Annotated in this window: 108 protein-coding genes, 3 tRNA genes, 3 rRNA genes and 3 pseudogenes (1 of these 117 only partly in view); 55 read left to right on the top strand and 62 right to left on the bottom strand. The window is 66.7% G+C overall.

The window, feature by feature from the left end; translation table 11 throughout:
- The 3 genes from C2R22_RS00565 to C2R22_RS00555 all read right to left on the bottom strand — a co-directional run.
- A protein-coding gene (locus C2R22_RS00565) for a M24 family metallopeptidase (protein WP_103423844.1) crosses the window boundary here: on the bottom strand, positions 1-93 show its start. Its footprint begins 1,086 nt before the window's first position; 93 of the gene's 1,179 nt are visible here — the first part of the coding sequence; it begins with the start codon at positions 91-93; the stop codon falls past the left edge of the window.
- Between the two features lie 496 nt (positions 94-589).
- On the bottom strand, positions 590-1,171 hold the full coding sequence (locus C2R22_RS00560; RefSeq protein ID WP_103423843.1) for an NAD(P)/FAD-dependent oxidoreductase: 582 nt from the start codon (positions 1,169-1,171) through the stop codon (positions 590-592).
- Between the two features lie 74 nt (positions 1,172-1,245).
- The gene (locus C2R22_RS00555) at positions 1,246-2,079 is read right to left on the bottom strand and encodes a hypothetical protein (protein WP_216824774.1); all 834 of its coding nucleotides are present in this window, start codon (positions 2,077-2,079) and stop codon (positions 1,246-1,248) included.
- Between the two features lie 142 nt (positions 2,080-2,221).
- On the opposite strand from C2R22_RS00555, the gene C2R22_RS00550 reads away from it, so the two are divergent.
- Positions 2,222-3,694 carry an amidase gene (locus C2R22_RS00550; protein ID WP_103423842.1) on the top strand — a complete coding sequence of 491 codons (1,473 nt, stop codon included), beginning with the start codon at positions 2,222-2,224 and terminating at the stop codon, positions 3,692-3,694.
- Between the two features lie 85 nt (positions 3,695-3,779).
- Here C2R22_RS00550 and C2R22_RS00545 read toward each other — a convergent pair whose 3' ends face one another.
- Complete coding sequence (locus C2R22_RS00545; RefSeq protein WP_103423841.1) at positions 3,780-4,949, bottom strand: CBS domain-containing protein; 1,170 nt, start codon at positions 4,947-4,949, stop codon at positions 3,780-3,782.
- A gap of 301 nt (positions 4,950-5,250) precedes the next feature.
- Here C2R22_RS00545 and C2R22_RS00540 point away from each other — a divergent pair, with 301 nt between their 5' ends.
- The 4 genes from C2R22_RS00540 to C2R22_RS00525 all read left to right on the top strand — a co-directional run bounded on the left by C2R22_RS00540 (position 5,251) and on the right by C2R22_RS00525 (position 11,350).
- Entirely contained in the window at positions 5,251-5,649 is a 399-nt protein-coding gene (locus tag C2R22_RS00540) for a cupin domain-containing protein (protein WP_103423840.1), read from the top strand.
- A gap of 260 nt (positions 5,650-5,909) precedes the next feature.
- Complete coding sequence (locus C2R22_RS00535; RefSeq protein WP_103423839.1) at positions 5,910-6,671, top strand: ferritin-like domain-containing protein; 762 nt, start codon at positions 5,910-5,912, stop codon at positions 6,669-6,671.
- Between the two features lie 235 nt (positions 6,672-6,906).
- Positions 6,907-8,958, top strand: coding sequence for a DEAD/DEAH box helicase (locus C2R22_RS00530; RefSeq protein ID WP_103423838.1), 2,052 nt, complete (start codon positions 6,907-6,909; stop codon positions 8,956-8,958).
- 142 nt (positions 8,959-9,100) lie between these two features.
- Positions 9,101-11,350: a PAS domain-containing protein gene (locus C2R22_RS00525; RefSeq protein WP_103423837.1), complete on the top strand. Its 2,250-nt coding sequence runs from the start codon at positions 9,101-9,103 to the stop codon at positions 11,348-11,350.
- Between the two features lie 9 nt (positions 11,351-11,359).
- Here the strand turns inward: C2R22_RS00525 and C2R22_RS00520 are convergent, their stop codons facing one another.
- Positions 11,360-12,145, bottom strand: a complete 786-nt coding sequence (locus C2R22_RS00520; RefSeq protein ID WP_103423836.1) for a competence/damage-inducible protein A — start codon at positions 12,143-12,145, stop codon at positions 11,360-11,362.
- Between the two features lie 97 nt (positions 12,146-12,242).
- On the opposite strand from C2R22_RS00520, the gene C2R22_RS00515 reads away from it, so the two are divergent.
- A complete protein-coding gene (locus tag C2R22_RS00515; RefSeq protein ID WP_103423835.1) occupies positions 12,243-13,631 on the top strand; it encodes an MFS transporter in 1,389 nt (462 codons plus the stop codon).
- 12 nt (positions 13,632-13,643) lie between these two features.
- Here the strand turns inward: C2R22_RS00515 and C2R22_RS00510 are convergent, their stop codons facing one another.
- Positions 13,644-14,726, bottom strand: a complete 1,083-nt coding sequence (locus C2R22_RS00510) for a succinylglutamate desuccinylase/aspartoacylase family protein (protein WP_103423834.1) — start codon at positions 14,724-14,726, stop codon at positions 13,644-13,646.
- Between the two features lie 103 nt (positions 14,727-14,829).
- On the opposite strand from C2R22_RS00510, the gene C2R22_RS00505 reads away from it, so the two are divergent.
- The 4 genes from C2R22_RS00505 to rnhB all read left to right on the top strand — a co-directional run bounded on the left by C2R22_RS00505 (position 14,830) and on the right by rnhB (position 17,820).
- Positions 14,830-15,108 carry a hypothetical protein gene (locus tag C2R22_RS00505; RefSeq protein WP_103423833.1) on the top strand — a complete coding sequence of 93 codons (279 nt, stop codon included), beginning with the start codon at positions 14,830-14,832 and terminating at the stop codon, positions 15,106-15,108.
- Complete coding sequence (locus C2R22_RS00500) at positions 15,105-15,674, top strand: DUF4112 domain-containing protein (protein WP_103423832.1); 570 nt, start codon at positions 15,105-15,107, stop codon at positions 15,672-15,674. The genes C2R22_RS00505 and C2R22_RS00500 overlap by 4 nt, the downstream gene beginning before the upstream one ends.
- 87 nt (positions 15,675-15,761) lie before the next feature.
- Positions 15,762-17,102: a tRNA pseudouridine(54/55) synthase Pus10 gene (locus C2R22_RS00495; RefSeq protein WP_103423831.1), complete on the top strand. Its 1,341-nt coding sequence runs from the start codon at positions 15,762-15,764 to the stop codon at positions 17,100-17,102.
- Between the two features lie 67 nt (positions 17,103-17,169).
- Positions 17,170-17,820 (top strand): ribonuclease HII, encoded by a 651-nt coding sequence (gene rnhB / locus C2R22_RS00490; RefSeq protein ID WP_103423830.1) that lies wholly within the window; start codon positions 17,170-17,172, stop codon positions 17,818-17,820.
- A 560-nt stretch (positions 17,821-18,380) separates the two neighbouring features.
- On the opposite strand, the gene C2R22_RS27645 is transcribed toward rnhB, so the two are convergent.
- A complete protein-coding gene (locus tag C2R22_RS27645) occupies positions 18,381-18,473 on the bottom strand; it encodes a DUF7511 domain-containing protein (RefSeq protein ID WP_449329042.1) in 93 nt (30 codons plus the stop codon).
- Between the two features lie 363 nt (positions 18,474-18,836).
- Between C2R22_RS27645 and C2R22_RS00485 the strand changes: the two genes are divergently transcribed.
- The 3 genes from C2R22_RS00485 (at position 18,837) to C2R22_RS00475 (ending at position 21,474) form a co-directional block, all read left to right on the top strand.
- Complete coding sequence (locus tag C2R22_RS00485; RefSeq protein WP_103423829.1) at positions 18,837-19,637, top strand: winged helix-turn-helix transcriptional regulator; 801 nt, start codon at positions 18,837-18,839, stop codon at positions 19,635-19,637.
- 85 nt (positions 19,638-19,722) lie between these two features.
- Positions 19,723-20,160 (top strand): universal stress protein, encoded by a 438-nt coding sequence (locus tag C2R22_RS00480; protein WP_103423828.1) that lies wholly within the window; start codon positions 19,723-19,725, stop codon positions 20,158-20,160.
- Positions 20,161-20,217: 57 nt separating this feature from the next.
- Positions 20,218-21,474 (top strand): DHH family phosphoesterase, encoded by a 1,257-nt coding sequence (locus C2R22_RS00475; RefSeq protein ID WP_103423827.1) that lies wholly within the window; start codon positions 20,218-20,220, stop codon positions 21,472-21,474.
- A 334-nt stretch (positions 21,475-21,808) separates the two neighbouring features.
- Here C2R22_RS00475 and C2R22_RS00470 read toward each other — a convergent pair whose 3' ends face one another.
- From C2R22_RS00470 to C2R22_RS00460, 3 genes are all read right to left on the bottom strand, one after another.
- The gene (locus C2R22_RS00470) at positions 21,809-22,222 is read right to left on the bottom strand and encodes a DUF5807 family protein (RefSeq protein ID WP_103423826.1); all 414 of its coding nucleotides are present in this window, start codon (positions 22,220-22,222) and stop codon (positions 21,809-21,811) included.
- A gap of 96 nt (positions 22,223-22,318) precedes the next feature.
- Complete coding sequence (locus tag C2R22_RS00465; RefSeq protein ID WP_103423825.1) at positions 22,319-22,765, bottom strand: DUF7112 family protein; 447 nt, start codon at positions 22,763-22,765, stop codon at positions 22,319-22,321.
- On the bottom strand, positions 22,766-23,161 hold the full coding sequence (locus tag C2R22_RS00460; protein WP_103423824.1) for a 30S ribosomal protein S6e: 396 nt from the start codon (positions 23,159-23,161) through the stop codon (positions 22,766-22,768). It lies immediately after the preceding gene.
- A 301-nt stretch (positions 23,162-23,462) separates the two neighbouring features.
- Between C2R22_RS00460 and C2R22_RS00455 the strand changes: the two genes are divergently transcribed.
- Positions 23,463-24,434 carry an orotate phosphoribosyltransferase gene (locus C2R22_RS00455; protein ID WP_103423823.1) on the top strand — a complete coding sequence of 324 codons (972 nt, stop codon included), beginning with the start codon at positions 23,463-23,465 and terminating at the stop codon, positions 24,432-24,434.
- A 313-nt stretch (positions 24,435-24,747) separates the two neighbouring features.
- Here the strand turns inward: C2R22_RS00455 and C2R22_RS00450 are convergent, their stop codons facing one another.
- Positions 24,748-25,866 (bottom strand): aminopeptidase, encoded by a 1,119-nt coding sequence (locus C2R22_RS00450; RefSeq protein WP_103423822.1) that lies wholly within the window; start codon positions 25,864-25,866, stop codon positions 24,748-24,750.
- A 93-nt stretch (positions 25,867-25,959) separates the two neighbouring features.
- Positions 25,960-26,364 carry a CBS domain-containing protein gene (locus C2R22_RS00445; RefSeq protein WP_162562318.1) on the bottom strand — a complete coding sequence of 135 codons (405 nt, stop codon included), beginning with the start codon at positions 26,362-26,364 and terminating at the stop codon, positions 25,960-25,962.
- Between the two features lie 136 nt (positions 26,365-26,500).
- Here C2R22_RS00445 and gnd point away from each other — a divergent pair, with 136 nt between their 5' ends.
- From gnd to C2R22_RS00425, 4 genes are all read left to right on the top strand, one after another.
- Positions 26,501-27,391, top strand: a complete 891-nt coding sequence (gene gnd / locus C2R22_RS00440) for a phosphogluconate dehydrogenase (NAD(+)-dependent, decarboxylating) (protein ID WP_103423820.1) — start codon at positions 26,501-26,503, stop codon at positions 27,389-27,391.
- An 83-nt stretch (positions 27,392-27,474) separates the two neighbouring features.
- Positions 27,475-29,778 (top strand): PAS domain S-box protein, encoded by a 2,304-nt coding sequence (locus C2R22_RS00435; RefSeq protein ID WP_103423819.1) that lies wholly within the window; start codon positions 27,475-27,477, stop codon positions 29,776-29,778.
- A 97-nt stretch (positions 29,779-29,875) separates the two neighbouring features.
- Positions 29,876-32,134, top strand: a complete 2,259-nt coding sequence (locus C2R22_RS00430; protein WP_103423818.1) for a methyl-accepting chemotaxis protein — start codon at positions 29,876-29,878, stop codon at positions 32,132-32,134.
- Between the two features lie 76 nt (positions 32,135-32,210).
- The gene (locus C2R22_RS00425) at positions 32,211-32,798 is read left to right on the top strand and encodes a 2Fe-2S iron-sulfur cluster-binding protein (RefSeq protein ID WP_103423817.1); all 588 of its coding nucleotides are present in this window, start codon (positions 32,211-32,213) and stop codon (positions 32,796-32,798) included.
- 103 nt (positions 32,799-32,901) lie between these two features.
- Here the strand turns inward: C2R22_RS00425 and C2R22_RS00420 are convergent, their stop codons facing one another.
- The 3 genes and pseudogenes from C2R22_RS00420 to C2R22_RS00410 all read right to left on the bottom strand — a co-directional run bounded on the left by C2R22_RS00420 (position 32,902) and on the right by C2R22_RS00410 (position 36,634).
- The gene (locus tag C2R22_RS00420; protein WP_103423816.1) at positions 32,902-33,771 is read right to left on the bottom strand and encodes an FAD binding domain-containing protein; all 870 of its coding nucleotides are present in this window, start codon (positions 33,769-33,771) and stop codon (positions 32,902-32,904) included.
- A pseudogene (locus C2R22_RS00415) lies at positions 33,772-36,158 on the bottom strand (xanthine dehydrogenase family protein molybdopterin-binding subunit).
- Positions 36,155-36,634, bottom strand: coding sequence for a (2Fe-2S)-binding protein (locus tag C2R22_RS00410; RefSeq protein ID WP_103423815.1), 480 nt, complete (start codon positions 36,632-36,634; stop codon positions 36,155-36,157). Before C2R22_RS00410 ends, C2R22_RS00415 begins: the two are co-directional and overlap by 4 nt.
- 187 nt (positions 36,635-36,821) lie before the next feature.
- Here C2R22_RS00410 and C2R22_RS00405 point away from each other — a divergent pair.
- Positions 36,822-36,894 (top strand) — tRNA-Arg (locus C2R22_RS00405).
- 101 nt (positions 36,895-36,995) lie between these two features.
- Here the strand turns inward: C2R22_RS00405 and C2R22_RS00400 are convergent.
- The 4 genes from C2R22_RS00400 to C2R22_RS00380 all read right to left on the bottom strand — a co-directional run bounded on the left by C2R22_RS00400 (position 36,996) and on the right by C2R22_RS00380 (position 40,208).
- A complete protein-coding gene (locus C2R22_RS00400) occupies positions 36,996-37,997 on the bottom strand; it encodes a hypothetical protein (protein WP_103423814.1) in 1,002 nt (333 codons plus the stop codon).
- On the bottom strand, positions 37,990-38,187 hold the full coding sequence (locus C2R22_RS00395) for a DUF4177 domain-containing protein (RefSeq protein WP_103427516.1): 198 nt from the start codon (positions 38,185-38,187) through the stop codon (positions 37,990-37,992). The genes C2R22_RS00400 and C2R22_RS00395 overlap by 8 nt, the downstream gene beginning before the upstream one ends.
- An 850-nt stretch (positions 38,188-39,037) precedes the next feature.
- Complete coding sequence (locus C2R22_RS00385) at positions 39,038-39,736, bottom strand: DUF2270 domain-containing protein (RefSeq protein ID WP_103427514.1); 699 nt, start codon at positions 39,734-39,736, stop codon at positions 39,038-39,040.
- A 58-nt stretch (positions 39,737-39,794) separates the two neighbouring features.
- Positions 39,795-40,208, bottom strand: a complete 414-nt coding sequence (locus C2R22_RS00380; protein WP_103427513.1) for a metal-dependent transcriptional regulator — start codon at positions 40,206-40,208, stop codon at positions 39,795-39,797.
- Between the two features lie 464 nt (positions 40,209-40,672).
- Between C2R22_RS00380 and C2R22_RS00375 the strand changes: the two genes are divergently transcribed.
- The 3 genes from C2R22_RS00375 to C2R22_RS00365 all read left to right on the top strand — a co-directional run bounded on the left by C2R22_RS00375 (position 40,673) and on the right by C2R22_RS00365 (position 43,746).
- A complete protein-coding gene (locus C2R22_RS00375) occupies positions 40,673-40,999 on the top strand; it encodes a NifU family protein (protein ID WP_103423813.1) in 327 nt (108 codons plus the stop codon).
- Between the two features lie 264 nt (positions 41,000-41,263).
- Positions 41,264-41,767: a hypothetical protein gene (locus C2R22_RS24730; RefSeq protein WP_162562299.1), complete on the top strand. Its 504-nt coding sequence runs from the start codon at positions 41,264-41,266 to the stop codon at positions 41,765-41,767.
- Positions 41,768-42,018: 251 nt separating this feature from the next.
- Positions 42,019-43,746, top strand: a complete 1,728-nt coding sequence (locus C2R22_RS00365; RefSeq protein WP_103427512.1) for a methyl-accepting chemotaxis protein — start codon at positions 42,019-42,021, stop codon at positions 43,744-43,746.
- 206 nt (positions 43,747-43,952) lie between these two features.
- Here the strand turns inward: C2R22_RS00365 and C2R22_RS00360 are convergent, their stop codons facing one another.
- Genes C2R22_RS00360 through C2R22_RS00315 form a run of 10 tightly spaced genes read right to left on the bottom strand, consistent with a single transcriptional unit; the run spans position 43,953 to position 51,741 of the window.
- A complete protein-coding gene (locus C2R22_RS00360) occupies positions 43,953-44,384 on the bottom strand; it encodes a hypothetical protein (RefSeq protein ID WP_216824770.1) in 432 nt (143 codons plus the stop codon).
- A 9-nt stretch (positions 44,385-44,393) separates the two neighbouring features.
- The gene (locus C2R22_RS00355) at positions 44,394-46,094 is read right to left on the bottom strand and encodes a proton-conducting transporter transmembrane domain-containing protein (protein WP_103423811.1); all 1,701 of its coding nucleotides are present in this window, start codon (positions 46,092-46,094) and stop codon (positions 44,394-44,396) included.
- Entirely contained in the window at positions 46,091-47,635 is a 1,545-nt protein-coding gene (locus C2R22_RS00350) for a proton-conducting transporter transmembrane domain-containing protein (RefSeq protein ID WP_103423810.1), read from the bottom strand. Before C2R22_RS00350 ends, C2R22_RS00355 begins: the two co-directional genes overlap by 4 nt.
- Positions 47,626-49,140 carry a complex I subunit 5 family protein gene (locus C2R22_RS00345; protein ID WP_216824769.1) on the bottom strand — a complete coding sequence of 505 codons (1,515 nt, stop codon included), beginning with the start codon at positions 49,138-49,140 and terminating at the stop codon, positions 47,626-47,628. The genes C2R22_RS00350 and C2R22_RS00345 overlap by 10 nt, the downstream gene beginning before the upstream one ends.
- A complete protein-coding gene (locus C2R22_RS00340; RefSeq protein WP_103423809.1) occupies positions 49,137-49,523 on the bottom strand; it encodes a cation:proton antiporter subunit C in 387 nt (128 codons plus the stop codon). Before C2R22_RS00340 ends, C2R22_RS00345 begins: the two co-directional genes overlap by 4 nt.
- Positions 49,520-49,984: an MnhB domain-containing protein gene (locus C2R22_RS00335; protein ID WP_103423808.1), complete on the bottom strand. Its 465-nt coding sequence runs from the start codon at positions 49,982-49,984 to the stop codon at positions 49,520-49,522. Before C2R22_RS00335 ends, C2R22_RS00340 begins: the two co-directional genes overlap by 4 nt.
- On the bottom strand, positions 49,981-50,529 hold the full coding sequence (locus C2R22_RS00330; RefSeq protein WP_103423807.1) for a DUF4040 domain-containing protein: 549 nt from the start codon (positions 50,527-50,529) through the stop codon (positions 49,981-49,983). The genes C2R22_RS00335 and C2R22_RS00330 overlap by 4 nt, the downstream gene beginning before the upstream one ends.
- Entirely contained in the window at positions 50,526-50,897 is a 372-nt protein-coding gene (mnhG, locus tag C2R22_RS00325; RefSeq protein ID WP_103423806.1) for a monovalent cation/H(+) antiporter subunit G, read from the bottom strand. Before mnhG ends, C2R22_RS00330 begins: the two co-directional genes overlap by 4 nt.
- Positions 50,894-51,172, bottom strand: a complete 279-nt coding sequence (locus C2R22_RS00320; RefSeq protein WP_103423805.1) for a monovalent cation/H+ antiporter complex subunit F — start codon at positions 51,170-51,172, stop codon at positions 50,894-50,896. The genes mnhG and C2R22_RS00320 overlap by 4 nt, the downstream gene beginning before the upstream one ends.
- Positions 51,169-51,741 carry a Na+/H+ antiporter subunit E gene (locus C2R22_RS00315; protein WP_216824768.1) on the bottom strand — a complete coding sequence of 191 codons (573 nt, stop codon included), beginning with the start codon at positions 51,739-51,741 and terminating at the stop codon, positions 51,169-51,171. The genes C2R22_RS00320 and C2R22_RS00315 overlap by 4 nt, the downstream gene beginning before the upstream one ends.
- Positions 51,742-51,864: 123 nt before the next feature.
- Here C2R22_RS00315 and C2R22_RS00310 point away from each other — a divergent pair, with 123 nt between their 5' ends.
- Positions 51,865-52,266, top strand: coding sequence for a hypothetical protein (locus tag C2R22_RS00310; protein ID WP_103423804.1), 402 nt, complete (start codon positions 51,865-51,867; stop codon positions 52,264-52,266).
- Positions 52,267-52,379: 113 nt separating this feature from the next.
- Positions 52,380-52,823, top strand: a complete 444-nt coding sequence (locus C2R22_RS00305) for a low molecular weight phosphatase family protein (protein WP_103423803.1) — start codon at positions 52,380-52,382, stop codon at positions 52,821-52,823.
- 229 nt (positions 52,824-53,052) lie between these two features.
- Here the strand turns inward: C2R22_RS00305 and C2R22_RS00300 are convergent, their stop codons facing one another.
- Positions 53,053-55,536: a DUF5059 domain-containing protein gene (locus C2R22_RS00300; protein WP_103423802.1), complete on the bottom strand. Its 2,484-nt coding sequence runs from the start codon at positions 55,534-55,536 to the stop codon at positions 53,053-53,055.
- A gap of 308 nt (positions 55,537-55,844) precedes the next feature.
- Positions 55,845-56,441 carry an AsnC family transcriptional regulator gene (locus C2R22_RS00295; protein ID WP_103423801.1) on the bottom strand — a complete coding sequence of 199 codons (597 nt, stop codon included), beginning with the start codon at positions 56,439-56,441 and terminating at the stop codon, positions 55,845-55,847.
- A gap of 226 nt (positions 56,442-56,667) precedes the next feature.
- Between C2R22_RS00295 and C2R22_RS25520 the strand changes: the two genes are divergently transcribed.
- A complete protein-coding gene (locus C2R22_RS25520) occupies positions 56,668-56,823 on the top strand; it encodes a DUF7563 family protein (protein ID WP_173862760.1) in 156 nt (51 codons plus the stop codon).
- Between the two features lie 240 nt (positions 56,824-57,063).
- Here C2R22_RS25520 and C2R22_RS00290 read toward each other — a convergent pair whose 3' ends face one another.
- The 4 genes from C2R22_RS00290 to C2R22_RS00275 all read right to left on the bottom strand — a co-directional run bounded on the left by C2R22_RS00290 (position 57,064) and on the right by C2R22_RS00275 (position 58,538).
- Positions 57,064-57,258, bottom strand: coding sequence for a cold-shock protein (locus C2R22_RS00290; RefSeq protein WP_103423800.1), 195 nt, complete (start codon positions 57,256-57,258; stop codon positions 57,064-57,066).
- Positions 57,259-57,458: 200 nt separating this feature from the next.
- Entirely contained in the window at positions 57,459-57,731 is a 273-nt protein-coding gene (locus C2R22_RS00285) for a hypothetical protein (RefSeq protein WP_103423799.1), read from the bottom strand.
- A 161-nt stretch (positions 57,732-57,892) separates the two neighbouring features.
- Positions 57,893-58,309 (bottom strand): peptide ABC transporter ATP-binding protein, encoded by a 417-nt coding sequence (locus tag C2R22_RS00280; RefSeq protein ID WP_103423798.1) that lies wholly within the window; start codon positions 58,307-58,309, stop codon positions 57,893-57,895.
- Between the two features lie 7 nt (positions 58,310-58,316).
- The gene (locus C2R22_RS00275; RefSeq protein WP_103423797.1) at positions 58,317-58,538 is read right to left on the bottom strand and encodes a hypothetical protein; all 222 of its coding nucleotides are present in this window, start codon (positions 58,536-58,538) and stop codon (positions 58,317-58,319) included.
- Between the two features lie 139 nt (positions 58,539-58,677).
- On the opposite strand from C2R22_RS00275, the gene C2R22_RS00270 reads away from it, so the two are divergent.
- Positions 58,678-59,253 carry a hypothetical protein gene (locus tag C2R22_RS00270; protein WP_216824767.1) on the top strand — a complete coding sequence of 192 codons (576 nt, stop codon included), beginning with the start codon at positions 58,678-58,680 and terminating at the stop codon, positions 59,251-59,253.
- Between the two features lie 82 nt (positions 59,254-59,335).
- Here C2R22_RS00270 and C2R22_RS00265 read toward each other — a convergent pair whose 3' ends face one another.
- The 5 genes and pseudogenes from C2R22_RS00265 to C2R22_RS00245 form a co-directional block, all read right to left on the bottom strand.
- Positions 59,336-59,689 carry a hypothetical protein gene (locus tag C2R22_RS00265; protein WP_103423796.1) on the bottom strand — a complete coding sequence of 118 codons (354 nt, stop codon included), beginning with the start codon at positions 59,687-59,689 and terminating at the stop codon, positions 59,336-59,338.
- 58 nt (positions 59,690-59,747) lie between these two features.
- Complete coding sequence (locus tag C2R22_RS00260) at positions 59,748-60,509, bottom strand: LamB/YcsF family protein (RefSeq protein WP_103423795.1); 762 nt, start codon at positions 60,507-60,509, stop codon at positions 59,748-59,750.
- A 79-nt stretch (positions 60,510-60,588) separates the two neighbouring features.
- On the bottom strand, positions 60,589-61,476 hold the full coding sequence (locus C2R22_RS00255) for an FAD binding domain-containing protein (RefSeq protein WP_103423794.1): 888 nt from the start codon (positions 61,474-61,476) through the stop codon (positions 60,589-60,591).
- A gap of 7 nt (positions 61,477-61,483) precedes the next feature.
- Positions 61,484-63,886, bottom strand: a pseudogene (locus C2R22_RS00250) (xanthine dehydrogenase family protein molybdopterin-binding subunit); the annotation flags it as partial.
- Complete coding sequence (locus C2R22_RS00245) at positions 63,886-64,392, bottom strand: (2Fe-2S)-binding protein (RefSeq protein WP_103423793.1); 507 nt, start codon at positions 64,390-64,392, stop codon at positions 63,886-63,888. The gene C2R22_RS00245 and the pseudogene C2R22_RS00250, both read right to left, overlap by 1 nt.
- A 215-nt stretch (positions 64,393-64,607) precedes the next feature.
- On the opposite strand from C2R22_RS00245, the gene C2R22_RS26015 reads away from it, so the two are divergent.
- The 4 genes from C2R22_RS26015 to C2R22_RS00225 all read left to right on the top strand — a co-directional run bounded on the left by C2R22_RS26015 (position 64,608) and on the right by C2R22_RS00225 (position 68,269).
- Entirely contained in the window at positions 64,608-65,426 is an 819-nt protein-coding gene (locus C2R22_RS26015) for a hypothetical protein (protein WP_245902837.1), read from the top strand.
- 231 nt (positions 65,427-65,657) lie between these two features.
- On the top strand, positions 65,658-66,398 hold the full coding sequence (locus C2R22_RS00235; protein WP_103423792.1) for a 2-phosphosulfolactate phosphatase: 741 nt from the start codon (positions 65,658-65,660) through the stop codon (positions 66,396-66,398).
- Positions 66,399-66,751: 353 nt separating this feature from the next.
- A complete protein-coding gene (locus C2R22_RS00230; protein ID WP_103423791.1) occupies positions 66,752-67,516 on the top strand; it encodes a sugar phosphate isomerase/epimerase family protein in 765 nt (254 codons plus the stop codon).
- Between the two features lie 108 nt (positions 67,517-67,624).
- Positions 67,625-68,269: a helix-turn-helix domain-containing protein gene (locus tag C2R22_RS00225; RefSeq protein ID WP_103423790.1), complete on the top strand. Its 645-nt coding sequence runs from the start codon at positions 67,625-67,627 to the stop codon at positions 68,267-68,269.
- Between the two features lie 36 nt (positions 68,270-68,305).
- Here C2R22_RS00225 and C2R22_RS00220 read toward each other — a convergent pair whose 3' ends face one another.
- Positions 68,306-68,851 carry a hypothetical protein gene (locus C2R22_RS00220; protein WP_103423789.1) on the bottom strand — a complete coding sequence of 182 codons (546 nt, stop codon included), beginning with the start codon at positions 68,849-68,851 and terminating at the stop codon, positions 68,306-68,308.
- Between the two features lie 87 nt (positions 68,852-68,938).
- Between C2R22_RS00220 and C2R22_RS00215 the strand changes: the two genes are divergently transcribed.
- The gene (locus C2R22_RS00215; RefSeq protein ID WP_162562317.1) at positions 68,939-69,940 is read left to right on the top strand and encodes a phosphotransferase family protein; all 1,002 of its coding nucleotides are present in this window, start codon (positions 68,939-68,941) and stop codon (positions 69,938-69,940) included.
- 191 nt (positions 69,941-70,131) lie between these two features.
- On the opposite strand, the gene C2R22_RS00210 is transcribed toward C2R22_RS00215, so the two are convergent.
- Positions 70,132-70,539 (bottom strand): DUF2237 family protein, encoded by a 408-nt coding sequence (locus tag C2R22_RS00210; protein ID WP_103423787.1) that lies wholly within the window; start codon positions 70,537-70,539, stop codon positions 70,132-70,134.
- A gap of 227 nt (positions 70,540-70,766) precedes the next feature.
- On the opposite strand from C2R22_RS00210, the gene C2R22_RS00205 reads away from it, so the two are divergent.
- Positions 70,767-71,504: a DUF7504 family protein gene (locus C2R22_RS00205; protein ID WP_162562316.1), complete on the top strand. Its 738-nt coding sequence runs from the start codon at positions 70,767-70,769 to the stop codon at positions 71,502-71,504.
- A 25-nt stretch (positions 71,505-71,529) separates the two neighbouring features.
- Here C2R22_RS00205 and C2R22_RS00200 read toward each other — a convergent pair whose 3' ends face one another.
- Positions 71,530-73,380, bottom strand: a complete 1,851-nt coding sequence (locus C2R22_RS00200) for an aldehyde ferredoxin oxidoreductase family protein (protein ID WP_162562315.1) — start codon at positions 73,378-73,380, stop codon at positions 71,530-71,532.
- A 438-nt stretch (positions 73,381-73,818) separates the two neighbouring features.
- Here C2R22_RS00200 and C2R22_RS26010 point away from each other — a divergent pair.
- The 7 genes and pseudogenes from C2R22_RS26010 (at position 73,819) to C2R22_RS00165 (ending at position 79,274) form a co-directional block, all read left to right on the top strand.
- Positions 73,819-74,198: pseudogene (locus tag C2R22_RS26010) on the top strand (urease subunit beta).
- 1 nt (position 74,199) lies between these two features.
- The gene (gene ureC / locus C2R22_RS00190) at positions 74,200-75,912 is read left to right on the top strand and encodes an urease subunit alpha (protein ID WP_103423784.1); all 1,713 of its coding nucleotides are present in this window, start codon (positions 74,200-74,202) and stop codon (positions 75,910-75,912) included.
- A 42-nt stretch (positions 75,913-75,954) separates the two neighbouring features.
- Positions 75,955-76,284, top strand: a complete 330-nt coding sequence (locus C2R22_RS00185) for an urease subunit gamma (protein ID WP_103423783.1) — start codon at positions 75,955-75,957, stop codon at positions 76,282-76,284.
- Positions 76,281-76,943 (top strand): urease accessory protein UreG, encoded by a 663-nt coding sequence (gene ureG, locus C2R22_RS00180; protein WP_103423782.1) that lies wholly within the window; start codon positions 76,281-76,283, stop codon positions 76,941-76,943. Before C2R22_RS00185 ends, ureG begins: the two co-directional genes overlap by 4 nt.
- Positions 76,944-77,873, top strand: coding sequence for an urease accessory protein UreD (locus tag C2R22_RS00175; protein WP_103423781.1), 930 nt, complete (start codon positions 76,944-76,946; stop codon positions 77,871-77,873).
- Complete coding sequence (locus C2R22_RS26810; protein ID WP_103423780.1) at positions 77,873-78,538, top strand: urease accessory protein UreE; 666 nt, start codon at positions 77,873-77,875, stop codon at positions 78,536-78,538. Before C2R22_RS00175 ends, C2R22_RS26810 begins: the two co-directional genes overlap by 1 nt.
- Positions 78,531-79,274 (top strand): urease accessory protein UreF, encoded by a 744-nt coding sequence (locus C2R22_RS00165; RefSeq protein ID WP_103423779.1) that lies wholly within the window; start codon positions 78,531-78,533, stop codon positions 79,272-79,274. Before C2R22_RS26810 ends, C2R22_RS00165 begins: the two co-directional genes overlap by 8 nt.
- A gap of 9 nt (positions 79,275-79,283) precedes the next feature.
- Here the strand turns inward: C2R22_RS00165 and C2R22_RS00160 are convergent, their stop codons facing one another.
- Positions 79,284-80,021, bottom strand: coding sequence for a sporulation protein (locus C2R22_RS00160; protein WP_103423778.1), 738 nt, complete (start codon positions 80,019-80,021; stop codon positions 79,284-79,286).
- Positions 80,022-80,167: 146 nt separating this feature from the next.
- On the opposite strand from C2R22_RS00160, the gene C2R22_RS00155 reads away from it, so the two are divergent.
- Both C2R22_RS00155 and C2R22_RS00150 read left to right on the top strand, forming a co-directional pair.
- The gene (locus tag C2R22_RS00155) at positions 80,168-80,539 is read left to right on the top strand and encodes a DUF7521 family protein (RefSeq protein WP_216824766.1); all 372 of its coding nucleotides are present in this window, start codon (positions 80,168-80,170) and stop codon (positions 80,537-80,539) included.
- Positions 80,540-80,637: 98 nt separating this feature from the next.
- The gene (locus C2R22_RS00150) at positions 80,638-81,030 is read left to right on the top strand and encodes a MoaD/ThiS family protein (protein WP_103423777.1); all 393 of its coding nucleotides are present in this window, start codon (positions 80,638-80,640) and stop codon (positions 81,028-81,030) included.
- A gap of 33 nt (positions 81,031-81,063) precedes the next feature.
- Here the strand turns inward: C2R22_RS00150 and C2R22_RS00145 are convergent, their stop codons facing one another.
- Together C2R22_RS00145 and C2R22_RS00140 are read right to left on the bottom strand one after the other, a co-directional pair.
- A complete protein-coding gene (locus tag C2R22_RS00145; protein WP_103423776.1) occupies positions 81,064-81,933 on the bottom strand; it encodes a hypothetical protein in 870 nt (289 codons plus the stop codon).
- A gap of 79 nt (positions 81,934-82,012) precedes the next feature.
- Positions 82,013-82,333: an ASCH domain-containing protein gene (locus C2R22_RS00140; protein ID WP_103423775.1), complete on the bottom strand. Its 321-nt coding sequence runs from the start codon at positions 82,331-82,333 to the stop codon at positions 82,013-82,015.
- 164 nt (positions 82,334-82,497) lie between these two features.
- Between C2R22_RS00140 and C2R22_RS00135 the strand changes: the two genes are divergently transcribed.
- On the top strand, positions 82,498-82,878 hold the full coding sequence (locus C2R22_RS00135; RefSeq protein ID WP_245902836.1) for a winged helix-turn-helix transcriptional regulator: 381 nt from the start codon (positions 82,498-82,500) through the stop codon (positions 82,876-82,878).
- 216 nt (positions 82,879-83,094) lie between these two features.
- On the opposite strand, the gene C2R22_RS00130 is transcribed toward C2R22_RS00135, so the two are convergent.
- Positions 83,095-83,472: a hypothetical protein gene (locus tag C2R22_RS00130; RefSeq protein WP_103423773.1), complete on the bottom strand. Its 378-nt coding sequence runs from the start codon at positions 83,470-83,472 to the stop codon at positions 83,095-83,097.
- A gap of 202 nt (positions 83,473-83,674) precedes the next feature.
- Here C2R22_RS00130 and C2R22_RS00125 point away from each other — a divergent pair, with 202 nt between their 5' ends.
- A complete protein-coding gene (locus tag C2R22_RS00125) occupies positions 83,675-84,916 on the top strand; it encodes a site-specific integrase (protein WP_103423772.1) in 1,242 nt (413 codons plus the stop codon).
- On the opposite strand, the gene C2R22_RS00120 is transcribed toward C2R22_RS00125, so the two are convergent.
- On the bottom strand, positions 84,913-85,602 hold the full coding sequence (locus tag C2R22_RS00120; RefSeq protein WP_103423771.1) for a hypothetical protein: 690 nt from the start codon (positions 85,600-85,602) through the stop codon (positions 84,913-84,915). The genes C2R22_RS00125 and C2R22_RS00120 overlap by 4 nt on opposite strands.
- Before the next feature lie 55 nt (positions 85,603-85,657).
- Between C2R22_RS00120 and C2R22_RS27295 the strand changes: the two genes are divergently transcribed.
- The 3 genes from C2R22_RS27295 to C2R22_RS00105 all read left to right on the top strand — a co-directional run bounded on the left by C2R22_RS27295 (position 85,658) and on the right by C2R22_RS00105 (position 89,462).
- Entirely contained in the window at positions 85,658-85,810 is a 153-nt protein-coding gene (locus C2R22_RS27295) for an AbrB/MazE/SpoVT family DNA-binding domain-containing protein (RefSeq protein ID WP_103423770.1), read from the top strand.
- A gap of 315 nt (positions 85,811-86,125) precedes the next feature.
- The gene (locus tag C2R22_RS00110; RefSeq protein ID WP_103423769.1) at positions 86,126-88,834 is read left to right on the top strand and encodes a phage/plasmid primase, P4 family; all 2,709 of its coding nucleotides are present in this window, start codon (positions 86,126-86,128) and stop codon (positions 88,832-88,834) included.
- A gap of 355 nt (positions 88,835-89,189) precedes the next feature.
- On the top strand, positions 89,190-89,462 hold the full coding sequence (locus C2R22_RS00105; protein WP_103423768.1) for a hypothetical protein: 273 nt from the start codon (positions 89,190-89,192) through the stop codon (positions 89,460-89,462).
- 213 nt (positions 89,463-89,675) lie between these two features.
- On the opposite strand, the gene C2R22_RS24725 is transcribed toward C2R22_RS00105, so the two are convergent.
- The gene (locus C2R22_RS24725) at positions 89,676-90,182 is read right to left on the bottom strand and encodes a hypothetical protein (RefSeq protein WP_162562314.1); all 507 of its coding nucleotides are present in this window, start codon (positions 90,180-90,182) and stop codon (positions 89,676-89,678) included.
- Positions 90,183-90,316: 134 nt separating this feature from the next.
- On the opposite strand from C2R22_RS24725, the gene C2R22_RS27640 reads away from it, so the two are divergent.
- The gene (locus tag C2R22_RS27640; RefSeq protein WP_449329041.1) at positions 90,317-90,463 is read left to right on the top strand and encodes a DUF7557 family protein; all 147 of its coding nucleotides are present in this window, start codon (positions 90,317-90,319) and stop codon (positions 90,461-90,463) included.
- A gap of 1 nt (position 90,464) precedes the next feature.
- Here the strand turns inward: C2R22_RS27640 and C2R22_RS00100 are convergent, their stop codons facing one another.
- The gene (locus tag C2R22_RS00100; protein ID WP_109745683.1) at positions 90,465-90,944 is read right to left on the bottom strand and encodes an SWIM zinc finger family protein; all 480 of its coding nucleotides are present in this window, start codon (positions 90,942-90,944) and stop codon (positions 90,465-90,467) included.
- 177 nt (positions 90,945-91,121) lie between these two features.
- Between C2R22_RS00100 and C2R22_RS00095 the strand changes: the two genes are divergently transcribed.
- Positions 91,122-91,361, top strand: a complete 240-nt coding sequence (locus C2R22_RS00095; protein ID WP_103423767.1) for a FaeA/PapI family transcriptional regulator — start codon at positions 91,122-91,124, stop codon at positions 91,359-91,361.
- 3 nt (positions 91,362-91,364) lie between these two features.
- The gene (locus tag C2R22_RS00090; protein ID WP_103423766.1) at positions 91,365-91,943 is read left to right on the top strand and encodes a restriction endonuclease; all 579 of its coding nucleotides are present in this window, start codon (positions 91,365-91,367) and stop codon (positions 91,941-91,943) included.
- A 44-nt stretch (positions 91,944-91,987) separates the two neighbouring features.
- On the opposite strand, the gene C2R22_RS00085 is transcribed toward C2R22_RS00090, so the two are convergent.
- The 5 genes from C2R22_RS00085 to C2R22_RS00065 form a co-directional block, all read right to left on the bottom strand.
- A tRNA-Cys gene (locus C2R22_RS00085) sits at positions 91,988-92,063 on the bottom strand.
- 343 nt (positions 92,064-92,406) lie between these two features.
- Positions 92,407-92,528 (bottom strand): 5S ribosomal RNA (gene rrf, locus C2R22_RS00080).
- A gap of 176 nt (positions 92,529-92,704) precedes the next feature.
- A 23S ribosomal RNA gene (locus C2R22_RS00075) occupies positions 92,705-95,619 on the bottom strand.
- 220 nt (positions 95,620-95,839) lie between these two features.
- Positions 95,840-95,911, bottom strand: a tRNA-Ala gene (locus C2R22_RS00070).
- A gap of 125 nt (positions 95,912-96,036) precedes the next feature.
- Positions 96,037-97,503: ribosomal RNA gene (locus C2R22_RS00065) — 16S ribosomal RNA — on the bottom strand.
- The 16S, 23S and 5S rRNA genes sit together here with 2 tRNA genes alongside, the layout of an rRNA operon.
- A 978-nt stretch (positions 97,504-98,481) precedes the next feature.
- Here C2R22_RS00065 and C2R22_RS00060 point away from each other — a divergent pair.
- Both C2R22_RS00060 and C2R22_RS00055 read left to right on the top strand, forming a co-directional pair.
- Positions 98,482-98,679 carry a SymE family type I addiction module toxin gene (locus C2R22_RS00060; protein WP_103423765.1) on the top strand — a complete coding sequence of 66 codons (198 nt, stop codon included), beginning with the start codon at positions 98,482-98,484 and terminating at the stop codon, positions 98,677-98,679.
- Positions 98,680-98,748: 69 nt separating this feature from the next.
- A complete protein-coding gene (locus tag C2R22_RS00055) occupies positions 98,749-99,804 on the top strand; it encodes a quinone-dependent dihydroorotate dehydrogenase (RefSeq protein WP_103423764.1) in 1,056 nt (351 codons plus the stop codon).
- Positions 99,805-99,872: 68 nt separating this feature from the next.
- On the opposite strand, the gene C2R22_RS00050 is transcribed toward C2R22_RS00055, so the two are convergent.
- The 3 genes from C2R22_RS00050 to C2R22_RS00040 all read right to left on the bottom strand — a co-directional run bounded on the left by C2R22_RS00050 (position 99,873) and on the right by C2R22_RS00040 (position 104,405).
- Positions 99,873-102,500, bottom strand: coding sequence for a valine--tRNA ligase (locus C2R22_RS00050; RefSeq protein ID WP_103423763.1), 2,628 nt, complete (start codon positions 102,498-102,500; stop codon positions 99,873-99,875).
- Positions 102,501-102,601: 101 nt separating this feature from the next.
- On the bottom strand, positions 102,602-103,801 hold the full coding sequence (locus tag C2R22_RS00045; protein ID WP_103423762.1) for a trans-sulfuration enzyme family protein: 1,200 nt from the start codon (positions 103,799-103,801) through the stop codon (positions 102,602-102,604).
- A 112-nt stretch (positions 103,802-103,913) separates the two neighbouring features.
- Positions 103,914-104,405 (bottom strand): HPP family protein, encoded by a 492-nt coding sequence (locus C2R22_RS00040; RefSeq protein ID WP_103423761.1) that lies wholly within the window; start codon positions 104,403-104,405, stop codon positions 103,914-103,916.
- 120 nt (positions 104,406-104,525) lie between these two features.
- Between C2R22_RS00040 and C2R22_RS00035 the strand changes: the two genes are divergently transcribed.
- Both C2R22_RS00035 and C2R22_RS00030 read left to right on the top strand, forming a co-directional pair.
- Complete coding sequence (locus C2R22_RS00035; RefSeq protein WP_103423760.1) at positions 104,526-105,521, top strand: outer membrane protein assembly factor BamB family protein; 996 nt, start codon at positions 104,526-104,528, stop codon at positions 105,519-105,521.
- Entirely contained in the window at positions 105,434-105,748 is a 315-nt protein-coding gene (locus C2R22_RS00030; protein ID WP_103423759.1) for an outer membrane protein assembly factor BamB family protein, read from the top strand. Before C2R22_RS00035 ends, C2R22_RS00030 begins: the two co-directional genes overlap by 88 nt.
- Before the next feature lie 150 nt (positions 105,749-105,898).
- Here the strand turns inward: C2R22_RS00030 and pheT are convergent, their stop codons facing one another.
- Both pheT and pheS read right to left on the bottom strand, forming a co-directional pair.
- Entirely contained in the window at positions 105,899-107,632 is a 1,734-nt protein-coding gene (gene pheT / locus C2R22_RS00025) for a phenylalanine--tRNA ligase subunit beta (protein WP_103423758.1), read from the bottom strand.
- On the bottom strand, positions 107,632-109,146 hold the full coding sequence (gene pheS / locus C2R22_RS00020; protein WP_103423757.1) for a phenylalanine--tRNA ligase subunit alpha: 1,515 nt from the start codon (positions 109,144-109,146) through the stop codon (positions 107,632-107,634). The genes pheT and pheS overlap by 1 nt, the downstream gene beginning before the upstream one ends.
- A gap of 383 nt (positions 109,147-109,529) precedes the next feature.
- On the opposite strand from pheS, the gene C2R22_RS24720 reads away from it, so the two are divergent.
- Both C2R22_RS24720 and C2R22_RS00015 read left to right on the top strand, forming a co-directional pair.
- Positions 109,530-109,679 carry a hypothetical protein gene (locus tag C2R22_RS24720; protein WP_162562313.1) on the top strand — a complete coding sequence of 50 codons (150 nt, stop codon included), beginning with the start codon at positions 109,530-109,532 and terminating at the stop codon, positions 109,677-109,679.
- Between the two features lie 135 nt (positions 109,680-109,814).
- Positions 109,815-110,267, top strand: coding sequence for a hypothetical protein (locus C2R22_RS00015; protein WP_216824765.1), 453 nt, complete (start codon positions 109,815-109,817; stop codon positions 110,265-110,267).
- A 60-nt stretch (positions 110,268-110,327) separates the two neighbouring features.
- Here C2R22_RS00015 and C2R22_RS00010 read toward each other — a convergent pair whose 3' ends face one another.
- Positions 110,328-110,825 carry a universal stress protein gene (locus C2R22_RS00010; protein ID WP_103423756.1) on the bottom strand — a complete coding sequence of 166 codons (498 nt, stop codon included), beginning with the start codon at positions 110,823-110,825 and terminating at the stop codon, positions 110,328-110,330.
- A 1-nt stretch (position 110,826) separates the two neighbouring features.
- Positions 110,827-111,933: a sulfite exporter TauE/SafE family protein gene (locus tag C2R22_RS00005; RefSeq protein ID WP_103423755.1), complete on the bottom strand. Its 1,107-nt coding sequence runs from the start codon at positions 111,931-111,933 to the stop codon at positions 110,827-110,829.

Here is a 111,933-nt window from a genome sequence, read left to right as displayed (position 1 = left end):
GAACACCGCGTCCAGCCCGCGCTCGCGCAACTGCTCTTTCGTCCGGGCGATACGCCGCTCGTACTCACTCCTGTCGAAGACAGCCTCGGGCATGGTAACGGCTCGCTTACCCGTTTCGTGAACCGCTGTCAAAAGTGTTGTGTGGGTGAGCACGAGTGCGGGGGGTCGGCCGGTCGGGTATCCCGGCGACGGATCGACGCCACGAATACAATTACTTCTACATCTCGATTGCGAATCGGCGGAGTGGTTCGACCGAAGAGGGACCGGGCATCGAGACGAGAGCCCAATCGGAATCCCGTCGAGAGACGGCGCCTGGACCGGAGAGACAGTGACTGAACCGGAGAGACAGTGACTGAACCGGAGAGACAGTGACTGAACCGGAGAGACAGTGACTGAACCGGAGAGACAGTGACTGAACCGGAGAATCGACGGCTCGGTCGGTAGTATGGTCGGCTGACCGGTCTAGAGACCGGACGGTGCAGACCGACGGGACGACACCGACGAAGCGGCGCCGGTCGACCGACTCGTCGGTCGTCACCGCCTTTTCGCCCGATTCGACAAAACGGGTTGGATACTCAGGGGGTTGGCTTCACGCCTCGTCGACGAGCGAGCCCATGACCTCGTCGGCCGTCGCCGGCACGTCGAAGTCGTGGAAGTTCTCGCCCTTCTCCTTCGAGAGGATGTTGAGTGCGGCCGCGGCGCCGTCGCCCGCGGAGATGACCGCCTGCCACTCTTCGACGCGGACCATCGCACCGGTGGCGTAGGCATTCTCGACGCTCGTCTCCATCGTCACGCCGACGTCGACGACGTCGTCCGTGAACGCACACCCGAGGTCCTCCGCGAGGTCACGGTTCGCGCCCGTGGCGAGGACGACGTAGTCGGCGCTGTGCTCGCCGTCGTCGGTGGTGACGGTGAAGCCACCGTCGGTCGCGTTCACGGATGTCACTTCCGCCTGGTTGCGCTCGACGCCGAAGTCGTCGACCTGGTCGCGGAGGATCGACATGTAGTTCGAGCCGTCGACGGAGCCGATGCCCGGGTAGTTGAACAGGTGTGCCTTGTGCATCCACGTGCCGTCCGTGTCGAACACCACGGTGTCGAGGCCGTTCTTCGCGGTGAACAGTGCGGCGGTGAGGCCGGCGGGACCGCCGCCGACGACGAGTACGTCCGTCATACGGTATTTTGTTCGAGCGCCACGGTGATAAAAGCAAAGTTCGGGGCAGTGTGAGTTGTCCGCCGACGGACGCGCTAAGGGTCGTACTTCCACTCGCTCTCTTCGTCCGCACCGAGGCTGTCGGCGGCGTCGGTGTCGGCTTCGACGTTCGCCTCCTCCGTGAGCTGGACGTACGCTCGGGAGGTGACGGCGACGCCGAAGACGGTCGTCACCGACCCGAGGAGGACGGTGACGACAGTGGTGAGAAGCGGGATGCCGACGAAGCCGACGAGGCTCCCGACGCCGGTCACCACGAGGCCGATGACGAAGACGACCAGCGCGAGGCCGAACAGTTGGAGGCGGTGGCCCGAGGTGAGCTCCCAGCTCGCCGAGAGCGCGTCGATGAAGTTCTTGTCCTCGACGGCGATTTCCTGGCGGACGAAGAAGAAGGAGAGGGCGAGAAACACCCCGGGCACGACGAGGAAGAGGAGGCCGACGCCGACGAGGATGAGGACGACGAGGCCCCCGACGAAGCCGTTGAGCGTCGCCGAGAGGAGGTTCCGCGAGACGAACTCGTCGGGAATCGTCTCGGTCTCGTCGCTGACGAGCGTCCGGACGGCGACGATGCGAACCGCCTCGGCGACGAACGCGAGGACGGCCACGAGGCCGAGCGCGACCGGGAGCGGAAGCGGGAGCGACAGCGGCGTCGCTTCGGCGCTCGGAAGGGTCGTGGTCGGAGCGGGCGAGGCGTCGGAGGGGAACTGGCTGACGGTCTGTTCGACGAAACGGGCGGTGGCCGCCGCGAGCGTCTGGCCGGCCACGGCGTCGGCGATGCCGAAGACGACGAAGACGACGGCGAGGAGGAGACCGTTTCGCTGGAACGTGCGGTCGAGTCCGTCCGAGAGGGCGTCGGAGATATCCAGGGACATCGGTGTTGGATGGACAGTCACCCGAACGGATGTTAAGGGTTGCTGGTCGGCCCCTCCGGTGGAGATGCGAGCGTGAACCGCGGTGTCTCCCCTGCGAGGAGCAGTTGTATTTTTGTCACTACACGTCGAAGTGTGAGAGGCAATGGCAGACACGTTCGCGTACACGTCGGCAGCGGTACTCGCATCGCGGATCAGACGGGGCGACCTCTCACCGGTCGACGTCGTCGACGCGTGTCTCGAACGCATCGACGCGCGGAACGAGGACATCAACGCGTTCGTGACCGTGCTGGGCGACGACGCGCGCGAGCGTGCGGAGGAGGCGGAGGCCGCGGTGCGTCGCGGCGAGGAACTCGGCCCGCTCCACGGCGTTCCCATCGCCGTCAAGGACCTCTTCGACTTCAAGGCCGGGGTGCGGAACACGATGGGATCGGTCCCGTTCGCGGAGTTCGTTCCCGAGGAGTCGGCGACGTACGTCCGACGGCTGGAGGAGGCAGGGGCCATCGTCCTGGGGAAGACGAACACGCCGGAGATGGGACACAAGGGAACGACGGACAACCGGCTCTTCGGCCCGACGAGCACGCCGTTCGACCTCGACCGGAACGCGGGCGGGTCCTCGGGTGGAAGCGCGGCCGCCGTCGCGGACGGCCTCGTCCCCATCGCGCAGGGCTCCGACGGCGGCGGGTCGGTGCGCATCCCCGCGGCGTGGTCGGGCGTGTACGGCTTCAAAGCGACCTACGGTCGGGTCGCCCAGGCCATCCGCCCGGACGCGTTCCTCTCGCACACCCCGACCATCCACGCCGGCCCGCTGACCCGGACCGTCGAGGACGCCGCGCTGATGCTCGACGTGATGACCGGCCCCGACCCGCGCGACCCGCTGAGCGTGCCCGAGGAGCCACACGACTTCCAGGGGGCCGTCCGTCGGGGAATCGAGGGGCTGGAAGTCGCGTACAGCCCCGACTTCGACATCTTCCCCGTCGACGACCGGGTTCGAGCGGTCGTCGACGACGCGGTGACCGCGTTCGAGACGGCCGGGGCGACCGTCGACGAGGTGTCGCTCGGACTGACCCACGACCAGTTAGAGCTGGCCGACCTGTGGATACGCGAAATCGGGATGCTGTACCACTCGGCCGTCGAGGGGTTCAAAGACGAGGGGCTGGACCTCCTCGGCGACCATCGGGACGACCTCACGCCCGAGTTCGCCGACCTGCTGGAGGAGACGCGCGACCAGTCCGTCATCGACTACAAGCGCGACGAGCACCTCCGGACCGAGGTGTACGACGCGGTCCAGGACGTCTTCACCGTCGAGGGGTACGACCTCCTCGTGACGCCGACGCTCGCCGTCCCACCGGTGGAGAACGACGACGGAGGGACGGGACAGACCGTCGGCCCCTCGGAGATAAACGGCGAACCGGTCGACCCGCTCATCGGCTGGTGTCTCACCTACCCCATCAACTTCACGGGCCATCCGGCGGCGTCCATCCCGGCGGGCTTCACTGACGGTCTCCCGGTGGGGATGCAGCTCGTCGGCGACCGGTTCGACGACGAGACGGTGTTCGCGGCGAGCGGCGCGTTCGAGCGCGTCCGCCCCTGGCACGACGCCTACCCGCCCCGGTGACGTCTGCGGCACCGGTCGTCGAGAGAGCGGGTCGAAGAGCCTCGCTCGAACGAAGCGGAACAACGGGGGAGGACGCAGGACCGTGTTAGGGACCGGGGCGGACGTCGAGCGACGGCTCTCGCCCGAGAGAATCGAGCGACCCGCGGGACTGAATGATGTTGAACGCGGTGACGAGGTCCGACCGGGAGACGAGGCCGACGAACTCGCCGTCTTGGACGACGGGGAGACGACCGACGCCGTGTTGCTGCATCATCGTGATGGCCTCCATCGCGTCGGCGTCGGGCGCGATGGTCGCGAGTTCGTCCGCCATCACGTCGTCGACGCGGTAGGCGTCGCGTTCGACCTCGCGCACCTCGCGGGCGTCGTCGAGCGTCACCATCCCGACGAGGTGCCCGTTTCGCATCACTGGGTAGCCGGTGTGACGCTCGCGGAACATCCGCTCGAGGAGTTCGGCGATGGAGGTGCGCTCGTCGACGACGTGGAGTTCCTCGCGGGGCGTCATGATGTCGCGGACGATGACGTCCTGGAACGCCGCCTTCATCACCGTCTGCTGGGCCTCGCTGGACGCGCCCATGTAGATGAAGAAGGCGAGCGCGACGAGGAACAGGTTCGCGAAGAGGCCGAACAGCCCCAGGAGGAACGCGAACACCTTGCCGACCTCGGCCGCCAACTGGGTCGCGCGGGCGTGCGGACGGTTGCGCGCGAGGAGCGCGCGGAGGACGCGCCCGCCGTCCATCGGGAAGCCCGGGAGCATGTTGAACACCGCGAGCGCGACGTTCGTCAGCGCGAGGTAGCCGAGGACGAACTGCACCGGATCGCCCAACGGGAGCGCGACGAAGCCGACGTAGGAGACGACGCCGACGAGGACGCTCACGACCGGACCCGCGACGGCGATGTTCAGTTCCTGCTTCCAGTCTTCGGGAATCTCGGTGAAGCGGGCGACCCCGCCGAAGAGCCAGAGGGTGATGGATTCGATTTCGTAGCCGTAGCGCATCGCGACGAGCGAGTGGCCGAACTCGTGGAGTAAGACGCCGAAGAACAGCCCGAGGGCGGCGGCGCTCCCCAGCACCCACCGCATCGACCCGGCGGTGAGCGGGTCCGGCGCGATTGCGGTCCCGAAGAGGCCGTTTATCACCCCCGTCAGGTTCGCGATGTCGGAGCCGATGAGCCAGGCGAACAGCGGGAGCACGAGGAGAAAGGTGACGTCGAGACGGATGGGGATTCCGAACGCGCTCCCGATACGGATTCCTCGCATACGAGTAGGTAATCGGTTGAGGTTCTTAAACGGACGTGTCTGCCGTGAGAACGTCGTGCCGTCGGACGGGGGAGGAGCGATTGATAAACAGGTGGCTCCAGGGAACGTCCGCACAGTACACGGGCACGGTGAACCGCAGCCTCGTCCTCCCGACCCTGCTCGTCAGACCTCCTGCACCACACCAGCCGCTCGGGACAGCCGTACACCTCGTGTCGGAACCCGCCTCACGGGGAGAAGTCGAACCGAAACTAGCCACCCTTCCGGCGACAGACCTTACACCGGCCGCGACGTGGTCTATCCCATGAGCGAAACCACCACCGACACCGAACCACAGCCGCTCGTGCGACGCGCAGAAGAAATCGAGTACGAGGACGTGAGTGCGGCAACGGGGATGAAGAAAGGCGTCCTGGTCTCAGAAGCCGACGGCGCGCCACACTTCGCAATCCGGCGGTTCACGCTCGCGCCGGGCGCGGAAGTGCCGAGACACACCAACGAGGTCGAACACGAACAGTACGTCCTCGCCGGCGAGTACACGGTCGGCATCGGCGACGAGGAGTTCTCGGTCGAGGCGGGCGACTCGCTTCTCATTCCCGCCGGCACGGTCCACTGGTACCGGAACACGGGCGAAGAGGAGGGTGCGTTCATCTGTGCGGTACCCAACGGCGACGACGCCATCGAACTCGTCGACGACGACCGCTGAGTCGAGCCGCGTTCGAGAACCCCGACGGAGACGGACACGTACCGTCGACCAGACGGGGTTATGACAGGGGTTCGGAACGTGTTTTCAGCGGGTGTAGTCTATCGAAGGACGAGGCGGGAGGACCGCACAGAACGTCTCAATGTCGTGAAATTCACCGCTACTGACTCCGAAGAGAATTGGGTGAGAACCCGGTTAGAACTCGGAAAACCGCTTTCATATCAGTCGAGAGAGCAGTAGTCGCGGCGACACGCCGCAGAACCATGACAGACGACGAGTCCCCGACCGACGACCCACAGTCCAGCCCGGAGTTCGCGCGCGTCATCGCGCGAGTCCGAGACCAACTGACCTCACGACGCGGCTTCCTCGCCGGTTCCGCCGCGCTCGGTGCGGGGGCGCTCAGCGCGAGCGGCCTCGCGAGCGCGGACGAACACGAGGGCGAGTCCGGAAACGGCCGTGGCAGCGGAATGGGAGAGGAGAACCCGTTCAGCCAGGCCGGAACCGACGTCGACGTCCTCAACTACGCGCTGACGCTCGAACACCTCGAAAACGCCTTCTACCGCGACGCGATTCTCAGCCGGGAGACGGTGATGTCGGCGGAGCCGCTCCAGCGGTTCCCCGAGGAACTCCTCAACGAGGTGTACGACAACATCCAGCTCATCGGCGAGCACGAGTCGACCCACGTGGACGTGCTGACGACCGCCATCCGGACGCTCGGCGGCGAACCCGTCCAGGCGGCCGAGTACGACTTCGGCGTCCCTCGAAACAGCGAGATGGGTCCGATGCAGTTCCTCTCGACCGCACAGGCGCTGGAGAACACCGGCGTGATGGCGTACGCGGGGGCGCTCGACCTCATCGAGAGCCCCGACCTCCAGACGGCCGCGGCGACCGTCGCCACCGTCGAAGCCCGCCACGCCTCGTATCTCAACCTGCTCAACGGCGGCGTGCCGTTCCCCGACGCGTTCGACGAGGCGCAGTCGATGGACGAGATCCTCGACGTCGCCGGGCAGTTCATCGTCGAGTAGGCACACCGCTGCGCGCATTCGGAGGGCGCGAGGAGAGGGCGAGGAAAAGAGAGAGGAGGCGAAGAGGAGAGAAGAGGAGAGGAGAGAAAAGAGAGAGGAGGCGAAGAGGAGAGGAGAACGACGGGCGTGCGGCTCGCCCGTTTCGACACGAATTTTTCGGGAGTATCTCGCCGAGTCGGTCCGACCGCCACCGGGAGACGAACCGCTGAAATACCCCGTTCTCCTACTCGAAGGCGTGTCACAGCAGGTCGGGCAGGTCGACACGCTGTTCCTCCACGAACGGGGCGAGAACTTCCTCGTGGTGGTCCAGCGCGACGGCAAGCGGGTGTTCCGGGCGGTCCTCGAGCTGAAGGAAACCTCCGCGGGGCCCCGTCCGGCGAAGTTCCGCATCAAGCGCGGTTCCTCCGAGGAGCCGCGCGACCCCCAGCAGTTCGTCGAACTCGCCCGCCGCGCCGCACGGATTCGAATCTCACAGCAGACCTCGAAGCACGCTCGGACCCGACTGAAGGAGATGCTCGACGGTTACCAGCTAGAGGCGCTGACGGTCCGGACCTGCCGGTACTGCGCCTCGAACGGGCGCTACTCGCCCATCACCGAAGAGACGGCCATCAAGGCCGACCGCGACCACGTCTGCCCCGACTGCGCCCGCCGCGAACTCGAACGCGAACTGTCCTTTTCGGGAGGTATCACGGGCGCGGCGAAGGACCGCCTCGAAGAACTGCTTCTCGCGACCCAGGACCTCGACAAGGTGACGAACCTCTTGCAAGGAGGGCTGAACCCCGAACTCACCAAGTTCGACGAGGTCTCCGCCACTGTCGAGGACGTCGACCCCGTTCCCACGTCCTCGCTTGACCTCCACCCGACGCTGCAGTCGCGCGTGGAGGGGCGGTTCGACACCCTCCTCCCCGTCCAGTCGCTGTCGGTCGAGAACGGCCTCTTCGAGGGGAGGGATCAGCTCGTGGTGAGCGCGACGGCGACCGGGAAAACGCTCGTCGGCGAACTCGCCGGCCTCGACAGGGTGTTGAAGGGGAGAGGCAAACTCCTCTTTCTCGTTCCCCTCGTCGCGTTAGCGAACCAGAAGCACGAGGACTTCGAAGAGAGGTACGGCGACATCGCCGACGTCACCATCCGGGTGGGGGCCTCGCGCATCTCCGACTCGAACGCGTCGTTCGACCCCTCCGCGGACATCATCGTCGGCACCTACGAGGGCATCGACCACGCGCTCCGCACGGGGAAGAACCTCGGCGACATCGGCACCGTCGTCATCGACGAGGTCCACACCCTCAAGGAGGAGGAACGCGGCCACCGCCTCGACGGGATGATATCCCGACTGAAGTACTACTGCGAGCGCCGAGCCAGGTCGAAAGAGACGTACGAGGGGGCGCAGTGGGTCTACCTCTCCGCGACCGTCGGGAACCCCGAGTGGCTCGCTCGCAGACTCGAAGCGACGCTCATCGAGTTCGAGGAGCGTCCCGTCCCCATCGAGCGGCACGTCACGTTCGCCGACGGACAGGAGAAGGCCAGGATCATCGACAAACTCGTCAAGCGGGAGTTCGACAGCGAGTCGTCGAAGGGGTATCGAGGACAGACCATCGTCTTCACCAACTCGCGACGGCGCTGTCACGAACTCGCGCGGAAGATCGGATACGACGCGGCGCCGTACCACGCCGGGCTGGACTACGGCCGTCGAAAGCGCGTCGAGCGGATGTTCGGCGACCAGGACCTCGCGGCGGTCGTCACCACGGCGGCCCTCGCCGCCGGCGTCGACTTCCCCGCCTCGCAGGTGGTGTTCGACTCGCTGGCGATGGGGATCGAGTGGCTCTCCGTCCAGGAGTTCGAGCAGATGCTCGGACGCGCAGGAAGGCCGGACTACCACGACAGGGGGAGAGTGTACCTCCTCGTCGAGCCCGACGGCGCCTACCACGGCTCGATGGAGATGACCGAGGACGAAGTCGCGTTCAAGCTCCTGAAAGGCGAGATGGAGGACGTCGCGACCGTCTACGACGAGGCCGCCGCCGCCGAGGAGACCCTCGCGAACGTCATCGTCGCCGGCAAGCGCGCCAAGGGGCTGAACGACCGGATGCTCGGCGACATCGACACGACGCGGTCGGTCGGACGCTTGCTGGAGTGGGAGTTCATCGACGGCTTCGAGCCCACCCCGCTGGGGAACGCCGTCTGTCGGCACTTTCTCACCCCGTCGGAGGCGTTCACCCTGCTTGACTGCATCCGGAACGGGTTCGGTCCCTACGAAGTCGTCGCCGAGATGGAGCTGCGCGACCAACACTGATGGGGTCGGCACTCCGCGCCGAACCGAACCGTCGTGATCGGTCCACCGGTCGACCGCAGACCCCACAGCGGTGGAAAAGTCGACCGAAACGTCGAACGAACCCCCACAACGCATATCAGATCCGTATCCCACGTGTATAATAATGAATGACCGCTCGATACGTCTCCTTCACGTCGACGACGACATGGCGTTCGCGGAGATGGTCGCCCAGTTCTTACGGCAAGAACAGGGGGATTTCACGGTCGAGACCGTGTCGGACGTACCGACGGCGCTCGACAGGCTCGAGTCGGAGGAGTTCGACTGCGTCGTCTCGGACTACGAGATGCCCGGCGAGACGGGACTCGACCTGCTTCGAGCGGTCCGAGAGCGGTGGCTGGACCTCCCGTTCGTGCTGTTCACCGGACGGGGGTCGGAGGAGATAGCCGCCAAGGCCATCTCGGCCGGAGTGAGCGACTACCTCCAGAAGAGCGGCGGGGTGGAGCAGTACACCGTCCTCGCCAACCGGGTGGAGAACCTGGTGACGGGACATCGGAGCGAGCGCGCCCTGCGACAGCGAATCGACGCCATCGAGACGGCCCGCGAGGGCATCGCTCTGGTCGGGTCCGGCGGGGCCGTCACCTACGCCAACCACGCGTTCGCGGAGACGTTCGGATACGAGGACGAGGGGGTGGTCGGACGGAGAGCGGCGGACCTCTTCGTCGACGACACGTTCGAGACGGAGATCCGACCGACCCTCGCCGAGGAGGAGTGGACGGGCGAGGTGCTGATGTGTCGGCGCGACGGGACGGAGTTGCTCGCCGACGTCGCCGTCTCGCGGACCGCCGGCGACGAACTCGTCTGTACCGTCCGGGACATCTCGGCCGACGAGCGCCGCGAGCACGACCTGTTCGTGAGGAGTCGGGCGATGGAGACCGCACCGTTCGGTATCGTCGTGACCGACCCGTCGCTTTCGGACAACGGCATCGTCTACGCGAACGAGGGGTTCGAGCGGTTGACCGGCTACACCGAGTCGGAGATACTCGGGGAGAACTGTCGATTTCTCCAGGGCGAAGCGACCGATTCCGAGTCCGTCGCGGCGATGCGGGAGGCGATCGACAACGAGGAACCCGTGTCGGTCGAACTCCGCAACTACCGCAAGGACGGGACGGCGTTCTGGAACCGGGTGTTGATCTCGCCCATCCGCGACGACGAGGGGACGGTCACGAACTTCGTCGGCTTCCAGGAGGACGTAACCGAGCACGTCGAGACGCGGCGGGAGAACGAGGCGGTGTTCGAGCGGGTGTCGGACGCGTTCTTCGCGCTCGACCGGGAATGGCGCTACACGTACGTCAACGAACGGGCCGCGGAACTGGCCGGTCGTTCCGTCGAGGAACTGCTCGGAACGTGCGTCTGGGAGACGTCCCCCGAGGAGGTCGACACCGTCTTCGAACGGGAAGCCAAGCGCGCCATGGAGACCCAGAAGACGGTCGCGTTCGAGGAGTACTACCCACCGCTCGACGCGTGGTTTCGGGTCCGATTGTACCCCTCCGAGACGGGGCTGTCGGTGTACTTCCGCGACATCGGCGAGCAGAAGGCGACCGAGCGACGACTCGACCAGCGGACGGAGTGGATCGAGACGTTCGGCGACGTCCTCTCACACGACCTCCGGACGCCGCTGGCGGCGCTTCGAGGCCGTCTGCAACTGGCCCGCGAAACGGGGGCGGACGAACACTTCGACGCGGCCGAGGAGTCGCTCGCCCGCGTCGAGGCGCTCGTCGACGACCTCGCGACGGTCATGCGGGAGGGGAGCCTCGTCGGCGACCAGAGCGTCGTCGACATCGGTCGCGTCGCGCGGACGGTCTGGACGACGATCGACACCCCCGAGGCGACGCTCCGCGTCGAGGGCGTCCGGCCCGTTCGCGCCGACGAGCAGGCGCTGATGCGACTGTTGCAGAACCTCTTTCGTAACAGCGTGGAACACAGTTCCACGAGCAGTCGGCCATGGGCCGACGACAGTGTCGAGCACGGCTCGACAAGCCCTCGCTCGCAGGCTCGCGAGGACAGCGTGGAACACGACTCGACGAACGGCCGCCCGGAGGGGGAGGATGCGGCCGCCGTCGAGGAGGGCGGAGAACACGGTGAATCGACCGTCACCGTCACCCTCGGCATGCTCGACGAAGGAGGCGGCTTCTACGTCGCCGACGACGGCCCCGGCATCCCCGAAGGCGAGCGCGACCGCGTGTTCGAGTTGGGGTACACGACGAAGCCCGCCGGGTCCGGGTTCGGGCTGATGAGCGTCCAACAGATCGCGATGGCCCACGACTGGGAACTCTCCGTCACCGAGAGCGAGGCTGGTGGGGCGCGGTTCGAGATACGCGGCGTCGAGACATCGAAAGGCGACGATACGGACTGAGCTGACGCCTCACCGTGACTCCGGCTCGGCCCCCGGCCTGTCGGCGTACCCCGAACCTCCCTCCGGCGGTTCGGTCACGTCGACGTGTTCGCCGAGCCACGTCATGGCCTCGTCGACGGCCGCCGGGGGACCCGAGACCTTGATTCGCGTCGGAATCCGACCCTTCCCCGGGTAGCTCCCCACGCTCACGTCGAACCGCTCGCGGACGTCCGAAAGCCGGTCGTTCAGCGCGCCTTCGGGTGCCGGAGTGTAGAGGGAGTCGGAGACCACCTCGCCGTCGAACTCGTCGACGACGAGTTCGAACATGACGTACAGTTCGTCCGGGATGCCGGGAAAGGCGTAGACGTTGCCGGCGACGAACCCCGGCCCGAAACTCTCGTCGGTGACGAGCGGACGGGCGTCCTCGGGGACGGCCGCCTGCGCGTCGAAATCGACGTCGAGGTCGTACGCGTCGGCGAGGTCGGGGTACTGGTCCGCGTAAGCCTCCGCCTTCGCGACGATACCCGCCTTCACGTCGTCGGCGACCACCAGGTCGCGGTCGAGCGCGTCGGCGACGGCCGCCTTCGTCACGTCGTCCGGCGTCCCGCCGAGACCCCCGGTGACGACGCACGCGTCGAACGCCTGGGAGAACTCGCGGACCGCGCTGGCGATGACGTCCCGGTCGTCGGGGATGGTGAGGACGCGGGTGACCGTGACACCGCGCTCGGTGAGACGCCGGCAGAGCCACGTCGCGTTGGTGTTCTCCGTGTCGCCCGCGAGGAGTTCGTCTCCGACTGTCACGAGTGCGACGTCCATGCACGGGAGGAGGGGAGGCGACGCAATAGGTGTACGGGCGGCGGCGAGGGAACGAGAACCGACAACACTTTTCGGAGACGTTCACCTCCTCTGATGTATGACCGAACGGTGGCTCTACGCGTGGGGGATCGGGTCGGTCGCGTTCGGCGGAGCCTCGCTCCTCGTCCCGCTCTACATCGTCGAGTTGGGAGCGACGCCGGTACAGCTAGGGATTCTCGCGGCCAGCGCGGCCGTCATCGGCGCGCCGGGTGCCATCGCGTTCGGACGACTCGCCAACCGGGTCGAACGCCGGCGGGCGCTGGTGTTGCTCACGCTCGCGGGTGTGGCCGTCGCGCTCGCGATGGTCCCGTTGTTGTCGAGCATCGCGGCGATCATCGTCGCGAACGCGGTGCTGTGGCTCGTCGTCGCGTCGGTCGCGCCGGTCCTGACGATGCTCGTCGTCGACGACGCTCCCGAATCCGCGTGGAGCGAACGCATCGGCCGCCTCAACAAGTACCAGGGGTACGGCTGGGCGGGGGGCCTCGTCCTCGGGACGGTCTGGCCGCTCGTGGCGACACCGCTCGTCGGCACTGACGCGGTCACACGGGCGCTGTTCTGGCTGCTCGCCGCCTGTGCGGGGGTGAGCACGCTCGGTGCGGCGGGGTCGCTGCCGAACCCGGCGCCGGCGGACCACGTCACGAGCGAGCGACGGATCCGGCGCGTGGCTCGCCTCCTCTCGAACTCGCGGCGCGGCGTCAAGGGCGCGACGTTCGCGTTCTCGCCGAACCGGCTGTACTGGACGACGCGGGGCATCGACCCGCGCCGACTCGCGGGGAGACTCAACCCGGCGCTCGCGACGTATCTGGCCGCGGCCACGCTGTTTTTCACCGGGTTCGCCGCGTTCTGGGCGCCGCTCCCGCTGTTTTTCACCGACCTCGGCTTCGGGTCGGGAGAGGTGTTCGCGCTCTACCTCGCGTCGAGCGTCGGCTCCGCCGTCCTCTACGAGGGCGCGGGGCGGTTCGCCACGCGATACGACGTCCGACTCCTCCAGTCGGGGGCGCTCGCCGCCCGCGGGCTGCTGTTTCCGGTTGTCGGTGTCGTGACCGGTCTCGGCGCGCTCGTCGTCGGGCTGGTCGCGGCCGGCGTGGGACTCGCCGCCATCGGGGTGACCTGGGCGTTCATCGCGGTCATCGGCACCGCCATCGTCACTCGGCTCGCACCGCCGAGCGTCCGGGGCGAGGTGCTCGGCGTCCACACCGCGCTCGGGGCCGTCGCCGGCGGCATCGGCGGCGTGCTCGGCGGGTGGGCCGCCTCGTTCGGCTACCTGGTCGCGTTCGGCGTCGCGGGGGGACTCGTCCTCCTCGGCGCGGCGCTCGTGTTCTCGCTGCGGATACTCTCCGGCGGCGAGGCGGCGGCGAAAGCGCCTGCCGACCCCGTGAGCGCGGCCGACGGCGGGGTCGGCGTGCCGGCCGTCTCGGGCGAAGAGGCCGAACGCCGCGCCGACTGACCCTCCGCGACCTCACTCCGCCTCCTCGTCGTCGGCCATCCACCGCTGTCCGTGCGAGCGGTAGCCGTCGAACTCGCCGCTGGTTATCTGGCGTTCGATCTCCGCGCGCGTCTCGCTGCTGATGCGGACGAGGTGACAGAGCGGGTGGCCGGGGAGCGCGACGGGGTTCTCGAGGACGCCGACGATGAGGCCCGTGAAGGGCGCCTCGATCACGTGCTCGTCGTGTTTGAAGTGGTCCGTGATGGTACAGATGGTCTCGCCCTCGTGGACCAGCGGACTGGGGCCCCACTGCATCTCGACGAGCCCCCCGGTCTCCGCGCGGAGCCAGCGTTTCTCCTCGTCGGGACCCATCACCTTCCGCCACGACGGCTCCGCCACCACGCCGTCGAAGACGTCGTACGCCGCGAGGACGCTCTCGACCCCTTCGAGCGCCTTGTCGACGAGTCCCGACTGGAAGCGGTGGGCCTTCCCCATCTCGACGGTGACGGTCGGGGTTCCGTTGCGGGAGGCGACGGCGCGGAGCGAACTCTCCTCGCCCTCGCCCGAGAGGATGACGTTCGCGCCGAACGCCTCCGCGAGCCGTCTGGTCTCGGGGTTCTCGACGTCCGCGCGGACGTGGTACATCGTCGTCCGGTTCCGGGTGGAGGTGTGGAAGTCGAGACCGAGGTCACACTGGCTCACGAAGCGCGAGTACACCCGGTGTGCCATCCGTTCGGCGGTGTTGGAGCGCTCCTTGCCCGGGAAAGAGCGGTTGAGGTCCTGGTCGTAGATCGGGATGTAGCGCTGCTGGGCCTGGTAGGCGGGGACGTTCACGACGTGGAGCAAGACGAGGGTGCCGTGAATCTCAGAGGGCGTGTAGCGGTCGGCGACCTCCTGAAGCACCTTCACGCCGTTGAGTTCGTCGCCGTGAATCGCGGCGGTCAGACAGACGCGCGGGCCGGGGTCGTCGCCGTTGATGATCGTCACCGGAATCTCGACGGGGTCGCCCAGGTAGGTCTCGCCCACCTCGTAGCGGAACTGTCGTTTCTCGCCGGGGCGGACCTCCCCGTCGTACCGAAACGACCGGGACTGAGTGGTGGAGTCGTCGTCGGACATGGGCGTTCGACTCGGCGCGGCGGTTGTAGTTAGTTACCGGGGTCGCGCGGCCGACCGCAGCGAGTCTTTTTGCCCGTGGGAGACGAGGGCAACCCGAGAGGCGATGTCCGAACCCGTCGACGCCCGGCTGACGCTACGGGTCCCGCGCGGCGGTCGGAAGGACCTCCGCGAGGAGGCGCGCGAGCGACTCGCCCGGGTCGAGACCGTCGAGCGCGTCGAGGCGTTCGACGTCACCGGGGTACGCCCGGGACTCAACGACCTCCGCGTCCACGCGCGGTCGACCGTCACCTGCGAGACGGACGCGGCGGCCCTCGACGCGAGCCTCGCGGCGGCGGTCGGCATCGAAGCGGTCGAACTCCTCGGCGGTGAGCCGGAGCGGTGAGCCGAAGGGACGGTGCGGCGCCGAACGCCGCGGTCGATACCGGCGGCGGGACGGACGCGGACGTCGGCGTCGGCACCGGAGTCGAAGTCGAGGGCGCGGACGACGACGAGCGAGCGGAGCTACTCGCGCTCGGACGGTTGAGCTACTACCTCGACGACCTGTTCCGCGTTCCCGGGACGAGCTACCGAATCGGTCTCGACCCGCTCGTCGGGTTGGTTCCGGGCGTCGGCGACGTCCCCACGAGCGCCGCGTCGGCGTACATCGTCGCCCGGGCGGCCGCGCTCGGCGTCCCGCGGGCGACGCTCGCGCGGATGCTCCTCGTGCTCGTCGTCGACGCGGTGTTCGGGTCACTGCCCCTCGTGGGCGACGTCTTCGACGCGGTGTGGAAGGCGAACACGCGGAACGTTCGGCTCGCAGCGACGCGACTCGACGAGCCAGAGGGAGCGAGCCTGGACCGTCGGTACGTCGTCGTCGTCACCGCGCTGTTGACGCTGCTTCTCGTCCTCGTGGGGGTCGGCGTCGGCGTCGCGGCGTGGTGGGCGCTGGTGCGGGTCGGCGTCGTGTGACGTCGAGACGGGCGACGGACGTGCTGGGGTGTGAGACGCCGAGACAGGCAACGCAAGACAGTTACTTCCCCCCACACACCTTCGGGTATGAGTGTTCTCGACGACGCCCGGGCGCTCGACGGGGCGGGGCCGGTCTGTGACGCCTGTCTCGGCCGGGTCTTCGCCGACCGGAGCTTCGGGCTGACGAACGCCGAGCGCGGGCGGTCGCTCCGTGTCGCCGCCGCCCTCGCGGACGACGAGCCGTTCGAGCCCGTTACCGAGGAGTGTTGGGTCTGCGAGGGCGAGTGCGCGCGGTTCGACGCGTGGGCCGAGCGCGCTGTGAACGCCGTGGAGGGCGTCGAGTTCGAGACGTATCAGGTCGGGACGCGCACCCCACCGCTCGTCGAGGAGAACGAGCTACTTCTCAGGGAGGAAGCCGGCCTCGCCGCCGACGCCGGCGAACTCTTCAAGTCCGAGTTCAACCGCGAGGTCGGCAAGCGGGTCGGACGGCTCACCGAGACCGAGGTCGAGTTCGGTCGGCCCGACGTCCAGTTCCTCCTCGACATCGAAGAGGGTCGAGTAGAGGCGACGGTCAACTCGGCGTTCGTCTACGGGCGCTACCGGAAGCTCGAACGGGACATCCCCCAGACCGAGTGGCCCTGCGGCCGGTGTGACGGCCGGGGCGTCCTCGGCGAGAGCCGGGAGTGTCCACAGTGTGACGGCACAGGCTATCTGTACCAGGCGAGCGTCGAGGGACTCGTCGCGCCGCCGATTCGGGAGGCGATGGAGGGGAGCGAGGCGACGTTCCACGGTGCCGGGCGCGAGGACGTCGACGCGCGGATGCTCGGGACGGGCCGCCCGTTCGTCGTCGAGGTGCGCGAGCCGAAGCGGCGGACGGTGAACGTCGAGCCCCTCGAACGCGTGGTGAACGACCACGCCGAGGGTCGAGTGGAGGTCGAGGGGCTACGGCTGGCGACGTACGAGATGGTCGAGCGGGTGAAGGAACTGGACGCCTCGAAGCGCTACCGCGCGGAGGTCGAGTTCGATTCTTCTATCTCCCAAGACGCGCTGAGAGCGGCGCTCTCGGACCTCGAAGGCGCGATCATCGAGCAGTACACGCCACAGCGCGTCGACCACCGGCGGGCGAACCTCACCCGGACCCGGGAGGTGTACGAGGCCGCCGGCGAGTGGGAGGACGAGACGCACGCGACCGTCGAGTTCCACGGGCAGGGGGGACTGTACATCAAGGAACTCGTCTCGGGCGACGACGGCCGGACGGAGCCGAGTCTGGCCGGCCTCCTCGGCGTCGGCGCGGAGGTGACGGCGCTCGACGTCGTCGGCGTCTACGGCGAGAGCGAGGCGTTCGAGGACGAGGCGTACTTCAGGGACGAGCGGAGGACGGACGCGGACGAGGCCGAACCCGAAGCCGTCGCCGAGACGGACGAGTAGGCGGAAACCGACCCCGATAGCCCGGCAGTACCGACAACGGTTTTTCGAGGCGCGCGAATCACCGCGCATGCCAACCCACGTCGGGAGCGACGAGGCCGGGAAGGGGCCGGTGTTGGGACCGATGGTCGCCGCGGCGGTCCGTGTCGACCCCGACGACCTCCCCGCGGCGGTCGACGACTCGAAGCGGCTCACGCCGGAGAGGAGAGCGGAACTCGCCGCCGAGATTCGAGCCGCCACCGACGCGGTCGGAGTCGGCGTCGTCTCCACCGCCCGCATCGACGCGCCGGAGACGGACATGAACGGGCTGACCGTCGCGGCCCACGTCGAGGCCGTCGCGGCGGTGGCACGCGACGGCGACCCGGTGTACGCCGACGCGGGCGACGTGAGCGAGTCGCGCTTCGCGCGTCGCGTCGCCGGGGGAGCGGACGAACGCGGCGTGAGCGTCGACGTCCGCGCCGAACACGGTGCGGACGGGACCTACCCGATTGTCGCGGCGGCGAGCATCGTCGCGAAGGTCGAACGGGACAGGCGGGTCGAGGAGTTGAGAGCCGAGTACGGCGACGTCGGGAGCGGCTACCCGAGCGACCCGACGACGCGGACCTTCCTGCGGGAGTACGTCCGCGAGCACGGACGGCTTCCGGCGTGTGCGCGGGCGTCGTGGAAGACGTGCGACGACGTGTTGCGCGCGGCCGAGCAGTCCGCACTGGATGACTTCTGAGAAAGCGCGTACCGCGCGTCGGTCGTGAGCACGTCGTCAGGAGTCGTGCGAGCACATCGTCAAGAGGCCTGTGAGCACATCGTCGAGAGGCCTGTGAGCAACGGGTGACGCGCGGTCGCCAGGGCGGTGAAGCCACAGCCACCCCAGCCGATTCGCTCTCTCGCTCGCGTCCGCTCGCTCCGTCGCTCGTCCCTCGCACGTGAGTCACGCGGAGGGACCGCGTGACGTCACGCGCCACCGCCCCGCCCTCGTGGTCGACGCGCGGAGGCGAGTGAACCGGGCGGACCCTTCGGTTCCGCTGAAAGCCGACGCGCAGCGCCGGCGATGGAAGCGAGCGGGCGGCGTGCGAGGGTCCCGGCCGTGCTCCGTCCCGGTCGGACGGGATGGGGTGCGAGGCTCCGGTCTCACCGCCCCCGTGTCCTGCGTGGTCGCTGTTCCGCCTCACGCAACCGGTCGCTGTCTCGTTCGAGCGACACGCCGACACGGGTTTCCGGCCACCGAATAACGCGAGAAGCGAGAAACCGAGAACCGATACAAACGAGAACGGAGCGTGACTCGACTCACCGCATCTCGTCGAGCGCGACGAACGAGCCTTCCCCGGCCGAAATCCACGTCGTGACGAGTTCCGCCTCGCTTACGCCGAGCGGGAAGATGGTGCACTCGTCCGGACGGTCGGCGGCGGGGACGACGACGGCCGCGTACTCGGCGCCGTCGTCGAAGAGCGACGCGCCGCGCGCCGAGTAGTCGGTGGGGTGAGGACGTCGCTGTCGGTCGACGACTGGTCGGCGTCGCGGCGGAGTGGGAGTTCGGACATGGTTGGGAGCGGTGAACGGTCTGAAGCCGGTACAGTTCGGAGAACGTGGACATCGGGCATAAGTAGGCGGTGACTTCCCCAGCGGGTGAGAACCGGTACGGGGGTCGTGCTCCGTGGTTACACACCTCCTACCGGCCGGTTCGCTCCGTCAGAACACTTCTAGAACGTTCTTGTACCCCTGGTATACACGTGGGAGACGACGATGCTCGTTCAGACCGAGAAACTGGCTTCGGCTGTGCGTTCCGACAGCGCGGCGTTCACCCACGGAGCGGGTCGGACCGTGGGGTTCGCCGCGCTGGTGTTTCTCGTCGTCGTCCTGACGGCGATGCCGGCGTCCGCAGCGTCCGCGGCGCCGACGGGGGAAAGCGCGCTCGAACCCACGGACGAGGACGGATGCGTCGCCGTGGCCGTGACGGGCCTCGACTCGGTCGGCCTCGACGAAGTGGCCGAGGAGGTCCCGTCGGCACTCGACGACGGCCAGCGGCTAGTGAGCCACCTCGACCTCCCCCGGCGTGCCCCCGGAATCGCGTTCGTCGTCGGGTACGAACGGCGCGCGAACGGGGATGCGCTCGACAACGAGGTGCGGGCGCACGTCTACCGGCACGTGGTGGAGGTCCCGGGCAGGAGCATCGCTGACCTCGTCCGGGCGAGCGGCGTCGACCGGTCCACGCTCCGGTACCACGTGCGGATTCTCGACCGGGCCGGTCTCGTCGAATCGCGGTCGGTACTGGGTCACCACCGGGTGTACCCGACACCCGTCGACGACAGGGCGACCGCACCGGCGGCCGCGCTCGCGACCCAGTCGACGGAGCGCGTCGTCCGGGCGGTCGAACGACTCCAGCCGGTGGGAACGACCGACCTCGGCTCGGAACTCGGGCTCGCGACGAGCACCGTGAGCAGCCACGTCGACCGGTTAGTCGCGGCCGGCGTACTCACCCGCGAGTACGACGGGCGGGCGGTCTTCGTCCGACTCAGTCCCGAGACGCGAGCGTTTCTCGACTGATTCTCGCCCTGGGGACGCATCGGACTCGGGGGCGGACGGGTCCACGCGGGATTTATGTCGTCGCCAGCGGAACCCCCGGACAAGGATGTTCGAGACCATCGTCATCGCCACCGACGGTTCCGAGAGCGTCCAGCGAGCCGTCGACGTGGCACTCGACCTCGCCCGGCGCTTCGAGGCGGAAGTCCACACCATCTCCATCGTCGACACCGACGAGATCGAGTCGTCGCCCGAACGCCTCCAAGACGAGATGGAACGGGCGCTGAAGGACCAGGCCGAGGAGGCCCTGACCGACGTCGTGGCGTCGACGGACCTCGACGTGACGACGTCGGTCAGAGTCGGGAGACCGGCGACCGAAATCCGCGAGTACGCCGAGGCCCACGACGCCGACCTCGTCGCGATGGGCACCCGGGGACGACACGGCGAGAACCGGTTCCTCCTCGGAAGCGTCGCCGAGCGCATCGTCCGGACGTGTCCGATGCCGGTGCTCACGGTGCGACAGCTCGCGGCGGACGAGACGCTCTGAGGGCCGAGGTCGGGAACGGAAGGGCACCCTTTTCCCGAACCGACGACAGAACGCGGTATGGACGACAGCCTCATCGACGACGACGCGCTCTCGCTGTCACGGAAGTCCCGCCTGCCCGGAAAGGGCTTCTTCTACCCGGACTCGCTGGACGAGGAGTACGCGGAGGAACGGGTCCGCGAGGCGTGCGAGGGCGCCGAAGCCGTCATCGTGGCCGACAGCGACGCCGACGGACTCGGCTCGGTGGCCCTCATTCGGAAGGTGCGCGACGCCGCACTCGACGTCGCCCCGTTCGAGACGGAACTGACCGCCAGGCTCCGTGACGAGGACGAACCCGAGGGCGAAGCCGACGTAACCGTGAACGGCGCGGGAGAGAACGAGGCGGACGACGAGGACGAGGAAAGCGAGGAGTCGCCCGTCGCGCTGGTCGCCGCGGGCCCGCACTCGCTGGGCGAGGCGCTCGAACGCGTCGCCGAGTACCTCGAACCCGACGCGGACGTCTACGTCTGTGACCTCTGTCCCGACAGCGTCGAGACGGTTTCGGCGTCGCTCGAATCGCTCGCGTCGCGGGCGGGCGCGGTGCGGTGGTTCGACCACCACCAGTGGGACGAAGAGGTCGCGGCGTTCGTCCGGGAGACGGGCGTCGACCTCGTCGTCGGCGACTCCGACGAGGAGTGTACGACCGACGTGACGCTTCGCTCGCTGGCGTACGACTTCCCCGAGCGGTTCACCGAACTCGCCGAGGTGACCCGCGACCACGACCTCTGGCTGAACGAGGACCCGCGGAGCAAGGACCTCGCGGACTACGCGTACTGGAGTTCGTCCGAGGAGTACGTCGCCGTCGTCGGCGCGTACGGCGCGGACCTCCCCGACTCCGTCATCGAGTACGTCGAGTACCGGCGGGTGGAGAAGGAGGCGCTCATCGACCGCGCGGTCGACCGCGCGGAGTTCACCCAGGTGGGCGAGTGGACCGTCGGCGTCACCTACGGGAGATGCTCGCAGAACGAAGTCGCCGACGCGCTCCGCGAACAGGGCGCGGACGCGTCCGTGGTCGTCAAACCGGCGGGGAGCGCGTCTCTGCGCGGGTCGGACGGGTTCGAACGCTGCCACGAGGTCGCCGCGCTGGTCAACGGCGGCGGCCACCCGAAGGCGGCGGGCTGTAAGCCCGACATCTACGACGACATGCTCGACTACGCCCACCACTGGACGACCGAGGGCGCGACGACGAAGCGCGTCATCCTCGCGGCGTTCGAGCGGGTCGCAGCGGAGGTCGAACCGGGCGACGAGAGCGACGAGGGCATCGACACCGAGCGCTAAGCGGCGACGGCGGAACCGAGGGGTGGAGACGTCGCTCACGGGAACGCGAAAACCGGAGGAAGGGTCGGGGGGGCGACCCGAAGACCACGGGGGGCGTGTGACAGCCTTCGACCCCGAAGGCATCGGTGGCTCTCCCCGCCTCCGTAATGAGCTTTCTGTCCGTGTCTGACGGACGGCGTTCGAACGGCAGACGGTTCCGCCGCCGGTCGATGGCGTCGTCACCTCGCCCGGTGGTCACTCGTCGTCAACGAGGCGCCATCCGGCATCAACAGATCGCCATCCGTCGTCGATGGGTCCGTCGTCTGCCGGTGAGCCGTCGCTCACAGCGGGCGCGTCACTCGTCGCCGACGACCCACCGGTCGGAGAAGGCGGTGCCCTCGGAGGAGTACGCGTACGCGTGGATGACGTCGCCCTCGGCGTAGAGGCCGCCGACCTCCTCGTTCTGTGCCTCGGCGAACGCGAAGACGAACTGGACGTCGCCGCCGTCGGGTGCCTCGCCGCCGCCGAGGTCGCGGGCGATTTCTCCATCGGTGTCCATCGCCTCCCGGGCGAACGCCATCGCGTCCATTCCAGTCCCGGAAGCGAACAGCTTCCGGCCCTTGTCGCCGTCGACGACGAGAACGACGCCGTCGTCGACGTCCTCGCCGTAGTTGGCTATCTTCCCCTCGCTGTCGAGGAATGCGTGGGTGAGAAAGAGGGCGACGTCGTCGAGTCGCTCGCCCGCGAGGAACTCGTCGAGTTTGCTCATACCTCCCGGGAGGAGCGACGGATACAAAAGCCCGTCACACCGGAGCGAGGAGCGCGTGCGGCGACGAGAACACGGGCTGACGACGCGAGCGGCGCCTCAGTCGCGTCGAGCGTCGTCGCGGCCGTCGAGGGATTCGGCGATAGAGCTGAGCGAGTCGCGCGGCGTTTCGGTCGCCGAGTAGACCGCGCGGACACCCGGAACGCGAACGCCGTACAGCGTACCGGGGACGACCTCGTCGACCTCGACCGCATCACCGGGACCTCTCCCGACGTCGTCGGCCCACTCGACGAGGCGGTTTGCCCCCTCGCGTTCGCGGGCCATCCGCCGGTTGTCGTGGGCGCTCCGGACGACCAGTCCCGAGGAGTCGCCGGTGACGGCGGCGTGGAACTCGTCGCCGTCGAGGACGAGCCGGACGAGGTCGCCCGACTCGAGTTCGGTCGCGTCGGGGAGGCGGAGACAGGGCCGGCGGGTGCCGCCGCTCCGTTCGAGGCTCGCGCGGTGGGTCGTAACCGAGGGGTGGTCGCTGGGAACGCGTTCGGTCACTTACTCGTCGTCTTCGTCCGCCTCGCCGAAGGCGGCGGCGACGTCGCCAGAGCCGGAGACGACCTTCGCGTTGATCTGGACCGTCTCGTCGGAGACCCGTCGGCCGCGGACGGTGATGCGTTTGCGCTCGCCGTCGCGGGTGGTCTTGTGGCCGACGCCGCCGGTCGAGAGAATCTCCTTCAGGTTCGGCCCGGAGACGTCCGCGCGCATCGGTCGGCCGGCGGCGTCGGAGCCGCCGGTCAGTTCGAGCGTGAAGCCGTCGAGTCCGACGGCGCTGCCGTCGACCTCGTCGCCGAGGTCGCGCCCGAGGAAGCGGTTCGCGTCCTGTCCCGATACCTCTGTCTGGTAGGTCGCGCCGGAGTCGGGGTCCGCGACGACCACCTGGAAGTCTGCCATGCCTGCGTGTAAACCCGCGGCCGATGAAAAGCGCGTCGAAACGGCGGGCGCCCGTGGGTTGTGGTGTCACATGTCGGGGTATTCGACGAATCAGCTACCGAATCGGTATCAGGTAGCTCACATTTTATTGTCTCGATATTTTTATCTTCGAAAATATCAATGGATATGATTATATCGTCCGCCAACGATACTGAGTCGTGAACTACCGTTTCCCACCTCGACAGGCCGTCCCTCGGACCCACACGACAACCGCCCGGAAGATCAGCCGAAGACGGAGCCGCGAACAGGGCGGAGGCGGGCCGTGAACTACCGGAGTATCGCGGATCTGAACGACGACATCAAGCGCTGGGCGCCGACGCTCCCGCCGTTCGACCTCGTCGTCGGGGTCCCCCGCAGCGGTCTGCTGGCCGGGTCCATCCTCGCGCTTCACCTCAACGCCCCGCTGACCGACCTCGACGGCTTCCTGGAGTCGCGGGCCTTCGCGACCGGCGAACGGTTCGAGGGTGACGTCGGGACCCAGCCGAAGCGGGTGTTAGTGCTCGACGACAGCGTGCTGACCGGTTCGGCGATGACCGAAGCGCGCGAGCGCGTCGCCGAGGCGTCGCTCCCCGAGGAGGTCGACGTGGTGTTCGGCGCGGTCTACGTCAGCCCCGAGGGGAGAGACCTCGTCGACACCTACGCGGACGTGATCCGGTTCCCGCGGGTGTTCGAGTGGAACCTGATGCACCACCCGGGGTTCGTCCCGAAGAGCTGTTTCGACCTCGACGGCGTCCTCTGTCGCGACCCCACCCCGAAGGAGAACGACGACGGCCCCCGCTACCGGGAGTTCCTGTCGACGGTGGAACCGCTCGTCGTCCCCTCGAAACCCATCGGCTGGATCGTCACCGCCCGCCTGGAGAAGTACCGCGCGGAGACGGAAGCCTGGCTCGACGACCACGGCATCGAGTACGGCGAACTGATCATGCTCGACCTCCCGAGCAAGGAGATACGACAACGGCTCGGGAACCACGCCGAGTTCAAAGCCGAGGTGTACAACGACCTCGACGCGGTGCTGTTCGTCGAGAGCGACCACCGGCAGGCGATGGAGATAGCCCGACTCACGGACCGACCGGTGTACAGCGTCGAACACAACCAGGTGATCCGACAGGACCGACTCACCGTCTTCCGCCGCGAGAGCCAACACCACCTGCGGCGGTTCCGGGCGAACCCACTCGAATTCATCCGGCGTGCGAGCGCGTACCTCGTCAATCGGGCGTACCGACTGTCACTGTGACCCGTTCGGCGTCGGGTGGGCGGTCGTCACCAGCGCAGCGTGCGACGGTATGACAGCGTAATAAAACGGAAGTATACAGTTATCTCACCATCTCGCGATGGTATATCGCCGCGCGGCACCGGTTCGCCGCACAGGTGTGCCGGCGAGCGAGCGGAGAGGGGACGAGTGAGGAGGGGGAGCATCGTTCCCGCGCGCTGACGAGCGCGCGGGCCACTGGACCCGCCCCGGTTTCGTCTCGGGGTCGCCCCGGCGTCGAACGCCGAGGGAGACGACCGAACGGGACCGAGAGGTGGGGCAGACGACCGGGGCGGTCTCACGCCGTCTCGAACCCCGGTTCCCACCGGAACCGGCCGTTTCGCTGTATCACGTCGCCGTCGATTTCGATCCGCGAGCGCTCGCTCACGTCGGTAATCATGTCCACGTGGACCGCGGAGTCGTTCGCCTCGTCTTCTTCGCCGTCCCGGAAGTTCGAGCGGTACGCCCGCCCCAGCGCGAGGTGAACGGTGTCGCCCATCTTCTCGTCGAAGAGGACGTTGTCGGTGAACCGGTCGATGCCGCGGTTCATCCCGACGCCGAGTTCGCCGAGGCGCTTCGCCCCGGCGTCGGTGTCGAGGACGTCCGCGAGGACGTCCTCGTTCGTCTCGGCCGAGAAATCGACGACTTCGCCCGATTCGAACGAGAGCCAGACGTTCCGCACCCGACGACCCTGCAGCGTCATCGGGACGTCGAAGAACACCTCCCCTTCTGTGGCGAACGGCGCGGTGAACACCTCGCCGGAGGGGAGGTTGTGCGAGTCGTACGCGACCGAGGCGGCGCTGTTGACCGCGACCCGCCCCTCGACGGCCATGGTGAGGTCCGTGTCCGGGTGTGCGTCGCGCTCGGTGACGAGGCGGACCTCGCTCCCGGCGTCGAGCAGTTCCTTCAACTGGGCCATCTCCGCCGCGAGCGACTCCCAGTCGCGGAGGACGGCCCCGTAAACGAAGTCGCGGTACTCGTCGAACGCCATCCCGGCCTGCTGGGCGAGCGCCCGGGTCGGGTGAACGGTCGAGACCCAGCGGGTGTCGAGGCGCGCCTCGCGGGCGGCCTGGTTCGCACGGGCGTACGCCGCCTGGCTGTCGCCGGAGACGTCCGCCATCGCCGTCGTGTTCCGCGGACCGCCCAGGCGGAGCACGACGTCGGCGCGTTCGTAGAGCGCGAGTTCCGCGTCCGAGGCGTCGAAGTCGCCGTCGTGGGCACGCAGGTACGCGCGGTCCAGTTCCTCCGAGGCGTAGGTCGTGACGACGCTCGCCCCGCGCTCGCCGAGTTCGGCGCAGACGGCGACCGCGAGGTCGTGTGCGTCCTCGCCGACGCTGACGACGACGTCGTCGCCGCGTTCGACCCGGGCGCTCCAGTCGACCAGCGTCCGCGCGTGGTCGCGTATCCGTTCGTCCATGCGGACGAGAACGCCCCGACCGCGAAAAACCCTCGCGTGCGCGTCGACGGTGTCAATCGAAGACGAAAGGAGCGCCACTCCCGGAGGGGGTCCTCAGTCGAGCGAGGAGAACAGGTCGAACAGCGATCCGATCTCGTCGGCGTACGTCGCGAGGAGGTCGCGGCGGGAGACGACGCCGACGAACTCGTCGGCCGCGTCGACGACGACGAGTCGCTCGGCGCCCGTCTCGCGGAAGCGCGAGACGAGTCCCTCGCGCGAGGCACGCTCGCGGATGGTCACCGACAGGGAGACGACGTCGGCGACCGGCCGGTCGGCGAGTCCGTCGACGGTCCCGAGTGCGAGTCCGACGTCGGCCGCCGAGAGCACCCCGAGCGGGTGCTGTTCGTCGAGCACGACGACGAACGCCTCCCCGTGCGTCCGCATGGCGTCGGTCGCCTGTACGACGGTCGTGTCCGGCGCGGCCGTCAGGACGTCCGTCCGGGCGATGTCGGCGGTCATACCGGACGAAAGGTCCGGAGCGGGGTAAACGTATCCTGTCGACGGGGTGTGCGGCGGGCCGTACGAGACGCAGGGACACGACCACAACACGACCACAACCACAACCACTACCACCTCCCCTCTCGCAGGGGCGGGTATGCAACTGGGCGTCATCGGACTCGGTCGGATGGGACAGATCGTCGTCGAACGCGTCCTGGATGCGGGCCACGACGTCGTCGCGTTCGATCTGAATTCCGAGGCAGTCACCACCGCGGCCGAAGCGGGTGCCGAGACCGCCGAGGGTCCCGTCGACGTGCTGGACCGCCTCGGCGACGAGCGCCGCGTCTGGCTGATGGTACCGGCGGGCGAGGCCGTCGACGCGACCCTCGACGAACTGGCCCCGCATCTAAGAGAGCGGGACGTCGTCGTCGACGGGGGAAACTCCCACTTCGAGGCCTCGGTTCGGAGAGCAGAGCGCGTCGACGCCGCGTACCTCGACTGCGGGACGAGCGGCGGACCGGCGGGTGCGGAACTGGGCTTCTCGCTCATGATCGGCGGTCCCGCGTGGGCGTACGAGGAGATGACGCCGGTGTTCGACGCCGTCGCCACGGGACCCGAGGGGCACGGACACATGGGACCGGCGGGGTCGGGCCACTACGTGAAGATGGTCCACAACGGCGTCGAGTACGCGCTGATGCAGGCGTACGGCGAGGGGTTCGAACTCCTCTTCGAGGGCCGGTACGACCTCGACCTCGAATCCGTGGCGCGGACGTGGAACAACGGCGCAGTCATCCGGTCGTGGCTGCTCGAACTCTGTGAGGAGGCCTTCCGAGAGGAGGGGTCGGACCTCGGCGACGTCGCAGACCACGTCGCGGGCGGGTCGACGGGCACGTGGACGGTCCAGGAGGCGCTCGAACAGGAGGTCCCCGTCCCCCTCATCTACCAGGCGCTGGCCGAGCGATTCGCCAGCCGGGAGGAGCGGTTCTCGCGTCGCCTGGCGAACCGCCTGCGCTACGGGTTCGGCCGGCACGAGGTCGCCCGCGAGTAGTCGACCGGCCGCCGGTCGAGACGCCGAGAGGGCCCGTCGTAGGGGCAGTGACATATACAAGCGTCCGGTGCATAACACAGGAGATGACTGCCACAATATGCGTCCTCCACGTCGACGACGACCGGGAGTTCGCTTCCCTGGCAGCAGCCTCGCTCGAGGCGGAGAACGAGGCGCTCAGCGTCGAGAGCGAACCGGACGCCGAACGGGCGCTGGAGCGCCTCGACGAGGAGTCGTTCGACTGCGTCGTCTCCGACTACGAGATGCCACAGGTGAGCGGGCTGGAGTTCCTGCGGGCGGTGCGCGACGTCGACGACACGATGCCGGTCATCTTCTTCACCGGCCACGGCTCCGAGGAAGTCGCGAGCGAGGCGATATCGGCGGGCGTGACGGACTACATCCAGAAGCGCGGCTACGAGCAGTACACCCTGCTCGCGAACCGCATCGTCAACTACGTCGAGCGCCGCCGCGCCGAGGAGGAGCGTCTCCGGGGGTACGAGGCCATCGAGCGGGCCCGCGAGGGGATCAGCATCCTCGACGAGAGCGGACGGTTCGTCTACACGAACGAGGCGTTCGCCTCGCTCGTCGGGTACGACCGCGACGAACTCCTCGGCCGACACTGGGAACTGCTGTACAGAGAGGAGGACAGACAGCGGGTGTACGACCAGCAACTGCCCGCGGCGGCCAACGGCGGCTGGACCGGTCAGACCGTCTACCGGCGGAAGGACGGCGACCTGGTGTTGACGAACCACTCGCTGTCGTACACCGAGGACGGCGAACTCATCTCCGTCGCCCAGGACATCACCGACGACGAACGCCGCCGGCAGGAACTACTGGAGGCGAAACGGTTCGAGTCGCTGGTCACGGCCGTCACCGAGTACGCCGTGTTCATGCTCGACACGGAGGGGCGAATCGTGACGTGGAACGAGGGCGCCGAGGACATCGAGGGGTACACCGAACAGGAGGCGGTCGGCGAGCACGTCTCGCTCTTTTACACGCCTGAGGACGTCGCGGCCGGCCTCCCCGAGCGGCTTCTCGACGAGGCGCTCGAACGCGAGTGCGTCGAAGACGAAGGGTGGCGCGTCCGCCGCGACGGCCAGCGCTTCTGGGCACACGTGGTCGTCACGCCGGTGTTCGACGACGACGGCACCCACCAGGGGTTCGCGTTCGTGACCCGCGACATGACGGAACGGCGAGCGCGCGAGAACGAACTCGAGGCACAGCGCGCGTCGCTCGCGGCCGCGAACCGGATGAACGAAGTCCTCCGCGACATCCTGCGGCGCATCGTCCACGACTCCTCGCGGCGGGACATCGAACAGGACGTCTGCGACCGACTCACCGGCGACGGGCCGTACCTCTTCGCGGCGAGCGTCGACTACGTGGAGGGGGGCGGGTTCGACGTCCGACTCGCGAGCGGCCTCGACGCCGACGCGGCCGGATACGTGTTCGAACACATCACGTCGCGCAGCGTCATCGAGCGAGCCTACGAACGGGGAAGCGTCGAGGTCCAGCACGTCGACAGCGCCGCGGTCGACCTCGACCACGACCTCGCCACCGCCATCCGTTCGGTGGTCTGTGTCCCGTTGACCTATCGGGAGACCACCTCCGGGCTCGTCCTCCTCTGCTCGACGACGGCGAGCGGCCTGACCGAGAACGAACGGAGCGCGCTCGCGGACATCGGGACGGCCGCCGGGTACGGCATCCACGCCGTCGAGACGGAGCACCTCCTGCAGGCCGACGGGGTCGTCGAACTCGTGCTGGAGACGACCGACGCCGACGACCCGCTGGTCCAACTCGGGAGCGGGGACGGAACGGTGACGCTCGACCGCCTCGTTCCCATCGACGACCGGCGGTACCTCGTGTACGTGACGCTCGAAGGGAGCGCGCCGACCGACCGGGTCGCGGCAGTCGCGCCGAACCCGGCGGTCGAGGAGGTGACCGTCGTCCACGACCGGGAGGGAGAGGGCGGCGTCATCGCCCTGACCGTGACGGACGTGCTCGTGACCTACCTCGCGAGCATGGGCACCAAGGTCCACACGATGGAGGCGTCGGAGGGGACGCTCCGGGTGATGGTCGACGTCTCGCCGAACGTCGACGTCGGACGGCTCCTCGACGGGGTCCGATCGGCGTTCCCCGACAGCGGACTCGTCTCGAAGCGACAGGTCGCCCGCCCCGTGAAGCGGACGCGAGCGGTGGCGGAGACGGTCGAATCGCGGCTCACCCAGCGACAACTGTCGGCGCTGCAGGCGGCGTACCACGGCGGCTACTTCGAGCGCCCGCGCCGACAGACCGCCGAGGACGTCGCGGAGACGATGGGCATCTCGGCGTCGACGTTCCACCAGCACCTCCGTATCGCCCTCGAAACCGTGCTGACCGAACTGTTCGACTGACGGGGCGGTCCGGTACACCCTCTCAGTATCACCGAAGATATTCGATGCCGGACCGCTTCGGCCGTACACCGAGGGGGCTGGAGACACGACCGGCGGTATGAACGGACAGTCGATGCTGCCCTCGTGGCTTCGTCGGAGCTACATGCGGCAGTTCGTCGCGACGGTCCTCGTCGTCATGGTCGTCGTCGCCGGGTTCGGGTTCTTCGTCCAGAACATGATCGGCGACGAACTCAGAGACGATACCCAGACCGAGCTCCGGCGAGTCGCCGAACTCGAAGCGGACGGGTTCGCGGGGTGGGTCGAGACGAACAAACGCACGGTCCAACTCCTGTCGGACTCGGAGGCGGTCCAGGTTATCGACACGTCGACCGCGGTCGGGGCGCTGGACCAGAAGCGAGCGCAGTTGCCCGAGACCGTCCACGCGCTCCACCTCGTCGACCGGCGGTCGGGGACGGTCATCGGAAGCACCGACGACGTCAGGGAGGGAGCGCCGCTCGGGACGCTCGGAATCGTGTGGATGGACCAGTTGCTCGCCGACGCCGCACAGGACGACACGCTCGTCTCGGAGGGGTACCGGCGCGACGGGACCGAACTCGTCGCGTTCGCCAGCCCCATCTCCGGCGAGCGCGCCCTCGTGATGACCGTCGACACGACCGAGCGCGCCAGCCAGTTCAGCACGCCCATCGAGGGCGGGTTCACCCAGGTCGTCGACGGCAACGGCATCGTCGAGTTCGCCGAGAGCGAGGAGGCCGTGCTGCGCGAGTACCGGTGGGGGGCCGACGCGGTCGCGCTCCAGCGCGGCGCTGCCGACGAATCGGGCGTCGTCGAACAGGACGGATACGTCGTCGGCTACGCGCCCGTCGAGGGGACCGACTGGGTCGTACTGACGCACGCGCCGACGGGAGGGGCCTACGGGGTCGTCGACCTCATCGAACGTGACGTGCTCCTCTTGGTGGGGCTCTCGGCGCTCGGATTCGTCGTCGTCGGCCTCACCATCGGCCGGAGCACCGTCCGGGCGCTCGACGACCTCGCCGAGACCGCGCGGGAACTGGAGGCGGGGAACCTCGACGTGTCCGTCGAGACCGACCGCGAGGACGAAATCGGGCGGCTGTACGGGGCGTTCGGTGCGATGCGCGACGCCATCCACGAACAGTTGCGGGAGGCGAACGCCCTCGCCGAGCACCTCGACCGGAAGGCCGCCAGCTACGACGCCGCGATGGAACGGGCAGCGGACGGAGACCTCACGGTCCGCGTCGACCCCGAGAGCGAGAGCGAGGCGATGCGGAAGGTCGGCGAGGGGTTCAACGAGATGGTCGCGTCGGTCGAGTCCACGCTCACACAGGTGCAGTCGTTCGCCGACAGCGTGGCCACCGCGAGCGAGGAGGTGACCGCCGGCGCCGACGAGGTGAGCCGCGCGAGCGACGAGGTCGCGCTCTCGGTGGAGGAAATCTCCGACGGGGCGGCCGAACAGGAAGAGCGGCTCGAGGAGGTGTCGGCGGAGATGACCGACCTCTCGGCGACGGTCGAGGAGATCGCCTCCTCGTCGGCGGAGGTCGCCCGGACGTCTGAGACGGCGGCCGACAGCGCCGAGGCCGGTGCCGGGTACGCGAGCGACGCGATGGCGGAGATGCGGCGCATCGAGCGGCAGAGCGAGCGCTCCGCCGAGGAGGTGGCGGCGCTGGACGAGGAGATGAATCGAATAGGGGAAGTCGTCTCGCTCATCGAGGGCGTCGCCGAACAGACGAACCTCCTGGCGCTGAACGCCTCCATCGAGGCGGCCGGCGCGGGCGACGCGGGCGACGGGTTCGCCGTCGTCGCCGACGAGATCAAGGCGCTCGCCGAAGAGGTGACCGAGTCGACCGCCGAGGTCGCCGGCCTCGTCGAGGACGTACAGGCCTCGACGACGAGCGCCGTCGACGACATGGCGGAGATGCGAGAGCGGGTTGCGGACGGGGCCGACACCGTCGAGGAGGCGCTCGACGCCCTCGACGAGATTTCGGAGGACGTCACCGCGGCGAACGCCGGCGTCCAGTCCATCAGCGACGCGACCGACGAACAGGCGACCACCGCCGAGCAGGTGGTCGGGGTCGTCGACAGGGTGGCGACCGTCGGCCGGCAGACGGCAGCGGAGGCACAGTCGGTCTCGGCCGCCGCCGAGGAGCAGACCGCCTCGCTCTCGGAGGTGTCCGACAGCGCCGACTCGCTGGCGGCGAGCGCGGCGAGGCTCTCGTCGACGCTCGACGCCTTCGAACTCGGCGAACGGGACGGGTCGCACGCCCCGGCACGGACACCGACGGGAGATGGTGGCGTCGCCGCGACCGACGGCGGCGAGCCACCGAGCACCGAACGGCGGTGAAATCGGGCGACGGTAGTCGACCCGGCGCGGACGGACAATCACAATCCCCTTAACCCCCGCATCCGTAGCCGCCGACATGGTCGAGATCAACGTCGTGGGACTCAGTATGGGCGTCCTGCTGACGCTCATCGCCGTCGCGCTGCACTACTCCAAAGGGACGGGGTGGCAGTCGACGCAGGACATCTCACAGGAGGTGCTGGACCGTCGGGCGGAGACGGTCCCCGAGACGGACTTCCCCGAACCGATGAACCGCTCCATCGGCGGTGGCGCCGCCGCCGTCGCCGCGGGCGCCAGCGCTGAGGGTGCCGAACTCGAAGAAGGCGGCGAGGAAACCGCCGAGGAGACCGGCCCCGCCGACATCCCCGAGGACGAGGTCGAGTACTTCGAGGTGGAGTTCGTCAAGGAGGGCGAGACCATCGAAGTCGCCAACAACAAGACCATCCTCGAATCCGGCGAGGACCACGGCTGGGACCTCCCATATGCGTGCCGGCAGGGGTCGTGCGTCTCCTGTGCCGGACAGATCCAGGACGGACCCTCCGAGGACTACGTCGTCCACGACAACCAGCAGATGCTCGACGACGGCGAACTCGACGACGGCTACACCCTGACGTGTGTGGCGTATCCGCGCGGTTCGTTCACCATCGAGACGGGCAAAGCGCCCTGAGGTCGGCTCGAACGCACGAGCGCCACGACCCGTTTCGGTTCTTCTCCTCGACGCTCCCTCGACCGGCGACGGAGACCGTTTCTCGACCGTCTTTCCCGACCGCCTAGTCGAGTCGGTCGAGCGCCGCCGAGAGCGCCCGGCGCGTGTACGTCGGGAGCACGCCGAGTCGGTACGCACCGGAGGCCTGGACGTCGGACTGGACGTCCTCGGCGTCGAGTCCGTCCGCCGCCTCCGTCGCCGCGTCGTCCACGACGTCGGCGTCGAGCCTCGAATCGGTGAGGGCGGCTTCGACCGCGTCGAGCCTGAACGGCGCGTCGAGGACGCCCGTCGCGGCGACCCTGGCCGATTCGATTCGTCCGTCGTCCGTTCGCAGCGCGACGCCGACGCCGACGAGCGCGTAGCCCGACAGCGGGTTCCGATAGCGGACGTACGCGCTCGCCTCGCCGGGTCCGTGGGCGGGGACCGAAATCGAGGTGACGAGTTCGCCGGGGTCGAGCGCCGTCTCGAACGCTCCCCGGAAGAAGTCGTCGACCGCCATGGTCCGTTCGCCGTCGGGCCCCTCGACGTGAACCTCGCCGCCGAGTGCGAGCAGGGCGGCCGGCGGGTCCGAGCGCGGGTCGGCGTGGGCGACGTTGCCGCCGAACGTCCCGCCGTTTCGGACCTGGAAGTCGCCCAGTTCGCCCGCGGCGTCCGCGAGCGCGGTCGCGCGCTCGTTTAAGATCTCGGAGGCCGCCATCTCGGCGTGGGTCGTCAGCGCCCCGACCGAGACCGTGTCGCCGTCGACGGAGACGCCCGAGAGCCCGTCGACGCGTCCGATGTCGACGAGCACCGGGGGCGAGTGCTCGTTCGTCTTCATCAGCGGGAAGAGCCCGTGGCCGCCGGCGAGGAGTTCTGCACCCTCGTGCGCGCCGAGGAGGTCGATGGCCTCGTCGACGGAACCGGCGCGGTAGTAGTCGAACTCCGCGGGGTACATCTACGACACCTCCCCCTCGCGCATGGCGGTCCACAGCTTCTCGGGCGTGAGCGGCATGTCGAGGTGGGTGACGCCGAACGGCGCGAGCGCGTCACAGACGGCCGCCACGGTGGCGGGGGTCGCACCGATGGTCGCGGACTCGCCCACACCCTTCACCCCCAGAGGATTATGCGGACTCGGCGTCACCGTCGCGTCGGTCTCGAAGTCGGGGAGCATCGTCGCCACGGGGACGGCGTACTCGTCCATCCGCCGGGTGAGGAGGCTCCCGTCGTCGTCGTACGCACCCTCCTCGTAGAGCGCGACGCCGATCCCCTGGGCGACGCCGCCGTGGACCTGCCCCTCGACGATCATCGGGTTGATGATCTCGCCGCAGTCGTCGACGGCGACGTACTTCTCCACCGCGACTTCGCCCGTCTCCGCGTCGACCTCGGCGACGCAGACGTGCGTCCCGAAGGGGAAGGTGAAGTTCTCCGGGTCGTAGAAGTGGGTCGCTTCGAGACCGGGGTCCATCCCCTCGGGGAGGTCGAAGCCCAGGTAGGCCTCGTGGGCGGCCTCCTGGATGTGAATCGAGCGGTCGGGCGCGCCCTTGACGCTGAACGTCCCCTCGGCGAACTCGACGTCGTCCTCGTCCGCTTCGAGCTTGTGCGCGGCTATCTTCCGCGCCTTCTCGCGGACGTCGCGGGCGGCCAGCGCGATGGAGCCACCGCCGACGGGGGCGCTCCGACTACCGTAGGTGCCCATCCCCTGTGGAATCTGGTCGGTGTCACCCTCGACGACCTCGACGCCGTCGACGTCGACGCCGAGTTCCCCGGCAACGATCTGCGCGTAGGTCGTTCGATGACCCTGTCCCTGGTCGGCGGTGCCGGCGAAGACGGTGACCGTCCCCGACATGTCGAACCGGACGATAGAACTCTCCCAGCCGCCGGCGACGGCACCGAGTTGACCGGCCGCCTTCGACGGGGAGAGTCCGGCGCTCTCGACGAAGTTGGCGACGCCGATGCCGAGGTAGCGACCCTCGTCTCGCAGTTTCGCCTGCCGCTCGCGCAGGTCGTCGTACCCCACCAGGTCGAGCGCGTGGTCCATCGCCCCCTCGTAGTCGCCGCTGTCGTAGACGACGGCGACGCACGTCTCGTACGGGAACGCGTCGCTCGGCACGAGGTTCCGCCGCCGAAGGTCGGCGGGGTCGAGTCCGAGTTCGCTGGCAGCGACGTCCATCAGCCGTTCGAGCACGTAGATGCCCTCCGCCCGCCCCGCCCCGCGGTAGGCGTCGACCGGCGTCGTGTTGGTGAACGCGCCGACCACGCGGCAGTGGATGGCGGGGATGGCGTACTGCCCCGAGAGGATGGTCGCGTAGAGGTACGAGGGGGTTGCAGTGGCGAACTGCGAGAGGTGTGCCCCGAGGCCGGCGTGGGTCTCGACGCGCATCCCGAGGACCGTTCCCTCGGAGTCGAGCGCCATCTCCGCCGTGGTGGTGTGGTCGCGGCCGTGGCAGTCGGTGAGGTAGCCCTCCGAGCGCGTGGCCTGCCACCGCACGGGCGAGCCGAGTTGCATCGAACACCACGCCGTGACGGCCTCGTCGGGGTAGTGGTAGATCTTCGAGCCGAAGCCGCCGCCGACCTCCGGGGCGACGACCTGTATCTTGTTCTCGGGGAGGCCCAGACTCGTGCCGGCGAGGAGCATCCGGTGGAGGTGGGGGTTCTGGCTCGTCATCCAGATGCGAAGCTCTTCGGTTCGGGAGTCGTAGTCCGCCAGCGCCGCGCGGGGCTCCATCGCGTTCGGGATGACCCGCTGCTGACGGAGGTCGACCGAGACGGTGTGGGCCGCGTCCGCGAACGCCTCGTCGACGCCATCCTCGTCGCCGAGCGTGAAGTCGAACGCGACGTTGTCGGCGGCCTCGTCGTGGACGGGGGATAGTCGCCGGAGACCGCCTCGACGGGGTCGACGACGGCGTCGAGTGGCTCGTACTCGACCTCGACGAGCGCGGCCGCGTCGTGGGCCCGCTCTCTCGATTCGGCGACGACCGCGGCGACGCCGTCACCGAGGTGTCGGACCTTGTCGACGGCGAGGATGCGGTACTGGGGCGTGACGAGCCCTGGAAGCGACCACGCGGTCGGGATGCTGTTCGGAACTCCGGTCTCCTCGACGTCCGCGCCCGTGAACACCGCGACGACGCCCTCCTGGGCCGCGGCCGCGCTCGTGTCGATGTGTTTGATTCGCGCGTGGGCGTGGTCGCTCCGGCGGATGGCGAGGTGCAGCGCGCCGGCGAGGTCGATATCGTCGGTGTACTCGCCCGTTCCCGTGACGAGCGGCACGTCCTCGCGGCGAGCGACGGAGGAACCGAACACCTCCGCCGCGACGGCCTCTTCGTCGAGCGTCGATTCGCTCATGCGGAGTCCTCCCGGAGGGTCGCCGCGGCGCTCTCGACGGCATCGACGATGTTGTGATAGCCCGTACAGCGGCAGAGGTTCCCCTCGATGGCCTCGCGGATCTCCTCCCGTGAGGGGTCCGGGTTCGATTCGAGCAGCGCGCGGGCGGTGACGACCATCCCCGGCGTGCAGTAGCCGCACTGCAGGCCGTGTTCGGCCTGGAACGCCGCCTGGAGCGGGTGGAGACCCTCCTCGGAGACGCCCTCGATGGTCTCGACCCGTCGCCCGTCGGCCTGCACGGCCAGGAGGTTGCACGACTTCAGCGCGCGGCCGTCGACGAGGACGGTACAGGCGCCACAGCGCGTGGTCTCACAGCCGACGTGGGTGCCGGTGTAGTCGAGTTGCTCGCGGAGCGCGTCGACGAGGAGCGTCCGCGACGCGACGGTGAGGTCGTGGTCGGTTCCGTTGACGGTCAACGTGATGTCGTGTGTACTCATGGTGAGAGGGGGTGTGATGCCCACGCCGTGGACACCGCACCGGATGTGTGAATCGGTGGCCCGTCACACGGTACCGTGTGTAGAGAGAGTGTCAGGAGATATAGATTCGCGTCGTTAGTGGGGTGAGACGTAGTCCGGGGGGTGAGATGACAATCGTTATACGTGGCTGTGGGCTACGACCCGGTGAGGGCCCGTAGCTCAGTGGACAGAGTGCTTGGTTCCGGACCAAGATGTCGCGGGTTCAAATCCCGTCGGGTCCGTAGCGTCTAATCGCAGGAAGGCTGTGGAATCGAGTCAGGTTTTAATCCGGTTTCATCATGAGCGGTGCCACTCTCTCTTAGAACCGTATGTATTGGTGGCTTTAACTGAGAATGAGCGGCCCCACTGTGAGCGTCTGTTTCGCAAGCGTCGCAAGTCGGAGCACGTAGGCGGCAAATACCAGAAACGGCGTGACTGATATCGTGAAGCTAGCACTGACAACCCAGAGAACGGTGTCAAAGCCCAGCAGCGTCCCTGAGAACGTGGTCGCATCGACGAAGACTACAACCCCACCGGCAACGATGAGCGCTGGGACTGACGCGTAAAGAATCGCGCGAGAGAGTTTAACGAGCGCCCACTGGAGGTACAGCACCTTGACATACTCGCGAACCGGACCGAACATCGTTACGGCTTCCAGCATCTCTCTAAACGCCCTGCGTTCCTCCCTACTGAGACTGTCTTCGTACTGCTCGCCGAGGCGCCGGATGTCGTGCATCTTCCGGCTGTAGTCGAAGTCCAAGGCTGGCGAAACGACCGCGAACGATCCGAAATCCACCCCTTCAAGCTCTTCTCGAGCGGTATCTGCGCTTTCTTCGAGGTCGTCTACGTACTCGTTGACCCGGCGACGGAGTTCGTCGTCCCCGTTCTCGGAAATCGTCTCTCGGAGCGTTCCTGCTCGGTGTACGCTCGTCTTGATGAGTTCATCGAGCAAATCAGCCGGAACAACGGGTTTGGTCTCTCCGATCAGATCGTCGATATTCTGGTAGAAATCCATCGTTACGTCCATTCGGCTCCGTTGGGTGCCGAGAGACCCAATCTCTTGGGAGAGCACCAACTGGTTGATTGAGACCACTAGCGTCGTACTGGTGATAATCGCACCCACAAGTCCCGCGAAGACCGTCTCGACCATGTCGCTCGTCTCCATGGTCGATTGGATCGAAACCGGCTTGAGAAACCCGAAACTCATGAACGAGATGAAGACGACGAGGGCGAGCACTCCTGCGAGGAGCCAACGGTTTGCTCCAAGAAGTACCCAAAACAGGTATTCGTTCACCCCGGTTCGTTTACGGAGCTTGTCGGGACTCGAGAGGTCAAGCTCACTCATCGTACACCGGTCGCTTGAGGAGCAGTAGCTTCGTTCCACCCCTGTCGTAATCGAGCGTGGCGGTGAGTTCCCAACCTTCCGCGCCGAGTTCGTTCAACTCCTCTGTGGGGTCGATAGTCTCACGCTTCGTCAATCCCTTCGGCGGTTCGAGCGTCTTGTACTCCCATTTTGATGGATTATTGCCGTCCATGATCATGGTATAACTCCCGCTCGTTTAGTTCGGGTGCTTGCTCCACTACCCTTTTTATTCCATCTATTTATTGTTCGATTTAAATTACAGGGGGAGAGAGACGTAGTTTCGTAGCCAGGCGGAGTTGAGCGACATATCTCCTCCGTAGCCCAGCCCAGTGCTCTGCAGGGGAATCTTTTTGAGCGTGTACGCAACAACACTGTGTGATCAAAACCCCTCACAAACGAGCCCTCCTCACGACGATAGTGGCCTGTAGTCTCGTCTTCAGCGGGTGTCTCACGCTCAGTCCGACAGTCTCGGCGGATACGAATAATTCAACCGTTGTCGAGCACATCTCAGCTACTGAACCGTGGTCTGGTCCCGGTATTCGAACGAAAATCAGCCTGAAATCAAGCGATAATGGTTCGAATGTGACAACCATAACTGCGATCGAAGAAGACGGTCAAACGTTCCAATCGACACAAGTCGATGCCGGTCAGACGACAGTGATTCTCTCGCTTCCTGCACATCAAGACGCGATACTTGTCGCGAGCAATTCGGTGAACTCAACAACAATTGAAAAGTTAAATGTAACCACCAGCGGACGCAAAGTCGTCTAAGTCTACCGGATCTTGCTGAAAGTAACACAGTCTTTGGAATAGGTTTCATCGGTACTTACATCCTGACCCGTAGCCGTTATTTTCCCGCGTCGTGCAGTGGAATCTCATGCTTACGGGTCGATATCGGTCCGTAGTGACACTTCCAGCTTGTTGAGCGCCAGTGAGAGAGACATCGACTGCTGACCGAGTTTAGACAACACAGGACGGGTAGTATCGACGAAATCGGGAGGGGCCGTTAGTCATCACTATGCTTAATCCTCGTTCCACGTCTCCGGATCGCCTTCACGGGACTCTCCCTTTGCCTGTCGTTTGTGAGGCCATATCGCAATGCCGAGTACCGTCACGGAGAATGTGGCGACGACCCCAACCACGACGGAACCAGGAGCAGCGGCAATTGCGGCGGTGGTGAGCCAATCTTGACGAGGCGTGACTGTGATGCGGAAGATCCAAGCAGCGAGCAACACCCCGAACAGGGCGAGGTAGACACGTCGAAGTCGGTTAGCGAGTGCCTCCCGGAACGTGACTTTCAACTTTGGCGTCCGGTAATCGTTGCTGAGTTCTACTCGCCAGTCCGGATGTTCGGTGCCCTGGGACGGGTCGAGCGCATTTGCGAAGAGATTCTGCTGAAGCATCCGAATACGCGATCGATATACATCGTACCATAGACTGGTGTACGATGGCTGAATCGTGTGCGACGGGTGTGTCTCTTCTGAGAGGTCAATGAATCGTTCCCCATCGCGCTTGTTTTTGATTGGTGTCCCCGTCTCCGGGTGGTGGCGAACGTCCAGCGACACTTCCTGTGGATCGTAGTCGTCCACATCCAGTGCATGAGTAGCGCCTCTCCGGAGCGGTGCACGCCATATGAGGAGAAAGCAGACGTGACGTTCAGATGCGTACTCGTAGGTGGAGAGATCGTCCAAAATTCCGTCAGCGACCTCAGAGTCGATCATCACGTCACGAGAGTTCTCGCCGTTGGCCAGACTCGGATAACGGAGTGTGGTGTCAGACTCACCCGTCGCCGTCGCCGACGAACTGATGCGTCGTGTCCCTCCGCATCTGGGTGTCTTCGTCATCGAGGAGGTTCGTCGCCAACTGCTCGGCGACGACCGGACTCACGTTCCCCGCGAGTCGCATGGCCTCGTCGTCGTAGTCGTCCAGTTCGAGCACGTCGCGGAAGAACCGCGAGAGGACGAGATACGTCTCGTGCAGTTCTTCGGCCGTGTCGCGCCCGGCAGGGGTCAACGATGCTCCCTCGTACGGTTCGTGAACCACGAGGCCCCGTTCGTCGAGGCGCTGGAGCATCTCGGTCGCCGCGGACGGCGACCGGTTGACGGCGTCGGCGACGGTACCGGGCGCAACCGGTGCCGACGCCTCCCGTTCGACGAGGTAGACGGCGAGCAGGTACTGTGACGCCTCGCTCATCCGCTCACGCATCCCGGTGTGTCGTGGCGTCTTCCGAACGAAGGACAGAGCCGACACACCGGGTCGTTCGCGACGGGGACGACGACCCGCCGAGGTCCGTGGCTCACGGATTACGCCCCGGCCGAACGCCGAGCGTTACGACTGTCCGATGCCGCATCCGGCGTGAACCCGTCCGTTCCGTCGGCGTCGTGGTCGAACCCGGTCCGATACCGTCCCGGTGTCTCCGCGTGACGCATATTTTTTAGGGTGGCCTAAATAGTCAAAACATTTTCGGATTTTAGGCACCCCTAAATCGAGGGAGACACCACCGTTCCGGGTTTTTAGGTGGTGCGAAAAATTACCAGAATAAACTCATTATCTGGCTCTAAATCGACAGATTCCGTATTTGGGACCCTGTAACCCCATTCTTTAGGGCCACCTAAAAGAACAGATTTATGATATATCCGCCCATACCATCGAACGCAATGAGCACTCAAGGCCTCGAACGGCAGACGCGGAACTACCTGAGCAACAACGTCCCGCAGATCCAGCAGCACGGTGGCAACTTCGAGATTCGAGAGGTCGACGAGGAGGCCGGACAGGTGACCGTCGCCATCGGCGGCGCCTGTTCGGGGTGCGGTATCGCCCCGATGACCATGAAGGCCATCGAACACCGCCTGCCCGAGAGCGTCGACGGGGTTTCGGAGGTCAAGGTCGTTCGGGCGGGCGGCCCCCGAGCAGCGGTGATGCCGTCGAAGATCGACGAGATGGACGAGATGGAGGAGTACGAGGACTACGACCCGCCGTTCTGAACGGCGGAGACGATCGGTCGCGGTGTTTTTTCGGGAGCGACAGAGCGAAGCGCCGTCCGGACGAGACCGCTACAGTCTCGAAAGCGGCCCGGAGAGTCGACCGTTCGGTCGGATTTGTGCCTAATCTGTGGCGGACACGTGTCATAGTTCGGAAATAGCATATCACGACGAACGTGGTCGTCTCCAGCGTCGTGAGCGGGACCGACCCCGTGTGGAAAGCCGCCAACGACCGTCCGGTCGACGCGCTCCGGTCGTGAGACGCCGATGACTCTCGACAGGCACGCGCTCCGGAAGACGGCCATCCCGGTTGCGGGGGCGTCGACGGCCGCGAGGAGACGACGGCGGCAGAACGCGCGACACTCGGTGGAGACGCGCCGTCGAGATATCGTGTTGGGCGCTGGACGGACATCCAGATGTATTCAGGATATAAGGTATTACGGAGAATATCCGAGCCATAAGAGCACATGTAGGATAACGTTCTTCATATACAAGGTCTATCGTCCAGTCATGATAGCGTGCGAGAGTTGCGGAGACGACGTCGAACAGGTCGTGCGGTACCGCGAGTACGGCGTTGCGATGACGCACCGGGTGACCAGATGGCTGTGTCGGGCGTGTCACCCCACGGTTCCCGGTGAAGCGGCGTCGAGCGAAACCGCCGAAACCGTCGTGGCCGACGGCGGGACGGCCGCGTGTCCGAACTGCGCCACGTCGACGGTCAACGTCCACGGCATCCAGAACTGTCCGGACTGTCAGTGGACTAGCCACTGAGCACACCCCCGGTCACGACTCGTTCGCGGAAACCGGGTTATACAAGTTTCTATATTTTTGAATAGAACTAGTTATCCGATCCCGAATCGCCGAAAGCCTCGTGAGGAGGAGTATTATCTCGATTGATACACGGGACGCAATCCATTTCAACGCGATTGACACCTAGGAGGTATGGCAACGAGTACGCCGGACTCGCCGAGTCGAAACCTCGGCTTCCGAGAACTCCGGCACACTATCGGGAACATCATCAGATACGTCCCGCGGGGGAGTCGCTTCCACAGGAAGCCTGGGAGAAACGCCACCGCAACATCCTCGTCCTCTTACTCGCGCACGTCCCGCTTCTCTTCGCGCTCGGAACGTTCAACGGAACCGACCCGTACATCACCGGCACTGATTTCACGGCCGTCCCGCTCGAACACGCCGTCGGCGGTGTCGGAGTAATCACCGCCATCACGGCAGTCGCGTGGTGGTCGGGGCTCCCTCGACGCGTCCGTGCATCCGTCGCGTCGGTCGGGCTGATGACGAGTTCGGCGCTCTTAGTGTACTTCTCCGGCGGGTTCATCGAGGCGCACTTTCACTTCTTCGTCGTCGCGGGCGTCATCGCCACCTACGAGGACTACCTCCCCTTCGCCGTCGGTATCGTGTACGTCGCCGTCGAACACAGCATGTTCGGGATGACGTACCCCGAGGCGGTGTACAACCACCCCGACGCCGTCGCGAACCCGATGGGATGGGGGTTCGTCCACGCCGTCTTCCTCCTCGGCCTCTGTGCGGCGCTGGTGTCGAACTGGTTCTCCATCGAGCGCTCCCGCGAGGAGACGAGACAGCAGATCCAGAACGTCAAAGACAGCGAGGAGGCGAAGGCCGAGGTCGAGGAACTGAACAGGCAGTTGGTGGTGCAGGCGGACGAACTCGCCACGGCCATGAACGCGGTTTCGAAGGGTGACTTCACCGCCGAACCGCCGAAGAACACCGACATCGAGGCCATCGCGGCCATCAGCGACGCGTTCAGCGAGATGAAGCACGAACTCTCCGCGACCATCGTCGACCTCCGGGAGTTCGCGACCAGCGTGGAGCGGACGACGCGGTCGGTCCACGACGACGCCGAGACGCTCGAACAGGCCCAGCAGCAACTCGCGTCCGACGTCCGCGCGTTCGCGACCGACGTCAGAGACCAGGCGAGCAACCTCGAATCGACCACGGGCGAACTGAGCAACCTCTCGGCGACTATCGAGGAGATTGCCGCCAACGCCGATCAGGTGTCGAACGAGGCCGGGAACGCGGCCGACGCCACCGACGCGGGGACCAACACCGCGGCGGCGGCGGTCGAGGCCATCGAACACATCGAGCGGAGCGTCGGCGAACTCGCCGCGCTGGTCGACTCGCTCGACACCCGGATGGACGAGGTCTCCGAGAGCACCGACCTCATCGAGTCCATCGCCGAGCAGACGAACACGCTCGCGCTCAACGCCAACATCGAGGCCGCGCGGGCGGTCAACGACAGCGAGGGGTTCGCCGTCGTCGCCGACGAGGTGAAGTCGCTCGCCGACGAGACGCAAGACCACTCGGCCGCCATCAGTCTCACCATCGACGAGACCATCGAGGACGTCAAGCGCGTCCAGCGCGAGATGGAGCAGACCAAAGCACAGATCGAGACCGGCAAGGAGACCACGGCAGACGCGGGCACGGCGTTCACCGACCTGACGACGACCGTCGAGGGCGTCGACGTTTCGGTGACGGAGGTCGCCGCAGCCACCGACGACGGCGCGCGAACGACCGAAGAGGTCGTCGACGCCATCACGCGCGTCGCCGACGAAGCCCGGTCGGTCGCCGAACAGAGCGAGTCGCTCGCGGACCGCGCCGAGACCCGCGCGTCGACCATCTCCGACGTCCGGTCCCAGCTCGACGAACTCACCACCCAGACCGGGGACCTCCAAGAACAACTCGACGCGTTCACCTGCGAGCCGACCCGCAGCTGAGCGTCGACGGTTTCACGCTTTTCGAGCGCGGCACGGCGCGCACCCGTCGGCTGATTCGAGAACCGTTCGACCGTACGTCACGACGCGGAGACGACCGTCCCGACGGACGGCGTCTCGGATGCGTCGAGGGCCGCGTCGTCTATCGCCCGTCGAACGACCGGCGGTCGTAAGACGGCTGCCGCCGGCCCGACCGTTCAGCCGGGCGATTACGGCTCCTCCTCGTCGGGGAACAGGGCAGCGAGACAGTCGTCGGGGAACCCCGGGAGCGATATCTCGTTGCCGGCGGCGACCTTGATGATGACGCCCTCGGTCTCGGTGAGGTAGAGGTGGACCGCCGTGGCGCGGTCGTGCTCGACGACGAGCGTCCGGGCGGGGCCGAGGTGCGTGTACACCTCCTCGATGTACGGCCGGCGGAACAGCGCGATCGAGCGGTGGACGACGACGTCGAACTCGTGGCTCGACAGTTCCGTCTTCAGGTCCGGCCGGACGTAGTGGACGGTGTAGTCGTACCGCTCCGATTCGAACGACGCGACCCAGCGGAGGTCGTCGCCGAAGCGGTCCTGGAGCATACTGACGAGGCGGTCGTAGTCGGGTGTCGTGTTGTTGGTGAACAGCATGGTGAGTATGTTGTGTATCATGTCTCTGGGTCACGCGAGTGCCGCGGCGAGCAGCGCGAGCGCCGTCGTGAGCGCCAGCGCCCACAGCGCCGCGTGGAGCGACGTGTCGACGCGCTCGTCCCGCCCGGCCAGCGAGCCGAGGTGGGCCGAGAGGGCCGCGCCCCTCGCCGACGCCGCGTCGCCGACGCGGACGAACGACGCTGCCGTCGCGGTGGCGACCCGCGCCGCCGCCGGGTGCAGCACCCGGTCGACGTCGACGGCCGGGAGGCGGGCGATTGGCCCGCGGAGGACGACGAAGCCGACGACGCCGACGGCGGTGGCCGCGAGCGCCTTCGTGAGTTCGCTCGCCGCGTACGGCTCGAAGCTCCCCGGGTCGCCGGCGAACAGCCCCAAGAAGGCGGTGGGAAAGACCCCGAAGAGGACGCAGGGCACGGCGACGACGACGAGCGAGACGGACAGCGTCCGGGGGGCGCGGGCGACGGGAACCCGGGCGGGGGCGGCGCGGACGAACGCGTAGTAGCCGAACTTCGCGAACGACAGGACCGTGCCGACGCTCCCGGCGACGAGCGCCCACCAGAGCAGGTCCCCGCCGAGGGGACCGAGCGCGACGCCGGTGCCGGCGCTCTCGACAGCCTTGGTGACGAGGCCCTTGCTGACGAAGCCGGAGAAACCGGGGAAGCCCGCGATGGCCAGCGCCGCGACGAGGAACGTCGCGAACGTGAGCGGCATCCGCCGGGCGAGGCCGCCGAGGCGCTTCAGCGACTCCTCCCCCGTGCGGATGACGATGGCGCCGGCGACCATGAACAGCAGGCCCTTGTAGAGGACGTGTGCCGTCAGGTGGGCGAACGCGCCCGTGAGGCCGGCGGCCGTGCCGATGCCGACGGCGACGACCATGTACCCCACCTGCGAGACGATGTGGTACGAGAGCAGTCGTCGCAGATCGGTCTGGAGGACCGCCTGCGTCACGCCGTACAGGATCATCACGGCGCCGAGCCAGGCGACGACGACGCTCCCGTCGGGGACGACGCGCGCGAGGACGTAGACGGCGACCTTCGTGGTGAAGCCCGCCAGCACGACGCTCGCGGCGACGTGCGGCACCGGGTAGGTCTCCGAGAGCCAGGCGTGGAGACCGACGACGCCGAGGTTGACGCTCACGCCGACCAGCGCGAGCGCGGTCGGCAGGCCGGGGGTGAAGCCGTCGCCGTAGAGGAACGTCCCCGTCGCCGTGAACTGCAGCGCGACGCCCGCGACGAGGAACGCCCCGCCGAGAAGGTGGTAGACGGCGTACCTGAACGCGACCCGGACGGCCTCGCCGCCGTGGTGCCAGACCAACACGGTGGAGGCGACGGCCAGCAGTTCCCACGCGACGAGGAGCGTCAGCCAGTCCCCGGCGACGACGGCGGCGACGCCCGCGCCCATGTAGCAGAGGGCGTACGCGGTCTGCCGGCCGTCGGCACCGGTCGCGTAGCCGTAGAGCACGTTCGCGGCGGCGACGAACCCGAACAGCGCGGCGACGGGGCGAGTCAGACCGTCCACGCGGAGGAGGACCTGCTCGAAGCCCAGCGGTGCCACCGAGAGGACGGTGCCGGCCGGGAGCGCGAACGCCCACGGGACCGTTACGAGCGTGAGAGCGACCGCGAGGGCGTGCCCCGGCCTCCGCGGCAGCGTCGCAGCGGCGACTGCTGCGACGACGAACGCGACCCAGAGCGGCAGGGTGAGCACGTCGGTCATCCGAACACCTCCCACACGACGGTCTCGGCGAGTTCCCAGAACGGGAGCGCGGTCGGGACGACGCCCAGGAGGACCGCCCCGCCGGCCGTCACGAGGACGGGGACGAGGAGGAACGGCGTGGTCTCCGCGCCGAGCGACCGGCGTTCCCACCGAGTGGGAGTGACGTACCCACCGTCGGTCGCGTGTGGCGGAGCGAACGCGTGCCGACTCGCCGATCCGTCGTCGCCGCGCTCGCCGAAGAACGCCACGTAGACGACCGGCCAGAAGTACAGCAGCTTCAACACGCCCGCGACGAGGTAGACCGCGACGACCACGGGAGAGACCGCCGCCGCCCCGAGGACGAGGTGGAACTTGCTGACGAAGCCCGCCACGAGCGGGAAGCCGACGAGTCCCGCCGCGGCGACGGCGAAGGCCGTCATCGTCAGCGGGAGGCGTCGGCCGATGCCCGCGAGGTCCGAGACGTACTTCTCGCCGGTCTCGGCGTACACCAGCCCCGCCGCGAAGAACAGGGTGATCTTCATGAACGCGTGGGCGACCACGTGCAGCAGCGCGCCGAACACCGCGAGCGGGGTCGCGAGGCCGAGGCCGAGCGCGATGTACGACAGTTGGCCGATGGTCGAGTACGCCAGCCCGCGCTTGAGGTTGTCCTGGCGGATGCCGACGACGCCCGCGACGAGCATCGTGGCGGCGGCGGCGACGGCGAGCGGGAGGCCGACGCCGAGGTCCCACGTCGTCTCCGGTCCGAAGGTGTAGAGGACCGTTCGCGCGAGCGCGAACACGCCGCTCTTGACGACGGCGACGGCGTGGAGGAGTCCGGAGACGGGCGTCGGGGCGACCATCGCGGCCGGGAGCCACGAGTGGAGCGGGACGAACGCCGTCTTGACGCCGAAGCCGACGACGAGCAGGGCGAACGCGGCGCGGGCGAGTGTCGGGTCCGCAGTCGCGAGCGCGGCGATGCCGCCCGGCGTGAACGCCACCGTCCCGGTGAGGACGGCGACGAGGACGACGCCCGCGAGGACGGCGACGCCGCCGCCGAGCGTGTACGCGACGTACGTCCGGCCGGCGTTCCGGGCCGTCTCCGAGCCCGCGTGAACGACGAGCGGGTAGGTCGCGAGCGTCAGCAGTTCGTAGAAGACGAACAGCGTGAACAGGTTCGCCGAGAGGGCGACGCCCATCGTGGCGGCGATGCTCGCGGCGAAAGCGGCGAAGTACCGCGTCTGTGACTCCTCCCGCAGGGTTCGCATGTAGCCGATGCTGTAGACGCTGGTGACGAGCCACAGCGTCGCCGCCAACAGGGCGAAGAGCAGGCCGGCCGCGTCGGCCCGGAGGACGAACTCGACGCCGGCGACCGAGCCGAGCGACGTGGCGGGCGTCCCGGGCGCCTGGACCATGAGCCAGACGGTCGCGAGGAGCACCAGGGACGCGAGGAGCGTCACGGCCTCTCTGAGGTTCGCACGCGCGCTGACGGCGTAGACCAGCGGCACCGCGAGTGCCGGAATCGCGACGGCGGCGAGCGGCAGGTACTCCCCGATCACAGCCACCCCTCCACGACCGGCGCGACCCACTCGGCCAGCGCCGTCGAGCCGAGGCCGAGACCGACGAGGGCGACCGCCGAGACGACGACCACGCCGGTCGCGCGCCGGCGGAACGCGGGGGAAACGGCCGTCCCGGACGCGGGTTTGGCCTCGGACGCGGCCTCCCCACCGTCGGTGACGACGGGCGCCGAACCGACCGCCACCGGTTCGGGCGCGAGGAAGAGCCGCTCCACCACGCGGCCCGCGTACGCGAGCGAGACGAGCGTGCTGAGGAGGACGACGCCCGCGACGAGCCACGCTCGAGTCTCAACAGCGGCGAGCGCGAGATACCACTTGCCGGCGAAGCCCACGGTGGGCGGGAGGCCGACGAGCGAGGCGAACGCGCAGGCGACGCCGACAGCGACGACGGGAGCGTCGCGGGCGAGTCGGGCGTAGTCGGCGACCGTCGTCGCGCCGAACTCCCGGTCGAACAGGCCGACGGCGACGTAGAGGCCGCCCTTGGCGACGGCGTTCGCCACGAGGAGGACGAGCGCCGCCGTCACGGCCGCGGGCGTCGCCAGCGCCACCCCGACGACGACGAGCCCGAACTGCAGGATGGAGGAGTACGCGAGGAAGCGGCGGACGTCGGTCTGCCGGAAGGTGAGGTAGCCGCCCGCGGCGACGCTGACGAGGCCGGCGGCGAGGAGGCCCACCTCCGCGAGGGGCACCGCCGCGAGGAACGACCCGGTGAACACGTCGAAGACGAGACGGACGAGCGCGTAGCCCGGGACGGTAGAGCCGAGCGTCGCCAGCAGCGCGCTCACGTCGAGCGCCGAGGCGGCGTAGGCGTCGGGCTTCCACGCGTGGAGCGGGAACAGCGCGAGCTTCACGCCCAACCCGACGGCGATGAGAACGAACGCCGCGACGACGAGCGGCGAGTCGTAGCCGACCGCGGGGAGGGCGGTCCGGAGGTCCGCCATCGCGAGCGTGCCGGTGGCGACGTAGAGGTAGCCGACACCGAGGAGGTACAGGGTCGCCCCGACGGTCCCCACGAGGAGGTAGTGGAGCGCGGCGAGCGCCGCCCTCGTCCCCCGACGACTCGCGACGAGTGCGTACGCCGCCAGCCCCGAGATTTCGAGGAAGACGTAGAGGTTGAACACGTCGGCGGTGACGGTCATGCCCGTCAGGCCGGCGGTGAAGAGGAGCCACAGGCTGTCGGTGGGACCGGTGGCGTCGGTCCGGACCGTGACGTAGAGGAGCCAGGAGGCCACGGCGACGAGGACGACGAAGACGCTCGACACCGGGTCGACGACGAGGGCGATTCCCACCGCGGCGGGCAGGCCGCCCACGACGGTCCAGACCGGCCCGCTCGTCGCGACGACGACCGTGACGGCGAGCGCGAGCGCGACCTGTGCGGTCAGAATCCCCGCCGTCACGACGCGGCCGCGTCGGGTCGCGCCGAGGACGAACGGCGCGACGGCACCGACGAGCGGGAGCGCGACGAGAAGTGGGAGGAGGTCGCTCGGGGTCACGGCTGGGGTTCCTCCGGGACTGTCGGGCCCTCTCGCTTCGCTCGGATCTCGCGTTCGCTGAACGTACCGTGGGCGTCGGAGAGTCGGACGACCAGCGCCAGCGCGACGGCCGTGACGCTCACGCCGACGACGATGGCCGTCAGGATGAGCACGTGCGGCAGGGGGTTGACGTACGGCCCGGCCGCGGAGACGAGAGGGGCGCGCCCGCCGGTTCGGAACGCCGCCGTGATGAAGAACAGGAAGACCCCCGTCTGAAAGAGGTTCAGGCCGACGACCTTCTTCACGAGGTCGTCCTCGTCGACGAGGACGAACAGACCGACGCCGACCAAGAGCGCGTAGACGACGTACGCGCCCGACTGCGAGAGCGCCGACGTGACGGTCACGCGCGCTCACCTCCGTCGGTCCGAGCGTCCGCGTCGGCGGACGGTCCGGCGAGGGCGACGAACAGCACGACGATGACGGCCCCGACGGTTGCGCCGATGCCGAGTTCGATGGCCTCCGTGGCGTACACCGATGCCTTCGGAATCGGGAGGGTATCGAACTGCAGGAAGGCGCCGCCGCTGGCGACGCCGGCGAGGGCGACGGCGACGAAGACGAGCGGCGCGGTGACGACGAGCGCGCGGAGCGTCCCCGCGGAGAGCCACGCGGCGGTGTCGCGGACGCCGAAGGCGAACGCGAGCGTCACCACTGTCGCCGCGACGACGACGCCGCCCTGGAAGCCGCCGCCGACCGAACTGGTCCCGTGAAAGAGCGTGAAGAGCGCGAACGTCAGGACGAACGGCGCGAGGGTCCGGACGGTCACCGTGACGACCGGACTGTCCGCCCGCCGGGGCGCGCCGCTCATACGACCGTCTCCCGGCCGAGGACGGCCAGCACCGCGACGGCGGCCGCGAAGACGACCGCGATTTCGCCGAACGTGTCGAACCCGCGGTAGACGACGAGAACGGCGGTCACGGCGTTGTCGATGCCGCGGTCGACCGTGTCGGCGAGGTAAAACTCCGTGACGGCGCCGAACGCCGGGGAGTCAGCCGCCCCCACAGCGGGGAGCGCCGGCACCGTGAGGAGCAACCCGACGGTCACGAGGCCGGCGACGGCGAACGACGCGGGGCGCATCCGCTCTGCGGGTGCCTCGGGGAGGCGTCCCGTCTCGGGGTCGGTCGCCCGGCGGACCACGAGGAGGAACAGCGCGGTGGTGACGCCGGCGCCGACGGCCGCCTCGGTGAGCGCGACGTCGGGTGCGCGGAAGAACACCCAGACCATCGCGAGGCCGAGGCTGTACGCGGCGAATGCGACGAGCGTTGCGAGGAGTGTCCGCGCGGCGGCCGTCGCCAGGGCGGTCACGACGACGAAGCCCAGCAGAGCGACGAGCAGGACGTCGGAGGGAATCATCGGGAGCCTCCACCGGTGCCGGTCGTCGCCTCGGGCCGGTCGTGAGTGGACGGTCCCGGGTCCCGGTTCGAACGGGTCCACGGCGTCGCCCCGGCGAGCGCGGCCGCCCGGACGATGGCGTGAGCGGCCGTCGGCCCGGTCACGAGGAGGAACATCGCGAGCAGCGCGAGTTTCACCGTCGTCGCGCCCTGTCCGAAGGCGACGGCGGCGGCGAGCAGGCCGAACAGCGCGCCGAGCGTCTCGCTCTTCGACGCCGCGTGGGCACGGGCGAACACGTCCGGGAGGCGGGCGAAGCCGACGACAGCGACGAGCGAGAAGAAGACGCTCGCGGCGACGAGGGCGACGACGGCGGCCTCGTACGGCGTCACAGCAGCCCCCCCTGCTCGACGGAGAACCGCGCGAGACCGAGCGAGAGCAGGAAGTTCAGCAGGGCGTACACGAGCGCCACGTCGAGGAAGCCCGGTTCACCCAGCGCCGCGCCGAGGAGCGCGATGACGACGACGGCCGCGGTGCCGACGACGTTGACCGCGACGACGCGGTCCGCCGTCGTCGGTCCCACGACGACGCGCCAGCAGAGCGCGGCGGCGAGAACGACGAGCGCGGCGCTGCCTGCGAGCAGTGCCGTCGAGACCAGGGGTGTCACACCGACCCCTCCGTCCGTCCCTCGACAGCGGTTTCGGCGTCGGGCGCGGGGAGCGGTTCACCCGTGACGTACGCGACCCAGCGCGCGAGCGAGCCTTCCAAGAGATCCGCTCTGCTCGCGGCGGTCAGCGCGTGGACGACGAGTTCGCCGTCGGCCACGTCGACGGTGACGGTTCCGGGAGTGAGAGTGATACTGTTCGCTAAGAGCGCGCGACCGAAGGCGCTCTGGGGCGCCGGAACGCGAACCACGGCCGGGTCGATGGGAAGGTCGGGGTCGAGGACGACGCGGACCAGCGAGAGGTTGGCACGGACGACCGCAGCGAGAAGCACCGGGAGGAAGACGAGCGCGCGGCCGAACGCCCCGGCGGTCGCAACGGAGGGCGTTCGCTCGAAGGCGATGCGCCCCAAGACGGCGCCGACGACCAGCGCACTCACCGCGCCGGTCACGAGGTCGAACGGGTCGGTCGGGTCGCCGAGCGCGAGGTAGAAGCCGAACGCGACGAGCACCGTCGCGCCGAATCGGGTGGCCGTCGACCGCGTCGACCCGGTCGCCACTGCCAGTCGGGTCACGCCCCGCCTCCCAAGCGACCACCGGTCCGCAATTTAATCATATTCTGGTAAAAGAATCCAGTCTATTTGACCGTATCGGTAAATTTTAGATTCATTTATGCTCTCTCGCTACAACGCATGGGTATGGGACGAGCACAGCGACGGACACCGGACGGGGACGCGGACGCACACACGAAAGACGCATCCGACACGGACGGGTGGCGGGTCCCGTGGAACGACGCGACAGCAGCGGGGTTCCCGGACCGGTTCTGGGTGCTCGTGACCGGTCTGCTCGTCGTCACCCTGCCGGCGTTGACGCTGCTGGTGGCGTACGTGGCGCTGACGGCGACACGGAGCGTCGCCCTCGGGCAACTCACGCTGGCGGAGGCGGCCGAACTGTACCTCATCGAAGTCGTGGCGTTCGCCGCGTTCAGCTACCTCCTGTACCGCCTCACGCTGTACAGCGCCCGCCGGAAAGTGGTCGGGTCCAGCGACGACCTCTCAAGGGAGGGACGCCCGAACGTCGAACGGAGCGAGACGGAGTGACGCCGGGTGCTCGCCAATCGGAAGTGTGGGTCCAGGCGGCTCAGAAGGAGGTACCGAGGGCTCTATACCCCACATAGCAGCCGTTAACCGGAAGCCGACGCGACCCATCAGGCATGAGCGACGAGACGATCACATTCGGGTTCGTCTGCGTACAGAACGCCGGGCGGAGTCAGATGTCGGCCGCGTTCGCCGAGCGCGAACGGGACCGACGCGGGCTCGGCGACCGGGTCGACATCGTCACCGGCGGCACCCACCCGGCGGACCACGTCCACGAAGAAGTCGTCGAGACGATGCGCGAACTCGACATCGACCTCTCGGACCGGACGCCCCGCGAGGTGTCGACGGCGGAACTGGAAGCGTGTGACGTCGTCGCCACGATGGGCTGTTCGACGCTCGAACTCGACGCCGACGACGTCGACGTGCGCGACTGGGCGCTCACCGACCCGGACGGGAAGAGCGAAGAGGAGGTCCGAGCGATCAGGGACGACATCGAGGCGCGCGTGGTCGCGCTGTTCGACGAGTACTTCGTCGAAGAGCGGACGGCAGAGTCGGCGTAGACCCGGGACCGAGCGGCTGCAGCGGGTCGGGCACGGTCCGGCCCACCTCCCGCCGTCTCTCTGGCGGGTGAGACGCCGAGCGGAACGGCTCGTCACGCCTGGGTGCGTACGACGCCGGCCGTCCGCCGTCGCCACGACACCCTGTCCGGATTGGGAGGACTGGAACACCGTATCGGCCGAGCGCCGGTACGGGCAGCGATTACTCACTCTCCGGCGCGCGTCCGTCCGCTCACTCCTCGACGACTATCGTTCCGACCATGCCGGCGGCCTCGTGGGGCGCACAGTAGTAGCCGTGCGTGCCGGGGGTCTCGAACGTGTGGACGTACGACTCGCCTGCCTGGATGGCACCCGCACCCTCCTCCCAGCCGGCCTCGGCCGCCTCCTGGGACTCGAAGCCGCCGGAGGCCCAGTACGCGGCGCCTTCGGGAATCTCGTCCTCGTACGCGAACACGGTGTGGGGCTCGCCGCCGACGTGCTCGAAGGCGACCGTGTCGCCGACGCTCACGGTGAGTTCCTTCGGCTCGAACGCGACAGCCTGCATCGCCACGACGTGGTCGGCGTCGTCGGGGATGCCCTCGACGACGTTCGGACCACCCTGGAGGTCGGAGTCGCCGCCCGACTCGCCGCTGTCTCCCTCGCCCGCGTCGACGGGGGCTCTGTCGAGCGCGCCGGCGACGGCGAACTGCGCGCGGAGCGTCGCCGCGGCGAACGCCGACAGCGTCTCCCCCGACATCGACTCGATGAACGCGCCGAGTCGCTCCTCGAACGTCTCGTACGTGCCCTCGTCAGCCTCTTCGAGGAGTTCGTGAACCCGCGCCTCCTCGAAGTCGACGAAGACGTCCTGTGCGAGCGCCCCGGCCATCCCGCCGAACGAGTCTCCCGAACTCCTCACGACGGCGTACATCGCCGCGACGGCCTCGGCGTTGAACGCCTGTGCGGCGGCGGTGACGTCACCGTCGCCCGACGCCGCCTCGCTGATCGCGCTCAGTTCCGCCTCGAACGTCTCGTACAGTTCCTCGTCGGCCTCTTCGAGCGCCTCGTGGAAGCCGCCCGCCCCCTCCTCGAAGCCGGCGAAGGTCTCCTGAACGATGGTCGCTGCGCGCTCCGTGCGGCCGAGCGCGGCGACGCCGCTCGCGTCGAACCCACGTGCGGCCATGAAGCCCGCCTCGGCATCCGAGACGTGTGCCACGGTCCCGGCCTCCGCCTCGAACTGCAGGAGAGCACCCATCGCACCCGTGAGGTGGGCGTCGGCCTCCTCGGCGTTGCCGGCGTCGAGCGCCTCGATGGCACCGACGAGGTGTTCCTCCTCGAACGTCTCGTACAGCTCCGCGGAGGTCTCCTCCAGAGTCTCGTGGAAGTCGGCCTCGTTCGCCTCGAACGTCTGGAACAGGCCCTGTGCGACCGCCCTCGCGCCCGCCATGTCGCCCGCCTCGAACAGTTCGCGGGCGTCGCCGAGCCGAGAGCGGAAGTAGCCCGCCTCCAGCACGGCGGGTTCGGGTCCGGATCCGAGCGTCGTTACACCGGTCACGAGGCTCTCATGAATCGTCGATATCGCCGAGGAGACACCCTCGTCGTCGCCCGCGTCGATGGCCTCGATGAGGGCACTGAGCCCGTCGTCCTCGAAACCGGTGTACGCCTCCTCGCTGGCTTCTTCGAGCGCCTCGTGCGCCCGAGCGCCCTCGAAGTGCTGGAAGACGCTCCGAACGGCTGATCGCGCCGCGTCCGACTCGCCGGCGGCGTAGAGCCAGCCGGCATCGTCGACGCGCGCCCGGTAGAGCGTGAGCGCGGCGGCGTGGGCGAAGTCGGTCGAGGGACCACCGAGTCCCGACAGCGCCGCGGCGTCGAACGCCTCGGCCTGGTACGTCGACAGGTGGCCGGTCCCGGCGACGGCCGGCGTCCCAGAGACCGCATACGAGCCGGAGACTGCGGCGGCGAGCGCGTCGTCGGCAGCCGACTGCGCGGCCTCGACGTCGCCGGAGTCCGCGGCGTCGACGACCGACTCGACTCCGCCCTCGAACGCCCCGTACGACTCCGAATCGGCTTCCTCGACCAGGTCGTGGACCTCGCTGGCCTCGAACGCCTCCATGGCGCGTTCGGCGACGGTCACCGCCGCCTCGGCGTCGACGGGGGCGACGACGGCCGCGTTCTTCACACGCGTCCCGAGCAACTGCAGGTCGAACGCCGCCGCGGTCCCCGCGTCGGTTCGGCCGCGGATGGCCGACTGGAGCTGCTGGTCCGCGTCGCTCGCGGCGTCGCGTGCTTCGTCGAGCGAGCCGGCCTCCAGCGCCGACCCGAGCTCCCCGAGGTTCGACTCGAACGACTCGTACACCTGTTCGTTCGTCGCCTCCAGCTGTTCGTGTGCTCCCCACTCGCCCGAAGACTGCTCGAAACGCGCGAAGACGTTCTGTGCGACGCTCGCGCCGTCGGCAAACGAACCTGCGGTGCCGAGCGCGACGGCATCGAAGAGCCGGGCTCGCATCGCGTTCCACTCGGCCGCCACGGCGGTCTCGGCACTCGCCGTGGCCGCCTCGGGCTCTGACTCCGACGACGAGGTGTCCGTCGAACCGCTCGATTCGCTCGAACTGCTCGTCCCGGTCGAACCGCTCGTCTCCGTCGCAGTCGACTCCGAGTTCGCCTCGTTACAGCCTGCGAGTCCGCCAACGAGAAGCGCAGCGCCTGTCGTCCTGAGAACGCCACGTCTGGTCTGGTGCATGTGTTTTAGGCATGCCTAAACGACGTAAAATACCTTCGAATTTTAGGTGCGCCTAATACAGAACGAACTCGGGAGTACGGGAACGGGGAGAGCCGACTGCTCGGTGTTGTCGACGTGTCTGACGGAGTTTCCAGTGACGTATCCGGTCCTCGGCGCGTGTGTGTCGGTGGCTTCGGGGTGTGTCGCGGGACAGCGTGCCGTTCGGGCCGACCCGGTCAGGCGAGTGTGACGTGGTCAGGCCCCGTAACCACAGGGCGACAGGGGTCGCTGCCACGTCGGAGATCGGTTCGTGGACGGTTGCGTGCCGTTCAGTCGAGCCCCTCGGCGAGTTCGGCGTACTTCTCGCGGAACCGCGACTCACACGAGGGGCAGCAGAACTGGTAGAGGTCGCCGTCGATACGAGTGGACACCCCCTCGCTGTCGACGGTGTTCCCACACTGTGCGCACGAGAGGCCGAACTCCGTCCCCGAGAGGTCCGGCGACCAGTCGGTCGCCGAGAGGAGCGTCACCTCGTACGAGTCGACGGCGTCCCTGTCGACGACGTCGAACAGCCACGCGGCGACGTCGCTGTCGGGCACACGCGCGTGGAACACGAGGTGCGATTCCGCGGTGGTGAAGACGTGTTCGACGGGTCCGACGTCGAGGAGGTCCTCGCGGAGCGTCGGGAGGTCGACGCTCCGGTCGAGTGTGAGGTCGACGAGGACGGGCGTCCCGCCGTGGAACTTGGTCCGGTCGATGTCGACGGTGAACCGGCGGACGACGCCGACCTCCTCGAGCCGCGCGACGCGGTCCGAAACCGCGGGCGGGGAGAGGCCGACGACGTCCGCGATGTCGCTGTACGGCCGGCGTGCGTCGGCGAGGAGGAGCCGAACGATCTCGAGGTCGGTCTCGTCGAGGTCGCGCATACCCACCGTCCGATCCGGTGTACCAAAAGTGATGCGGCCGTTCGGCTTCGGATTCGAAGTCTCAAAGGCGATACATGCCCCGGACCGAAACGTCGCCGGCTTCGAACGGGAGTGTGTATCACGGTTCGGCGACACCCGGGCAAAAATACCCAACTAGTTGGGTAGTGTCGATATATCCGTTGCGCTCCTGTGTGGAAATAGGGCAGACATCCCTGCCACATCGACCATGAGTCACTGCACATACTGCGACACGTTCGTTTCGACCGACTTCGTGCGCGTCTTCGGCGACGAGAAGGGCCGCGTCTACGCCTGTCCGAACTGCACGGCGAACGCTGGCATCCAGCAGGTGAGCACCGAACGCAAAGCATCGATGATGGGGTGACTTCCGGACCGACGTCGTCGCCCGACATCCGGTCCCCCTCCCATCGAGACCCCCGGACGACACTCGTTTTCACTTCTATCGACGGGGAGCGACGGCAGAGAATCGCGCGGGGCGGAACTGACACGCTCCGTCGTCGTCGTGGCCCCCACCGCGGGCGCTGTCGCTCGCGGGCGTGAGACGTTCAAAGAACGTAGTGGTATGCCGTTACCTCGTCTGAGACTGGAGACGACGAGAACCGAGTTACAGCCGCGTCAGGTTCGCCGCGCGGGGACCCTTGGGGGAGTCCTGAATCTCGAATTCGACTTCCTGTCCTTCTTCCAGGTCAGGGCCGCCAACGTCTTCCATGTGGAAGAACACGTCCTCGTCCGAGTCCTCAGTATCGATGAAACCGTAGCCGCCAGTGTCGTTGAAGAAATCAACCGTACCTTTCGCCATTGCGGCTGAACAAAACCGCGTTAAGTTCATAAGCCTTCCGAAAGAGTTCAGCGATATCTCCGTTTCTGTAGACAGTCGACCAATCTAGAGCGGATGCCGACCGAATCCGACGGGACCGTCCGATTCGTCGACTGGAACCGACGACATCGGGTGGAAGAGCCCAGGTAACCGCCGTATCGTCAGTTCGCTCACCAGGAGACTCAGTCGTCCCGTTCGGGCGACCCGCTGAGCCACAGTTTGAGCCAGTCCGCGAGCGGGCCGCGCATCCCATCGACGGTGACGGTGACGCTGCCGTTGAACCGCCAGCGCGCCCGCTCGGGGTCGTCGCCGTACGAGATCGGAACGTCGACGGTGAAATCGTCGGCCACGAGCCGTATCGCCTCCTCCCGGTCGATCTCCTCGTCGAGCACCTGCTCGACGACGTCCAGCCACGTCCGCCCCGGCGGGTCCAACTCGTGGAGCTGTCCGGTCATACGTTCGCTTCGGCGTCGAGGCTCTTGTGTCTGTGCCTCTCTGAAGTGGTGGGTCCGGTGTGGTGCGGTCTGAATCGGGAGGCGAATCGGAGCGATAAGACGAGCGTGAACGCGATGGTCGTGCGGTACACGGACGTTGTAAAAACGGAGCCACAGAGCGCCTACCGGAGCGCGCGCCGAAGCGTCGCGACCCCGTCGGCGAGTTCCCGACCGACTGCACCGACTCCCCCGCCGAGGCGGAGTTCGGCCGGCGCGACGCCGAGTTGTCGGGAGAGAGCGCCCGGCCGAGCGTCGACACCAACGACGCCGACGGTCCGACCGTGAACGCGGAGTTCGACGGTGAGGTCGGTCGTGTGCAACAGCGCGTCAAGTCGGGCCGTCCGGGCCGACGAGACGGCGCCCGCGCGGAGCACCCGAACCGCGTCGGGAACGGACGCGAACTCGACGAACACCCGTTCGCCCGTCGACGTGACCGTCGCGTCGATGCCGTCGATAGAGAGGGTGAGGTCGGCCGAGACGGAGAGCGGAGCGCGCGGATCGTCAGCGTGATCGGACGCTCGGTCGGGGTCGGGGTTCACCGTCCGGTCACTCGCGCTCGCGGGTCGTGACGCGAACCGACCCGTCGAGTCGCCAGTGGGCGTGTTCGGCGTCCTCGCCGGTACCGCTCGGGACGTCGACCTCCATGTCTTCGAACTCGTAGACGATCTCCGCACCGCGCCCCGTCAGCCGGTCGTAGAGACTGATCGCCAGGTCCGGCCACGTCGTCGTCTCCTCGATACGCTTCTCGGGGTCGGTTGACTCCGACATACTGGACGACAAGGCGTGTCGGCACATATACCTTCTTGCCGGCCACGAACCGGGTCGCGGCCGACGATGCGGACGGGCGGCACGCGCTCGTCTGACGCGACCTCGGAAACTAAGTACGGGTCACACGAACGGGTTGGATATGGCGAAGGAGACGGTGCGATACCCGGACGCGCTGGTGGCCCAAATCGAAGCGTTCGTGACCGACTCGTCGGCGTTCGAGTCGAAGTCCGAGTACCACCGGTTCGCCTCCGAGTACCTCCTCTCCTTGCTCGACCCCGACCACCAGCCGTCAGTGCTCGGCTACGGCGAAATCTTCGACGACCTCGGCAGGGAACTCGACGAGGCGTTCGAGGAGCCCTCGGGCGAAGAGCCCTTCTTAGAGACGTACATCCGGGTCCGGCGACACCTGCTTCACGGCGAGGTCGAGGAGGCCCGGTCCGTCGTCGACGAACGGTACGACGTCACCGACCGGGAAGCGCTCCTGCTCGACGAACTCGTCGGCCGGTCGCACGGGGACGGCAACCGACCCACCCCCGCAGGGAACCGTGGGCGGTCGGCGAAGGCGGAGACGGAGGCGAACACCGAACCCCCCGAGTCGTCGAACGTCGGAAACGGGCAGGTGCAAGAGCGCGAGGCGGAGACGTCGACCGAGTCAGAGGCGGAACAGGGGATGGACGTTCCGACCGACGAGACGGTCGTCGAGTCCGAGTACTGACCGTCCGCCGCACCGCGGCTCACGTCACCTCACTCCATCTCGACTCGCCTCACCTCGTCCGATTCACCTTCCGGACCACGGCTCACTGTGGGCCGTGCTCGCGCTGCTTCGCCTGTTCGTCGACGTCCGCGAGCGCGGCCTCCTGTTCGCCGCGGGCGAGGCCGCCGGACTCGACGTGTCGGCCCGTGTACTGCCAGGAGGGGATGAACTCCCAGACGCTCTCGGCCCTGTCGGAGTCGTCGCCCTCGCGTCGCGCGTCGCGCCGAATCACGACGCCGAGCATCACGAGGACGGCACAGAGGGCGACGCCGAGCCAGACCGACGCGTACCCGACCCGGACGAGCGCCACGTCGAGGAGGGCCGCGACACCGACGACGGCCGGTGCGAGCAGGAGGAGCGCAGCGGCGGCCGCGACGAGGGACCGGTAGCGGACCATGCGCCGCGCTACGTGTTCGACGGTGGTAACGTTGGGGGCGGGAAGGAGACGACGTCGGTCACGCGAGTTCGGTGAGGCTCGTCAGTTCGACGTCGGCCTCGTCGAGGCGAGCGTGAATCGCCTCCAGGAGTTCGACCACGTTCGGCCCGTCGCCGTGGATACAGATGCTCTCCGCCGGCACCTCGATTTCGACGCCGTCGGGCGTCTCCACCACCCCCTCGGTGGCGATGGAGACGAACCGGTCGGCGACGAGGTCCGGGTCGCGCGCCTCCTTCGTCCGCGGGATGACGACGCTCCTGTCCGCGCGGTAGTCGAGGTCGACGTACCCCTCGAACACCGCCGTGATGGGGTACTCCTCGGTGACCTCGTAGATGTTCATGTCCGTGGCGAGGAACGTGAGGTCCGGGTCGACCGCCAACACCCCCTCGACGACGGCGCGGGCGTGGTCGGCGCTCTCCGACAACATGGTGTACATCGCGCCGTGGGGCTTGACGTGGCCGAACGTGACGCCGAGCGCGTCGGCGACCGCTCGGAGCGCGCCCAACTGGTAGACGACGTAATCTCTCACTTCCTCGGGCGTCGCGTCCATCGTCCGCCGTCCGAACCCCATCATGTCCGGCAGGCCGGGGTGGACGCCGACGTTCACCCCGTGTTCGTCCGCGAGCGCGACCGTCTCGCGCATGACGTGGGGGTCGCCCGCGTGAAAGCCCGCCGCGATGTTGGCCGTCGTGATGTACGGCATCACCTCCTCGTCTCTGCCTTTCACGTAGGTCCCGAAGCTCTCGCCCATGTCGCAGTTGATGTCGATGTGGTGTGCCATGTGCCCCCATCACACGCAACCGCGATAACGGTTCACACGACGCGCCGCCCGCGGCCGAACCGAACAGAACCGACCCGAATCAGTCGGCCGCGACCGGCGTGTCGGCGCGTTCGGCCGCCTGTGTGAGCGCCCGGGCGGTGTACGCCCGGAGCAACTCCGCCCGGTAGTCGGCCGAGACGTGGTGGTCGGCCATGAGCGCCGACTCGTCGAGGCCGTCCATGGCCGCGGCGGCGGCCGTCTCGATGACCCCGTCGTCCAGCGACTCGTCGACGAGTGCGTCCTCGGTCCCTGGCAGGCGGGTCGCGTGGTCGAACGCGCCGTTGGCCGCGACGCGCGCGTTGGTGACGACGCCGTCTTCGAACCCGAGCACCGCGGCGACGCCGACGACGGCGTACCCCGACGAGGGGCTGGGTTTCTTCACGTAGACGCCGACGCTCTCCTCGCCGAGGACGGGCAGTTCGACCCGCGCGAGGAGTTCGCCCTCCTCCTTCGCCGTGGTGAAGATGGCGAGGAAGAAGTCGTCGGCGGGGACGGTCCGCTCGCCGTCCGGCCCCACGAGGACGAGCGTCGCGTCGCTCGCCAGCACGGCGGCGGGCAGGTCGGACGCGGGGTCGGCGTGAGCGAGGTTGCCGCCGATGGTGCCGCGGTTACGGACCTGCACGTCGCCGATGGCGGCCGCGGCCGCGGTGACCGCCGGAGACGCCCGTTCGAGGGCAGCGTCGTCCGCGAGGGTTACGTAGCGCGTGAGCGCCCCGACGCGTGCGACCTCGCCGTCGACTTCGACGCCCGAGAGCGCGTCGATACCGGAGATATCGACGACGGCGGGGGGGCTCGCGAGTCCGAGCTTCATCGTCGGTAAGAGCGAGTGGCCGCCGGCGAGGAGTTCGGCCTCGGGGTTCGCATCGAGGAGGGCGAGCGCCTCGTCGACCGTCGTCGCCCGGAAGTAGTCGAACTCGGCGGGGAACATCACTCCACCCCCCGTCGGTCGCGACCGGTCCACGCGCGGCGGACATGGCGCGCCACACCGCCTCGTCGGTCACCGGCATGTCGACGTGGGTGACGTCGAGCGGCGCGAGCGCGTCGCAGACGGCGTTGACGACCGCCTGCGGCGCGGCGATGGTCCCCGCCTCTCCGACTCCCTTCACCCCGAGAGGGTTGTGCGGACACGGCGTCACCGTGTGGTCGGTGTCGAAGTGCGGAAGCTGGTGAGCCTTCGGAATCGCGTAGTCCTGCATCGACCCCGTGACGAGGTTGCCGCCCTCGTCGTAGACGACGCCCTCGAACCGACCCTGACCGAGCCCCTGCGCGATGGCGCCGTGGACCTGCCCCTCGACGATTTTCGGGTTGATCTGTTCGCCGCAGTCGTCGACGGCGACGTACTTTTCGAACGACACCTCTCCCGTGTTCGCGTCGACTTCCACGACCACGACGTGGACCCCGAACGGGAACACGAGGTTCTCCGGGTCGTAAAAGGACTCCTCTTCGAGCCCCGGTTCCAGTCCCTCGGGCAGGTCGTGTGCGAGATACGCCTGCCGGGCCACCTCCTGAATGTGGATGGAGCGGTCGGGCGCGCCCGTCACGCTGAACTCGCCGTCTTCGAACTCGACGTCTTCGACTCCGGCTTCGAGCTGGTGGGCGGCGATCTGTCGCGCCTTCTCGACCGCCTTCCGGGCACTGGTGAGCACGGCAGCGCCGCCGACGGTGACGCTCCGACTCCCGTAGGTGCCCATCCCCATCGGTATCTCGTCGGTGTCGCCCTCGACCACGTCGACGTCGTCGAAGTCGACGCCGAGTTCGTCCGCGACGATCTGCGCGTACGTCGTCTGGTGGCCCTGGCCGTGGCCCGACGTCCCGCAGAAGACGGTGACCGTTCCGGAGGGGTGGAAGCGAACGACGCCCGTCTCCCACAGTCCGAGTTGCCCGCCGATCTGGCCGACGATTTCGCTCGGGCCGTACCCACAGGACTCGACGTAGCTGGAGATGCCGATGCCGAGGTAGCGACCCTCCTCTCTCAGCCGCGCCTGTCGCTCCCGCAGTTCGTCGTAGTCGACGAGTTCGAGGGCTCTGTCCAGGGGCTTCTCGTAGTCGCCGCTGTCGTACAGGTAGCCCGCGACGGTTTCGTAGGGGAACTGCTCGGAGGAGATGTAGTTGCGCCGGCGGAATTCGGCGGGGTCCATTCCCACCTCCTTCGCGGCGAGGGACGCGAGTCGCTCGATGACGTAACTCGCCTCGGGACGGCCCGCTCCCCGGTACGGCTCCGTCGGGACCGCGTTGGTGAACGCCTCGGTGACGGTGCAGTGCATCGCCTCCATCGCGTACTGCCCGGGGAGCATCGGCGCGTACCCCCAGGTCGGGTTGAGCGCGCCGAACGTCGAGAGGTATCCTCCCAGGTCCCCGTCGGTGTGGACGCGGATGGCGAGGATGTCCCCCGCTCCCGACAGCGCCATCTCGGCGTGCGTCTCGTGACCGCGGCCGTGACCCGTCGAAGCGTACCCCTCCGTCCTCGTCGCGACCCACTTCACGGGACGCTCCAACTGGAGCGACGCCCAGATGGTGAGCGCCTCGTCGGGGTGTGCGGAGTCTTTGCTCCCGAAGCCGCCCCCCACGTCGGGGGCGACGACGCGCATCCGGTGCTCGGGGAAGTCCAGCATCTCACAGAAGAAGCGACGGTGGAGGTGGGGACACTGCGTCGACATGTGGACGGTCAGCTTCTCGGTGCTGGCGCGGTACTCCGCGAGCACCGCCCGCGGCTCCATCGCCGTCGGCAACAGGCGCTGGTTCACGAGGTCGAGTTCGACGACGTGGTCGGCGCGCTCGAACGCGTCGTCGGTCGCCTCCCGGTCCCCGATTTCCCACTCGGCGGCGACGTTGTTCGGGGCCTCCTCGTGGAGTTGGGGCGCGCCGTCCTTCGTGGCCTCGCCCGGACTGGTCACGGCGTCGAGTTTCTCGTACGTGACCTCGACGGCGTCCGCGGCGTCGGCAGCGAGGTACCGGCGCTCGGCGACGACGGCCGCGACCGGCTGGCCCTGGAATCGGACCCGCTCGCGCGCGAGCATCGGGTACGGTGGCGTCTTCAGTTCGGGGAGGAGCCACACCGGCGGCACCTCTCCGTCCACGCCCGACGCGGCGACGTCGTCCGCGGTGTAGACGGCGACGACCCCCTCCATCGCCTCCGCGGCGCTCGTGTCGATAGACTCGATGCGCGCGTGGGCGTGGTGGCTCCGGGTGAAGGCGAGGTGGAGGAGTTTCTCCGGGGAGATGTCGTCGGTGTACTGTGCGTCACCCGTGAGGAGCGGTCGGTCCTCGCGGCGGCGGATCGGGGAGCCGCGCAGTCGCTGGGCCTCGTGGGCCTCCACGAACTCCGGGGTCGAGGACATCAGTCGCCTCCCCCTCCGCGGCCGCCGTCGGTCGCGGGCCGCATCGTCCGGGCCGCCGATTCGACCGCGTTGACGATGTTCTGGTAGCCGGTGCAGCGACAGAGGTTCCCTTCCAGCGCCTCGCGGATCTCCTCGCGCGAGGGGTCGGGGTCGTCTGCGAGCAGGTCGACCGAGGTCATCAACATCCCGGGCGTGCAGTAGCCACACTGTAGCCCGTGTTCCTGTGAGAACGCCTCTTGGAGCGGGTGGAGTTCGCTCCCGTCGGCGAGGTCCTCGACCGTGCGGACCTCGCCCCCGTCGCAGGCCGCCGCGAGGAGCGTACAGGACTTGACCGCCTCGTCGTCGACGAGGACCGTACAGGCCCCGCACATGCTCGTCTCACAACCGACGTTCGTCCCCGTGTAGCCCAGGTCGTCCCTGAGCGCGTGGACGAGGAGCGTCCGAGACTCCACCGTCAGGTCGTGTGCGGTTCCGTTCACCGTGAGTGTGATGTCGTGTGTGGTCATCGTGTCTCCAGGGGCGCCTCCGCCCGGGAGACGCCGAGGCCACGGGCACTATCGTCCGGTGCCCGTGTATGTGTGTTGGTAACACAACACGTGTACACGAACCCACGAGGGACAGGTCCAAATAGCTTGCCGGCGCTCCCGTCGTTCTCGACGGCATCTCGGCGACCGGGCGCGGGGCACGCGTTGAAGTATCAGGGTGCGGTACTCGGAAGCGAATGTCGCCTCGGAAGTCGGAGCGAGCGTGGTCCGCTCAAGAGGGGAGCAACGGTACCGACGCGAGGGACGACGTGGCCGGAACCGGGGAGTCACGGGGGACGACGGCACGGATCGGCATCACCTGTCGGCCCGACCACGCGGTGTTTTCGACGGTCGCGTCGAACCTCGTCGAGCGGGGCTACGCGGTGACGTTCTTCGACTACGAACGACCGGTGAGCGAGGCGCTCCTCTCCGACCTGGCGCTGTTCGTGAGCAAGAAGACGCGTCCCGCGTCGGTCGAGACACTCCTCCGGGCGGAGCGACTGGGCGTGCCGACGTGGAACAGCGCGACGGGCGTCCTCGCCTGCGTCTCGCGGTTCTCACAGCGGTGTGTGCTCGAAGGCGTCGGCTTCGCGGTGCCCGGCGCCTCCCGAACGAAGCCCGACGGCGACTACGTCGCGAAGAACCGCTTCCACTGGAACATGTCGCCGGAACTCAACGGCGAGGGCGACCTCTACGAGGAGTACCTCCCGGCGGCGAAGGTCGACTACAAGTACTACGTCGTCGACGACGGCGAGCGACTCCACGCGCGCGTGCTCCGCGCGACGTCGAAGCTGTTCGGCGAGAAGCGCGTCATCGGCGAGGCCGAACCCCTCGCCGAACACGTCGAGCGCATCGGCGACCTCATGGAACGACTGGGGATGCGCGCGGTCGGCGTCGACCTGGTGCTCGTCGACGACGACGACTGGTACGCGGTCGACCTCAACCCCTGTCCGAGCTTTCGGGGCACCGGCCTGGAGGACGCGCTCACCGAGTCCATCGCGGACTGTCTCCGGTGAGTCGCCCGCCCGCGCCGTCGAGCGCCGGTCGAATATATAGCATCACATACCCACACGTAGCAAACGCTTAGCGGCACCCGCACGGAGGGAAGATACCGAATCGATGGCAGAAACAGGGAGTTTCTCGTGGGGGAGTCGAGCACAGCACCGGGTCCGGCGCGGCGTGGGGAGCGCACACTCACTCGCGGACGGACCGCCGGAGCCGACGACGGGTTCGTCGGAGGTGCCGCGATGAGGCGGACGAACCGGCTCGATAGCCGGCTCATCGCGCGCTGTGAGGAGGTTCCGGACGACCCGCCCGTCGGCGACTACGTCGTCGTCGACGTGTTGCACTTCTCGAACACGGTCATCGAACTGTTCGCGAACGGGGCCGACTACGTCCACATCACCGACGAACGGGGCGACGAACCGGCGTTCAAGGCCGACCACCCCGAAGCTCGTATCGGCGGCGGCGCGACGCCCGCGTACGACCCCGAACCCGGCTACGACTTCTTCAATTCGCCGAGCTACGTCCAGAACCTCGACATCGACGGTCGGCCGGTGGGAATGACCTCCTCGAACGGGGGACGCGCGGTGGCCCGACTCCGCCGGGTGCTCGGCGACGAGAGCGCGGTGTACGTCGGCTCGACGATGAACGCGAGCGCGCTCGCGGCGCATCTCGAAGGACGTGACCGCCCGACGTACATCGTCAGCGCCGGGTCGGGAGGAGACGAGGCGCTCGAAGACCACGTGGGCGCGACGCTCATCAGCCGGGCGCTCGACGGCATCGAACTCTCGACGGCGGAACGGGCGGTCTTCGAAGAGCAGGTGCGGACCGCGAAGGGGCCGAACTACGCCCAGAAGAACGACCTCCGCCGGCGCGACGTCCACGACTACGCGCTCGCGTTCGACAGCAGAGAGGTGATACCGCGGCTGGAGGGGCGGTCGCTGGTGGACGTGGTCCGGCGGGGACTGGAGTCGGCGTCGGACTGAGTCGTTGCGAGGGGTGGAGTAGTCTACGTCCGCGTGAGTGGGTGAAGAGTTCTCATCGGACCGACCCACGAGAGCAGGAAGGCCGCGTGGCACACGGACGCGGTGGACCGCAGCCTCTCTCCTCCCCAGCCGGGTGCTCGCGCACGGAGGCGCGAGCACAGCCCCCTCGCACGCCGCTCGTTCCCTCCGGTGACTCGCTTTCGCGCGCCGGTCGCCACAAGACAAAGCGATGGCGTGCGAGAGCGACTGTCGCCGCGTCACCTCCAACCAACCGCTATCGAGTCGTCCGTCCGCACCCCGACGAGCCGAACCCGCCTCGCTTTACGTCCGCACCTCCTCTCTCACCCAAGGCGATGAGATTCGGCGCCGCACTCGACCTCCGGTTCGACGAGTCGTTCGAGAAGTACGTCTCGTTCCTCCGCGAGCAGGGGCTCTCGCACGTCGAAATCAGACAGGGCCACCTCGACACCCACCCCGACGCGCCGTCGCCGGAACGCGTCCGCCGGGTCGCCGCCGAGAACGACCTCACCGTGACGCTCCACGCGCCGTACCGCGACTGCAACCTCGGGAACCTCAACGAGCGACTCCGGAAGGCGACCGTCGCGGCGGTGTGTGACTCGCTGGACTTCGCCGCCGAGGCGGGCGCGAAAGCCGTCGTCGTCCACGGCGGGTCGGTCCGTCCGCGCTACCCCGACCGCGTGCAGGGGCAGTCGCGCGAGCAGGCGGTCAGGTCGCTCCGCGCCTGCGGGAGGTACGCCGAGGAAGTCGGGGTCCCCCTCTGCGTCGAGAACCAGCGCGACAAGTCGTCACAGCGGCGCCACACCGCGACCCCCGAGCGACTCGCGACCCTTCTCGACGACGTCGGCGTCGACTCCCTCCGGGTGACGCTCGACGTGGGACACGCGAAGGTCACCGGCGTCGCGTTCGAGGAGTTCGTCGAGCGGTTCGGCGACCGCATCGTCGTCGCACACCTCCACGACAACGACGGGACCGACGACGACCACGACCCGCTCCCGACGTTCCGGTCGGTCGGCGAACGGATCGGGGCGGCGTACAACGTCCTCGAGATGAAGTCGCTGGCCGACGTCGAGCGCTGTGTGTCGGGACTCGTCGAGTGACGACCAACCCGGTGACGAACCGCGAACCCCGAACACGTGAGCGTGAGCGCGCGCAGTCCCGAACATGTTCGCCCAGGGTATTCAGTGGTCGGGCGTTCAAGACCCTGTATGGCGCTCACGAAGCTGGTCGTCGACCTCCCGCCGGGGACGTGGATCGGCGAGGTGTCGTCGGCGTATCCCGCCAGCGTCTTCCGGGTGCTCGCCGCGCTGCCGGCCGACGACCGAGGGGTCGGGTTGCTCGAAATCACGTCCGAGGAGATGCGCGCGGTCCTCACCGCCATCGAGGAACACGCGGGTATCGACGACGTCGAACTGCTCCAGGCGGGTCAGAACGAGGCGCTCGTGCAGTTCGAGACCACCCAGCCGTTCCTGCTCATGGCCGTCCGCAACTCGATGGTCCCCCTCGAACTCCCGCTGGATATCGTCGGTGGACAGGCGGAACTCGAACTGACGGCGGCACAGTCGCGGCTCGCCGAACTGACGACCCAGCTCGAAGAGTTCGGGATGTCGTACGAGGTGGAGTACCTGCGGCAGTCCCCCACGTCGTCGGAGCTGTTGACGACGCGGCAGCGCGACCTGCTCGACCGGGCGGTCGAACACGGCTACTACGACACCCCGCGGGGCTGTACGCTCACCGAACTCGCCGAGGAACTCGACCTGGCGAAGTCGACGCTGAGCGAGCGCCTCCACCGTATCGAGGGGACGGTGCTGAAGGAGTTCGCCGGGTCAGCAGCCGAGGTGGAATCGCGCTGACGCCGGGGGACCAGACGAACTCTGGAGAGGGGTCGGCTACAGCAGTTCCGGTTCGGGGTCGGGTTCGCGCTCGCCGTCGCGCCGACGCTGTCGACCCCGTCGGCTCCGGCCGAGTCGACCACGGAATGGGAGGCGAGCGCGTGGGTCGAACCGGGCGCGTACCGAACCGAGGGCGCGGCGGACGAGTCGGCGGTCGTCCGTCGCATCGCCGGTGAGGACGCGCTCGACTCGGCGCTCGAACGTCCGTTCGTCGATGGCGCCCGCGACGTACTGCCGTGTGAGTTCCTCGACCGGGTCGGGGCGTCGGTCGGCGTCCGTGACGCGACGGTCGACGCGGCGAGCGCCGAACGCGACCCCGACCGCGAGGCCGACGGTCGTGACGAGCCCGGTCCCGGCGAGGAGGGCGAGGCCGAGCGCGTTCGCGTCGCCAGTCAGGAAGAGCGAGACGCCGGCCAGGACGAACGCCGCGCCGAGGACCGAGAGGCCGACGCCCACCAGACCGAGAGCGGCGACGAAGGTAGCGAGGTAGAGCACGGCTCTGAACAGCGCGAGCGTTCGAGGGTGGGTCACCTCGGAGTCCATACGTGAGAGAGAGCCGACGGAGACATAGCTGTATCTCCCGCCGGGGGACGCCGACAGGTGTTTGTGTGCTGCCACCTTCGACGGAGCGTGGAACCTCCCGAGGCGGTCGTGGCGGCCCTCGCTCACGCGTTCGGGAGCGCGAGCGACGTCCGTGGCGTCGAACGACTCTCCGGGGGCTGTAAGGACACCTACCGGGTCGAACTGGGGGAGGAGACCGTCGTCGTCGCGTTCCCGCGCGAGCCCTGGTACGAGGAGTCGTTCGCGCTCGAACCGGCGCTCATGCGACTCGTACACCGTGAGACGTCGCTCCCGGTGCCGCGAGTGCTGGCGAGCGACGTTTTCGGGGCGAGACCGTACCACGTGACCGAGTACGTCGACGCCCCGGACCTCCGAGGGCGGTTCGCCGCGTGTCCGCGGGCGACGCAGGCGGCGCTGCTCGAAGCGGCCGGGCGCGTACTGGCAGAGCTCCACGGGGGCGTCCGGTTCGAGTCGAGCGGGCCGCTCCGTCGTGAGGGGGGAGAAGTGACGGTCGACCCCGCGCTCACGTGGCCGGCGTTCCTCTCGACGCTCGTCGAGCGGTGGCTGACCGAACTCGACGAAAGTCGGTTCGCCGACCTGCGCGGGACGTTCGAAACCGCACTGACGCCGGAGTCGTTCCTCTCTGTGGCTCCGGACCCGGTCTGTCTGCACTTCGACTACGCGCCGGGGAACCTCCTCGCGCGCGGGGACGCCATCGTCGGCGTCGTCGACTGGGGGTTCGCCGTGTCGGGTCACGCCGAGTACGACCTGTTCCAGTTCGAGAAGAACTTCCTGCTCGGAGAGGTGCGAGACCCGGCGGTCAGAGACGAACTCCGGCCGCACGTCTACGCCGGCTACCGCGAGCGGGGCGACCTCGCCCCCGGCTGGGAGCGTCGCCGCGCCTTCTACCGAGTCGCGTACAAACTCGCGAGCATGCGGTCGTTCCACCGGTGGGCAGGGAGCGGGTCACAGAGGGGCGAACTCGTCACGCGGCTCCGCGCGGAACTGGAGACGGACCTCGAACGGCTCGACGAGTACGAACGGGGCAGGGAACCGACCGGACAGGACTAAACCACCGCTTCGCGGGTGGGTTCGTCGCCCCGAGGTTCAAGCCTGAGAACCGGACCAGGAGGTTCAAGTCCGAGCCGCCGATGTGACGGGTATGAACAGACAACAGCTCATCGCGCTCGTCTTCGTCGGCCTGATGGTGCTCTCGTCGGTCGGTGCCGTCGCGAGCGTGTTCTGAGGCGGTCGCGCGTTTCCTACGCCTCGTCCTCGTCCTCGTCCTCGTCATCGTGGGCGTACTCACGGAGCGTTTCGAGCGGGACGTCGTCGAGGACGGCCGCGCTCGTCGCGTCGAGGACGAGCGGCGGCGCGCAGTCGGCCTCGTACGCTTCGAGCCACCGCCCGACACAGACACACCAGCGGTCGCCCGGATGCAAGCCGGGGAAGTCGAACTCCGGACGGGGCGTGACGAGGTCGTTTCCCCGCTCGCGGCTGAACTCGAGGAACTCCTGCGTGACGACGGCGCACATCTCGTGTCGACCGCGGTCGGACGGGAGGTGGCGACAGTGGCCGTCGCGCAGGTAGCCCGTGTCGGGAGCGAGGCTACAGGGGGTCAGAGTGGTGCCGAGGACGTTCTCCTCGTCGGCGTGCTCGTCAGTGGACATGCGTGTCGGTCGGTCCCGTCGGGCAAAAGTCCGATGGCGGCACCCGCGACCGGAGCGCGAGCGTCGAGCAGTGGTCGACGCAAACGACGAACCGCCGGACCGGCGAACCGGCAGACCGACGACAGACCGGGACACGGCGAGCACACGGGCGTCAGACTGTTCTCGTTCTCGATACTGATTCAGTCAGGAGTATCGTTATATCATAGAACGAAAACTGTGGAATGAACATGGTAACGAAACGAGACACTGCCCGGCCGACGACACCGGACGGTGAGACACTCCCGGCGTTCCGGCCCGGGTCTAACGTGCTGGTCCGGGGTCCGTCGCTCGCGGGGAAGCGCGACATCGCGCTCGAACTCCTCGCGGCGCTCGCGCCGGACGAACGTCCGGTCGTGGTCTCGGCGGCTGACGACGCGGCGAACGTCCGGCGGCGACTGGTCGCGACGGAGGGTGCCGACCTGAGCGACGACTGCTACGTGGTCGACGCGGTCCGCTCGCAGGTCTCCGGGCAGGCCGTGACCCGGACCGACGGCGGGGACAGGCGAACCTGGTACGCCTCCTCACCGAGCGACCTGACCGGGATCGGGATCTCGACGACCGACGCGCTCTCGGCCGTCCACGCGGAGGGAAAGCGCCCGCGGGTCGTCGTCGACAGCCCCTCGACGCTTCTGCAGTACAACGATATCGAACGCGTCTACCGGTTCCTGCACGTCCTGAACAGCCGGGTTCGGGCTCTCGACGGCGTGACCATCCAGATCATCCACGCCGACGCCCACACCGACCGGGAGGTCGCGACCCTCGCACACCTGTTCGACAGCGTGGTCGACGTGGCGACGGAGACGAGCGAGGAGACGGACGCAGTCGACGTCCGGACGGGCAGTACGTCCCGCTCTCTCGCGCTGTCCGAACTGCTCTCGGCCCTCGCCGGCGGGCATGCGAGTTCGACGGACGTTCCGCCGGCGTGAACACCCTCGTGGGGGTGCGCTCGACTCAGGCGAACTCCGCGAGGTCGAGCCGGTCGAGCGTCTCCGGGGTGGGGACCCCGTCGTCGTCCCACCCGCGGACGGCGTAGTAGTCGTCGAGCATCCCCGCTAACTCCTCGGGCGGACAGTACATCCCCGCCGAGGGGCCGTCCGGGATGGGCTCGTGCATCACGCGGTACGGGAGGGTGTCGGTCTCGCGGTTCGCCACCCCCCTCCGGACGTTAATGAGCCGTTCGAGGTTGTAGACGCGCTCGCCGATGGTCTCGACCTCCTCCGTGGACAGGGACCAGCCCGTCGCGTGGTTGATCGCGTCGCGGTAGCGGTCGTTTATGTTCTTCCCCCACCCCCCTTCGCTCACGAACCGACACTGGGTGAGCGAGTCGCCCAGCGCCGTGAAGTGCTGTGAGCGCGCCGCGAACTCCGGGGAGTTCTCGGGCGTGTACGGCTCCTCGGAACCGTACTGGAGGGTCGGTCTGGTGTCGTGGTGAGAGCCGCCCCGCGTGGAGGTGGCGTAGCCGATACTCATGCCTTTCAGCCCCCGCGGCGAGTGGGCAGCGAACTCTAACCCCTTCGACCCGTGGAGGTACTTCTCGGCGTCGCCGCCGAGGTCCTCGGCGAGCGTGAACGACCCGTCGGCGAGTCGGTCGCCGAACCCCTCGCGGTGGGCGGTCTGCTTCGTCAACTCGACGAGGCCGTCCGCGTCGCCGAATGCGAGGTGTGACGAGTCGTCCTCGGTCAGGAGGCCCTTCTCGAAGCACTCGCGGGCGAACGCGACGGTGACGCCGAAACTGATGGTGTCCATGCCGAGGCGGTCACAGAGGTCGTTGACCTTCACCACCCGCGGGAGGTCGTAGACGTCCTGCATCGTCGACGTCCCGAAGAGGCTCTCGAACTCGGGGATCTTCCCGTCGGTGACGCCCTCCGACTGGACGGTGACGTGTTTGCCACAGCGGACGGCACAGTTCGCGCAGGTGGTGTCCTCGGTGACGTACTCCTCTCTGAGCGTCTCGCCGCTCACCTTCTCCGCAGTCTCGGGGTCGGTCTGTTCGGTCTGGTTGTTCCGCTGGCCGAGTTTGCCCATCTCGTTGATGGGGTTCACCAGCCCCGCCGTCCCGTAGTTCTGCAGCATCGTCGTCTCCTGCATGAGCGGGGCCATCCGACTCGTCGCCAGTTCTCGGAGGTCGTCGTTGCGGGCGAGTTCCGGCTCGAACGACCCCTCCCGGACGGCGACGGCCTTGACGTTCTTCGAGCCGAACACGGCCCCGGCACCGCCGCGACCGGCGACGCCCTCGCGGATCTTCGATTCGTGAAGCAAGCAGGCGTAGCGGACCTGGTTCTCGCCGGCCGGACCGGCGGCGATGACGTGCGTGTCGTGGCCGACCCCTTCACGCTCGCGCACCGCAGAACAGGTCTCGTAGGTATCCAGTCCCGCGAGGTCCTCGGCGGGTTCGAGGCGGGCGCCCTCCTCGGTGACGACGACGTACGACGGGTCGGGCGCGCGGCCGTGGAGGACGACGCTCTCGAATCCGGTCGTCTTCTGTGCCCGCGGAAAGGTCCCGCCGAAGGTGCTGTCGAAGAAACCGTTCGTCATGGGCGAGACGAAGCCGAGAACCCCTCGGGAGGTGCTCTGGAACGGGGTAGCGTTCAGCGGGCCGACGCCGAACGCGACGACGTTCTCGGGGTCGAACGGGCCGGCATCCGGCGGCACGTGGTCGGCGACTGCCTTGGCGACGAAGCCGTTCCCGCCGAGAAAGCGGCGCGCGTCAGCGGGCGCGATGGGTTCGGTCTCCGTCTCCCCGGTGTCGAGATGGACGTGGAGGACTTCACCGCCGTAAACAGGAGGAACCGACCCGGTCACCGGCCGACTCCTTCGCCGCGGACAGCAGTCGTCGGCGCCGCCCGACCGCGTGACCCTGTCTCGAACTGCGTGGTTTCGTGTATCATGTGTGTCGTTCCGTCCGGAGGCTGTGAGCCCCTCGCACGGGTTGTGCGTGTGTGGTCGGGGATGCGGAGACGGAACATAAGTACTCGCCTCGACCGCGAGCGCGTCGGGGGTCTTCCGATTCGACACGTGTCGACCGTGTCGCGGGCTAACGTGACAGAACGCCAGTGACGGGGAGAGATGAATCTCCTTTCGAACCGGACGGAGACGAATAGTATTCATATATTTCCTGACATTGTCGTGGTATGAGAGCAGATATTGGTCTGTCACCAGTATTTATGACCGAGACGCCCGACGGACGTGTATACGCAACGATGACCACGAACGACTCGAACAGCGAAACGAGCGTATAGAATGGACGACGAGAATCTCATACCGGGCGAGGTCGACCCCGGCGAGGGGAGCGTCGTCATCAACGAGGGGCGCGAGACGGCCACCGTCGACGTGGCCAACACCGGCGACCGTCCCATCCAGGTCGGGTCGCACTTTCACTTCTTCGAGACGAACCGCGCGCTGTCGTTTTCGAGGGAGGAGGCGTTCGGCATGCGACTCGACATCCCCGCCGGCACGGCGGTCCGGTTCGAACCCGGCGAGGAGATGGAGGTCGACCTCGTCGCGTTCGGGGGAAGCGCCGAGTGAGCGGGCTGAACAACCTCACGAACGGGGCGACGAGCAAGGGCGCGCCCGCCGACGCCCTCGAACGGGCACGCGACGGCGGCTTCGAGGGGGCGTGAGATGGCGCGCGAACTCTCGAAGAAGCAGTACACCGACCTGTACGGCCCCACCGAGGGGAGTCGCGTCCGACTGGGCGACACGAGCCTCGTCGCCGAAGTCGAACGGGACCTGGGAACGCCGGGCGACGAAGCGGTGTTCGGCGGCGGCAAGACCCTGCGGGACGGCATGGGAATGGCCCCGGGCGTCACCGCCGAGGAGGGGGCGCTCGACTGGGTGCTGACGAACGCGACGGTCATCGACCCCGTCGTGGGAATCGTGAAGGGCGACATCGGCATCAAGGACGGCCGCATCGCCGGAATCGGGAAGTCTGGAAACCCCAACACGATGGACGGCGTCGACCCCGACCTCGTCGTGGGACCCTCCACCGACGTCTACCCCGCCGAAGGGCTCATCGCGACGGCCGGCGCGCTCGACATCCACGTCCACTTCAACAGCGCCCAACTCGCAGAGCACGCGCTCGCGTCGGGCATCACGACGATGCTCGGCGGCGGGTACGGGGGAGGAGCGACCACCGTCACGCCCGGCCCCGTGAACATCGAGCGGTTCCTCCAGGCGGCGGAGGAGTGGCCGATCAACGTCGGCTTCTACGGCAAGGGCAACTCCTCCGGCAAAGGGGGACTGTACGAGCAGGTCGAGGCCGGTGCCTGCGGCCTCAAACTCCACGAGGACTGGGGCTCTACCCCCGCGGTCATCGACACCTGTCTCGAAGTCGCCGACGAGATGGACGTCCAGACGTGTATTCACACCGACACCCTCAACGAGTCGGGCTTCGTCGAGGACACCTTCGACGCCATCGACGGCCGGACGATGCACATGTTTCACATCGAAGGGGCGGGCGGCGGGCACGCCCCCGACATCCTCGAACTCGTCGGGGAACCGAACGCCCTCCCCTCCTCGACGAACCCTTCGATGCCCTTCACCACCAACACGTTCGACGAACACCTCGACATGGTGATGGTGTGTCACCACCTCAACCCCGACGTCCCCGAGGACGTCTCCTTCGCCGAGTCCCGGATCAGACACGAGACGCTCGCCGCCGAGGACGTCCTCCACGACATGGGCGCGGTGAGCATGATGACCACCGACTCGCAGGCGATGGGCCGGATGGCCGAACTGGTCTGTCGAACGTGGCAGACTGCCGACAAAATGAAGAAACAGCGGGGGCCGCTTCCGGGCGACGAGGAGAGCGAGAACGACAACGAGCGCATCCTGCGATACATCGCGAAGTACACCATCAACCCCGCCATCACCGCGGGAATCGACGAGTACGTCGGCTCCCTGGAGACGGGCAAACTCGCGGACGTCTGCCTGTGGGACCCCGCGTTCTTCGGCATCAAGCCGGACCTCGTGATGAAGGGCGGGTTCCCCGCGCTGTCGAAGATGGGCGAGGCGAACGGCTCCTTGATGACCTGCGAACCCATCACCCAGCGGCCGCGTGCGGGTGCGGTCGGGAAAGCGAAGAACGCCCTCAGCCTCGCGTTCGTCTCGCAGGCCGGGTTCGAAAACGACGTCGGCGAACAGTACGGCCTCACGAAGGAAGTGGTCCCCATCAAGGGGACGAGAAACCTCGCGAAGGACAGCATGGTCCGCAACGAGTACTGCCCCGACGGGATCGCGGTCGACCCCGAGACGTTCGAGGTGACCATCGACGACGAGGTCGTCACCTGCGAACCGGCCGAGGAGATATCGCTGGCACAGCGGTACACGCTCTGACCACGACCACACACGCACCTCAGGACTCAGGACACCACATCGATGCAACTCACCCCGAAAGACACCGAACGACTGACCGTGTTCATGGCCGCAGAACTCGCCCGCCGCCGCAAGGAGCGCGGGCTGAAACTCAACCACCCCGAAGCCGTCGCGTACATCTCCGACTGGGTGTTCGAGCGCGGGCGCGACGGCATGTCGGTCGCCGACATCCGCGCCGAAGCCACGGAACTGCTCTCCCGCGAAGACGTGATGGAGGGCGTGCCCGAGATGATCGACATGATCCAGGTCGAGCCGACGTTCCCCGACGGGACGAAGCTCGTCACCATCCACGACCCGATTCGAAGGGACGAACCGCTGGAGGTGGGCGAGTGAGCCGGACCGAGCGGGAGAACGAGGACGCGACCCGCCCGCGAAGCTACCGCGACGTCCCCGTCGTCGGCATCGGGGGCCCCGTCGGGTCGGGAAAGACGTCGCTCATCGAGCGGCTCGTCCCCCATCTGAAGACCGACGACCGAACCATCGGGCTCATCGCCAACGATATCCTCACCCAGGAGGACGCGAACGTGCTGAAGGAGTCGTTCGCGGGCGAGATTCCCGACGACCTCGTCCAGGGGGTCGAGACGGGCGCGTGTCCGCACACGGGCATCAGAGAGGACCCGACGATGAACCTCGACAAGGTGACCGAGTACGCGCAGAACTACCCCGAGTTGGACCTCGTCCTCCTCGAATCCGGCGGCGACAACCTCGCGGCGACGTTCAATCCCGAACTCGCCGACTACTTCATCTACGTCATCTCCGTGGCCGAGGGCGACGACATCCCCCGAAAACGGGGGCCGGGCGTCGTCGACTGCGACCTGCTCGTCATCAACAAGACGGACCTCGCGCCGCACGTGGGCGCGGACCTCGACGTGATGGAACGCGACACCGAGGAGGTCCGAAACGGAAGGCCGTACGTCCTCACGAACTGCAAGGAGGAGTCGGGCATCGAGGAGGTCGCCGCACACGTCGAACGGGAGGTGCTGTTCGCGTAGATGGCGGCGTCGACGAACGGCCCGCCGCCCGAGTTCCGGTCGTACGCCGCGGAGTCGCTCGCGCAGTCGCCCGCGGGCGCCGTCGGCAAAGGGGGAGAACTCGACCTCCGGTTCGCTCGCGGCCGGGACGGACAGTCGCGGCTGGTGTACGACCGGGCGACCGTGCCGTTTCACCTCACCGGCGGCCTGTACCACGACGAGGCGCTTCCGGACATCGCCTCCGCGTACGTCCAGGACCCGACGGGCGGCATCGCACAGGGCGACCGGTACGAGGCGACCGTCGAGGTCGGGGCCGGCGCGCGCGCACACGTCTCGACCGGGAGCGCGACGAAGGTCCTCCGGATGGAGCGCAACTACGGCGCGTCGACGACGAGAATCGACGTCGGCGAGGGCGGCTACCTCGAATACCTGCCCGAGGAGACGATTCTCCACGAGGGGGCGAGGTTCTGGCAGCAGGTGGAGATGGACCTCGCACCGGGAGCGAGCGTGCTGTTCGCGGACGTCGTCGTCCCGGGACGACTCGCCCGCGACGAACTGTTCGCGTTCGAACGGCTCCACACGAGCGTCGAGGCACGGAGTCGGGGAGAAGAACTGTTCGCCGACGCCGTCCGCCTCGACGGCGGTGACCACCTGCGCGGGCCGGGGCTGTTCGGCGAGTTCAGAGTGGTCGGGACGTTCTACGTGGTCGCACCGGACCACGACGAGGTGGCCGCGCTCGCGGACGCCCTCCACGAGCGCGTCCAGCCCGAAGGCGGGAGCGAAGACCCGTCCGCCGTCGGCGGGGCGTCCGTCCTCCCCAGAGAATCGGGCGTCGCCGTCCGCGTCCTCGGAGCGCGGGCGAGCGACGTGACCGACCGGTTCCACCGCGTGTGGAACCGCGCGCGGGAAACGCTCGTCGGGGCCAGCGCGCCCGACACGAGGAAGTTCTGATGCGCGTCGTACGCGGCCCCGTCGAACGAGCGGACGATGACGGCGAGCGTGCGGGGGAAATCGTCGTCGACGAGACGCAGCGGCGGCGCTCCCGGTTTCGAACACGAACGGCGGGCGGCGAGGAAGTCGGCGTCGTCGTCGACGGCGCACGGGTGCTGTCGGCCGGCGACGTCCTCCGGACGGAAGACGGCGAGCGGTTCGTCGTCGAACTCGAAGCCGTCGAGGCGCTCGTCGTCGAGTTCGACGGCGACGCGGACCCGGCGGCGATGGTCGTCGCCGGCCACGCCGTCGGCAACCGCCACTGGGACCTCGTCGCTCACGAGGGACGGGTGTACGTCCCGAGCGGTGGAAACGCCGGAGAGCGTCTCGCCTTTGTCGAACCGTACCTCCCACCGAACGCGGAGGTGAGAACCGAATCGGTCGAGCCGTCGCTGTTCGACGAGAGCCAGACCGGACACGGGGACGAGGAGGGGGGCCACAGCCCCGAACACGGTCACGGCCACGCTCACTCGCACGACCACGAGCACGAGCACGGCGATGATGACGGCCACCAGAAAAACCACGACCACGGGCGCGCACACGAACACGACCACGTCCACGTGGACGCCACGACGATGACACGCGACCGGCTCAGGCGCACGGCGCGGGAGGCGACGGATGAGTGAGAACGAGTCCGAGAGAGGCGATTCGGCGAGCGAGGACGCGGACGCGAGCGCATCGCTCGCCGCGTTCCAACTGGCGGATTCGTTCCTCCCGGTGGGGACGTACACCATCTCCTACGGGGTCGAACAGTTCGCCGCGACGGGGCGAGTCGAAACGAGAGACGACCTGGAGGCGCTCCTCCGCGACTACCTCCACCAACAGGTCGGCCCGTGCGACGTCGTCGCGCTCGCGGCGGCGTGGGACCGAGCGGAGGCCGCGGACGGAGAGACCCTCGACGCGCTCGCCGCGGTCGACGAACGACAGCGGTCGGTGACGCTCCCGCGGGAGTTCCGCGAGAGTTCGGAGAACTCGGGGCGTCGGCTGCTCGAACTGATGGCCGAGACGACCGACGACGACGTCATCGAGGCGTACTACCGACGCGTCCTCGCAGAGGAGGCGCCCGGGAACCACGCCGTCGCGCTGGGGCTCGTCGCGCGCCGACAGGGGATCGCACGGGAGGACGCGTGTCTGCTCGCCTGTCACTCGTTCGTGGTCGGGTTGCTCGGTGCCGCACAGCGACTCGTCCGCCTGACCCACACCGACGCCCAGCGACTTCTCACGACGCTTCGCCCGGTCATGTGCGACGTGTGCGAGACGTACGCCGGGCGCGACCCGGAGACGATGGCACCGTTCGCGCCGCTGGTCGACGTGATGGGGATGGGTCACGAGCGCGCCGAACGCCGGCTGTTCGTCAGTTGAACGGGCGAATCAAGCGAAGCCGTCGATAGTGGCTTCGAGCCGGTCGCGGATCGCCGCGACGTCCGTCGAGTCGACCCTGATCGACGTCGTCCGCTCGTCGGTGTCGGCGAGTTCGCTGAGGACGCCAGCGCGGCGGTCGACTTCGACGAAGACCGTGAGGGCGTCCGCCGCGGGGTCGAAGACGAGTTCGACCTCGTCGACCCGTCCCCTGAACGGCCCGTCCGCCGCGTGGAACTCGAACTCCTGAACGAAGGCTCGTCCGGAGGCGTAGCGTCCCGAGCGGTCGATCTGACACTCGGCGGAGCGGAACGAGAAGCCGAGTTCGTCCATGGCGTCGAACACGGCCCGCATCCGTGGGGTCGGCTGAACGTCGAGGTGGTCTCGGTCCTCGGGATCGACCGCCATCGAGATGTCCAGTTCGGTCTCGACCCACACCTCCACGCGCCCGAGAGTCACGGGGGTCGCGTACGGGATATCGATCGTCGCGGTCCGGACGTCGCTCCGGCCGGGTTCGATGGTGAAGCCGTCGGAGAGGCGGAGTCGGCCGACGTCGACCTCCGTGTAGCCGTCGTCGGTCGCACACCGCGTCTCGACTTCGAGTTCGATGGCGTCGACCGTCTGTTCGGCGGAGCCGCCCTCGATGTGTATCTCGACGTCGACCGACTGACCCGGTTCGACCGTCGAGGAGGCCAGCACCGTGTCGACCGTCGCGTTGCCGATACCGACGCTCGCGAGGACTTTCTTCATGCGTCGAACTGCGCACCCGCGACGGACATATGTCTTCTGACGGGTTCGCGTCGACGCGGTCGAACCCGTTCTCAGCTGCTTGAAACCACCGCAGCCGTATTTATGCCGAGGTGACGACACGTCGACGGGAGGTGTCCGTACGAAGTATGACCGTGAACCTGAGCACGAACGACGCGACAGTCCTCCTCGTGGTGACGAAGACGGTGACGCTCATTCTGGGCGCGCTCATCACGTTCCTCGCGTACCGGGCGTTCCGTCGACAGGGAGCACCGGCGCTCAGAGCACTGATGGTCGGGTTCGGCCTCGTGACGGCCGGGTCGGCCCTCGGCGGCGCGCTGTATCACGTCGCCGACATCGGATTCACGCTCGGAGTCGGTATCGAGAGCCTCGTCACCGCTGCCGGGTTCGGCGTCCTCGTCTACTCGCTGTACGTCGGCGTCGACGACACGGACGACACACGCGCTCCGTCCCGGCAGGTCACGACCGAGCACGACGGACGACGGCGCGGTGCGGACTGAACGACGGGAGCGAGCCCAGCGGCGTACGCCTCGTCGTCGCCCGTAACCCGAACGTGTTCGGAGTGACGCTGAGGCTGTCACGGGACGTACGGCGACACATGAGCACGACCACGACGACGGAGACCCAGAACCGACAGACGACGGTCACGGTTCGGTGTACCGGCCACGTCCGGACGGCGCTCGGCACGCACGAGCTCACGTTCGAGTTCGAGGGCGACACCCTCCGGGCGTTCCTCGACGCGTTCTTCGCGGAGTACGACGTCGCCGACCTGCTCATCGCCGAGACTGACGAGGAGGCGACTGCCCACGGGTGGGCGAAGGTCGACGAGCCACCGGGAAGCTGGCGGAAGAACCCCGAAGGCGAGAACACGCGCTGTTACGCCCGGGTCTGTGTCAACGGGCGGTTCAACGAGAACCTCGACGGGCTGGATACGGAACTGGAAGACGGTGACCGCGTCGCTCTCATCTATCCGTTCATGTTCTGCTGCTGACGGAGACGAGAGCGAAAACCGAAGCGAGGCGACTCAGTACCGCGAGGGGAGGAACGCCATCCCCATGAGGAAGACGACGGAAAGACCGGAGAGGATGGTCACGCCCCAGAGACCGTTCTTCTGCTCGGTGAACTGATCGATGTCGTCGTTCTGCGCTCGGAAGTTCTCGAAGTCCTGCGTGAGTTGGACCGAGTCGTTGGTCGGGAAGTGGACGAGGTAGGTCTGTCCGCTCAGAGAGACGTTCGCGTGGTTCGACGCCTGAACGGTGTTCTCCCGCGGCGCGTTCCACGAGAGCGTCACCGCGTCGGCCGCGACGTCCACGCTCGTCTGGTTCCCGTTGTAGTCGAGCGACTGGCTCTCGGAGATCTGTTGCTCTGCGGGCGCCGGGAAGTACTCGCTGGCCGGCACGAGCGTCGAGGACCCGTTCTCGGTGACGATGACGTACGCCTGACCGTTCCGGGTGACCGTCTCGTTGTCCGCGTTGGTGTCGTTGGCGAGGATGCCCGCGCGGTCGATCGACTCGCGCAGCGTGGCAGAGGAGGGGTCCGACTCGTTCGGGACGAGGACGGTCCACTCCTGGCCGTCGTACGTCACGGTGGAGTTGTTCTCCCACGTCTCCGTGTAGAGGGCGGACTGGTTCGTCCACGCGAACGTCGCGGAGCGGGAGACCGTGGCGCCGCCGCCGCCGCCGTGCCCACCGCCGCTGCTCTCTTCGACCTCCGTCACCACTTCGGTCGCGGTGTACTGCTGGCCGTCGATGGTGAACGTATCGCCCTGTTCGAGCGAGTAGTCGGGGTTCTCGAAGCCGATCGTCGGTTCCTCGGCGGTCGCGATGAGCGAGTACGACGCCGCCCCCACGACCAGGAAGAACGCGACGTAGATTGCCGCGGCGCGTCGTTGCATAGTCGGACGATAGGCCACGCGGTGTATAACGGTTACTGAACGTGCCTCGGTCGCGCGGTCTCGAGTCGCGTCGTGATACCTACGCGTCGTCGCGCCGCTCGAACCGATGTCGGACGACGGCGGAGTCGTCGTCCCACTCGAAGGAGTCGTGAACGGCTTCGAGCCGTCGTCTGTACGCCGCGAGGTCCTCGGAGCCCTCCGCGCGCGCGTCGGCGTCGGTGAGGTCACCCAGGGTGCGCTCGTCGACCGCGGTGACGACGAACGTGACGCCGTCGATCTCGAACGTGTCCCCCGCGTCGGCGTAACGGTCACCGCGGTGGAGCTGTGTCAGTTCGCCCGAAAGCGCCGTCTGTTCGACGCGCTCGTTCGGCAGGAGGTCGCTGGCGTCGATGGTTGCCATACTAGGGGCGGCGGGTGGGACGGACAAAAACCCGCGGGCCGCCCGCTCCCCCTCGCGTCGGTGAGTCGGACCGTGAGACAGTCCGGACGGGGGGCTGACAGCTAACAAACTGTTAGCTGATGTCGAAACGAATCACTATATACGACGCGTCCCTATCGCTGGACGTGACAACGAGAGGACCGGCCGATCCGGACGAGCGGTACAGCGAAGAGGCCTGCGTCGTCATCGACTCGCTCGAACAGATCGGGTCCCAGTGGCGGCTCATCGTGTTGCACGACCTCCAGGAGGGCGAGAAGCGGTTCAACGAACTCAAGCGCTCGACGGGGTCGAGCGCCCGGACGCTCTCGCGTGTTCTCGACGACCTCCAGGAGACGGGCTTCGTCGACCGACGGCTCGAAGAGGACGCACCCGTCGCGACGTACTACTCGCTGACCGACAAGGGCGAGTCGCTCGCACCGGTGTTCGACGCCATCGAGTCGTGGGCGAACGAGTGGCTCGCCGACGAGGAGTCCGCGACGGAAGCGGTCGGGTCGCTCACGTCGTAGGCAGTGTGGAGAGTTGGGGGAGGGGACACCCAACTCGGCAGCCGGTCAAGAGAGAGTCGACGGCCACCAGCCTACCATTACCACATGTGTATCATAACTCTTACGGGAAAAAGCAAGACACGCCCACGTGTGCGTGTAGAGACCTTCGGCTTCGAAGAGTGATGCGCCCGAAAACGAAACGTAGCGCCATGGTGGGTCAAGGAAAGGTCCGTTCCGTCAAACGTCGTCCCACGACCGAAGCTTCACGCGCTCGCCCGCGTCGGACGTCCAGTACAGTTGGACGAGCACGCCCCGGTCGGCGCGGACCACGCCCGTGTCGCCGTCGCTGACGACGCCGCGCCACGAGACGCGACGTCGTACCCCGTCGGCCGTCACCACGAGGTCGGTCGCTGGGACCGCCTCACCGCCCTGATGTGTGATCCGGACGTGCGAGTCGTTGAGCCGTTCGAGCGACCAGTCCGAATCGGGCGCCTCCCTGATTTCGGTCGAGGGGCCACTGAGACCCGCGACGACCACACCGACGAGTCCGACGACGACGAAGAGCGTGACAGCGACGCCGAACAGGGTCAACAGTCGGTCGCCGTCGTCTAGCATGGCTGCTCACGGCTGCTGAGAGGCTGTGGCGGGTCGGTCGGACACGGCGACATCTGCACTCGACGTTGGTCGGGACGGTACAAATCCGTTCGGCTGCCACGTTCGTCGCGAAAAAAGCCAAGGGCCGGCCCTGAATGGGTTATTTAAATTTGGTTCAAGGCCACTCCCAAAGACTATTATGGTCGCTCACGACGGGTGAACCATGACCGCGCCCGAAGTACAACTCGAAAATCTCCGCGAACGAATCGACGACGCCGAGGAAATCAACGACGCCGACCAAGACGCGCTACTCGCGTTCGACGACGCGCTGACGCTACTCAATTCCAACTACTCCACCTACCGCCACGTGAAGCTCCTCCGGCACGTGACCATTCTCGCGGAACGTGTGGGCGAGATTGACGCGGCTCTTACCGACCGTGAGGCCGCCGAGAAGATCGTTCGGTGGATCAATCGGAACTACGATAACGAGGAGACCAATCAGGATTACCGCGTCGCGCTGAAGGTGTTTGGCCGACGTGTGACCGACGAGGGTGTCCGTAACGATCCCGACGAACCGCCAGCGTCACTCGACTGGATTCCGTCGGGAACCTCGAATAACTACGACCCCGCCCCCGACCCGGGACAGATGCTCGACTGGGACGACGACGTGGTCCCGATGATCGAGGAGACGAACCACGAACGCGACGCGGCCGCAATCGCGCTACAGTTCGACGCTGGCCTCCGTGGTTTCGAGTTCAGCGACCTCACTGTGGGAAGTATCACGGACCACGACCACGGGTTACAGGTGACGGTCGACGGCAAACAGGGCCGCCGGACCGTGCTGCTTATCCCGAGTGTCCCATACGTCCGGGATTGGCTTGAGGAGCACCCGGCCCCGAACGACCGGGACGTCCCGCTGTGGTCGAAACTCACGACGCCGGAGGAAATCAGTTACCGGATGCTCACCAAGATGTTCAAGAAGCCGGCCGAACGCGCCGAGGTAGACAAGCCGGTCACGCTGACGAACTTCCGCAAGAGTTCCGCGAGCTACCACGCCAGCAAAGGGCTGAGCCAGGCCCATCTCGAAAACAGATACGGATGGGTAACAGGATCAGACGCAGCTAGCCGATACATCAAGGTGTTCGCAAAACAGGCCGACCACGAATTAGCCAAGCTACACGGGCTTGACGTTGAAGAGGAGGAGGGCGGTTCGATTGGACCTGTCGAGTGCCCTCGGTGTAGCTATCAAGAGAAGCGCGAGGCGCATTTCTGTTCACGGTGTGGCCAAGCCATGCGGGCCGAGGCCGCTGCTGAGGTGCGGGACATTGAGTCAGACGTCAAAGCGGACTACCGCGATACCGACCCCAAGGATACCGACACCGCCGAGAAGCTCGACACGCTAGATACCCTTCTTGACGATCCCGAGGTGAAAGCCGCACTCCTCGAAAAACTCGGCGAGGACTAATCCCCGTCTGAGGGGTCGGCTGCTTTCGATTCTTCGGGTTCCCGCTCCCTCATGAGATAGCCCTGGATTTGCTCCGGCGTAACCGACGCTCGCCCCCGCTTGGACGTGTGTAAGACCCGGACTTCCGCGTTAGTCAGTTCCGCACCGTCCTGCATTTTCTGTAGCGCCCGTGACGCGAGGTGATCCTGCATATCCTTGTCAACTTCGAGGCTCACGTCATTGATAATCCACCGGTCGTCATACAACTGCTCTTCCCCCTGCCGAACGCCGTGTTCGATAAGCTTCTTCGCGTCAAGACTTGCGTCGGAAGCGGCGATATAGAAGAACGCGATAGCGTCGACCATACCACGCTCAAGCTCGGCACTGGTTCGACTAATCGCCCTGTTGGGAGTGCTCCATCCCCGCTGGCTGCCGGCCTCTACATCGCCCTCGTGGAGGTTGCGCGTTTCTGGTGCGTTCTGTTCCTCCGCGTCGCCCTCGGAGGAGTCGCGAGGACCCATAAATACCATTTCACGGTCCTTAGCCGATAGGTATTCAAGCAAAATAGAAAAGTCGGAGATCCCGTCTCGAAGCCGGTTCCGTATCCGAGTTCGAAGCTCTCGTTCATGCGAGGACCGGTCGGGCTTGTTCTCGCCTTTCAGGTAATCTCGTTGCGTCGCCGTGAGTAGGGCGGCGTTGTCTGCCATGTAAATAATCTCAAGCGTCGATTGGTTAAATGTGTCGGAGCGCGTCGGTATCCGTATGAGTTCGACAGAAGGGATTGGCACAACCTATGTGCGAAAAGAAGGGCGGATAACCATCCCGGCGGCCGTCCGTCGTCAGTTAGATCTCGAACGTGGGGATCTCGTGAGAATACGAGTCAAGCTTGTAGAGGGGGTTAGTGTCGATGATTGACACCATCGCCGACGCCCGCGAAGATCTCCAGGCCCTCGCCGGCCGTGACGACCTCCGGTGTAGCAAGTACGCTGAGGCCCTACTCGAACTAACGGAGACGGAGGACTGAGCGCATGGACCAAAGAGCGACGGCCGTGGGGGCGGCCGCCACGACGACGAGGAGCGACGACGCACCGACGAGGTGGTCGTCGTGAGTAGTTACACCCCCCTCGGTCAAGAACGTTCGGCCGGTTTCGACCATGACCTCTACGAACCAAGTCCCTCGGCCGGCTGGCGAACCGTCTACCCTATGATGGGCGTATGGGAGGGCCACGTATGAGCGACGACGCCCACCCGCCCCGACCGGATCCGCTCGCGTTCGATCCCGAGCCGGTCCCCGAGGAACTCCGCGAGCGCGAGCAGTGGGTCGCGTGGCGCTACCAGTGGGATCGCGACCACGACGAGTGGACCAAGATCCCCGTCGATGTCGACACCGACGGGTTCGCGTCGTCGACGAACGCGGACACGTGGACTGCGTTCGAGGACGCCGTCGCATACCACGACCGTGACGACACGGATACGGACGGCGTCGGGTTCGTAGTGACCGAGGAGGATCTTGTCGTCGGGATCGACCTCGACGACGTCCGCGACCCGGAGACGGGCGACCTCGAAGCCTGGGCCGAGGCGTTGCTCGACGACGTCCCCACCTATGCCGAGGTATCACCGAGTGGGACCGGCCTTCGGCTGTTCGGTTTCGGGTTCGTCCCCGACGGTGGGAACCGTGGTGATGTCGACGGCGCGGAAGGCCACCTCGAAATGTACGATGACGGCCGCTATCTGACTGTGACCGGCCACACCGTCGCCGATGCGCCGGCCGACGTCCGCCAAGCGAACGACGCAATCGCCGAGGTTCACGCGGAGTATATCGCCGACGACGTCACGGACGGCGATACGCCGAACGCGGCCGTCGACGGTGAACTTCCCGGCGACGCCGACGCCGTCCTCACCGACGACGTGCTCGACCGCGCGCGGGACGCCGAGAACGGCAAGAAGTTCCGCCGACTGTGGAACGGGGACACCTCGGGTTACGAAAGCCACAGTGAGGCGGACCTCGCGCTGTGTGGACTGCTCGCGTTTTGGACTGGGGTCGACCGCCGGCAGATCGACCGGCTCTTTCGAGAGTCGGGACTCTACCGTGACAAGTGGGACGCTGATCGGGGCGCTCAGACCTACGGCGAGCGAACGATCGACAAGGCGCTTGAGGGTCGTACCGAGTTCTACGATCCGAGCGACCACGGCGAGCGCGGAACGCCGCCGACGGCCGACCAACACGGAACAGCCGACCGGATCAACTCGGAGTTGATCGACGCCCTGCTCGCCGATCCCGACGCATGGATCGATCCCGACGCACAGACGTGGACCGTCCGCGCGACTGAGGACTACGACGCCGACACGATCGCCGACACGGTCGACGACGGCGAACTTCCCGGCGACGCCGACGCCGCCCTCGCCGACGCAGTCTTAGGGGGCGACGTCCCTGACGGGATCGACGACGCGCTCCAAGCGTGGCGGCAGAATCCCGACGAGTGGGACGTCACCGTCGCCCGGTCGTTTGACGACGCCGACCTCTCGCCGGAGGCACTTGCTGCCGCGCTCGGTGTTCCGGTCGCGGACCTCGGCGACGAATCGAACGGGACGCTTGCGTACCGCGTATGGGAACGGATCCGTCGCAGCGACGAGTTGCACGTCGTCGCTCGAATGGGCGAACAGGCCGACGGCGCGCTGTTCGCTTACGATCCCGATACCGGAACGTGGCGGCAGACCGGCGACGACGACCTCCGGACGGTCGGGCGTGAGGCGCTCGGTGAGGCGTATACCAGTGGCGTCGGTCGCGAACTCGGAGAACAGGTCCGAACTACGAACGGCGACGGCCAGCCGGCGGGCCAGGTCCATATCGACGCGTTCGGCGCGCCGGAGGGAACCGTCCCCGTGGCGAACGGACTCCTTGACGTCGACAGTCGCGACCTCCGACCGCTCGAACCGAGGGACTACGCCCTCACCACGCTTCCGGTCGTATACGATCCGGACACCGAGTGCCCGGCCTTCGAGGAGTTTCTTAGCGACGTGTGTCCGCGTCAGGTCGACCGGCAGAAGCTACAGGAATACGTCGGGTACACGCTTTTGCACTGGGGACTCCCCTACCACAAGGCGCTATTCCTCGCCGGACCACAGGCGAGCGGTAAGTCGACGTTTCTCGATGTGGTTCACGCCCTGCTCGGCGAGGATCCGACGTGTTCGCTCGCGCCACAAGAAATAACCGAGGAACGATTCGCGGGCTACGACCTGTGGGGCGCGTGGGCGAATATCCGCTCGGATATTCCGTCGGGCCTCATCGAAAACACCGGGAAATTCAAGGAACTCGTCGCGGGTGACGCCATCAAAGTCGAGAAGAAACACCAAGATCCGATTATGATTCGCCCGGCGGCGAAACACCTCTTTGCGGCGAACACGCTCCCGTCGGCTGAGATTGACGACGACGCGTTTTTCCGTCGGATCCTGCTCGTCTCATTCCCGAAAACGGTCCCGCGCAACGAAAGGGATCCCCGGCTTCTCGACCGGCTGACCGACGAACTCCCTGGTGTGTTGAATTGGGCGCTCGACGGACTCGACCGGCTTCGAGAACAGGACCACTTCACCGCCGACCTTCCGCCGGCCGAGACGCAGGGTAAGTGGCGGTCGTGGGGGCGGTCGATCGACCGGTTCAAAGAGCGGTGTCTCGACGACGACGCCGAAGCGACCGCGTCGGTTCCGAAGGGTGACGCCTACGACGCCTACCGGACGTTCTGTGAGGCCGAAGGCATCCCCGCCGAGTCGAAACAGAAGTTCGGCCGCGAGATGATGAACACCTCCGGCGTCGGTGACCGACGGGAAACCGTCGATGGAAACCGCACGTGGGTGTACACAGGCGTCGAATTGATCGAGGACCGGATCCCGGACCCGGACGCGAGTACAGAACGCGACGGCGAGCAAACCGGATTATTCTAACGACCCGACAGCGTCGCTTCGGGACGTGACGCACCGCGCGCTCTACTATCACGGAACTATCGGCAACTCCTTCCGGAGTGGACACGATGGGCGCGTTATTCGGCCTTTCTTATTTTCACAGTTAGTAGGTGAGGGTCGCGAGCGCACCCGCGATAGTGCCCAAAAAACGCGTCCATCGCGTCCATTTATAGACTCTGTGATATACTACAGCGGCGTCAGTGTCACGTGGGTTTATTCGGTTCTCCCGCGTAAGTGGTAGATAAGAACCGGGTTGTGACCTTCCTATGAACCGAAATCCTCACCGAGCCGACCGCATAACGTCGAAGGAGGCCGTTACCCCCTGGGGTGTGGGGAGATGAGCGCGGACGCGCCCGCGCCCGACGCGCCGGACGTGTCGACGGCGGACTACGACGAAATGCTTGAGACGCTCGATGTGGCGATCGACGAAGCGCGCCGGAAAATCGAGAACGGCCGCGTGCGTGACGAGGACAAGGAGAAGGTCCGAATCAAGTGGGTGCGGGCGCTGGCGTATACCGTGAACGTCCGCCGGCAGGTGGCGAATGACCGCGATCTCGAAGAGTTAGCTGAGGAAATTGAGGAAATCAAAACGAGACAAAGAGGCATATGACTCGACCCTCGAAGAGGGAGTTATTGCGTGAAGTGGAACGACTCAAAGAGATTCAAGAGAGTCAGAGTCTCACCCGGTCGTTACGGGAGAGTACCGATAATGAAGGCGGTACTGACGAAGAGACGCTTGAAGAGCTAGCTGAAACAGCCGAGAAGCTATTCTAACACCTCGGTTTATCGGGGACGGGAGATTTGGACCGGATGCTCCTCGTATCTATCCGGACAGTCGGTTGCGGAACTCTTCCCCGTCGAATTCGTGTTCTTCTGTTCCAGTTCCTTCATAATCCTCTGTTTCGCCGCTCATCGTTATTGTGTACCGAGTAACGTCGTCAGGGTTAATCTGCTCAAGAAGGGCTGTTTCACTGCTTGTTATTCCCGATTCGAGATCAATCACTGCCGCCCGTCCGTCCGTCAAACGGGTATTCCCGTCATAGACCGATACCTCACCGACTGCTCGGTTTAGCGTTTGTTCCGTTTCGTTCGTCATCGTCACCTCCATTTCGTAGCCTCCGGTCATCGGTCGTACGTCGTGGCTCTCAAGCGTCGGTGGAGCCAGCGATTCCTCAGTATTAGTTTGATCACCACTCTCCCCAGTATCGCCACTCTCCCCAGTATCGCCACTCTCTCCAGTATCGCCACTTTCGCTACCGTCGCTGGTACAACCTGCGATCGACAACACCGCAAGGCCGCACCCTGTTAGCAGGTACTCTCGTCGATTCATAGCCCCGACCAATAATGCCAAAAAGTATAGTACTTTCTGTGGTGGCCATGGTTCTTTGATTCCGTGGTTCTGAAGTTCGTATATTATTCGCAATCGCTAATATACCACGCTGACCGTGGGCTGATAGAAACGCCATGTCTTCCGATCAAGAGAAGACGAATATAGAAGTGTACAGGGAGACGTGGCGACGACTGAACCACCTCAAGGAACGTCCGGGCGATTCATTCGACGACGTGATTAACAGACTCATCGACTCCTATCAAAACAAAGGAGACGACTAGATTACTCGTTTGTGGCGGGTTGATCGAATTTCTCACGAGCGCAGGGCCAACACGGCAGGTCCGAATCGGCGTTCCACTCGCCACAGTCACAGTCATCGGGACGCTGTTCGTCGCCGCTTGCGTCGTCGCTGCCGTCGATGATCCCGCCGTCGGTTGCGGCCACCTGGGGCGTCGCGTAGACGTGCTCACCGAGTTGGGGGTCAACGCCATCAACGCCGGCGGGGATGGGGCGCTCACCCATGGCGAAGGCCACCCGGCGAAGGTGCTTACAACGGACGCCCAGGTGTTCGTGGTCGGGGCACTCGCACGCCCCGAGTCGGGTGTCGACGAGGTACTCTTTGCCGGACTGTGAGACGACCATGAACAGGTCATCCGCGCCCCGAGCGCGGTCGTAATCTGGGAGGACCGTGAGGTACTGGTTAAGGGCGCGCTCGGTTCGGGGTTCGATACATTCGTTAGCGTCGGATTCGTAAGCGGTCATGGCTGTTGCATCCCAACAGCCCCGCTCGGGTGTTCCAGCACCCGGGCACTTCTCGAAACAGATGCGCCCCAAGGAACGGGTCTGTCTCTACCATTTGTTACGGGACAAACGGCAATAAGTATCACGGTTTGTTATATAACAAACGGTAAAGTAGCAGTGTCCCGTATCGACGTGTGAATGACCGAGGACCGACGCGACGAACACGGACAATTCGCTCCGGAGTACACCACCGAGGAGTTCCTTAACGCCGTTCGCGAACACGAACCAGCGGGGACGAGTGAGGTAGCCGAGGCGGTCGGGTGTACGACACAGAACGCGGATTACCGGCTCCGACAACTCCGTGAGGGGGGTCGCGTGGCGAGTAAGAAGATCGGCCGATCGCTTGTGTGGACGCTCACGAACGACACCGAGGAGTAATCGATGTCTCGGAAGGACGGCCACAGCGAGCACACCGTCCCAAGCCGGGAGTATCTACTCGCCCGGCTGCAACAGATGGACCCGGAGCGATTCGAGCACTTGGTCGCCGACGTATGGGAACGGCTCGGGTGGGAGACGAGAGTCGTCAGCGAACCGGGCGACCGGGGGATTGACGTGATCGCCACGCAGGGCAAGGAGACTCAACTCATTCAGGCCAAACGCTACGGGCCGAACACGTCGGTCGGCTCGCCGGAGGTACAACAGTACGCGAGCCTTCGGCTCCAAGAGGACGGCGTCGACACCGTCACAATCGTCACGACCGGGACGTTCACCGAGCAGGCCGAGGACATGGCCCCGGACCTCGGCGTGATCCTCGTCGACGGCGCGGAACTACTGGAAGTGTGCGAACAGGCCGAGGCGTGGCCCGTTCTCGCGGGGTATTTCGAGGAGTTGACCATCACCGACGGCGAAGCGGCCGACATTGAGCCGCCAAAGGCCACCGGAAGCGACGGGGCAAACGGGGCGCTCGTGGGACTGGCAACGGTGTGGCGAATCTACAAACAGCTCCGACGATACATATGAATGGTTGGGGATGGCTTTGAACTAAACATATAAAGGAAGTATCAAGCCAAGGGCCGGATTTGAACCGGCGATGATCCGCTCTGCAGGCGGACGCGTTAGGCCGGACTCTGCCACCTTGGCGCGCTCGAAGCTACTTCGGAGAGCCGCTTAAGCCTCACGCTTCGCGTGGGTGAGTTGGACTCGTGGCCGTAGGGTGCCCGTCCGTCGACAGGCCGAGTGACGACTCGCTCTGCATCCCGAACGCGCGTGGGCGAGTGCGTTCGTCGAGCCTGCGGCTCTGTGATGAAAAACGCGGTGGAGGCTGAAAGGGTGAAGCGGGTGCGGACGCGTCGCGTTCGAGTCGTCACGCTGCGTGTGAATCCACCTCCGAGTATGAGTACGAGTACGAGTGTGGGTACGAGGACGACTAAAAGTACGACTGTACGTACCAGTACGAGTACGAATATGAGTATGAAGTATGAGTGGGAGGCGGCGAATCGGTGTTCCCAGGGGCTCGCGCACCCCAGTACTTGCCGATACGCAGGCGAGCTTAACTTCCGTGTTCGGGATGGGTACGGGTGTTACCTCGCCGCTGTGGCCGCCTCAATGCCGACCAGCGGAATCGAACCGCTGTCGCGTCCAACGTCGGTAGACGAACCGAGCGTCTCGGTCGCGCTCTCTGTGCGAGAGCGGGTCTGATCGTTTGTACGTGCAATCCAGTTTGCGCCTGGACTCGGTTCAGTTCTGATTCGAGTCACAGTGCGGTCCACACAGACAGTGGATGAGTATGGCTTGGTCTGTTAGTGCTCGCGGGCTGAACGACTCGTTGCCTCGTCGCGTACACCCCGAGTCTATCGAACTCGTCTTCTACGAGTGACCTCGGTGACACCTCTTTTTCAGGTGGGTTTCGAGCTTAGATGCGTTCAGCTCTTACCCCGTGTGGCGTAGCTGCCCGGCAACTGCCCTCTCGGACAACCGGTACACCAGTGGCCACCACTCGTAGTTCCTCTCGTACTATACGAGCGTTCCCGTCAGGTGTCTTCACACCCCCAATAGATAGCAGCCGACCTGTCTCACGACGGTCTAAACCCAGCTCACGACCTCCTTTAATAGGCGAACAACCTCACCCTTGCCCGCTTCTGCACGGGCAGGATGGAGGGAACCGACATCGAGGTAGCAAGCCACCGGGTCGATATGTGCTCTTGCCGGTGACGACTCTGTTATCCCTAAGGTAGCTTTTCTGTCATCTACGGGTCCCATGAATGAACCTCGTAGGTTCGCTAGACCACGCTTTCGCGTCAGCGTTCCTCGTTAGGAAGAACACTGTCAGACACCCTTTTGCTCTTGCACTCTTCTGCGGGTTTCCGACCCGCGTGAGGGTATCTTCGGGCGCGCTCGATATCTTTTCGAGCGCGTACCGCCCCAGTCAAACTGCCCGGCTACCGGTGTCCTCCTCCCGGAGTGAGAGTCGCAGTCACTGACGGGTAGTATTTCAGTGATGGCTCGGTGGCCCGCTAGCGCGGGTACCTGTGTAACGCCTCCTACCTATCCTGCACATCAGCGACCACGTCTCAGCGACAGCCTGCAGTAAAGCTCTATAGGGTCTTCGCTTCCCCTTGGGGGTCTCCAGACTCCGCACTGGAACGTACAGTTCACCGGGCCCAACGTTGGGACAGCGACGCTCTCGTTGATCCATTCATGCAAGCCGCTACTGAAGCGGCAAGGTACTACGCTACCTTAAGAGGGTCATAGTTACCCCCGCCGTTGACGGGTCCTTCGTCCAGTTGTACCTGGTGTTCAGATACCCGCACTGGGCAGGATTCAGTGACCGTACGAGTCCTTGCGGATTTGCGGTCACCTGTGTTGTTACTAGACAGTCGGAGCGTCCGAGTCACTGCGACCTGCCTCGTCAAAGGCAGGCATCCCTTATTGCGAACGTACGGGACTAAATTGCCGAATTCCCTAACGTCGGTTGGTCCCGACAGGCCTTGGCTTGCTCTGCCAGAGCACCTGTGTCGGATCTCGGTACGGACGATGTGCTCGTCTTTTCACGGGCTCTGGGTAACACCGACTTGCGCTGTCCTGAGCTTCGCTCGCTTCGTGCCATTACGGCTTCCACGAGTTTCCTCAGTTCGACCGGGCGAAAGCCCGGTTCGGTGGTCCCCAAAGCGTCGACTTTGAGTGCACACGGTTCTGGAATATTAACCAGATTCCCATTTGACTGATTCGAGTTACGGTCAGTCTTAGGACCGACTAACCCTCGGCTGATTGGCAGTGCCGAGGAACCCTTGCTCTTCAGGCCGTCGGGGTTCGCACCCGACTCTCGCTGCTACTGTGACCAGGATTTTCGTTTCTGTGCGGTCCACACGAGTTCTCACCCGTGCTTCCACCCGTACAGAACGCCAGTCTACGAGGTTCCTCTGGTGAGGACTGGTAGGTCTCGGAAGTGGATTTGAGCCCCGATCATTTTCGACGCCTCGAACCTCGGCCGGTAAGCTGTTACGCTTTTCTTAGAGGGTAGCTGCTTCTAAGCTCACCTCCCGGCTGTTTAGGGCTCGAGACAATCTTCGGTCGCACTTAATCCACATTTGGGGTCCTTAACCTACCTCTGGGTTGTCTCCCTCACGGTGCCCAAGCTTACCCCGGGACACCGGACTCCCAGCTTCTGCGACGTACGCAAGTTCGGAGTTCGACAGGGAGGCCGACTCCTCTCGGAGGCGGGTCTCCCAATCGGTCGCTCTACCTCGCGTACTATCTCTGCTGAGGTCATGCTTCGACATGTTTCGACTGGAACCAGCTGTTGCCGAGTTCGATGGGCCTTTCACCCCTACGCGCGGGTCACGGGAGGGTATTGTAGGACACCACCCCTAGCGGGCTTCCACGTGGCTTTCGCCACGCTTCACCCTGCCCTCGCGTAGATCACTCGGTTTCGGGTCGTGCCCGTCTGACTCCCCGCGCTTGAACACGGTGGCCCTGGTCCGAAGACTGCGGCCGTATCGGTTTCCCTACGCCTTCCACGATGCTCGTGTTAGACTTGCCAGACAGGCACACTCCCTGGTTCGTTTTTCAAAACGTACGACGCGACACCGGCTTCCCTCGAATCCTACTGGACGCTCGCGCGTCGGTCGTTCGTCGAGGGACCTTGTATGCCCCGTCGTTCCATCACTGACTGATTTCAGGCCCTATTGCACCGCCCTTCTCGGGGTGCTTTTCAGCGTTCGCTCACGCTACTTGTTCGCTATCGGTCTCGAGGAGTGTTTAGTCTTCCCAGTTGATGCCTGGGACCTTCACAAGGGATATCCAACCCCTGCTACTCTGGAACTGACGCGTATCGTACTGATCGAACTTACGGGACTGTCACCCTGTATCGTGCTCCATTCCAGGAGACTTCAGTTCGATGGTCGGATAGTGAGAGTCAGTCCGAACACCACATGTCCCGTGAGGGATTCGGTTTGGACTGTGTCGCGTTTACTCGCCGTTACTGACGACATCGCTTTTGCGTTCTTTTCCTGCTCCTACTGAGATGTTTCAATTCGGAGCGTTCCCCATTGCGCGAGGCAATTGCGGTGGGGATTCCCATTCGGAGATCCTGAGTTCTTCGCCTCCGTGCGGCTCCCTCAGGCTTTTCGCAGCTTGGCACGTCCTTCGTCGGCTCTCGAGCCGAGCCATTCACCAGCCAGTACAGTAGCCAGACTGTTGTGACTGTGTTGTGTGGGCGCACTTGACTCGATAAACTGAAACGAGTCCAGTGGACGCCTGGATTGCACGTACATACGATCTCATTACGCTCTCGGTGACGCCGAGCGCGTTCGACCCTTCCCAACCGCGCTTTCGCGGGATGGTGCATCGGTTCGTTCGGGACTCATCGTATCGCCGTGGTCCTTATAAGGAACACGGTTCGGGATGAGTCCCGGGAGTGGACCCGCTGGGATTTGAACCCAGGGCTTCCTCCTTGCAAAGGAGGCGCTCTGCCGCTGAGCTACGGGCCCGGTTAGCCCTGGTAGTTCTTAGGTGCCCGGGCGGACTCGGACTGTGTCGAGTGTCTGAGAGTGTCAGTGGACGGTCTTTGCGTGCAGTGAAAGTGGGCTCACCGTACAGGTGAGTCCCGTTCGTTAGGAGGTGATCCAGCCGCAGATTCCCCTACGGCTACCTTGTTACGACTTAAGCCCCCTTGCGGAGCCCAGATTCGACCTGGGAGCCAGGCCTCATCCGGACCCCACTCGGGTGCTTTGACGGGCGGTGTGTGCAAGGAGCAGGGACGTATTCACCGCGCTCTGCTGAAACGCGATTACTACCGAATCCAGCTTCATGTGGGCGAGTTTCAGCCCACAATCCGAACTACGACCAGGTTTCGGAGATTACCGTCCTCTTTCGAGGTTGGAACCCATTGTCCTGACCATTGTAGCCCGCGTGTAGCCCAGCTCATTCGGGGCATACTGACCTACCGTTGCCCGTTCCTTCCTCCGCTTTAGCAGCGGCAGTCCTCTTAATGTACCCATCCAGGAAACCTGATGCTGGCAATTAAGAGTGCGGGTCTCGCTCGTTGCCTGACTTAACAGGACGCCTCACGGTACGAGCTGACGGCGGCCATGCACCTCCTCTCTACAGCGTCGTGACAAGGTCATCAACCTGGTCGTCATCACTGTAGTCGGAGCTGGTGAGATGTCCGGCGTTGAGTCCAATTAAACCGCAGGCTCCTCCGGTTGTAGTGCTCCCCCGCCAATTCCTTTAAGTTTCATCCTTGCGGACGTACTTCCCAGGCGGCCAGTTTCTCGGCTTCCCTACGGCACAGCAGAGGCTCGTAGCCTCTGCCACACCTAACTGGCATCGTTTACGGCTGGGACTACCCGGGTATCTAATCCGGTTCGAGACCCCAGCTTTCGTCCCTCACTGTCGGATCCGTTCTCTCGAGGTGCTTTCGCCATCGGCGGTCCGTCCAGGATTACGGGATTTCACTCCTACCCCGGACGTACCCCTCGAGCCTTCCGGTCCCAAGCCACGCAGTTTCCGCCGGACGCCCACTAGTTGAGCTAGTGGATTTCCCGACGGACTTGCGTGGCCAGCTACGGACGCTTTAGGCCCAATAACAGCGGTCATCACTCGAGCTGCCGGTATTACCGCGGCGGCTGGCACCGGTCTTGCCCAGCTCTTGTTCCACAACCTCCCTACGGTTGTGAAAAGCGAGGGCTAGTATGCCCTCGCACTCGGGGTCCCCTTATCGCACTGGCGTGCAGTGTAAAGGTTTCGCGCCTGCTGCGCCCCGTAGGGCCCGGAATCTTGTCTCAGATTCCGTCTCCGGGCTCTTGCTCTCACAACCCGTACTGATTATCGGCACGGTGGGCCGTTACCCCACCGTCTACCTAATCAGCCGCAGCCACATCCTGTGGCGCCGGAGCATTTCGGCCGCCCGGCATTCCAGCGTGGGCGTCGTATGGGCTATTAGCCTCAGTTTCCCGAGGTTATGGCCCTCCACAGGGTAGTTTGGCCACGTGTTACGGAGCTTTTCGCTACGTTAGACGTACAACTAGCATGGCTAAATCGGACCCCGATAGCAATGACCTCCGGCAGGATCAACCGGAATGTTCCTGTCTCGTCAGAGACAGGGGGTGGCGGGATTTGCGCTTTCACAGGTGTGAAAGCACGAATCACCGTTCTGCATTGCAAGGTCCGTCCAGTGACACGCGCACACGGACTCGATATCGAGTCGAATCGACTCTGGTGTGAGTCGATTCGGGAGAGTCCGTCCGGGTGTCACCGAACTACCAGGGCTAACATCAGATTCCGTCTTACGGCGGACCGCAGGGGGGGAATCCTCACGAGTGGTTCGGACCTGAACCAACGAGGGTGACAGGCATAAACCCGTCGAAGCTCGGTGGGAGTGTCCGAGGCGAGCGCGGGCCGGGTTGAACGGCCCGCAGTCGCAGTGCGTTGTGTTGTGCTTCGCATCACATCGAAACGGCCTGTCGCACTTAACCCCATCGAAGCGTGATGGAGTGTGAGTGTGCGTGTGACGCGTCGGGGGTGACGCTGACACGCCCGGAGTGACCCGGGCGCGTCGTTCGCATTCACTCGAATGCCGGGGTTACATAAAAGGCCGTCGAACGAGGTCGGCCACGTCAGTCGGTTTCACGGGTTCGTGTCTCATAAAGCAATGGGACAACATACCACGGTGAGTGAGAGGGCAACCCCGCCGGTCGAGGAGTCAAGTGACAGTCGAGAACTGTGGCGCGGCTGGAGGTCGGTCGGTCATCCCGCGCGTCGCGCGTGAGGTCGGACCGGGTGTTGGCCGCGCGTGCGTGGGTGTCCGCGCGAGCGACAATACTCTTGCTACTCTCACCACCGTCGGACCCGCACACGGTTCCCCGGAGTCGCATCGACACTGCGAAGTGCAGTGCCGACCCAGGGGAGACACGAAACCGACCGGACCACGGGGAGAACGAGACGAGCGGGTTCACCCCCGAATCCACCCGAAAATCACGGTTAGCTGCCAAGTAGTTGCCTCTCGGTGTAGACAACACTTATGTATATCCTATGTCGAAGCATCGGGTAGACACCCCCGATGGTCCGGAAAAAGAAGCTCAGTCCGAGTGGCGCCAAAGACGAGAACGGCGAGTACCACAACGTGCACCTCAATCTCCACGAGGACGAACTCACGGTCGCGGGCATGGAGATCGGCGACGAAGTGTTCGTCCGCGTCAGAGACGGGAAGATCATCATCCAGAAAGCGGACCCGGACGACGTGGAACACGACTTCTGACTCCCCTGTGAGACGACAGCGACAGTCCGAGCGAGCGGAGAGTCCGCGTCGGGTACGGGCGGGTGGTCGATGAGTTTCTACGGCGTCGTTCGTCCTGCCCTGTTCGCGTTGCCCGCCGAGACGGCCCACGGCGTCGGGACGAGCGTGCTAAGCGTCGCGCAGGGGACCCCCGTCGAACGTCTCGCGCGCGAGCGCCTTCGCGTCGACGACGCGCGCCTCGCGACCACCGCGTTCGGCCAGTCGTTTCCGAACCCCGTCGGGGTCGCAGCCGGCTTCGACAAGAACGCCGAACTCCCCGGAATGCTCGCTGCGCTCGGCTTCGGCCACGTCGAGGTCGGCGGCGTGACCGCCGAACGACAGCCGGGTAATCCGAAGCCGCGGATGTTTCGCCTCCGCGCGGACCGCGCCATCGTCAACCGGATGGGCTTCAACAACCACGGGGCCGACGCGGTCGGGGAGCGACTCGCGGAGATTCGACTGCCGGACGTTCCGGTCGGCCTCAACATCGGGAAGTCGAAGTCGACACCGCTGGACGACGCTCCGGCCGACTACCGCTACACGTTCGAGCGCTGTGGGGACAGGGTCGACTACACCGTCGTCAACGTCTCCAGCCCCAACACACCCGGGCTTCGGGAACTCCAGCACCGCGACGCGCTGGAAGCGATCCTCGGGACGCTCCTCGACGCCGGCGCTCGACCCCTCCTCGTGAAACTCTCGCCGGACCTCCCCGAGAGAGCGGTCGAAGAGGCGCTCGCCGTCGTCGACGACCTCGACCTCGACGGGGTCATCGCGACGAACACGACCACGTCGCGCCCGTCGAGCCTTCGGTCGCCCGAGCGGGCCGAGCGCGGGGGCCTCTCGGGCAAACCCATCGAGCACACCTCGACCGCGTTCGTCGCGAACGTCGCGCGACAGACGGACGTCCCCGTCGTCGGCGTCGGCGGCGTCTCGGACGCCGAGGGCGCCTACGCCAAGATACGCGCGGGCGCGAGCGTCGTTCAGCTTTACACCGCCCTCGTCTACGAGGGGCCGACCGTCGCACGGAAGATCAACCGCGGACTGCTCGAACTGCTGGACCGCGACGGCTTCGATCACGTCTCCGAGGCCGTCGGCGTCGATCTGTAGCGTAGTGACTCCGTCTCGGTTCGTCGTCCGAAGTGGTGGGGACAGCGAGTGCGCGTCGGTGGTCGGGATTACTGGACGATGACGACGGCGTCCTCGGCCTCGACCATCTCGCCCGCACCGGTGTACTGCCGCTCCTCCTCGACCGTGAACATCTCCGAGTCGAGTTCGGCACCGGCCGCCCGGAGCGTCCCGTCGACGATCTCGTACTCGCCGGCCTCGATGGCGGCGTCGATCTCCGGGACCTTCCCCCCGAACTCGGGACCGACGAGCGAGTAGTCGAGGTCGATGCCGGTCACGACCGACTCGATGGGCGGTTCCTCGTCGCGCGTCTCCAGTTCCTCGACGTGCATCACGCGTCGGATGTCCTCCGCGAAGCCCGCGACGTCGCCGTACACCCGGACCGAGTCGAGAGCGGCGTTCATCGACAGCTGATTGTCAGACTTGTACCTCCGAAGCGCGCTCACGACGGCCAGCGCCGTCTCGCCCGCCTCGACGTCCGCCTCCAGTCCGAGCGGTTCGGGCCAGTCGGCGCGGTGGACGCTTCGTTCCTCGCCCGCCACGTCGTGCATGTCGCGCCACAACTCCTCGGTGATGTGGGCGAGGAACGGCGCGAACAGCTTCAGGAAGCGCCGGTGTGCGACCTGCAGCGTGTACGCCGCCGACTCGTCCTCGCCCTCCCGAATGCGCTGTTTCGCGATTTCGAGGTAGTCGTCGCAGAACGTGTGCCAGAAGAAGCTTCGGAGGCGGTCCCGGGCCTTCGAGAACTCGTACGCCGCCAGTTTCTCGGTGATGTACGCGACCTCCTCGTCGAGCGACGCCAGGAGCCACCGGTCGAGTTCCTGTAAGTCGTCGTGGTCGAACTCGACCCGTTCGGCGGGCGTGAGCGAGTCGACGAGCTTCGAGGCGTTCCACAGCTTCCGGAGGAGCTTCTCGCCCGCGCGGAGCCCCTTCTCCTTGTACGGGAGGTCGTCGCCCACCGCGCTCCCGGCGGCCCAGTAGCGGGCGGCGTCGACCGGGAACTTCTCGACGACTTCGTCGGGCGCGACGATGTTTCCTTTGGACTTGGACATCTTTTCGCGGTTCTCGTCGAGGACCATCCCGTTGATCATCACGCTGTCGAACGGCACCTCGCCGGTGTGTTCGTAGCACTTGACGACCGTGTGGAAGAGCCAGAAGGAGATGATGTCGTGGCCCTGCGGGCGGAGGTTCACGGGGTACAGTTCCTCGCGTTCGACCGCCATCCGTTCTGTCTCAGGGTTCCACTCCCACCCGGCGTTGATGAGCGGCGTCAACGAGGAGGTGGCCCACGTGTCGAAGACGTCGTCCTCGGGGACGAAATCGGCGTGGCCGCAGTCGGGACACGTATCCACGGGCGGGTCGTCCTGCAGCGGGTCCACCGGGAGTTGAGCGCGCTCGGCCATCACCGCGTGGTCGCACTCCGCGCAGTACCAGACGGGGAACGGAATCCCAGAGGAGCGCTGGCGGGAGATGGACCAGTCCCACTGGAGGCCCTCGATCCAGTTTTTGTACCTGGTAAACATCTTCTCGGGGTACCAGTCCATCTCCCGACCGGCCTGGAGGTACTCCTCCTTCTTGTCGAGGAGCCTGATGTACCACTGCTCGGCGACGAGGAACTCGATACTCGTCCCGCAGCGCTCGTGGACGTTCACCGTGTGGGTGATGGCGCGCTTGTCCAGTAGCGCGCCCGCGTCCTCCAGGTCGGCGACGATGGCCTCGCGGGCCTCGTCCGAAGACAGCCCCGCGTACTCGCCGGCCTCTTCGGTCATCGTCCCGGACTCGTCGATAGCGATACGAAGGTCCAGGTCGTGCGCCTGGTACCACTCGATGTCGGTCTGGTCGCCGAAGGTACAGCACATCACCAGCCCCGATCCCGTCTCCATGTCGACGCGGTCGTCCGCGAGGATGGGGACCTCCTGGCCGAAGAGCGGAATCCGCGCGTGGTTCCCCACCAGGTGCTGGTTCTCGTCGTCGTCGGGATGGACGAACACCGAGACGCAGGCGGGCAGCAGTTCCGGACGCGTCGTCGAGATGGTGAACGTCTCGGGCAGGTCGTCCCCGGTCTCGACCACCTCGAACGCGATGTCGTGGAAGTGACTCGCCTGCTCGTCGTCCTCGGTCTCGACCTGCGAGATGGCCGTCTCGCACTCGGGACACCAGATAGTCGGCGCGCGCTGGCGGTACTCGCGGCCCTGGTCGTAGAGGTCCAAAAAGGAGAGCTGCGAGATGCGCTGGACCTCCGGCGAGATGGTCTGGTATGTCTCGTCCCAGTCGATGGAGATGCCGAGGCTCTGCATCTTCTCGGTGAACTCGGCCTCGTACTGCTGGCAGACCTCGCGGCACATCTCCTGGAACTCGCGGCGCTCGTACTCCTGGTGGCGGACGCCGAGTTCGTCCTCCGTCAGCCGTTCGGAGGCGATGCCGTTGTCGTCGTAGCCGAACGGGAAGAAGACCTCGTTCCCCCGCATGCGGTTGAACCGAGCGACGAAGTCCTGGAGCGTGAACCCGTAGACGTGGCCCCAGTGGAGGCTCCCCGAGACCGTCGGCGGCGGGGAGTCGATGGAGAAGACGGTGTTCGGGTCTACCGCCTCCCCGTCGTAGGCGTAGGTGTCCTCTCGGACCCACTGGTCTTGCCACTCCGCCTCGACGGTGTCGGGGTCGTATTCTCCGCTCGGCATTCTCGGGTGGGTCTACCGCTTGCGCGCCTGTTAAACACCTCGGTTGGCCCGTCTCGACCGCTCGTCCCGCTCACCCGCCCGTCCCCGCCGGCGACGCCCCTTCACCGCAGCGCCGCGAGCCCCGTGTCGAGGTCGGCGATGAGGTCGTCGACGTTCTCGACGCCCACCGACACTCGAACGAGCGAGTCGGTGATGCCGAGCGCCGCGCGGTCCTCCGGCGTGAGCGGCGAGTGCGTCATCGTCGCGGGGTGTTCGATGAGGCTCTCCACCCCACCCAAACTCACCGCGAGCGGGAACGCCGACAGCGACCCGAGGAACGCCGCCACGTCGTCTAACCCCCCGTCGACCTCGAACGAGAGCATCCCGCCGAAGCCGTCCATCTGTCGCGCGGCGAGGTCGTGCTGCGGGTGGGAGGGCAAGCCTGGGTAGTGCACCTGTGTCACCCGAGGATGCTCCGCGAGGAACTCCGCAATCGCGCCCGCGTTGGCCTCGTGGCGTTCCATCCGGAGCGGGAGCGTCTTCACGCCGCGGAGCGTCAGGAATGAGTCGAACGGCGAGAGGACGTTCCCCATCCCGACCTGCTGGAGGAACTGTACCTCAGAGGCGAGGCAGGCGTCGTCGGTGACGACCGCACCTCCCAGCGAGTCGGAGTGCCCGTTGAGGTACTTCGTCGTCGAGTGCACGACCACGTCGGCGCCGAGTTCGAGCGGACGTTGAAGGACGGGACTCGCGAAGGTGTTGTCGACGCCGAGCACCGCGCCCACGTCGTGAGCGAGGTCCGCGATGGCCGCGACGTCACAGAGCCGCATGAGCGGGTTCGTGGGCGTCTCCATCCAGACCAGAGTCGTCTCCTCGCTGAGGTGAGACGCGACGTTCTGCGGGTCGCGCGCGTCGACGAACGAGACGTCGACCCCGAGCCGTTCTTCGAACAACCGCGAGAGCATCGTCTTCGTGCCGCCGTACAGGTCCTCGAACGCGACGACGTGGTCGCCCGGTTCGACACACGCCATGACGGTCGCGACGATGGCCGAGGTTCCGGAGGCGAACGCCATGGCGTGCTGGCCGCCTTCGAGCGAGGCCAGTCGGTGTTCGAGGGCGTTCCGCGTCGGGTTCGACAGGCGCGAGTAGAGGTACTCGCCCGCGTCGGGGTCCAGGTCTTCGAGGCTCGCGTCGGGGTCGATTTCGTCTATCTCGTACGTGGAGGTGAGGTGGAGCGGGACGACGACGTCCTCGGCAGCCATCCGCCGACGACCCTCACCGTGGGTCACAGCGCGGGTGTCGAAGTGTGCGTCACGGGCCATACCCGGGGAGAGACGGGGGTGGAAGGTAGTCCTTTCGACGCTTTTCAACAAATCTTCGATTATAATACCTATATGTAAAATTATTACTGTTAGGAATACGATGCCGGGCCGATCACTCGTGGGCGAGTGAACCCACGGTCGAACGGAGGACCGCGTCGACGCCGACGAGGACCACGACGGAGGCGACGACGACACCCGCCTCGACGGCGGAGGAGAGCAGACCGAGACCGACGATGAGCGTCGTCGCACAGGCGGGGGGATGGACGAGGTCCGTCCGGAGCATGCCCGCCGTCGTGAGCACGACGGCGGCGACACCGCTCGCGACCAGTCGGAGTTGCGAGGGCGAGAAGGTCGGGGCGGTCACGGTGATGAGCAGCCCCGACGCGAGCACGTGGTACGTCAGGAGGCCGGCACCGAGGCCGATGACGTGCCCGCCGACGACCCGTCGCGGGCTGATGTCGTCGGCGGAGCGGGTCGCCAGCGCGTAGCCCGACGGGCCGAGGCTCGGGAAGACGAACGGTCGGCCGGTCGCCCACGCGAGCAGTCCCACGACGACGAGGAGGGCGCCGGCGTAGAGGCTCGATTTGGCCGTCCCGTGCTCCATACCGTGACGTGGCCGTGCCCGCGTGGTAGGCCCTTCGTTTCGGACCGACGCGAGCGGGGGCGGGAAGGCGGCGCCGGAGACGACACGAGGCACTTACCGCTCCGTCGAGTAGGGCGGAGCATGGTGAACCGGCGCGCGTTCCTCGCGAGTCTCGGGACGCTGGTCGGTGCGGGATGTGCGACTCGGAGCGACACGGAGTCGCCTGCGGAGCCGACGCCGGAACCGACCGCCGAACCGACGACTACGCCGACCGTCTCGGCGACTCGGCCGGACGAACGTGCCGCCCCCGACAGCGTCGACAGCGCGTGGCCGATGCCCGCACACGACAGCGGCCGAAGCAACTTCTCCCCCGACGCGACCGGACCGACGACGCTCCCCGCCGACCTGTGGAGCGTCCCGTTCGAGGCGTCGCTCTCCGACCCCGTCGTCGCTGATGGGACGGTGTACGTCGGAGGCGACGACGGCGCCGTCCGGGCGCTGGACGCGAGAACGGGGGCGGAGCAGTGGACGACCGCTCTCGATGCACCGGCAGAGACGCCGTGGGTCGTCGGTGACCGACTCTTCGTCCCGACGCCCGGGGCCGTCGTCGCTCTCGACGCCGACGGTGGCGGGTCGGTAAGGCGGTTCGAGACTCCCGCTCGAAGCGACTTCGTCGCCGCCCGACACGGCCTGTACTACGTCGACGCCAGCGGGCCGACCGTCGTCGCGCTCGAACGCTCCGGGGAACGACGCTGGGAAGCGGAGATAAACGAGCCGTGGCAGTCGCCGCTGCTCACGAGCGACGAGCACGTGTTCGTCTCGACGGGCGCGCACTGGAACGAGCCGTGGACGTTCGCGGTCGACACCGGGCAGTTCGAGTGGAACCGTCGCCCCGAACCGGGGGGAAGCGACATGATCGCCGAGCGGTTCGTGTCCGAGGGAACGGTGTTCGCGGTGGACCCGATGTTCGGGGAGGTGGAGGCCGCCGTCGTCGACTCGGGGGGTACGACGAGGAGTGGAGTACGAGCCTCGACGCCTACGCCCCGGTCGTGCTGGCGGGCGGCGCCGACCACGTCTACGTCGCCGCCGAACACCCCGACCCGGTGCTGTACGCTCTCTCGAAGACCAGCGGGGTGACCAGGTGGCAGGCGAGCCTCCCGGGCGAACTGAGCGGACGGCCCGCCGTGGCCGACGAGGCTGTCCTCGTCCGGACCGACGGGGAACTCCGCTGTTTCGACCCGTCGGACGGCAGCCGACGGTGGACCCGAACGGCGGAGGACATCGGGTCGGGGGTCGCCCTCGTCGACGACCTGGTGTACACCACTCACGACGGAACGGTCCGAGCGTTGCGCGGACGGGACTGAAGAGACACAGCCGTTCCGAGGGCGTATCCACCGGTGAGAACGCAGGGCGGTGTACCCCGTTTCCCTCCTCGTGACGGGCGCTGTCTCAGCGTTTCGACCCCGACGCCGTCTGGCAGATGGGCCGTTCGGGGTCCCGAGGAAGACTCCCGCTCACCGCAGCGCGTCGAGTTCGAACTCGAACCCTGCAACCGGAAGTTCGAGGTCGTGTTCGACCAGCACCTCGGGGTGGAACTCGCCGACCACGCCCACCGACTCGCCGTCGACGACGATTTCGGCGGCGCGACCGGGGATGAACGACGGGTGGTCGGTCGCGGGGGTGTCGAGGTCCGCGTCGAAGTCGCGGCAGAGCGCGCTCAGGCGAGCCTTCGCGTCCTCGTAGGTCGCGTCGTGCCGGGCGAGCACGCCCGCGACGTGTCGTGACTCGTGGACGTGTGTCGACTCGGCCTCGTCCTCGTTGGCGACGAGGCCGATTTCGGCGAGGTCCTGCGGGTACGACCGGTGGGTGTTGTTCTCCAGCACCATCAGCAGCGAAGGGAGCGCCCACGTCCGGAGCATCGTGTAATCCTCGCTGTAGGGTTCGGTGATGGTCACCGCCTCCCCGCCGCCGAGCGCGTCGTCGCCCTCCGCGAGTCGCATCCGGTCGTAGTTCTCCTCTTCGGAGATCATGTGGAAGTTCAGGAGGTCCTCGAAGCCCAGTCCCACGAGCGAGGTGCGGGCGACGTTCTCCAGGCGGGAGCGCTCGTGACGACCGCCGACGGTCGAGACGTCGGGGTACTTCGGTTCGAGGTCGTTGAATCCGTAGGCGCGACCCACGTCGTCGATGAGGTCGAGCGGGTGGAGCACGTCCACCCGGTAGGGCGGAATCTCCACCTCGTACTCCACGTCGTCGCCGAGCGTGTACGTCGCGTCGAGACCCGAGCGCTCGAAGAGGTCGACGACTTCGTCGGCGTCGAGGTCCACGCCGAGCATGGACTCGATGCGGTCGTGTGAGACCGTCTTCCGGTCAACCGAGAGGTCCGGGCGCACCAGGCTCGCCCCGTCGTCGGGCGCGCGCGATGCGTCCTCGTACTCGACTTCGACCTCTTCGATGGTCGCGCCACGCGCGGAGAGCGCGTAGCAGATGATGGTACACATCCGGTCGATGGTCCACTGGTCCGTCCCCGTGAGTTCGACGAGGAGTTCGCGGGAGTCGGTGTCGACCTCGGTCCGGCGGCCGTTGATCACCGGGGGGAACGAGAACAGCCCGAGTTCGTCGTAGATGGCCGGGTAGCGGTCGTACTCGCTCACGAGGTCTGCGTACTTCCGACCGGTGGGGTGCTGTTCGAGCACCTCCCCCGGCGTCAACTCGGCGTCGGAATCGAGCGCGACGAAGCGGTCGCCGTCGGGTGCCACGCCACGGTAGGTGATGGAGTTGCCCCCGGTCTCCTCGTTCAACACCTCGCCTTTCACCATCGCGAGGTCGTGGATGCCGATGGCGCCCTTCGCGCGCTTGCGCCCCATCGTCGCGTGGAGTTTCTCCTGCAACTGGATGAGCGATTCGAGGCCGGCCTCGTCGAGGTCGAGCCCTCGCACGATTGCGCCCGTGACGTACGGTCGTTCCTCCGGAACCGACGAATCGACCTCGATGGTCCAGTCGGCGTCGTTCGTCTTCGGGACGGCGACGCCCCTGTCGGAACCGTACTGGTACCGGAGCGACCGGGCGACGCCCTCGACCGACAGTCGGTCGAGGCGGTCGGGACCGAATTCGAGTTGCATCTTCCCCTCCTCGGTCTCGCCCTCGTACTCGAGGCCGAGCGCGAACAGGTCCGCTCTGAACTCCTCTTCACTCTTCTCCTCGCCGGTGAGCCGCTGTAACTCCTCGAGGGAGACGTCGACGACGGGCATCAGTACAGCACCTCCGTCTCCCGCAAGAGGTCGAGATCACACAGCGTCCCGTGGACGTCGCGGATGTCGTCGAAGCCGTAGATGAGCATCAGCAGGCGTTCGAGGGCGAGCCCCCAGGCCATCACGTCGCAGTCGACACCCAGGGGTCTCAAAACCTCGTCGCGGAACATCCCCGAGTTTCCGATCTCGATGAGTTCGTCCGTCTCGGGGTGCCGCCCGAAGAGTTCGAACGACGGCTCGGTGTAGGGGTTGTAGTGGGGCTTGAACTGGATGTCGGTGATGCCGAACTGGCTGTAGAACTCCGTGAACGTGCCCATCAGGTCCCTGACCGACAGGTCCTCGGCCATCACCCACCCCTCGATCTGGAAGAATTCCAACAGATGAGTGGGGTCGAGCGTGTCGTTTCGGTACACCTTCTCGACGGAGAAGTACCGCTGGGGCGGCTCCAACTCACCGACCGCGTGGCCCGAGAGGTATCGCATCGACAGCGACGTGGTGTGCCCGCGGAGGTCGACCTCCCGCGCCACCTCCTCGGTCCACGGCGAGTGGTAGCCGTCGCCGTCCTCGCCTTCGCCGTTTCGGTGTGCGGACTCGACTCGCTCGACGAGTTCTTCGGGGAGCTCTCCCATGGGCGGAACGTCCAGCGCGAACTGGTCCCAGTGGGTGCGGGCGGGGTGGTCCTGCGGCATGAACAGGCAGTCGTTGATCCAGAACTCGGCGTCGGCGTGGGGGCCGTCCATCTCCTCGAACCCCATCCCGACGAGGACGTCCTTGACACGCTCGGCGGTCTGTCTGAGGATGTGGGTCTTCCCTCCCCGGTGCTCAGGAGCGTCAGCCTCGACGTTGTACGCCGTGAACTCGACGTCGCGCCACTCGCCGGTGGTGAGCATCTCGGGCGTCAGCCGGTCGACCGTCTCCGCCGCCTCGACGCCCTCCAGCATGACGGCGTCGACGCCGTCGTCGGTGAGTCGAACCGAGCGGACGGTCCGTTCGTGTCGCTCGACGAGGTTTCTGGATTCGAGCTGGTCGAGGACTGCGGTGTCGAGTCCCTCGTCGCTTCCGTCGGCGAGTGCCGCGAGCGCGTCGGCCTCGGGGTCGGCGTCGGGGTCGGCGTCGTCGGCGGAGAGTTGGCCGCTGTCGATCCGCCCGTACCCCTTGCGTGCGAGGTTGGCGAGGGCGACGTCGACCTCCCCTCCGTTGAGTCCCGATGCGCCGATGACCTGCCCCATCGAGACGGGGTCGTCGCGGGCGCCCGCGTCGACGGCGGCGCGGTAGAGACGGACCTCTGGGAGGCCAGCCTCGACGTATCGCTCGCCCTCGCCGGTGAGCGTGTAGTCGACGACGACCGACTCGTCGATGGCGACGAGACCTGCGTCTTCGAGTTCGAACGCCGCGCCGGTGACGGTCTCGGGCTTCAGCCCCGTCTCCGCCGCGAGTTCGTCGATGGTCTGTGCGTCGTCCGCCGACGCGGTCGTGAGGACCGCGTGCTGGGCTTCCGGGAGTGTGCGTGTCATGTGTCGCGTCTGGGTCTATCTGGTGAGGTGTCCGGTCGTCAGTTAGCCGTTGCGGGTCGTGACCGGCGTCTGGGGGAACCGGCCGGGAGCGTCGGTTTCGCCCGTCGCGTCCCCTCGGACGCGAGCGGGGTCCACCGACGGTCAGCCCGCGAAGAAGAAGCCGAACCCCGAAACCGGTGGCTGGGGAGCGGTACGCCGCGCGTGGGGTTCGAGCGCCATGTCCCAGAGAGAACGTCGCGCGGACAAAAACGTTGTGAGTGGGCGTCACACCCGCCGCGAAACGACGACCGTCGACGGCGAATCGACTCCGGCCCACGAACGGGACGGTTCGGGTCGCGGAACCACCACCAACGTTTATGAAAGACCATCAGCGAACTAGAGCCATGAGCCACGAGCGCGGTTCGGTTCCGGCACCCGAAGAGGGACGACCACCCGCCGCACCGCTGTACCGACTGGTCGGACGCGTCCGCGACCACTTCAGGACGTGGCCGCGGCGCTACGTCGAGATGCGCGTCGGTAACAGACGGCCCTGACCGGATTCTCGGGCGTCACGAGCGTCTCCCGAGCGGCCGCTCCGGTCGGCGCCGTGCGGACCGATCGGTCGAAGGGGGCACCCGAAACGGTGTTGCAAGGCCCGGCTCTTTGATCATGGTCGCTCACCGCAAGACGTGAGCGATCCAACCGACGACCACGACGGCGGGGTGATGCCCGACGGTGAGGAACCGTTCGCGGCCGATCACCAGCGCATCGCGGTCGACTTCGACGAGACGCTGACCGGGGGCGACGAGTCGTACATCACCGAGGCGGCGGAGGAACCCGACGAGGAGATGGTCGAGTGGGTGAACTACCAGTACCGACAGGGCCACACCATCATCGTCTGGACGGCCCGTCCGTGGGAGGCGGCACAGGAGACGGTCGCCCGCCTCACCGAGTGGGGCGTCGACTGGCACGGCCTCAGGATGGAGAAGGGTCACGCCGACGTGTACGTCGACGACAAGGGGTCGACACCGAGCGAGGCGCTCGCCGCGGACGGGTTCGACGGCGACGGAGAACTCGACGACGGGGAGGGAAAGGTCGACAAAGACAAGGACGGCGACCCGGACGACGCGGGCACGCAGTAGTCGGGGCGGGTCGTCGAATCGCCGGCGCACCCGTCGCCGAGTCGACGGTCGACAGCGGCGTCAGTCCTCGGCCGCACGGACCGTCAGCACCGGCACCGGCGAGTTGCGGACGACGCGCTCGGTGACGCTCCCGATGAGGTAGTGGTCGAGGCCGGTTCGCCCGTGCGTCCCCATGACGACCAGGTCGACGTCCGCCTCGTCGACGTGCGCGAGCACCTCCGTCTTCGGGATGCCCTCGCGGACGACGCGCTCCGTCCGAATCCCGTCGGGCAGCGCGTCGACGGCGTGGTCGATGGCGGCCTCCGCGCGCTCGTGTTCCGCTCGGTCCCAGGCGTCGGGCGCGAGGCCGGCAGTGGGGCTCTCGAACCGGTTCCGCGTGTCGGCGACACTCAGGACGTGGACCGTCGCCCCCGAGAGCGCCGCGACCCGTCCGGCCTCCTCGACCGCCGCCAGGGTCGCCTCGCTCCCGTCGGTCGGGAGGAGGACGTCGTCGTAGGCGTCGACCGCGATGTCGGCGGCGTCCTCGTCGGTCGTGGTGTCGAATTCGGCGTCGGTCATCTCAGATGACACCCCCCGCGGCCATGAGGAACAGCGCGACCGAGATGACGGCGAAGAGGCCGCCGACGAAGTTCTTGATGGTGTCCGTCTCCAGCGCGTTCGACACGTACGGGGCGATCTGCCCGCCGACGACCGTCGCGGGAACGGTGAAGACGACCATGTTCCACGGCGTCGTCGCGAGGCTGAGCGAGTGGCCGCCGACGAGACCGCCGCCGAAGACGTGGACGAGCGACGCCAGGATGGCGGTGAGCGCGACGACGATGTGGTTGGTACCGATAGCCACTCGCACGGGGACCTTCGTCCCGAGCATGGAGACGATGCCGAGTTCGCCGACGCCGAAGCCGGCCAGCCCCTGGAACGTGCCGCCGATGCTGTAGTTCCCGAACCGCCGGAGGTAACCCGACCGGGTGTAGGTGTAGTCGTCACCTTCCCGGTCGACACGGGTCACCGTCCCGTCGTCGTCGGTGCGGACGCCCGCCGGACCGAGTTTACCGGGGTCGTTCGGGAGGTCGACCGCCGTCCCGCCGTCGGGCGCGGGCGCGGCCGGGTCGGTACCCGAACTCGACCCCGACGATTCGTCGGAGTCGCCGTGGCCGAGGTCGGCGGTGAACAGCAGGTACGACGCCGCCAGCAGCGCGATGCCGAGCAGCGAGTGGAACAGCACCTCGGGGATGACGAAGGAGAGCAACGCACCGCCGACGACGAACGGAACCGACCCGGCGACGAGCGACAGCGCCAGTCGGCGGTCGACGAGGCCGTACTGGATGAACGCCACCGCCGAACTCGAAAGGCCAAAGGCCTCGCTGATGAGCCCCACCTTGACGATGGTCTGTGGCGTCAGCGGCTGGGCGAACAGCGGGAAGACGAAGATGAGGAACGGGACGAACAGCGCGGAGCCGCTGATGCCGACGGTGTTGACGATGGTCGCCCCCAGCATGAACACCGGGAGGAGCCACCAGAACTCCAGCCAGTAGTCGAGGCCGGCGTCCGCGGGCGTCGGCGCCGCGAAGTACACCGAGGTGACGAACAGCACGGGTGCGATGAGGACGAACACGTGCTGATACTTCAGGAACGACTTCTGGACACGGCTGTATGAGGTGTCAGACAT

The sequence above is a fragment of the Salinigranum rubrum genome, from assembly GCF_002906575.1.
In the GTDB taxonomy this organism is placed as follows: domain Archaea; phylum Halobacteriota; class Halobacteria; order Halobacteriales; family Haloferacaceae; genus Salinigranum; species Salinigranum rubrum.
Note: the sequence above shows the minus strand (reverse complement) of the source record. Positions and strands in the feature narration are given on the sequence as shown.

Bases quoted from the DNA above. Each gene is read 5' to 3' on its own strand.
- C2R22_RS26015 (WP_245902837.1), top strand. From the start codon at position 64,608: ATGTCGCCTCGGAAGTCGGAGCGAGCGTGGTCCGCTCAAGAGGGGAGC.
- C2R22_RS00235 (WP_103423792.1), top strand. From the start codon at position 65,658: ATGAGGCGGACGAACCGGCTCGATAGCCGGCTCATCGCGCGCTGTGAG.
- C2R22_RS00430 (WP_103423818.1), top strand. From the start codon at position 29,876: ATGAACGGACAGTCGATGCTGCCCTCGTGGCTTCGTCGGAGCTACATG.
- C2R22_RS27640 (WP_449329041.1), top strand. From the start codon at position 90,317: ATGTCTTCCGATCAAGAGAAGACGAATATAGAAGTGTACAGGGAGACG.
- C2R22_RS00535 (WP_103423839.1), top strand. From the start codon at position 5,910: ATGACAGACGACGAGTCCCCGACCGACGACCCACAGTCCAGCCCGGAG.
- C2R22_RS00040 (WP_103423761.1), bottom strand. From the start codon at position 104,405: ATGGAGCACGGGACGGCCAAATCGAGCCTCTACGCCGGCGCCCTCCTC.
- C2R22_RS00495 (WP_103423831.1), top strand. From the start codon at position 15,762: ATGAGTGTTCTCGACGACGCCCGGGCGCTCGACGGGGCGGGGCCGGTC.
- C2R22_RS00355 (WP_103423811.1), bottom strand. From the start codon at position 46,094: ATGACCGACGTGCTCACCCTGCCGCTCTGGGTCGCGTTCGTCGTCGCA.
- C2R22_RS00225 (WP_103423790.1), top strand. From the start codon at position 67,625: ATGGCGCTCACGAAGCTGGTCGTCGACCTCCCGCCGGGGACGTGGATC.
- C2R22_RS00505 (WP_103423833.1), top strand. From the start codon at position 14,830: ATGTCCGAACCCGTCGACGCCCGGCTGACGCTACGGGTCCCGCGCGGC.
- C2R22_RS00125 (WP_103423772.1), top strand. From the start codon at position 83,675: ATGACCGCGCCCGAAGTACAACTCGAAAATCTCCGCGAACGAATCGAC.
- C2R22_RS00010 (WP_103423756.1), bottom strand. From the start codon at position 110,825: ATGACCGACGCCGAATTCGACACCACGACCGACGAGGACGCCGCCGAC.
- C2R22_RS00185 (WP_103423783.1), top strand. From the start codon at position 75,955: ATGCAACTCACCCCGAAAGACACCGAACGACTGACCGTGTTCATGGCC.
- C2R22_RS00175 (WP_103423781.1), top strand. From the start codon at position 76,944: ATGGCGGCGTCGACGAACGGCCCGCCGCCCGAGTTCCGGTCGTACGCC.
- C2R22_RS00560 (WP_103423843.1), bottom strand. From the start codon at position 1,171: ATGACGGACGTACTCGTCGTCGGCGGCGGTCCCGCCGGCCTCACCGCC.
- C2R22_RS00380 (WP_103427513.1), bottom strand. From the start codon at position 40,208: ATGAGCGAGGCGTCACAGTACCTGCTCGCCGTCTACCTCGTCGAACGG.
- ureC (WP_103423784.1), top strand. From the start codon at position 74,200: ATGGCGCGCGAACTCTCGAAGAAGCAGTACACCGACCTGTACGGCCCC.
- C2R22_RS00545 (WP_103423841.1), bottom strand. From the start codon at position 4,949: ATGCGAGGAATCCGTATCGGGAGCGCGTTCGGAATCCCCATCCGTCTC.
- C2R22_RS00470 (WP_103423826.1), bottom strand. From the start codon at position 22,222: ATGAGCAAACTCGACGAGTTCCTCGCGGGCGAGCGACTCGACGACGTC.
- C2R22_RS00475 (WP_103423827.1), top strand. From the start codon at position 20,218: ATGGACGACAGCCTCATCGACGACGACGCGCTCTCGCTGTCACGGAAG.
- C2R22_RS00100 (WP_109745683.1), bottom strand. From the start codon at position 90,944: ATGACCGCTTACGAATCCGACGCTAACGAATGTATCGAACCCCGAACC.
- C2R22_RS00005 (WP_103423755.1), bottom strand. From the start codon at position 111,933: ATGTCTGACACCTCATACAGCCGTGTCCAGAAGTCGTTCCTGAAGTAT.
- C2R22_RS00245 (WP_103423793.1), bottom strand. From the start codon at position 64,392: ATGACCACACACGACATCACACTCACGGTGAACGGAACCGCACACGAC.
- C2R22_RS00160 (WP_103423778.1), bottom strand. From the start codon at position 80,021: ATGAAGAAAGTCCTCGCGAGCGTCGGTATCGGCAACGCGACGGTCGAC.
- C2R22_RS00330 (WP_103423807.1), bottom strand. From the start codon at position 50,529: ATGATTCCCTCCGACGTCCTGCTCGTCGCTCTGCTGGGCTTCGTCGTC.
- C2R22_RS00095 (WP_103423767.1), top strand. From the start codon at position 91,122: ATGACCGAGGACCGACGCGACGAACACGGACAATTCGCTCCGGAGTAC.
- C2R22_RS00255 (WP_103423794.1), bottom strand. From the start codon at position 61,476: ATGTTCCCCGCCGAGTTCGACTACTTCCGGGCGACGACGGTCGACGAG.
- C2R22_RS00480 (WP_103423828.1), top strand. From the start codon at position 19,723: ATGTTCGAGACCATCGTCATCGCCACCGACGGTTCCGAGAGCGTCCAG.
- C2R22_RS24725 (WP_162562314.1), bottom strand. From the start codon at position 90,182: ATGAATCGACGAGAGTACCTGCTAACAGGGTGCGGCCTTGCGGTGTTG.
- C2R22_RS00485 (WP_103423829.1), top strand. From the start codon at position 18,837: ATGCTCGTTCAGACCGAGAAACTGGCTTCGGCTGTGCGTTCCGACAGC.
- C2R22_RS00520 (WP_103423836.1), bottom strand. From the start codon at position 12,145: ATGGACGTCGCACTCGTGACAGTCGGAGACGAACTCCTCGCGGGCGAC.
- C2R22_RS00375 (WP_103423813.1), top strand. From the start codon at position 40,673: ATGAGCACTCAAGGCCTCGAACGGCAGACGCGGAACTACCTGAGCAAC.
- C2R22_RS00090 (WP_103423766.1), top strand. From the start codon at position 91,365: ATGTCTCGGAAGGACGGCCACAGCGAGCACACCGTCCCAAGCCGGGAG.
- C2R22_RS00510 (WP_103423834.1), bottom strand. From the start codon at position 14,726: ATGTCCGACGACGACTCCACCACTCAGTCCCGGTCGTTTCGGTACGAC.
- C2R22_RS24720 (WP_162562313.1), top strand. From the start codon at position 109,530: ATGAGCCACGAGCGCGGTTCGGTTCCGGCACCCGAAGAGGGACGACCA.
- C2R22_RS00385 (WP_103427514.1), bottom strand. From the start codon at position 39,736: ATGATCGACTCTGAGGTCGCTGACGGAATTTTGGACGATCTCTCCACC.
- C2R22_RS00050 (WP_103423763.1), bottom strand. From the start codon at position 102,500: ATGCCGAGCGGAGAATACGACCCCGACACCGTCGAGGCGGAGTGGCAA.
- C2R22_RS00295 (WP_103423801.1), bottom strand. From the start codon at position 56,441: ATGCGCGACCTCGACGAGACCGACCTCGAGATCGTTCGGCTCCTCCTC.
- C2R22_RS00395 (WP_103427516.1), bottom strand. From the start codon at position 38,187: ATGGACGGCAATAATCCATCAAAATGGGAGTACAAGACGCTCGAACCG.
- C2R22_RS00140 (WP_103423775.1), bottom strand. From the start codon at position 82,333: ATGGCAACCATCGACGCCAGCGACCTCCTGCCGAACGAGCGCGTCGAA.
- C2R22_RS00555 (WP_216824774.1), bottom strand. From the start codon at position 2,079: ATGTCCCTGGATATCTCCGACGCCCTCTCGGACGGACTCGACCGCACG.
- C2R22_RS00055 (WP_103423764.1), top strand. From the start codon at position 98,749: ATGAGTTTCTACGGCGTCGTTCGTCCTGCCCTGTTCGCGTTGCCCGCC.
- C2R22_RS00060 (WP_103423765.1), top strand. From the start codon at position 98,482: ATGGTCCGGAAAAAGAAGCTCAGTCCGAGTGGCGCCAAAGACGAGAAC.
- C2R22_RS00265 (WP_103423796.1), bottom strand. From the start codon at position 59,689: ATGGTCCGCTACCGGTCCCTCGTCGCGGCCGCCGCTGCGCTCCTCCTG.
- C2R22_RS00275 (WP_103423797.1), bottom strand. From the start codon at position 58,538: ATGTCGGAGTCAACCGACCCCGAGAAGCGTATCGAGGAGACGACGACG.
- C2R22_RS00310 (WP_103423804.1), top strand. From the start codon at position 51,865: ATGGGACGAGCACAGCGACGGACACCGGACGGGGACGCGGACGCACAC.
- pheS (WP_103423757.1), bottom strand. From the start codon at position 109,146: ATGACACGCACACTCCCGGAAGCCCAGCACGCGGTCCTCACGACCGCG.
- C2R22_RS00360 (WP_216824770.1), bottom strand. From the start codon at position 44,384: ATGATACACAACATACTCACCATGCTGTTCACCAACAACACGACACCC.
- C2R22_RS00220 (WP_103423789.1), bottom strand. From the start codon at position 68,851: ATGGACTCCGAGGTGACCCACCCTCGAACGCTCGCGCTGTTCAGAGCC.
- C2R22_RS00460 (WP_103423824.1), bottom strand. From the start codon at position 23,161: ATGGCAGACTTCCAGGTGGTCGTCGCGGACCCCGACTCCGGCGCGACC.
- C2R22_RS00260 (WP_103423795.1), bottom strand. From the start codon at position 60,509: ATGGCACACCACATCGACATCAACTGCGACATGGGCGAGAGCTTCGGG.
- C2R22_RS00150 (WP_103423777.1), top strand. From the start codon at position 80,638: ATGAGCACGACCACGACGACGGAGACCCAGAACCGACAGACGACGGTC.
- C2R22_RS00210 (WP_103423787.1), bottom strand. From the start codon at position 70,539: ATGTCCACTGACGAGCACGCCGACGAGGAGAACGTCCTCGGCACCACT.
- pheT (WP_103423758.1), bottom strand. From the start codon at position 107,632: ATGCCCGTCGTCGACGTCTCCCTCGAGGAGTTACAGCGGCTCACCGGC.
- C2R22_RS00155 (WP_216824766.1), top strand. From the start codon at position 80,168: ATGACCGTGAACCTGAGCACGAACGACGCGACAGTCCTCCTCGTGGTG.
- C2R22_RS00270 (WP_216824767.1), top strand. From the start codon at position 58,678: ATGGCGAAGGAGACGGTGCGATACCCGGACGCGCTGGTGGCCCAAATC.
- C2R22_RS25520 (WP_173862760.1), top strand. From the start codon at position 56,668: ATGAGTCACTGCACATACTGCGACACGTTCGTTTCGACCGACTTCGTG.
- C2R22_RS26810 (WP_103423780.1), top strand. From the start codon at position 77,873: ATGCGCGTCGTACGCGGCCCCGTCGAACGAGCGGACGATGACGGCGAG.
- C2R22_RS00425 (WP_103423817.1), top strand. From the start codon at position 32,211: ATGGTCGAGATCAACGTCGTGGGACTCAGTATGGGCGTCCTGCTGACG.
- C2R22_RS00205 (WP_162562316.1), top strand. From the start codon at position 70,767: ATGGTAACGAAACGAGACACTGCCCGGCCGACGACACCGGACGGTGAG.
- C2R22_RS00130 (WP_103423773.1), bottom strand. From the start codon at position 83,472: ATGCTAGACGACGGCGACCGACTGTTGACCCTGTTCGGCGTCGCTGTC.
- C2R22_RS00230 (WP_103423791.1), top strand. From the start codon at position 66,752: ATGAGATTCGGCGCCGCACTCGACCTCCGGTTCGACGAGTCGTTCGAG.
- C2R22_RS00145 (WP_103423776.1), bottom strand. From the start codon at position 81,933: ATGCAACGACGCGCCGCGGCAATCTACGTCGCGTTCTTCCTGGTCGTG.
- C2R22_RS00035 (WP_103423760.1), top strand. From the start codon at position 104,526: ATGGTGAACCGGCGCGCGTTCCTCGCGAGTCTCGGGACGCTGGTCGGT.
- C2R22_RS00305 (WP_103423803.1), top strand. From the start codon at position 52,380: ATGAGCGACGAGACGATCACATTCGGGTTCGTCTGCGTACAGAACGCC.
- C2R22_RS00285 (WP_103423799.1), bottom strand. From the start codon at position 57,731: ATGACCGGACAGCTCCACGAGTTGGACCCGCCGGGGCGGACGTGGCTG.
- C2R22_RS00105 (WP_103423768.1), top strand. From the start codon at position 89,190: ATGAGCGCGGACGCGCCCGCGCCCGACGCGCCGGACGTGTCGACGGCG.
- C2R22_RS00290 (WP_103423800.1), bottom strand. From the start codon at position 57,258: ATGGCGAAAGGTACGGTTGATTTCTTCAACGACACTGGCGGCTACGGT.
- C2R22_RS27295 (WP_103423770.1), top strand. From the start codon at position 85,658: ATGAGTTCGACAGAAGGGATTGGCACAACCTATGTGCGAAAAGAAGGG.
- C2R22_RS00435 (WP_103423819.1), top strand. From the start codon at position 27,475: ATGACTGCCACAATATGCGTCCTCCACGTCGACGACGACCGGGAGTTC.
- C2R22_RS00110 (WP_103423769.1), top strand. From the start codon at position 86,126: ATGAGCGACGACGCCCACCCGCCCCGACCGGATCCGCTCGCGTTCGAT.
- C2R22_RS00410 (WP_103423815.1), bottom strand. From the start codon at position 36,634: ATGAGTACACACGACATCACGTTGACCGTCAACGGAACCGACCACGAC.
- C2R22_RS00120 (WP_103423771.1), bottom strand. From the start codon at position 85,602: ATGGCAGACAACGCCGCCCTACTCACGGCGACGCAACGAGATTACCTG.
- C2R22_RS00525 (WP_103423837.1), top strand. From the start codon at position 9,101: ATGAATGACCGCTCGATACGTCTCCTTCACGTCGACGACGACATGGCG.
- C2R22_RS00400 (WP_103423814.1), bottom strand. From the start codon at position 37,997: ATGAGTGAGCTTGACCTCTCGAGTCCCGACAAGCTCCGTAAACGAACC.
- C2R22_RS00335 (WP_103423808.1), bottom strand. From the start codon at position 49,984: ATGAGCGGCGCGCCCCGGCGGGCGGACAGTCCGGTCGTCACGGTGACC.
- rnhB (WP_103423830.1), top strand. From the start codon at position 17,170: ATGCCAACCCACGTCGGGAGCGACGAGGCCGGGAAGGGGCCGGTGTTG.
- C2R22_RS00165 (WP_103423779.1), top strand. From the start codon at position 78,531: ATGAGTGAGAACGAGTCCGAGAGAGGCGATTCGGCGAGCGAGGACGCG.
- C2R22_RS00045 (WP_103423762.1), bottom strand. From the start codon at position 103,801: ATGGCCCGTGACGCACACTTCGACACCCGCGCTGTGACCCACGGTGAG.
- C2R22_RS00450 (WP_103423822.1), bottom strand. From the start codon at position 25,866: ATGGACGAACGGATACGCGACCACGCGCGGACGCTGGTCGACTGGAGC.
- C2R22_RS00515 (WP_103423835.1), top strand. From the start codon at position 12,243: ATGACCGAACGGTGGCTCTACGCGTGGGGGATCGGGTCGGTCGCGTTC.
- C2R22_RS00420 (WP_103423816.1), bottom strand. From the start codon at position 33,771: ATGTACCCCGCGGAGTTCGACTACTACCGCGCCGGTTCCGTCGACGAG.
- gnd (WP_103423820.1), top strand. From the start codon at position 26,501: ATGCAACTGGGCGTCATCGGACTCGGTCGGATGGGACAGATCGTCGTC.
- C2R22_RS00300 (WP_103423802.1), bottom strand. From the start codon at position 55,536: ATGCACCAGACCAGACGTGGCGTTCTCAGGACGACAGGCGCTGCGCTT.
- C2R22_RS00540 (WP_103423840.1), top strand. From the start codon at position 5,251: ATGAGCGAAACCACCACCGACACCGAACCACAGCCGCTCGTGCGACGC.
- C2R22_RS00550 (WP_103423842.1), top strand. From the start codon at position 2,222: ATGGCAGACACGTTCGCGTACACGTCGGCAGCGGTACTCGCATCGCGG.
- C2R22_RS24730 (WP_162562299.1), top strand. From the start codon at position 41,264: ATGACTCTCGACAGGCACGCGCTCCGGAAGACGGCCATCCCGGTTGCG.
- C2R22_RS00445 (WP_162562318.1), bottom strand. From the start codon at position 26,364: ATGACCGCCGACATCGCCCGGACGGACGTCCTGACGGCCGCGCCGGAC.